The organism is Fredinandcohnia onubensis (genome assembly GCF_002734215.1).
Classification (GTDB): Bacteria; Bacillota; Bacilli; order Bacillales; family Bacillaceae_L; genus Ferdinandcohnia; species Ferdinandcohnia onubensis.
On sequence record NZ_NSEB01000001.1, the window covers coordinates 1 to 105,805 of the forward strand.

A 105,805-nucleotide genomic window follows, 5' to 3' on the forward strand; every position below is an offset into this window, starting at 1 on the left:
ACTGCACCCATGCCGGGCGCACACAAAAAACCGAATGGATCAAACGTCCATTCGGTCTTTCATTTGCTGTAATATTTTTTTCTCTAGCCGCGATACTTGAACTTGGGATATGCCAAGCCTAGTTGCGACTTCGGATTGGGTTTGATCCTTGTAATAGCGAAGGAAAACGATTAGTCTCTCACGCTCGTCTAACTCGCGAATTGCTTCTTTTAAAGCAATCTTATCAAACCATTTTGTTTCATTATTATCCGCTATTTGATCAAGTAATGTAATCGGATCACCATCATTTTCATATACAGTTTCATGAATCGATGAAGGTGCTCGACTTGCCTCTTGTGCTAAAACAACATCCTCCGGAGTAATTTCCAAGTACTCGGCTATCTCTGCAATCGTAGGAACCCTACCAAACTGCTTTGACAATTCATCCTTGGCTTTTCGGATCTTATTTCCGGTCTCCTTTAATGAACGACTCACCTTTACCGTTCCATCATCTCGTATAAAACGTTGGATTTCACCGATAATCATTGGTACAGCGTAGGTTGAAAATTTCACGTCATATGATAAATCAAATTTATCAACTGACTTCAAAAGTCCAATGCAGCCTATTTGAAACAAATCATCTGGTTCATAGCCTCGATTTAAAAACCTTTGTACAACAGACCAAACTAACCTCATATTCTTCTGGACGATTAAATCACGCGCTTCCTGTCGTCCTTCTTGACTGAGTTTGATTAAATTCTTAACTTCATTATCTTTTAAATACGTTTCACTTTTGGTGTTCTTGACCTCCACATCCATTGGCAAGTCTCCTTAATTGCATAACGCTTTACTCTTTGATAAATGCTTTGTTAGCCGTAATGTTGTACCTCTAGCTGAACCTGTTTCCACATCAAACTCATCCATGAAATTTTCCATGATTGTAAAGCCCATACCCGAGCGTTCAAGTTCCGGCTTTGTTGTAAACAATGGCTGCCTTGCTTCCTCAAGATCATTAATTCCAATTCCTTCATCTCTTATGGTGATATACACAGTACTGTCTTCAATTTTGCATGAAATATAAACAATTCCACTTGGGTCACTTTCATATCCATGAATAATTGAGTTTGTTACGGCCTCAGACACAACTGTCTTAATTTCTGTGAGTTCGTCTAAGGTTGGATCGAGTTGTGTAATAAATGCTGCTACTGCAACACGAGCAAATGATTCGTTTTGGCTTAGTGCAGAAAACTGAAGGTGCATTTCGTTTTTCATTACGCCACCCCCAATGACTGAAGCGCAAACGACTCACTACGCTCTAATCGAATGATTTTGAAAAGTCCCGACATTTCAAATAAACGTTCAACCTGCGGAGAAATTGAACAAACAACCATTTCTCCACCTAAATTTTTGATTTGTTTGTATCTTCCTAAAATAACACCTAATCCTGAGCTATCCATAAAAGTAAGCTTTTCAAGATTCAATAAGATGTGATTAATTTGATTACTTTCAATCGTATCTGTTACCTTTAACCTTAATTCTTCAGCTGTATGATGGTCTAGCTCACCTGTAAGCCGAATACATAACACATTGTGTTTTACCTCAAGTTCAATACCAAGACTCACTTTACAATGCCTCCTTAAAATCGTATAGTGAGTCTTTTCGCTATTTACATGGTAGAATCCTTCTTGATGACAAAACTAGTGTTCATTCGGCAAAAAAAGTAGGTATTAATAAAAAAGTATTCCTTATGGAGTTTTATTAAAAGATCCCATCGTACGCTTAAATAATTTCCACCAACTAGCAGCATCAATATCCTTGTCAGCAACTAGCGGGCTTTCACTTAGTACTTTTCCATCTTTTTTAATAACCAGTTTTCCTATTTCGTCACCTTTTTTAATCGGCGCATTCAGCTTGTCAGCTACAACCACTTCTTTTTGTACATCATCAACTTTTTCACCTTTTTTCGTTAAAAGGGAAATTGGTTCTGATGTCACAAGCTTTATCCTCTTTTCACTACCCTTACTTACCTTTGCTTCAGCAACTTCCTGATTGCGTTCATATAAAGGGTGTGTCTTGTACTGACTAAAGCCAAAGTCAAGCATTTTTGTTACTTGAGCATTACGATCCTTTGGTGTTGGAGCTCCAAAGATAACAGAGATAAGACGCATATTTTCCTTTTCAGCAGTAGCTGTTAAGCAATATTTTGCCTCTGTTGTAAAACCCGTTTTCAAGCCATCTACACCTGGATAAAATCGGACAAGGCGATTGGTATTAACAAGCCAAAATTTATTTTCAGTGTTTTGACGTAAATAATCCTCGTATTGACCCGTAAATTTGGTAATATCCTCGTATTTTAATAATTCCTTTGCCATGATTGCCATGTCGTGGGCAGAGCTATAATGATTTTCCGCAGGAAGGCCAGTTGGATTTTGAAATAATGTATTTTTAAGGCCTAATTCCTCCACCTTATGGTTCATCATCTCAACGAAAGCTTCTTCAGAACCTGCTATCTTTTCTGCCATGGCAACTGATGCATCATTTCCCGAACCGATTGCAATCCCTTTTAACATTTCTTCAACCGTCATTTCTTCACCTGGCTCAAGGAAGATTTGTGATCCCCCCATAGATGCGGCGTGTTCACTTGTTCTAACTTTCTCAGAATAGGTGATACTACCTTTATCAAGTGCTTCCATGATTAACAGCATAGTCATGATTTTTGTCATGCTTGCAGGGGAAAGCTTTTCGTCACTATTTTTCTCGTAAAGAATCTTCCCTGTATCACGTTCAATAAGAATTGCAGATTTTGCATTATTCGCTAAATCAACAGATGATTCCTGTGCGGAAGCGAAAGGGCTAAAAGTAAAAATTATCAGTGTTGAAATTAACAGACTAAAAAATACGCGTTTCATCTCCAAACCCTCCATTCTTTATACCTTCCCATTTTTTCCAAGAAATTAAAAAATATACAAAAAATAAAAAAACCGAGGATTTTTATCCTCGGCATGCATGTAAATTCATGAAATTTTATCAATGATTAATGTTGGTGCTGTTACTGGATTTTGTGAGATCAAGATACTTTCCGAGAGTTTCTTTTTAATCTCAGCAATATCTTCAAAATTACTATGAATGGTTACCAAGCTTTCGCCTTTTGAAACTTTGTCGCCAATTTTCTTTCGGAGTACAAGCCCAACAGCCAAATCGATCGATGATTCCTTCGTTGCTCTTCCCGCACCTAAAAGCATCGCCGCTGTCCCGATAGAATCAGCAATAATCTCTGAAACATATCCTTCTGATTCAGCTTCGAATTCAAATTGGTATTTTGCTTTTGGAAGTTTATCCGGTGAATCTACGACAGATGGATCTCCACCTTGTGAAGATAAAAAAGTTTTAAAGGATTCAAGTGCTTTCCCATTTTTAATGGATTCCTCAAGTAAGCCTCTAGCTTCTTCAAGAGAGTTCGCTTTTTTTGCTAGTAACACCATCTGGCTTCCTAAAACGAGGCAAAGCTCTTGTAAATCATCAGGTCCTTCCCCTTTTAGCGTATCAATCGCCTCTTTAACCTCAAGTGCATTACCAATCGCAAACCCAAGCGGTTGACTCATATCTGAAATAATCGCCATCGTATTCCGGCCAACATTATTCCCGATATCAACCATTGTTTTTGCTAATTCCTTTGCATCATCCAAATCCTTCATAAAGGCTCCTGCCCCTGTTTTAACATCTAAAACTATAGCATCTGCTCCCGCTGCAATTTTCTTACTCATGATTGAGCTGGCAATCAATGGAATGCTGTTTACAGTGGCTGTAACATCCCTTAACGCATATAACTTTTTATCTGCAGGTGTTAAATTTCCACTTTGCCCGATAACAGCTACCTTATTTTGATTGACAAGACGAATAAATTCATCATTATTAATTTCTACATGAAAGCCTGAAACTGATTCTAGTTTATCGATCGTTCCACCAGTATGTCCTAGCCCTCTTCCTGACATTTTTGCAACTGGTACCCCCACTGACGCAACGAGTGGAGCAAGCACCAACGTGGTCGTATCACCTACACCACCCGTGCTATGCTTGTCAACTTTGATCCCTTCAATTCCTGAAAGGTCTATCGTATCACCAGACTGAACCATTGCCATGGTAAAATCAGCTTGTTCCTGCTTTGTCATTCCCTTAAAAAATACAGCCATCGTAAAAGCACTCATTTGATAATCAGGAATTTCACCATTTGTATATCCGGCAACCACAAATGAAATTTCTTCTGATGTTAATTCCTTACCATCACGTTTTTTTTCGATTAAATCCACCATTCTCATTGTTTTCACCTTTTTCTATTCTCTTCTTTAGTAACTAACCTAGATTTTTTTAACAATCTGTTTAACAAGTGATAAAAAGTCAGTTTTTACTTTTTCCGTTGTTTCAATTACTTCATCATGGGTTAGGGGCTGATCTAAAATGCCTGCTGCCATATTTGAAATACAGGAAATCCCTAGTACCTTTAAATTTGCGTGGCGTGCAACAATCACCTCAGGAACTGTTGACATCCCAACCGCATCGCCTCCAAGCGTACGCAACATTTTAATCTCTGCAGGCGTTTCATAAGATGGTCCCGTCATCCCAACATAGACGCCTTCCTTGATTGAGATATTCAATTCATTCGCCACTTCTTTGGCAATTGTTCTGAGTTCCTTTGTATATGCTTCTGACATATCCGGAAATCTTGCTCCAAATCTTGAATCGTTTGGTCCAATTAATGGGTTTTGACCGAAATTCAAATGATCTGAGATAATCATTAAATCTCCTGGTTGAAACGATTCATTCACTCCACCCGCAGCATTCGTAACAACTAGAGTTGTGACACCTAGCTCTTTCATAACGCGAACAGGGAATGTGACTTTATCTAGACTATAGCCTTCGTAAAAGTGAAAACGTCCTTGCATGGCAACAACTGATTTTCCTTGTAATGTACCAAATACGAGTTGACCGGCATGACCCTCAACAGTAGACACTGGAAACTCTGGAATTTGGTCATATGGCACTTTTATTGGATTTTCAATTTCTTCCGCCAAAACACCAAGTCCTGAACCTAGTATCAACCCAATTTCAGGTGTAGTAGGGCTTTTCTCTTTTAAAAATTGTACTGATTTATCAATAAAAACATTCTTATCCATTCTTAGTTTCCTCCATTAATTTCTGCTAGAAAGCTTTTTCCGTGTTTAGGTGGTGTTACATTAAAATTATCCGCTACTGTTGCACCAACATCCGCAAACGTTGAACGTAATGGTAATTCCTCTCCGCCATCCATTTTTTTGTTGTACACCAATAAAGGTACATATTCTCGTGTATGATCTGTTCCAGGATGAACCGGGTCGTTTCCATGGTCTGCTGTGATAATCAATAAATCATCATCCGAAAGTTTTTCAAATACTTCAGGTAAACGAGCGTCATACTCCTCCAAGGCTTTTCCATAGCCTATAGGATCCCTGCGATGTCCAAACAATGCATCAAAATCAACCAAATTTAAAAAGCTTAAGCCTGTAAAATCCATATCAAGTGTTTCGACTAATTTATCCATTCCATCCATATTTGACTTTGTTCGCAGTGATTGAGTAACTCCTTCACCATCATAAATATCTGATATTTTTCCGATTGCAATCACATCTAGCCCACTATCACTTAACTCATTCATTACAGTTCGTTCAAATGGCTTTAAGGCATAATCATGACGGTTTGATGTTCTCGTGAAATTACCAGGTTCCCCAACGAATGGACGAGCAATAATACGTCCCACCATATATTTTTCATCTAGGGTTAATTCACGTGCAATTTCACAAATTTTATAAAGCTCATCTATAGGTACAATTTCCTCATGTGCTGCAATTTGTAAAACTGAATCTGCGGAAGTATAGATAATTAATTTTCCTGTCTTCATATGTTCTTCACCAAGCTCATCAAGAATTTCGGTACCTGATGCTGGTTTATTCCCTAAAATTCCTCTTCCAGTACGTTTTTCAATTTCATCTAATAATTCTTTCGGAAACCCATCAGGGAAAACCTTAAATGGTGTTTCGATATGTAGACCCATGATTTCCCAATGTCCAGTCATAGTATCTTTTCCATTTGATGCCTCTTGCATTTTCGTATAGTAAGCAAGTGGCTCGTCTTGTACAGGTATTCCCTTTATTTCTCTGATATTACTTAGGCCAAGCTTCGCCATGTTCGGCATATGTAAACCATCCATTTTTTCCGCAATATGTCCAAATGTATCTGAACCTTCATCACCAAATTTTTTTGCATCCGGCGCTTCTCCAATTCCAACAGAGTCCATGACAATTAGAAAAATTCGCTTATATGTATAACCAGACATGTAAATCCCTCCCAAATATATTCTATACTTATGCTGTATTTTTCCCTTCTAGCTTCAAGTTACTCATTATTTCATACATATACACTCGTCAGAAGTCTGACATCTCAAAGTATACGTGTGAGAGTATGTATTTTCAAGTAGATTATGAGTGTAATAGTCAAATTAATAACATTATTTTAACAAAAAAAGCTAGACGATTTGTCTAGCAATCTACTAAGCACGTGGATGATACGTTTTATACACATCTTTAAGACGCGTTTTTGTAACATGTGTATATATTTGCGTGGTTGAAATATCTGCATGTCCGAGCATTTCTTGCACAGCTCGTAGATCTGCTCCATTTTCCAAAAGATGAGTCGCAAATGAGTGACGAAGGGTATGTGGTGTAAGTTCTTTTTCAATTTGAGCCTCTTTAGTAATTTTCTTTAAATTTTTCCAGAAGCCTTGTCTTGTCAAGCGATTACCATGATGATTTACAAAAAAAGCGTCGGTTTTTTTTCGTTTCACTAGTTGAGCGCGACCATTATCTAAATATGCTTGTAATGCCTTTGTTGCAACACTTCCAAGTGGGACAATTCGCTCCTTATTCCCTTTTCCAAGACATCTAATGAAACCCATTGATAAGTGGATATCGGCTAGATTTAAGTTTATGAGTTCACTAACCCGAAGGCCTGTTGCGTATAAGAGCTCGAGCATCGCCTTATCACGGATACCAAGTGGGTTGTCCAATTTAGGTGCATCCAACAATGCCTCTACTTCAGAAATATTTAATACCTTTGGCAATTTGCGTTCTGCTTGTGGCGTTTCAATCTGTTCAGTCGGATCATGGTCGGTTATTTTATCACGAAACAAAAACTTATGAAATGACCGTATCGACGCAATATGTCTAGCCAATGTTCTTGATGAATTCCCTTGTTCCTTTAAATGCTTCAAAAAATGAATAACGTGTAGACGGTTTACATCATTAAAGGCAGTAATATTTTCAACCTTGGTTACATATTGATAGTACTTTTTTAAATCTCGCTCATAGGATTTTACTGTATTTGTTGCAAGTCTTCTTTCGACAACTAAATAATGCAAATAATCCTTTAGTTGATCTTCCACTGGTCTCTACTCCCCATTTCGGTAAAAAAACACTAATCTGTCTATTAGGCCTTCCTCTTTTTCTTCAATCATTGAGGTTGCCTTCACTGAGGAACCTTCTGGCTCATCATATTTGTGATAATTTTGATATTCCTCATTAATCCATATAATACCATAATAAAAAAGAATTGTGCATCCAGTAAACAATACAAAAACCTTTAACGTATCATATACAACACGAAACCATTGTCTCATCTAGTAATCCTCCAATCAAATACGCCTTGGCGTATTTGCACCCAGATTTTATCGAGCTTGCTCGATAAACTTCCTTTGAAAATCTGAGGCATCCGCCGGAGGCTTTAACTTTGTTCAGGCGAATTTAAATCCCGCCTGAATAAAGTTAATACATTTGTCTATTAGAAGATATGCCAATTTTACCTGGTTTTATACACGCTTATCCCATTTTTTCTAATTTCTTTTACATCCTAGTAAGTTATGAAAATAAAAAAACCCCTCTCCTCTAAAGGAAAAGGGTGCTTTATTCGAGATTATCAGTTTCTTCTTTCGTTTCTTTATCATGACAACGATGACAAATTCCATGGAAAGTTAAACGATGGTCCTTAATGATGAAGTTCCAGTTCTTTTCAACAATTTCTTCAACGTTCTCTAGTAAATCCTCTTGAATTTCGTCAACAGCACCACATTCGATACATACGAGGTGATGATGGAAATGTGCTGCTCCTTCTTGGCGAAGGTCGTATCTAGATACACCATCTCCGAAATTTATTTTATCAACGATTTTTAATTCGGTAAGTAATTCGAGTGTGCGATAAACAGTTGCTAAGCCGATTTCTGGCGACTTTTCTTTTACAAGGAGGTAGACGTCTTCGGCACTTAAATGATCTTCTTCATGTTCAAGCAGTACCCGAACGGTCGCCTCACGCTGTGGTGTAAGCTTATAGCTAGACGAATGCAACTGTTTCTTAATTCGATCAATCCGATTTTCCATGTAAAACTGCCCCTCCCTCGCCGTTACTTCATTATTATACCAGAAGAAGGGTCACTGTCCAAATAAAATAATTACAAATAACAAAGAATAATTATTTTCATTTAATAATTGTTATTATTTATTAATTACATCTATTACCTCTTTCATAAGTACCGGTGAAGCAAATGCCTCAACTGCTGATGCAATTAGAATGACAAAACTGACGGCGACCATCAAGATTGAATATCGTGTAAGTAATTGTAAAATCGGTTCGTTCATTCGTTTCATAAATTGCTGGCGAATCATCTTTAATGAGAATGAGACGGCAATTGTTCCTACTATAATAAATGTTGGGATGATTAATAAGTTTTGTGGTAGTACGGCAACAAATGATAAGAGAAATCCGCTCCAATCCATTTGATTGACGAGAAAGCCTACTGTAAACCCAACGACTACCCCTTTTAAGAATAAAAGAATAAGGATAATTGGTAGCCCGATGATGGAGATTCCCAGTATCCACATAAGTCCCACATATTTCAGATTATGAAGGAAGCTTTGTTTGAACATATCACCTGAATTGGCATAGGTTCCTTCAGATACTTCTCCAAAAAATCGGCTTAAGTAGAAAAAGAGATCTTCTTTTTGACTGAAATTTAGGCTATTTACAACGATTGCTCCAAAGATGACACCCATTAGGAATAGTACAGAAATAAATAAATATATGGATGAATGTTCCCGAAAATGGCTAGCTACAATTTTTTTATAGGGCTGTTGCTTTCTCATCTATCGTTCCTCCTATCAATCTTCTACTAGATTCTATGAGGAAAAATAGACTTCTATGACAACTTGCCAAAAGTATTTCTAGTAAATCGAAAATTTATTATTGAATAATCAGCACGTAAAAAGGAATGTGTATGCTTAGTATAGATTGCTAGAATAAAGTATCTTCAAGTTCAAGAAAGGTAGAATGATTTCAAAAGAGAAAAAATGTAAAAATTATCCACATGCGTATCGTTTTTAAGTTAAAAAGCGATAAATGCATTCGTAAAAAGGGAATGCGTATGCTTTTATATTGATTGGCAGCATGAAGTCATTTACAATATCCATAAAAAGGGAATAGTAATTTCAAAAGAGATTAAATATGTAAAAATTATCCACTTGTGTATTGTTTTTAAGTAAAAACGCGATAAAAGCATTCGTAAAAAGGGAATGCGTATGCTTTTCTATAGATTCGCAGTATGAAGTCATACGTAATATCCAAAAAACGGTAAAAGTGATTTCAAAAGAGACAAAGAATGTAAAAACTATCCATTTGCGTATTGATTTTAATTAGAATGGCGATAAATGCATTCGTAAAAAAGGAATGCGTATGCTTTTCTATAGATTCGCAGTATGAAGTCATTCGTAATATCCATAAAAATGTAAAACAGACGACTATTACGTTCCTTGAGAATACAAAAACCCTTATTCGCACGACGACAACAGCTATCGTCAAGTTGCTAATAAGGGTACTAATTATATAACCATTTTGTGACTGTATTAAATACTATACAGTAAAAACGTTTCTACAAAATAACCGATAGACTCCTTTTTAGGAGTCAACTTTTCCATATTTCCCGCCTCCGCCTGATTTTAGACGAAGTTTTCCTTCTCTAGCTTGAATGATAATATCGACAATCGGACCTTTGACGACACGTCTAAGTTCTTCTTCGGGAACCTCGTGAAGGATCGCCATCTCTGTTTTAAAATAATCTCTAAGTTTTTGTAAGGTTTTCGGTCCTAACCCAGGAATAAATTCGAGCGGAACCTGGTGTACATATGGAGGTCGATTTGGATTTGAATCATCTGTGTTTTTTAACTCCTGAAGCCTGTCAAACACTCCTTTGACAAATCCTTTATGACCACAGTTAGGACAAACCTCGGCTGTTACATCCTCGATTATGGTTAAACATTTATCACATGTTGTTTTATGATATTTCCCTAATAAAGGATCTAACCCATAATTCGCCACAACTTCCCTTCCATCTTGTTGATGGAGTGCAAGCCTTAGTTCTTCAAAAGTAGGCTCCTTCATTTTCATAATCTGATATTCTCTAGCAATCTTCGGTAACGAATGAGCATCTGAATTAGAAACAAAAGTGAATTGATGCAATTCTTGTATTTGGTCAGCCATATCCGTATTCGAGCTCAATCCAAGTTCGATTCCATCAATTAAATTCTCATCAAATACTTCAGTTAACGATTGTTTCACTCCTCGACCATACATACTTTTATAGGGGGTGAATACATGTGCAGGAATAAAAATTCCAGTTAACTCCTTAACCTTACTTTGCAGTTCTCTAGCTCCTACGTATATTCTTTGCGAGCTTAAGGTTATGTTTTTCATTCGTTGGGATAGCCAAATCGAAAATTCTTTCATCTTTTCAATCGTTGGCATAAATGCGAGAACATGGATGGGTCCTTTACAGTTCTCATCATAGATTTCAAGCTCACTTCCCAAAATGAGGGTAACATTCTTAAAGCGCAGTCCGCCTTCCTCATAGGGATAAACTTCTCCACTATCGATTAAAGTTTCAAGCTCCCCAATGACCTCTGGAACATGGCAATCAATTACTCCTATCATGTCCATTCCTTTGATTTCGGTGGATTCATGAAGGATATTTCCAATTGTAAGTGATTTAGCACCCGTGATTTTTACGGGTCTACCCGAATTCGTTCTCCCAATATGGATATGGAGATCTACATAATAATTGTTCATCTTTAGCTTATTCCCCTATTGCTTGCTGCAATTGGAGGTACTGTACTGCATAAGCTGTTTTAGCATCGTAGATTTTCTTCTCTTTTAAAAGCTCAAGTGCTTCATCCAATGATACCTCAAGGAGGTCGACAAATTCATCTTCATCCAAGCTTGCTGGATTTTCAATTTTCTTTAAGTCCTTTGCAATAAAAAGATGAACCAATTCATCTGCAAACCCCGGTGAAGTATAGAAAGAAATCAGAGGTGTCAATGTTTCACAATCATAACCTGTTTCTTCTTCTAATTCTCTTTTTGCAGTAACTTCAGGTGCTTCACCTTTTTCAAGCTTTCCAGCAGGAATTTCTACAATTACCTTATCAAGTGCTTTTCGATACTGCTGTACCATCACAATTTTGTTTTCATCCGTTAATGCAAGAATCGCTACAGCACCTGAATGTTTGATTAGCTCTCTTCTACTTGTATGTCCATTAGGCAACTCTACCTCTTCTATATGTAAATCAATAACCTTCCCTTCAAAAAGCACTTCCCTCTTTATTGTCTTTTCTAGTAAGTGATCCATTTCGCCAGCTCCTTGTTCTACTAAATCATACTACTTCATACATTTTAGCATAGTTCTTTTCTTATTATAAAAGTTCATAGGGGGTTGCTATGAAAATTGTGATTGGTGAAAATCGGGTAGTTCTAGTAGGAAAGGCTTGGGAAATTCGTGCAAAACTTAAGGAATATAGCCGTTCCTACCGAACAGTTCAGGATTGGATTGATCAAAGAAAAGAAAATCAAGAGAAAAAATGATCCCACTATACGTCCCCTTCATATCATTTGTGGTTCTGTAATGAAAAGGATAAGATATGACTAGATGCTAGAAGGAAACTAAATTTTGGAGGGGACAGTATGGAAAAAAGAAGAATTGGCGCTTCCGATTTATATGTGAGTAAAATCGGTCTAGGCTGTATGTCTGTTGGAACAGAAGAAAAAAAGGCATTACATATGATTGATTCCGCCTTAGATATGGGAATCAACTATTTGGATACCGCTGATTTATACGATCAAGGGCTAAATGAGGAATTTGTTGGAAAAGCCATAAAACAGAAAAGACAAGATATCATACTTGCCACTAAAGTAGGAAACCGATTTGAGCAGGGAAAAAACGGATGGTCCTGGGACCCTTCAAAAAAATACATAAAATCGGCTGTAAAGGATAGCTTGCGACGCTTGCAAACAGATTATATCGACCTCTACCAGCTCCATGGGGGAACAATAGAAGATCCTATTGACGAGACCATTGAAGCGTTCGAAGAATTAACACAAGAAGGTGTCATACGTTATTATGGAATCTCTTCAATTCGTCCAAATGTGATACGAGAATTTGTAACGAAATCATCCATCGTAAGTGTAATGATGCAATATAGTATTCTTGACCGTCGGCCAGAAGAGCAAATACTTTCCTATCTAAATGATCATCAAATTAGTGTAGTAGCTCGTGGTCCAGTAGCTAAAGGGTTACTCACTAATCGTCCAATGGAGAATGCGAGTCAAAGTATGAAACAAAATGGATATCTTGATTATGCTTTTGAAGAGCTTGAAACTGTCATTTCAGGATTAAAGTCAGACGTGGCGGGAGATCGTTCTTTAACAGAAGTTGCATTGCAATATTGCTTGTTTAACGATACTGTTGCTTCAGTTGTGACAGGTGCGAGCTCTCTTGAACAAATCAAAAATAATGTCTCAGCAGCAAATTCAACACCTCTTACAGATGAACAGGTTCAGATAATTAGAGACCTTACAAAGGCATCCATTTACGAACAACATAGATAAATGTATACCCCCACAGGACTGTGGGGGTATTATTATTTAAAATCTGACCATTTAAGGCTACTTTCTTCCAATAGTTCCTCAAATGATTTATTCTTTTCTCGCTGTCTGCGCTCTTCTCTTTGTCTTTCAAGCGCCTCTTCTTGTTTCTTTTGCTCTTGTTCCTTTAACTGCTGTTGTGTATTTTTTAACTTAGAAACAATATCTTCATTGAGTAGATCCCCAAGACTTAACTTTTCATCTTTCTGCTTCTTAACAGATGGCTTTTGTTTCTTTTTAGCCATAATAATTCCCTCCATACGTCAACCATTTCTCAATTATTATATCATAAAAAGGCGAATAACCGCTTGATGGTTATTCGCCATATGTCTACACTAGTACGCGTTAAGGATAACATTATCACTAACAAGAAGTTCAGGCTCTGTAGAAGACTTTATATCTTCAACAGAAAATCCTTTAGCTACCTCTACTAATTTTAATCCATTTTCAGTTACATCGAGTACGGCACGATCTGTAATAATCCGATTTACAACTCCTTTACCAGTTAAAGGAAGTGTACATGTTTTGAGGATTTTCGCTTCACCTTTTTTATTCACATGGTCCATGATAACAATGATTTTTTGAGCCCCATGAACGAGATCCATCGCACCGCCCATTCCCTTAATCATTTTTCCCGGGATCATCCAATTTGCGAGGTCCCCTGTCTCTGAAACCTCCATTCCGCCGAGAATGGCAATATTAATATGTCCCCCGCGAATCATCGCAAATGATTCAGCACTGTCAAAGTAAGCTGCACCAGGAATAGCGGTGACGGTTTCTTTTCCGGCATTAATTAAATCAGGGTCTACATTTTCTTCGGTTGGATATGGACCAATTCCGAGTAACCCATTCTCTGACTGGAGAACGACCTGTTTATTTGAAGAAATATAGTTTGCAACAAGAGTTGGCATGCCGATTCCAAGATTTACATAAAAGCCATTTTCAATTTCCTTTTCAGCCCTCTTCGCAATCTTTTCTCGAGTATTTGTCATCGCCTTCTCCCCCCTTATTTAGATAATGTCAATCGTTCAATTCGCTTCTTTTGTTCACCAACAATGAGTCCTTGGACATAGATACTTGGTGTATGAATCCTATTTGGGTTAAGCTCACCAATCTCATAGAGCTCTTCAACCTCAGCGATTGTAACCTTACCTGCAGCGGCCATCATTGGGTTAAAATTTCGAGCTGTCTTGTTATAGATCAAATTCCCCATTTTATCTGCCTTTTCTGCACGGACTAGGCTGAAGTCAGCTATGAACGCCTCTTCTAATACATATTCTTTTCCATTAAATACCCGGGTTTCTTTTCCATCAGCAATAGGTGTTCCTACTCCAGCAGGTGTATAAAATGCAGGAATCCCCGCTCCACCAGCTCGTATTTTTTCAGCCAGTGTTCCCTGTGGGACAAGTTCAACCGCAAGTTCTCCTGATAATGCCTGTCGTTCGAATTCTTTATTTTCACCAACATATGAACCTATCATTTTTGAAATCTGTTTGTTTTGTAAAAGCAATCCAAGACCCCAATCATCAACGCCGCAGTTATTTGAAATTACGGTTAAGTCCTTAACCCCAGACTCGGCCAATGCTAAAATTAAATTTTCTGGGATCCCACATAAGCCAAATCCGCCAACCATAATCGTGGAACCGTCCTTGATTTGCTCTACAGCTTCCTGAAACGAGGAATATATTGGTTTCATTTGTACACCCCACTATTCGATATTTTCAACAATTGTTGCAACACCTTGACCACCGCCAATACATAGGGTTGCTAATCCGTAGCGCTCATTACGACGCTTTAGTTCATGAATAAGGGTGACGAGAATTCTCGCACCACTAGCACCGATTGGATGTCCAAGGGCAATCGCTCCCCCATTTACATTTAAAATATCATGGTTAAAATGAAGTTCGCGGTCAACTGCAATTGACTGAGCAGCAAACGCTTCATTTGCCTCAATTAAATTCATATCACTAACACTTAATCTAGCTTTTTCCATCGCCTTTTTCACCGCAGCAACTGGACCGATCCCCATTATACTTGGGTCAACACCGGCATTTCCGTTTGCTTTAATGGTGACTAATCCTTTAATGCCAAGTTCCATCGCTTTCTTCTTACTCATGATAACGAATGCGGCCGCTCCGTCATTTATCCCTGATGCATTCCCAGCTGTTACAGAACCGTCCTTTTTGAATGCTGGACGTAAGTTCCCTAATTTTTCAACAGTAGTACCTGCTTTAGGGTATTCATCTGTATCAAAGACAATGCTTTCTTTTTTACGTTGTGGAATTTCTACAGGCACAATTTCGTCTTTAAATTTTCCTGCCTCAATTGCCGCAACTGCTCTTTTCTGGCTCCTTGCTGAGAAACGATCCTGTTCTTCTCTTGTAATCTCGTATTTATCGCATAAATTTTCTGCCGTAATTCCCATATGATAATCATTAAACGCGCACCATAACCCATCGGAAATCATGCTATCAATCATTTGTTGGTCGCCCATTTTAAATCCATTTCGTGCTCCCTTTAAAAGATAAGGAGCCTGACTCATATTCTCCATTCCACCAGCCACAATCACATCCGCATCACCCGCTATGATTGCCTGTGTCGCTAAGTGCACAGCTTTTAATCCAGAACCACAAACCTTGTTAATTGTCATGGCCGGTGTTTCCTGTAGTAATCCAGCTTTTATAGCAGCCTGCCTTGCAGGATTTTGTCCTACTCCAGCCTGCAGAACATTCCCCATAATGACTTCATCTACAAGCTTTGAATCCACACCTGCCTTTTCCAATGCTCCTTTAATCACGACAGCACCTAGGTCTGGGGCTGAAACAGATTGTAAACTCCCTCCAAAACTACCAATCGCCGTTCTGACAGCGCTTACAATCACAACTTCATTATTCATTTCAACATCTCCCTTTACTGTTACGTTTTATGTATTCATTACCATATATATTTCTTGATTTTTTTCGAAATACCTCTTATTTTGTCTAATTTCCTATAATTCTTGCTTTTCACGAAGTGCCTCTAATAGAATAAGAGTAAGAATAAGGCATTTTGCTGGAGGGTTGTATATGCAATTACCTGAGCAAGTCACAATTATTGAAGTAGGACCAAGAGATGGGCTGCAAAACGAAAAAAGCTTAATACCCACCGAAGTAAAAATTGATTTTATTCATAAACTAAAACTTGCTGGCCTGCAAGAAATGGAACTTACCTCATTTGTCTCACCAAAATGGGTTCCACAAATGAAGGATGCAAAAGAAATTATTACATCATGCTTAGACAGTACTCGAAATATTGTGCTCGCGCCAAATCGCAAAGGTATTGAAAGACTATACGATACAAAGTGTAAAGCAGTTGCTGTTTTTGTTGGTGTTAGCGAAAGCTTCAATAAGAAAAATATCAATAAAACAACATCTGAGAGTATGGAGGAGCTAAAGCCTCTGATTCGGGAATTAAAATCAAAGGGTTATTTTGTTCGTGCCTGTATATCGACCGCCTTTTATTGTCCGTATGAGGGAAAGGTGGATGAAGAAGCCGTTTTAAAGCTATGCTCTACCTTTGTCCAATATGGGGTTGATGAATTAAGTGTTGCTGACACGATAGGAAAAGCAACTCCAAAAGAAGTTTTTTCTCTTTTTTCAAAGCTAAAAAAAGAGATATCAAATACACTTTTAACTGCTCATTTCCATGATACCCGCGGGATGGCACTTGCAAATGTGTTAGCTGCTCTCCAAGCCGGAGTGAACCGTTTTGACACATCAGCAGGTGGATTAGGTGGATGCCCGTTTGCACCCGGGGCAACTGGTAATGTTGCTACTGAAGATGTTGTGTATATGCTTGAAGAGATGGGGGTACAAACTGGCCTTGAGCTTTCAAAACTTGTGGAGGCTGTTGATGTCATTAAACCCTATCTTACCCGACCTATTGAAAGTAAATATTATAGGTTACAATCTGCTAGCCAGGAATAATTTATTAAAAAACTCCACAACCTATCCATGAATTTTCAGGAATGGAGTGTTTAGGATTGGCAAAACGAGATAAAGGTCGTTCTCAAAAAGGAAAACCGAATGCTGATACGACAAACAATACAATGGCTGCTGAGGAAATGGAAAAAGCCATTCACCCTACAAACCGTCAAAATTCGGAGCAATAGCAAAATCCCCTGGTCTCGTTTACATGCACTGACCAGGGGGTTTTTTTAGATTTTAGGTACTATTTCTGCCTTTACCTTAGATTTCGATCGTACTTCACTTTTTTCTTTACGAGTTTCCGTTGATTTTGAAAATGAAAACAATCGGTAAACAGCAGGAATTAAAAACAATGTAATTAAAGTTGCAAATGAAAGCCCTGAGATTATGACAGTTGCCATTGGAGCCTGATAATTCCCAGAGGCTCCGGATTCAAGGGCAAGTGGCAGCATACCTCCAACTGTTGTCAAGGTCGTCATAAAAATCGGTCGAATCCGATCATTGCCGGCTCCTATTAGTGCTTCTTGAATCGAATTGCCTTCCTTCCGCAGTTGGTTTGTTCTGTCGATGAGCAATATGGCATTATTTAAAACAATACCAATTAGCATAATTATCCCCATTCCCGAGATAAGGTTTAATTCCATTTGTGTTATAAATAATCCTAAAATCACACCAATGATTGTAATCGGAATTACGGACATGACAAGCAACGGATGCCCAAAGTGGTTAAATTGAACGGCCATCACCAAATAAACGAGAAAAATGGAAATCGCAAATACAAAAATCATATCTGTCATTAATTCTTGTTGTTGCTCTAAATCACCACCAGCGGTAAGTGTATACCCAGTAGGCGTTTCGAAACTTTCAATTATTTTTTGAATGTCTCGATTTACAGCACCGAGATCACGGTTCTTAATATCTGCTGATATCGTAACAAGTCTTTCCCCATCTGAATGAATAATCTCATTTGGTGTATGAACACTTCTAAGTTCAATATATGAGGAAAGTGGTTCTTCTCCGCCATTAATAGACATTTTCATATCCAATAAATCCGCTTTTGTAGCAGGTGTTTTTGCCCAACTAAGAGTTAACGGCATTGTTCCATCCTGGTTTTGCAACGTGCCGACCGGCATTTGAATAAAGGATTCTTCAATAAATTGTTTGATTTGTGAAGGAAATAAACCTGCCTTCTCAATTTTTTTTTCTTTTATCACGATAACTTGCTCTTCAGAGGTTCTTTCAATTGAATTTGTAATTGCCGAAACCCCATCTACTTTCTGAAGCTCATCAGTGAAATTGTTTGAAATGGTTTGAAGTTGCTCAAAACTATCACCTTTAATATTTATTTGGACAGGAAACCCTCCACCTCCTGCCATTGCACTTTGAACACCCGAAATCGGATGATCTTCCTGCATATTTCGTAACGCCTCAAGAATATTTTCATTTACTTCCTTTTGCTCAACCGTTATTTGATTGCCCTTTGTCATATTAATAATGGTATATAGCATGGTTCCATTATCCATTACATAATTCGTTTCTACGTCTTCCACTTTCTGTAGTCTCTGATTTATTTCATTAACTACACTTTGTTTTTCCTCCAATGATAAACCTGGTTCTAAGTCTACAGCGAGCTCTGTATAACGATTCAACATATCAGGCATGATTGTCATCGGTATTTTCGTTATAAGAAATAGGGAACCGATTAGCATCAAGAGAAACAGTGTGATTACCGCAAAGCTATTTCTTTTCTTTCTAATCACCCAAGCCACAACGTTACGATAGCCCTTCATCATAATGGAGTCTTTTTTCAGTCTAGAAGGTCTTCTAAGCTTTAAAAATGTTTCTGATAGAGACGGAATCAATGTAAAAGATATCACTACAGAACTAATTAAGGTTATTGCCACTACAACTGACAGCATAATGACAAACTCCCCCATCTCCCCACCGATTAAACCAATTGGCAGGAAAACAACGATAGTTGTCAGCATAGATGCAATAACCGCCGAGGCTACCTCCCTTGTCCCCTCAATAACCGCTTCAAACCTACCAAAGCCAAGTTCCTTTTTCTTATAAATAGCTTCTAGGATTACAATAGAGGAATCCACCATCATCCCTATTCCTAGTCCAAGTCCTAGGAGTGTTAGCATATTAAAGCTATAATCAAACAACCACATCGCTGTAAAGGTTAAAAGAACAGAAGAAGGAATCGATAAACCGATAATAAAGGTTGCCCTAATATTACGTAGGAATAGTAATAAAATGACAATGGCAATGACTCCACCAATCAATATATTATCCTTCACTCCATCTATTGAATCACTGACATAATCCGCTTGGGCCACAACTTCGTTTAATTCAAAATTCTTCACAAGATTTTCGTTTTGAATTTTCTTTACTTCTGCACGTATTGCTTTGGCCATATCGATTTGTGTGACATTGGAAACGCGTCCTATTTGTACAAAAAGGAAATCTTGAGAACCATTTTTCCATACATACGAGTTATTCTCGAGCGACTGAATGGTTATGTTTGCAACATCCTTTAGATGAATAAAACCATTTTGCGTTGGGATTGAAATATTTTCAATATCCCTCACATTTTCCACCTCAGAACTCCATCTTAAGGAAGGTGAGTCCTTGTCATTTTGTAATTCTCCTAAAGTTGCTTCACTGTTGGACTGTTGAACTGCCGCGATTACCTGGTTTACATCAAGATGATGCTCTTGTAATTTTTCACGGTCCATTTTAATTGCGACCTCTTGCTCCTCTATCCCCGTAAGTAAAACGTCTCTCACCTCAGGCAATGCTTCTAATCTTGGTTCTAAAATGTCTTTTGCAAATGCAGACATTTCCTCCATGTTTCCACCCGAAACATCCATAAAAAATTCATAGCTTTGACTTCCGCCATATTGACCCGATGTAACATCGGTAATACCAGGATACTCTGACTTAGTAGATGCAATGGCTGATTCTACCTCTTTATAAATCTCTTCGCCACGCCCTGCTTCAAAGCTTAGATTTAGAGTAGTCCTACCGATATTTGTCGTTGACTGAACACCCTCCACTCCTTCTATTGCTAAGATCCTTTGTTCAATGGGGGTTGTTATGGTTCTTTCCACTTCAATTGCTGCCATTTCACCTGCGTAAATCTCAACAAAGGCTCCATCTAGCTTCACGGGAGGCATTAGCTCTTTGTCTACTTTTAATAGTGAATAGCTGCCCACTACAGTTACTAAAAAAATCATTAGCGTAATCAGAATTTTCCGTTGTACAATAAATTTCAATAGCTTCACAAATCCATCTCCTCTTTCCTTAATAGGTAAAATTTAGTACTTTTGTATAAATTAATCATATCGTCATAAGGAAAATGGCATAACGATCCGGAGATTTATCTTGATGTAAGACTTAAGTCTTAGGAAAAATATGGAGAATCATTAAAAAAAGGATATAATAAAGAGGGCTTACATTTTTAATCGGATTTTTAGAAGGAGCGTTTTTTCATGAAAAGAATGAGGAAGATATTCATTTTACTTGGTATTCTCATCGGCTATATGGCCACAATTGGAATGATTTTTACTAACATCGTAATGTTCATGAAGAAGAAAACCGATGATGAAATTCTTGAACGTGAAACGAGGGAAGGTCGTTTAACCTTGGATGAGGTCCAGTCTCTTCAAAAGGAGGACATCTCTATCCAATCGAAATTCGGATACCCGATTAAAGGCTGGCTTGTTAATGGAACGGATAAAAAAAGATTTATTATTATCTCTCACGGTGTGACTCAAAACAAATTAAATTCAATTAAATACATGAAGCTTTTCTTGGAGCGTGATTGGAATGTCCTTTTATACGATCATCGACGCCATGGAGAAACTGGTGGAAAAACAACGAGCTATGGACACTATGAAAAATACGATCTAGAATCGGTTGTTACATGGGTTAAGGAAAAATACGGGGAAAATAGTACCATTGGTATTCACGGGGAATCCATGGGGGCTGTAACGACTCTACTATACGCTGGGATGATTGAGGATGGAGCTGATTTCTATATTGTGGACTGCCCGTTTTCCGATTTTGAAGCACAATTGAAGTATCTTTTAAAGGTTGATTATAAGATTCCGGCTCCTCTTGTTCTTCCTTTTGCCAATATATTTTTAAAGCTTCGGGACGGATATAGCATCAAGGATGTTTCCCCCGTTTCTGTGATTCAAAATATTAATAATCCGGTATTGTTTATCCACAGTGCTAAAGATGATTATATTTTGCCTGAAATGACAATGGAGCTTTATAAAATGAAAGAAGGACCCAAGCAAATGTTAATTGCCGAAAAAGGAAAGCATGCATACTCCTTCGCTGATAACAAAGAAGCCTATGAAAAAGTAATTGATGATTTTTTTGCCAACTATGTAAGGGACTGATCTTTTTCAGTCCCCTAACCTAATATATCTGTTATTTCTTTTAAGTTCTCATCAATCCAAGTTAATGCGAGTTCAATCGTTTCAAATTCTTGAACCTCAAAGGTTACTTCATCCTGAAGCAGCCAAACATCCTTTTGATCATGATTCACTCCTGCAATTGACCAGTGCAAGAGACTATACGGGTGATTATCATGTAAAAAAGAGACCCATGTTTTATCTTCTGCAATATTTCGTATCGTTTTAAGCTTGGAACTCATGTACACCACTCATTTCTACTAACCGTAAACGCGGATTCAGAATCTCGTTTGGACTTTTTAACATAAAACAATTTGCTGTTTCAATAAAATCAACAGTCATATTCTCATCTAGGAACACCATTTTAGATTTTTCGACTAATAATGGTTGATAATTCGTTTCAAGGATTAGATCGTCTTCATCCCCAGAGTCTACAAGCCATAATGCGGTAACTCCGCTCATCACACAACCACAGCCCTCTGTTTCATATTTTAATTTTAACTTGTTATCTTTATTTTTTATTTGGGAGTTTAGTTTTTCAATCGCACGTTCTGAAAATGTTACATTCATTTCGTTCTCCTCTTTCTTTCATTTTATGACTATTCTAACATATCTTGTTTCCAACTACATATCATTACAATAACTCGACACTTCACCAACTATTTGAGTTTTGGTAAATGTTGAACTACTATCAATAGTAATACAATTAGATTAAGGAGGTATTCAAGAGATGTCAAAGGTTACGATTAAGGTAAATGATAATGGTTCATTAAGGATCACAGGTGACGTTGATCTAGTGGATAAGGAAGGGAATAAGTTCCCAACAAAACAAACCTTCTCATTATGCAGATGCGGTTTGTCTAAAAATAAACCTTTTTGCGACGGTTCGCATAAGGGGAATTTCGAATCAGTCGTACGCGCTCCAAAAGAATAATCCTTATTAGACCGAGTGCACTATGCGTTCGGTTTTTTCGTTTAGATTTCTAATTTATGATACAATACGGGTAAAAGCCTATCATGGAGGACGAAACATGCCTGATTGGTCGTATCATATACTATTTAAACCTATTTTATCTCGTTTTTCTCCCTATCAATCTCGGGAATTTATCCACAGAGGTATGAATCTGGTTGCCTCCATCCCAGGAGGACATCGGTTGATTCATTTTCTTGGTAGAGAGGAATCTTCTGAACTTGTAAAAATAGAAATCCAAGGTGTAAGTTATGCAAATCCAATTGGCCTTTCCGGAAAAATCGATCCGCTGTTAACTGGTTCTAGGGCCTTTTCAAATCTTGGGTTTGGTCTGATTGAAATTGGTCCAGTGACAAAAGAGCCCACAACGGACCCTAATCTACCAATCGTTGATTGGCAAAAGCAGCAAATTGTTTTTCCTGTAAGTTATGAATCTATCGGAATTGAAAAAACAGTTCAAAAGCTTGAAAAGTGGAAACCACCACAACCCGTTTTGGCAAGATTGGATGGAACGGACGAAGAACTACACTATTTAATAACGAGATTAGAACCCTATGTTGCTGCGTTTGTCACTTCTAATACGGAACTTCGTTGTTCAACAGATCGCCCTGTTTATCTATCTATCCCAGCAGATAAGATTAGAAACTTGGATCTTAATCGTGTTCAGACCTGTTTTTCTGGAATAGTAGTAGATGAACCACCAAATCTACCGAATGAAAAATATAGGAGTGAAATACTAGAATCGATCGATTATTTAAGGCAACATGGTTTCTCCCTACCTGTCATTGCAGTTGGTGGCATCCATGAACCTGCAGATGCACTTGCACTTTTCGAAGCTGGGGCTGATCTTGTTTTGCTTTCAGGAGGCTATGTCTTCTCTGGGCCTGGCCTGACAAAGCGAATTAATGAAGCTCTTACACACAAACTCCAGCCTAAGCCTCCGGTTCAACCCAGATGGATTTGGTATTGGCTATTTGGATTGTCCATCCTTATTGGTGGAATAATTGCTGTTCTTTTCAGTCTGACAACCATTATTCTCCCTTATGATGAACTGTTTCTTGGGATGCAAAGAGAAGAAATCCTCTTGTTTAATGATCGGATTCTTTATTTTATGGCACATGACCGGATGACACTCGCTGGGACAATGATTTCCGGTGGTATCGTCTATATGGCATTGGCACGTTTTGGAGTACGTAACCAAATTCTTTGGGCGAAACAGGCCATCGATTTAGCAGCCATTCTTGGGTTTTTAGGTATTTTCCTTTTTATCGGCTACGGCTATTTTGATTGGTTACATTTGATATTTTGGCTTATTTTACTTCCAATTTTTCTAATAGGCTTTATGAAAACAAGATCCCTTAAAGGGACCCCAACATCGCTTAACACCCGTAATCACCGCGTTTGGAAACATAGTATAATCGGGCAATTGGCCTTTGTCATTCTTGGTTTTTCATTCGTGTTAGGCGGTATCGTGATTTCTATTATTGGAATAACGAAGGTGTTTGTAGCAACTGACATTTTATATCTTTGTATGCCACCCGAGGTGCTTGATTTGTTTAATGATAAATTGATATCAGTGATTGCTCATGACCGTGCGGGGTTTGGAAGTGCACTACTCAGCGTTGGATTGTTAGTCCTGACGATTTCCCTTTGGGGATTTCAGCAAGGGAATAAATGGGTTTGGTGGACCTTACTCATTGGCGGACTTCCAGCCTTTTTCGCCGGAATTTGGATTCATTTTGCGATAGGATATACAACCTTTATCCATCTGCTTCCCGCTTATTTTGCTATTTGTTTGTTCTTCATTGGACTTATAATGACGTACCGATTTTTTCATATAGGCAAGGATATGTAAAAGGAGCCTCAGGGGCTCCTTTCCTATTTTTCTGGATTCCAGTCTTTTGCAATCATGCCATATACAACATGGTCTACATAGTGATCATATAGCCACTCACTTTGCCTTATTTTGCCTTCATTCACGAAGCCCAGTCTTTCCGGAATCGACCTACTTTTATGATTTTCGACCGCTGCACGGATTTCAACTCGATTTAGTTTTAAGTGGTCAAGAGCATAATCTGTCAATGCTTTTGCTACCCTTGTCATTATTCCATTTCCTTGGTATTGCTGACCAAGCCAGTAGCCGATAAAGGCTATTTTATTGGTCCAGTCGATTTCGTTGAAACTCGCTACCCCAACGATTTCATTTTTATAGACGATAACGGTATGCAGCCCTTTATTTTCTGCATAGCTTTTCCTGCATGATTCGATATATGCTTTTGTGTCCTCTACCTTCGTTGTCATATCGAGCCATGGTAGCCATTCTCGTAGGTATGCTCTGGACTGATCTGTTAATTCAAAAATTCGCTCGGCATCACTTAACTCTGTTAATTTTAAGGATAGTTCCTCGTCAATTTGGTAAACAAACATAGTTCCGCTTCCCCCCATTCTTGTACCCTATTATTCTTCTACCTCTACTCATTAATTTCCTTCAATTCTCAAGAGACAATCATATGTAAAAAACCCTATTTCAACATCTCACTTATTAATTCCCGATTCTTCTGATTAAACACTTCATTATGGGACGAAACCATAGCTGCTTCATTCGCACTCGGTTCAATAAATTTTTTCGCTTTGTTTACAGCATTTGCTGCATCTTGAAATGCACCCGCAATCAAGTTTACTTTACCTTCAAACTTAATGATATCCCCTGCTGCATATAGTCCCTCTATAGATGTTTCACATTGAGCGTTTCCGGCTATATAAAAATTTTCTAGCATTTTAATTTCAAGTTCACTGTTTTGCAATAATGATGTGTCTTGTTCAAAACCATGGTTTATCACCACATCATCAACTGATAAATAATCGGTTTCACCTGTTTCGTTGTTTGTTAATTCTACTCTCCTAATTTCATCACGGTTATTAGTCGCAATGAGTTTTGTAATAGTGGTATTGAAATAGCATTCGACTGTACTATTGTCTAGATTTGTTATTTGAGCTTCATGGCCAGAAAACTTCGATTTGCGATGAATCACATATACTTTCTTCGCAATTGGCTCCAACATGTTTGCCCAATCAATTGCCGTATTCCCACCACCTGATATAATAACAATCTTATCTTTAAAATGCTGAAGAGATTTGACCGTGTAATGAAGATTTGAGACCTCAAACCGCTCTGCACCTTGAATATCTATCTTTTGATGCTTTAAGATTCCACCCCCTACGGCAACTATCACTGTTTTCGAATAATGTTCCTTACCAGAAGCCGACTTCATTACAAACAACCCAGCTTCATTCTTGGTGATCGAAGTGATTCGTTCATTTAGCACAACGGTCGGATTGAATGTTAGACCTTGCTTAACTAACTGCTCGATTAACTTTGCGCCAGGAAGAGGAGTTAGTCCCCCTATATCCCAAATCATCTTCTCAGGATAAATATGTATTTTCCCGCCTAATAAGGGTTGAAAATCGATTATCTTTGTTTTCATTTGCCGTAATCCACTATAAAAAGCAGAGTAAAGTCCCGCTGGTCCCCCGCCAATAATTGTCACTTCATAACATTCATGTTTCCGCATTCAAAACACTCCTCATATATATTTCTATAAAATTCATAACAAATTATTTATTGTCAAAAACCTAGTTGACAATGATTCTCAATAGAATTATAGTATCATTATAACTGATAATGATAATGATTATCAATATCAGTTTTCAAATCTTACAACTGGAGGAATATCATGGTTCGGCTTTTTACAAAGGATCTACATATTGGCTATGGCGACCGGTTAATCGTTAAGGACTTAAGTATTGAAATTCCTGATCAAAAGATTACAACGATTATTGGTTCAAATGGCTGCGGAAAATCTACTCTGTTAAAAGCGATGTCACGTGTAATCCCACATCAATCTGGTTCGATTATTTTGGATGGAGAAAGTATCTCAAGGGAAAATACGAAAAAACTTGCAAAAAAGCTAGCCATACTCCCTCAAAGTCCTGAAAGCGCTAGTGGCTTGACAGTAGGAGAAATCGTTTCTTACGGACGTTTTCCCTATCAAAAAGGATTTGGCCGTCTAACAAATAAGGACATTGAAGTAATAAACTGGGCGCTCGACGTTACGGGGACATCCTTTTTTAAATATCACCCTGTCGATTCACTTTCTGGCGGACAACGTCAACGTGTATGGATTGCAATGGCATTAGCTCAAGAAACGGAAATGATTTTTCTAGATGAACCTACAACTTACCTTGATATGGCGCATCAACTTGAGATATTAGAGCTCCTACATAAGCTTAACCAAGAACAGAAGCGGACGATCGTAATGGTTCTACATGATTTAAATCATGCAGCACGTTTTGCTGATTACATAATTGCCCTCAAACATGGTCAAATCGTAAAGGCTGGTAGTTCTGAAGATGTGATTACGAACGAAGTCCTAAGAGAAGTGTTTCATATTGATGCTCTCATTGGGAAAGATCCACGAACAAATAAACCTATGTGTCTAACTTATCATTTATTAAAAGGAGAAAAATCAAATGAAGAAACTATTAATCCCCTTTCTACTAATCTTGTTACTATTTAGTCTAGCTGCTTGCGGTGGCAGCACCAGTGAATCAACCGGTACCTCAAAAGAAGAAAGTTCTTCTGATACAATTACATACCAATCTGAGAATGGACCTGTTGAAGTGCCCGCAAATCCAAAACGTGTGGTTGTGCTTTCTACCTTTGCAGGAAATGTTTTGGCATTGGATGTACCAGTCGTAGGTGTCGATTCTTGGTCTAAAGGAAATCCTCGTTATAAATTAGACGGTGTCGAGGAAGTAACTGATGAAAACCTAGAGAAAATCATTGAACTAGAGCCGGACCTAATCATCGGTCTCTCTACAATGAAAAACGTGGATAAATTAAAAGAATTTGCTCCTGTTGTAACGTTTACTTATGGAAAATTGGATTATCTGTCTCAACAGTTAGAAATCGGTAAGTTGGTAAACAAAGAAGCTGAGGCACAAAAATGGATTGATGACTTTAAAAAACGTGCCAAAGAGGCTGGAGAAAAAATAAAGGCTAAAATTGGTAAAGATGCTACAGTTACAGTCATTGAAAATTTCGATAAGGAACTTTATGTCTTCGGTGATAACTGGGCACGCGGTACAGAGATTTTATATCAAGAAATGAAATTGAACATGCCAGAAAAGGTAAAAGAAATGGCACTAGAAGCAGGTTACTATTCATTATCCTTAGAGGTGCTTCCAGAGTTTGTTGGAGATTATCTAATTGTGAGTAAAGCAGAAGATACAGAAACTTCCTTTATGGATTCAGAAACGTATAAAAATATTCCTGCTGTTAAAAACAACCAAGCTTATGTAGCAAATGCAAAGGAATTTTACTTTAATGATCCAATTACACTTGAATATCAACTAGAATTTTTCATTGATTCATTTCTTGGCAACTAAGTATATATGGGGGAGTTCTTCTAACAAGAATTCCTCTTCTTTTATTCTAAAAAGGAAAAGATGAGATACTATGACAAAATACACAAATTCAGTTCCGTTTATTCTGAAACTTACCTTGGGCATTCTGCTCTTCATCATCGTGTTCATTATTTCATTGGTATTTGGTGCTGCTGAGACGACTTTGAAAGAAGTATGGCTAGCTCTTTCAACTAACGTAAAGACCGACACCATCACCATGATTCGCGAAATCCGTGTTCCTAGAGAAATAGCAGCCGTATTTGTTGGAGCCGGTCTTTCGGTAGCAGGCGCTATTATGCAAGGTGTAACGAGGAATCCTCTGGCAGACCCTAGCATACTTGGATTAACGGCTGGTGCTAATGCAGCTCTTGCTTTAACCATTGCTTTGGTTCCTACTGCCAACTATTTTACTATTATGCTCGCCTGTTTTATTGGAGCTGGCATTGGAACCATTTTGGTCATAAGTATTAGCTCAGCCAAAAAAGGAGGATTTTCCCCCCTTCGAATTGTGTTAGCTGGGGCTGCTGTATCTGCTTTTCTTTATGCAGTTGCCGATGGGATTGCACTATATTTTAATATTTCTAAAGACGTTTCAATGTGGAGTGCTGGTGGTATTATTGGAACCACTTGGGCTCAGCTTCAAGTCATCATTCCTTTCATCATAATTGGCATTTTGGTTTCTCTGTTTCTCTCAAGGCAGCTGACGATACTTAGTCTAAATGAGGAAATTGCGATAGGGTTAGGTCAAAAAATTTTACTGATTAAGGTTTTATTATTCGTAATCGTTATCATGCTAGCAGGTGCATCGGTTGCACTCGTTGGAAATCTTACCTTTCTTGGTTTGATGATTCCCCATTTTGTAAGAGCCATTGTTGGAACAGATTATCGCTATATTCTTCCGATGTCAGCTGTTGCTGGTGCTACCTTTATGGTATTTGCAGATACGCTTGGACGAAATTTAAATGCTCCCTTTGAAACACCAGTGCCTGCGATTGTAGCCATATTGGGGCTTCCTTTCTTCCTATTCATTGTCCATAAAGGAGGGAAGACTTTTTCATGATCCATCCAAGTTTACGTAACAAACATCGCTTTTTACTCATTGGAATCTTTATAATGATCATCATAACAACTATCGTTAGTATGGGACTGGGCTACTCCTCCTTGTCTTATAATAGGTTAATTCCTACACTTTTAGGAGAAGGGACTTTTAAAGAAGAATTTGTGTTATTCTCTGTACGTTTACCACGTATTATTATCACACTTCTTGCCGGAATGGCACTCGCTCTATCCGGGGCTATCTTACAAGGAGTTACACGAAATGATCTCGCAGATCCTGGAATCATTGGGATTAATTCTGGGGCAGGTGTAGCCATTTCAGTCTTCTTTTTGTATGTTCCGATTGATGCCGGATCATTTATTTATTTGCTTCCTGTTGTAGCGTTTATCGGTGCCTTCATAACAGCATGCTTAATTTATCTATTTTCATATAGCAAAAGTGAAGGCCTCCAACCAGTAAGACTAATCTTAATAGGTGTTGGGTTTTCAATGGCTTTATCAGGCACAATGGTCCTACTCATTTCCTCCTCTGAGCGTGAAAAAGTAGACTTTATTGCCAGATGGTTAGCGGGGAATATATGGGGGACAGACTGGCCATTTATACTGGCACTCCTACCTTGGTTGCTTGTGCTGATCCCCTTTACTCTTTTTAAAGCGAATCGCTTGAATATCCTTAATTTAAGTGAGGCAACCGCAATTGGGCTAGGTATCTCCATTGAAAAAGAAAGGCTGCTTTTACTAGTAACAGCAGTTGCATTAGCCGCTGCCGCTGTTTCTGTTACTGGTGGCATTGCCTTTATTGGTTTAATGGCTCCACATATCGCAAAAACATTAGTAGGAGCACGTCATCAGCTTTTTATCCCACTTGCTGTGCTCATTGGTGGGTGGCTATTATTATTTGCTGATACAATCGGGCGCAATATTGTGGAACCAGAAGGTATTGCCGCTGGAATTATGACTGCTCTTATAGGAGCACCTTATTTTATTTATCTTTTGCTGAAGAAAGCGTGATTTTTAAATCACGCTTTTTTTAAAAAAGGATTAATCGGAAAAACGCAAATCGACTAACATGTTTGCTGGGATATAATGAACTTCTCCAAATTTATCGATGACATGCAGTTTGTTTTGTAGAGCATCATAATGATGGATAGTGCCGAGAAGGAGTTTGTGGTGTTTCGCTTCATAATGCGTGATCACGAGTTCTCTCCCCTCCTCCATTGCCTCACAAAGAATACCATTCATCTCTTCAACTTGCTGTTCATCGAGTTCTGGTTTTAGCTCATACGTGTCTTCTTCCGTCCAATCTCTTAGTATTTTTACATGCTCTGGCAGCATCATTGCTGTCCATTTTATGGATCCGCGATCCCGTATCATTGCTAATTACCTTCTTTCTTACGTCTAGCTCCAGCACCTAGCCCCTCGAGGTCGCTTCACCCCTCCTGCGGCGGTAACAGCCTCCTCGTCGGGGTTCCAGCGCTTGTCGGACTTGCACAGGATGTGCTGACATCGACGTTTGCCACAGGACGTGGCGGTTTTTAGTCGATGTTCCTCTTTCTGGTGCTTGCGCTTTTGGTTTCTATTCCGCCTTATGTCCACCGACTAGCTTACTACGGTGTCTTGATGTTCCGGCATTTGTGTAGGATACTGCACGCAGGATTGCATCGGAACCGTATTTCCCACGAATACCATCCATCACATAACCAAGCTTATGCTGCTTGACTCGGTTGAGATAAAACAAATCCAATTGCATTTGTGTGTCATCTTCAATATTAGAAAGTGCAATTGAGATTTTACGGACTGTCTTCTGTGCATAAAATTTCTCAAATAACTCAAGACAAACGCGGTACATCTCCATTGTGATATTTGTCGGAGTATCAATGGTTTTCGAACGATAAAATCCTCCGCCAAACTCATCACGGCTATAATGAATACCGAGGCTAATTGTTCTCCCTGCTTTTTTATGTCTTCGTGCACGCCTCGCTACCTCTTCGCACATTTCAAGAATGACATGTTTGACTTCTTCCGGATCTGGATAATCACGCATAAGAATTTGACTTTTCCCAAAACTGATCTGTCCCTGTATAATGGGTGCACCAATTTCTGATAAATCCACACCCCAAGCATGGTAATACAGCTGATTTCCCATGACTCCGAATTTTTTCTCAAGTAGTTCAAGTGGATAATGGGCAAGCTGCCCAACCGTTGTAATCCCCATCCCATTTAAGGTTCGCTCAACTCTACCCCCAATCCCCCACATTTCTCTTAGCGGCGAGACTGTCCATAGTTTTTCTGGGATATCATCATAGGTCCATTCTGCAATTCCCTTTTTCTTGGCCTCTAAATCTAAGCAGAGCTTTGACATCAACATATTAGGACCAATACCAATGGCACAAGCAAGCCCATATTCGGCCTCGATTTCCTGCTTGATTTTACGTGCAATCGTTGTTGCGTCTCCCCATAATTTTTCAGTCCCATCAATCTTTATAAAGCTTTCATCTACGCTATACACATGGATCGCACTTTTAGGTACATACCGGTTAAAAAGTCTCGTAATTTCCGTTGAAATTCGTAAATACATGGCCATTTTTGGATTTACAATTTTAATTCGTGGATCCTTAGGGATTTCAAAAAGTCTTGATCCTGTTTTGATCCCAAATTCCTTCTTTAGCTTTGGTGAAGCAGCAAGCACAATACTTCCCTGGCGCTCCGTATCTCCAACAACGGCTAAATAACACTCGAGGGGATCAAGACCTAATAAAACTGCAGCACAGCTTGCATAGAAGCTTTTTATATCCACGCACAAAATCTTTTGAACGGGCAACTGGCTGTAATCCACCATTTAACATCATCTCCAAAAAGAATATATGTTCGTATTGTATTCTTAATAATAGGAGAATATACGTTCGATTTCAATGGAAATTTTAAGAAGAATTTAAAATGGTGTTTACATCGAATACAGAAGAACATAAAAAAACCAACACGCTTAGAGTAGCGAATTGGTTTTTTTGTCTTATATGGTCAATCGAAACGCTTTGACGATAATCCCATCATTTGCAGGCTCAAAATCATATTGTGGTAATCGCTCGAAGCCGTGCTTTGTATATAGCCGAATCGCCTGTTTCATGAATTCACCGGTATGTAATCCAATATACTGGTGCTTTTTCGCTTTGGAACGATTTATGCATTCATCAATCAAAGCTGAAGCTACACCCTTTCCACGAGCCTCAGGATTTACTGCTAGCATTCGAATTTCAGGATAATCCAACTCCTCTAACTGACCTTCGTATGCGTCTGTTTTAGCAGGAAACAAGACTACACTCCCGACAATTTTTTCATTAAGCTCACATACAATAAGCTCAGAACCGTAAAGGCGGTCAGCCTCAGAAGAAATTGCCTGCTTAAGAGCTCGCCAATGAGCAGCTGGAATTGCCTTGGAATGCTCACGATAAGCGGCAACTCGTTGCTCTCGAATGGAATCCAATTCATCGAGTTTAGCATCACGAATTTTCATGTTCCATTTTCACCTACCCTTTTATCAAAAATTTTTCTTTTTTATTGCTCAATTTTTCACGGTTATGTTCGGAAAGCCATACCGATTCATCTGGTCCTTTAGGAAGGATATTGACTTCTCCTTTTGTAGGGTCAATGGTGATGGATAGGTGGTAATGACGCTTAATGGCATCAAAATCAGTCGTTTCACCGAAACCAGGTGTCTGAAACAAATCGCGGGCATAGCCCCATAGATTAGGAAACTCACGAATTAAATTACGGTTAGTGCGAAAAGCCGAATAATAAGCAGCATCAAAACGAACCAAAGTGGTGTATAATCGGACATCCGAATCCGTGATAAAATCCCCAAATAAGAAACGTTGCTTGGACAAACGCTCCTCTAACTCATCTAATCTAGCAAACAATTGATCATAGGCATGCTCATAAGCCTCCTGAGAATGAGCGAATCCACATTTGTACACGCCATTATTTACATCATGAAAAATGACATCGTTCAATGCATCGATTTCTTGACGTAATCCACTCGGATATAAATCTGGAGCATTTTCCTTGTGGAAAGGAGCCCAAACCGTTTCAAAATAGTTGGTAAGCTTAAAATAATCATTATTCACAGCCTGTTTGGTTTCAAGATCAACCATGACTGGTACAGTCGGTCTACCCGTATAATTAGGGTCCGCATTCTTATAGACCTCGCTCACATACTGAACACTAAGAACAGGGTCAACTCCATTGTCATCTAAGGAAAATTCCCAATCTACACGCTCGATTCTTGGTCTCATTGGACTTACTTTCCCTAAGCTAATCGCGTTTTCTAATCCAAGAATTTTACGCACAATCACAGCGCGATGTGCCCATGGACATGCGGCTGACCAAAGTAAGCGGTAGCGGCCAGACTCAACGGGTAATTCACCAAGCTGATTTCCGAAAGGTGCAGTAAAGCGATTCGTTTGACGATTAAAAGAGCCATCGGCTTTTATTTCTACTGGTTTTTTTGATGTATCATTGTTCGATTCAACAGGAATCGCACAGCTAAATGTCTGGTCATTTTGTGACATGTAATCCTCTCCCTCAAGAATTAAATTAAAACATAGTAACTCAATGTGTTTAATGTAATTTACTCATTATCTAAATTAAACGTCAAGGAATAAACTCCTAAAAATCAAGTGACCTTATGAACTCTTTTTATTTGCGGAATATCATTTATCGTTTTGCGGTGTGGTGATATATCGATTAGCTCCTTTGCGGTATACCATTTATCGTTTTACGAGGTGATGGTATATCGATTAGCCCCTTTGCGGTATATCATTTGTCGTTTTGCGATGCAATGGTATACCGATTAGCTCCTTTGCGGGATACCATTTATCGTTTTGCTGTGTGGTGATATACCGATTAGCTCCTTTGCGGGATACCATTTATCGTTTTGCGATGTGGTGGTATACCGATTAGCCCTGTTGCGGGATACTATTTATTGTTTTGCGGTGTGATGGTATATCGATTAGCCCCTTTGCGGGATACCATTTATCGTTTTGCGATGTGGTGGTATACCGATTAGCTCCTTTGCGGATACCATTTATCGTTTTGCGGTTTGATGGTATACCGATTAGCTCCTTTGCGGTTACCATTTATCGGGTTACAAATAGTACACATGGTCGATTTTAATAAATAGATAAAAAATACCCCTTAAAAAAGGAGTATTGATGGTACTATTATTTTTTAAAAAATGCCTTTCCCCCTACTTTTTCAACGAGTCGAGGAAACAAGGTATAAAATACACTGCCCGCATTCATCCAACCTGGCAGATTAATTTCGCGTTTAGGGGTTAGCATGGCATTTACAATTTTAGAAGCGACGAAATCGGGATCAAGCATAAACCGATTTACATTTTTCGCATATGTACCAGACTCATCAGCAATGTCAAAAAAACGTGTCCGAATCGGTCCTGGATTTACAGCTGTTACATGGATATTTGTGCTTGAAAGCTCCATCCGAAGGCTATTCGTAAACCCAAGTACCGCATGTTTTGAAGCCGAATACACACTTGATTTTGGTGTCGCGATTTTTCCGGCCTGTGATGCGATATTAATAATATGGCCTGAGTTTTGCTGGATCATTGCAGGTAGAACCATCTTTGTACATGAAATGAGTCCAAATACATTAACTTCAAACATTGCCTTCATCTGCTCTATTTGTGCATCCACAACATTTGCAAACACACCAAACCCAGCATTATTAACAAGTACATCAATCGTGTTTACATTGCGTAATATGTCCTCAAATACATCTTTTACGTTTTCTGTATCACGAACATCGAGCTTATAAAATAAGCAGTCGATACTGTATTTTTCTTGAATGTTTTGAGCAATTTTTTCTAACTGATCATAGCTTCTGGCTAAGAGGATTGGATATGCTCCTTGCTCTGCAACAAGGTAGGCAATTTTTTCGCCAATCCCGCTCGAAGCCCCAGTAATAACAATTTTCTTTCCTTTAAGTCTTGAATTCATTCGGCCTTTTTCACCTCAAAATTAATCAAATGCGCCTCGGCGTATTTGCGCCCGATTTTTAGGCCCACAGGAAGTGGGTCATAAAGACGTTGCCACAAGAAGTGGCGTATTTAGTCTTTGATCTTACTGCTCGAAAAATTTCATTTAAAAAATCGTGGCATCCGCCGGAGGCTTAACTTTATTCAGTCAACGTTAAGACTACCTACTCATATAATATACTAATACAAGTATTTAACTAACCACTTGTTGGGGAGTTCTACTGAATAAAGTTAATTGGCGTGATAGATATGTTGTCCGTTCACGACTTCTATCTTAATTTCACCTATTTCTTCAAGGAAGTCAAGCTGTCCAACTGTTTCAGATACCGTAAAGAGAGGTTGCTTTAAGTATACTTTTGGGAATAACTTAGTACATACCTCAAAGGCAGTCATTGGCTTTTTCTTAATCATTTGAAGAACGTGATATGCCCGCTCTTTTTGTGAGACAAATCTCTCTTGAATAAGCTCATGAGGGTTCATAATATCGGCTCCATGACCCGTTACAACCTTTGACATGTCAAGTGTTAGAAGTTTACGTAAAGAATTATTGTACTGGACTAATGGTCTCGGTCTAGCTGTTTCACCAAATTGCGGTGGTTCAAGCAATGGATTTGGTGAGATTTTAGCTAAGAGAGTATCTCCTGCAATAAGCATTCCATCCTCTTCACGGTACAAAACAATATGGCTTTGTGCGTGTCCGGGCGTTTCTAACACCTTAAAACCTGTCATACCATCGATGATATCTCCTTCTCCTATCGATTTTGTAAGTGATCTACGACAAGAATATTCAAGTTCTTCATCCATATCAACTAAGTTGATAAATGCGGGATCAAGACCTAATTGAAGAAATAGTTCATTATAAAACGGCTCATTCTCTACAAAAAATTGCTTATCCTGACTTATCCATGGTTGGTTTTTTTGGTGACCTAAAATTGGGATATCCTTATTAAAATAATCTAGAAGCCCTACATGGTCCGGGTGATGATGAGTGATTACAATTTGGTCAATATCGGATGGTGTATAGCCTAACTGAGCAAGCTGCTCATTAAAGGATTGCCACGCTTCCTCCGTTTTTGCACCAGCATCTATTAATGTTAAAGCTTCTCCCTTCACAACATACACATTTACATCTCCGACAGCAAAAGGTGTTGGCAGGGTTATTTTAAAAACATCCTTGGTCGTGGTAAGTTTATTCATAGATAAGAAATCTCCTTTGTACTATATCAATAAAGTATCGTTACATTTATCCATTTTTAGTTTACCTTTTTCATCTTATTTTGTCATTATATTCGAATAACTTCTCTATTATGTAACTGTAATTGGGCTCGTTTTACAAAAAGAAGGTATTGACATCCAGATAAAATCAGTGCATAATGACCATTAATATAAATTTCGTAGAGCAATGATTAGGACTAGTAAATCATGTAATGGCAATAAGAGAGTGAGATCCATCGGCTGAAAGATCTCGTAGCCCGCTTCTTGATTGAACCTACCTATGAGCTGTTAGGAAAACCTAACCGGCTTCCCACGATACGGGTTCGAGTGGAACATCAAAAAATTAGCTTTTTCAAGATGTTAAGTAAGGTGGTACCGCGGATAGCAGACCTATTCCGTCCTTTAACAAGGATGGAGTAGGTCTTTTTATTTTATTACGGAGGGATAGTTATGGAAATGAGACAAAATATCGTGTTTGTTGGAGCCGGCTCAATGGCTGAGGCAATGATTTCTGGAATGCTACAAAAGGAGCTCTTCTTGCCCAATCAAATTTCTGTAATGAATCGCTCCAATTATGAACGATTAGAAGGTCTAAACAAAGAATATGGTGTAACCATAAGTCAAAACAAACAAGAAACAATTGAAAATGCTGGAGTCATCCTCCTAGCGATAAAGCCTAAGGACGTTGCAGAAGCTGTTTTAGCAATTAAGGATCACGTCAATGAAAACCAACTCATCATCTCTGTGTTAGCAGGAGTATCGACTACAACCATCACCGACTTACTAAACAAAGAAGTTGCTGTAGTCCGTGCTATGCCAAATACATCTGCAACCATTGGAAAATCTGCTACTGCATTATCTGTAGGAATGTACGCAAACGAAGACCATTTACTCATTGCACGTCAATTATTTGAAACAATTGGCATTGTCACAACAGTCGCAGAAAAAGACCTTCATGCGGTCACAGGTCTTTCAGGAAGTGGTCCTGCATATGTATATTATTTAGTCGAAGCAATGGAAAAAGCAGCTGACGATATCGGTCTTGAAAAAGGAATTGCCAAGGAATTAATCCTTCAAACGATTATTGGTGCAGCGGAAATGCTAAAAAGTTCACCAAAGCCACCTGCTACTTTGCGAAAAGAAGTAACAAGTCCAGGCGGTACAACCGAAGCAGGTATAAAGGTATTGGAGCAATTTAACTACCAACAAGCAATGGTGTCTTGCATAAAGCGTGCTACCGCTCGCTCTGCCGAACTTGGAGAAGCGATGCTCCAATCTGTTTCAGAAAAGAATTAGATGTATGATATCGAAGTCAGTAGGATCTTACCAATCCAGAAAAAGTGATTTAACATTGGTAGGATTTTACTGACATTTTTGATATACTATTATTTAGAGTACCGAAATAAATCATGATGGGGAGATTCTATGAGTGCACCGCTTATTAAAGAAACATCACCACAACTAAGTACCACTACAGAAAAAATTTGGACCCGTGATTTTACCCTTATCTGCATATCAAACTTCTTTATATTTCTCGGCTTTCAGATGACTTTGCCGACAATCCCACTATTTGTAGAACATCTTGGAGGTAATGAACAGCTCATTGGATTAGTCGTTGGCATTTTTACCTTTTCCGCACTGTTAATCAGACCCTTCGCTGGCCATCAATTAGAAATAAGAGGACGACGCTTCGTATATTTACTTGGGCTTGCCATTTTCGTCCTATCTGTTGGCACCTACGGAATCATTTCAAGTTTACTCTTTTTATTTTTGTTTCGAATGGTTCAAGGAATTGGCTGGGGCTTTTCAACAACGGCTTCGGGAACCATCGCAACAGACTTAATCCCTGCCAAAAGACGTGGTGAAGGAATGGGCTATTTTGGTCTATTCGGAAATATCGCACTAGCTTTTGGTCCTTCGTTAGGCCTTACACTTGCTGGTACAATATCCTATACAAAACTCTTTTCCATTTGCGCCATTTTAGGTTTAGTCGCACTCATCCTATCATCTAGAATCCACTATAAAAAAATCGAACCAGTAAAAGAAAAACCCAGAAAATGGGATTTTTATGAAGAAACAGCACTCCCTCCTTCGATTCTATTATTCTTTATAACTGTTTCATTTGGAGGAATTGCAGCCTTTTTACCTTTATATACTGTACAAAAGGGAATATCCGGGATTGAATGGTATTTTCTTTTGTTTGCAGTCGCTCTAATGATTTCCCGAACCTTTGCAGGACGCCTTTATGATTTGAAGGGACATCGAGCCGTGTTTGCACCTGGTGCTTTTTCGATTGTATTAGCTATGTTGCTATTAGCCTGGTTACCTAGTAGTCTTGTCCTTTACATAGCAGCTTTTATTTACGGTTTAGGTTTCGGTGCATTGCAGCCTGCCTTACAAGCATGGGCTGTACAAACGGCCCCAGACAATCGAAAAGGGATGGCGAACGCAACCTTTTTTTCTTCTTTTGATTTAGGAGTGGGGATTGGTGCGATTGCCTTTGGTCAAATCGCTTATTTATTAGGATACCAATCAATCTACATCGCCTCTGCAATATCTGTGCTAATATCCATTTTGCTTTATTTTACATGGATTGGAAAAAATAATACTTCAGCTTAAGGGGCAATAGTCCCCTTTTTCCTTTTTCATCTTAAATCCCTTATCGTTTCGAAAAAAATTGGATAGAATGAATCTTAGGGATTGGAGGTTGACTTATGAGGAGAATCCTTCTATTTATATCTTTCTTATTTTTCCTATACGCCGGTTGGACAGTAATAGATAAACTAGCTGCAAAAACTGATAATCAATCAGTTTTAGATACTATTACAACTGAAATTGACAAAGTATCTGAATCTGAAGAACTCGCAAATATAAAAAACAAACTCAACGAAGGTATACAATATATCGAAACATTACTGCAAACCTTTGAAGAAAAAGCACCAGAGAATTCGATTATCGACAAAAATGAAGTGGAGAAACCAGAATTAAACGCACCAAGTGAGCAGGCCTTTTCCATTCATAATATCGAGCTTGGGGAAAGTAAACAGACAGTAGAAGCGAAACTTGGGGATCCAAAACGGGTGTCTTTAAATGAATATGGAACGAACTGGTATACGTATCATGAAGACTATCACAATTTTATGTTGGTGGCTTTTGACTCGGAGAATAAAGTTGTAGGTTTATACACAAATCAGGACCTTATCTCATCAACAAAAGGAATCAAGTATGGAACCCCAAAACAAGAAGCACTTAATCTACTTGGTGAACCAATGACGCGAATTCAAAAAGGATTTGTCTATTATGAATTTCAGCAGGACCGGGACTATGATGTGTTCCATATAGATAACACCTATGTCACCCTTTTTTATGATAAACATCAGAATAACACGGTGACCTCGATTCAAATTGTTTCAGACGCTCTAGAGCAAAAAAGAGCCGATTTTTACACCGATGCAAGTGAGCAGTTGAAAGAAGGGTTTGAATATCAATTATTTGACCTAACAAATGCATCTAGAGTAAATCATGGACTAGGGGTTCTAACTTGGGATGATCATGTGAAGGAAACGGCTCGAAAGCATAGCTTAGATATGGCGCAAAACGATTATTTTAGCCACACTAATTTACAAGGACAGTCTCCGTTTGATCGAATGATTGAGGATGAAATTTTATTTACCATTGCTGGTGAAAATCTCGCTTATGGGCAATTTAGCAGTATTTTTGCCCATGAAGGTTTAATGAACTCAATGGGACATCGAGAAAATATTTTAAAAAAAGAATATAAATATTTAGGTGTGGGAGTCGCCTTTAATACGGAGTCTCACCCCTATTACACAGAAAACTTTTACACAAAATAAGGCATTTCACCTATATCCCTCTCAATTTTTGGTTATCCTACCAAAGAGGTGATTTTGTGAAATTGGTACGTTTTTTATTATTCTTAGGCCTTCTTAGTGGCTTTCACAGTGTAACTCTTGCCGGGCAAAATGATGTTGAATATGGCCCTTTTACAATTGTTCAAAAAGAGTATGTTGATATAGACGGTGATGGTAAAAAGGACATCATTGAGCTTTACGCACGAAAAAATCAATATAACCTTGCGAATGAATGGTCTTTAAAAATCAATGGGGACCAAGTAGGAACCTATCATAATAAACAGGATTTATATCAGCTGGCTGAAATGCAGTTTGCAGATGTCATTCAAAACGGGAAACAGGATATTCTCCTCTATTTTCGTTCTATCGGAAGTGGAGGTATCACTGGTTTAACTGTCCTAAGCTATACAGGTGAAAAAGTGGAGGAAATCTTTACTGACCCCAATACTTCAGGATGGTTTGACGAAGCAAAAAAGCGTTTTTCAATTAAATACAAGGGCGATTATCAAGTCGAATTTATTGATAAGCAAACTAGCTTGGAAGCAGTCATACCATTATCAGAAGAGCGCTACCGGGATTTTCCTGATAAAAAGGAACTACAGAATCGACTACAAGAAATGGAGACATGGGTGGACCCAGCTTCGGGATATCGTTTCGATAAATTAACCAAAATGAAGCCGCAAGAAATTGTCGCAATTCAGGCTGTTTCTGGAATTGCCCACTATGACGTAATTGCTTATTTCGAAACAAGATATAATTTTGATAAGCAAAATCAAAAATACGTGCCAACAAAAGTGGCACTCATAAGTAAAGAAACAGGAAAGAAATTAGCTGAAGCCCCTGTTAAATAAAGAAAGGCATCGACAGATAAAGTCGATGCTTATTTTTTTAATATGTATAACTAAAATGATATAATATTTAGTATTACGAAATACATAGGAGGCTTAAATCACATGGAATCAGCATTATTCTCACCCTATACAATTAAAAATGTTACCTTAAAAAATAGAATTGTTATGTCACCGATGTGTATGTATTCCAGTCACAATGAGGATGGGATGCTACAGGATTGGCATTATACCCATTATGTTAGCCGTGCTGTTGGTCAGGTAGGGCTAATCATGGTAGAGGCAACCGCAGTAACCCCGCAAGGAAGAATCTCGCCACAGGATTTAGGTATTTGGAGCGACGATCATGTGCCAGGATTAAAAAAGCTAGTTGAAATGATTAAAGCATATGGCTCAAAAACATCCATTCAAATTGCCCATGCCGGACGAAAAGCAACAGTTACAGGAGATATCGTTGCTCCTTCTGCCATTGCATTTAATGAAAGCTACAAAACACCAAAGGAATTAACAAGTCATGAAATAAAGGAAACCATTGCTGCATTTAAGGCAGGAGCAAGACGTGCAAAAGAAGTTGGCTTTGATATTATTGAAATCCATGGGGCACACGGCTATTTAATAAACGAGTTTTTGTCTCCACTTTCAAATAAACGTGAAGATGAATATGGCGGGAGTCCCCAAAATCGCTACCGCTTCCTAGAAGAGGTAATCGAAGCTATTAAAGAAGTATGGGATGGTCCACTATTTGTTCGAGTGTCAGCAAATGATTACACGGAAGGTGGTTTGACTCCTGCCGATTATGTGCAATATGCAAAACAGATGAAAGACCAAGGTGTAGATCTAATCGATGTCAGTTCTGGTGCTGTTGTACCCGCAAAAATTGATACATATCCAGGCTATCAGGTTAGTTTTGCAGATAAAATTCGCAATGAAGCCAGTATCCCTACTGGTGCAGTTGGGTTGATTACCAAAGCTGTTCAAGCTGAGGAGATTTTAAAAAACAATCGGGCTGATTTAATATTTATTGCTCGAGAATTACTACGTGACCCTTATTGGCCAAGAACGGCTGCTAAAGAGCTTGGTGTTTCAATTGATAGTCCAAAACAATACGAACGCGGTTGGCTTTAATAACCAGCTAAAAAAATCGACAAGTGCCTTTGCCTTGTCGATTTCTTATATCATGAGAAGTTCCCGGATATCTTCTTCTGTCAATGTCGTTTTTTCCTCAGAATCAATAATATCCGAAATGAGGTCACGCTTTTTCTCCTGCAATTCATTCATCTTTTCCTCGATTGTGCCCCGTGCAAAAAGCTTTATCACCTGGACTACCTTTTTCTGACCGATTCGGTGGGCACGGTCAGCAGCCTGTTCCTCGACAGCTGGATTCCACCAAAGGTCATATAAAATGACAGTATCCGCACCTGTCAGATTTAGACCCGTACCTCCTGCTTTTAAAGAAATTAAAAAGAGTTCTTGTTCTCCAACATTAAATCGTTGGCATAATTCCACTCGTTCGTCTGTAGGTGTTTGTCCATCAAGATAGAAAAAAGTATGCCCCCTACTAGACAATTCCCTTCCAATCAGTCCAAGCATTTTCGTAAATTGTGAGAAAATCAGAACTCTCCTTCCAGAAAGTTTTGATTCCTCAATGATTTGTAAAAGTTGCTCAAATTTCGCCGAACTTCCCTTATAACCATCAACAAATAAAGCAGGATGGCAACAAATTTGTCTAAGTCTTGTGATTCCAGCAAGGATTCGTATCCGGTTCTTTCGTATAGTGTCTTTATCAAGATGCTTTAATGTATCATGACGTAGCTTCGCTAAATAGGCAGCATAAAGTTTCTTTTGTTCTGGTAGAAGCTCTGATGATTCGAGAATTTCAACTTTCTCCGGCAGTTCCGCAAGAACGTCTTCTTTCACACGGCGAAGTAAAAATGGGCGAACCTTTCTTGCGATATCTTTCCTTGAAAGATGACTATATTCCTTTAACCCCTTAAATAGCTGTGGAAAAACAACATAGTAAATGGACCAAAGCTCTTCAATTGAATTTTCAACTGGTGTTCCGGTTAATCCAAAACGATGATCTGCTTTTAATTTTTTTACAGCTCTGGCAGTTTGGGTAACTGGATTTTTAAAGGCTTGAGCCTCATCGAAGAATACGGTATGGAAGTTAATAGACTCATACCATTTACTATCACGTCTCAATAAAGGATAGGATGTGATAAGAACATCCATACCTTCACTTTCTTGTTGCAGTGCTCTTCGCTCAGCTTTATTGCCATCAATTACAATTGCTTGAAGTTCAGGAGCAAATTTCAAGATTTCATGGAGCCAGTTGTATGTTAACGATGATGGGCAAACAATGAGAACTGGGTGCTTATTATCACGAATCATTTGAAGCTCAGAAACAATAAATGCAATACTCTGTACTGTTTTACCAAGCCCCATATCATCAGCAAGTACACCACCGAATCCATAACTTGCGAGAGTCTTCAACCATTTAAAGCCTTGTTTTTGATAATCTCGTAAAATCGTATCTAAATGGTGTGGAACTTCAATCCTCAAGTTACTAGGATTTCGAATTGAATCAAGAAATTGGCGGAATGATTCCTCAGCTGTATAGATTTCATTGTCATCGAACGAATCCAAAATGGGTAGAGCCTCAAGCATTGGCATGTTTAAGGTTGATTCGAAATCATCGTCCTGAATTGGAACAGCCTTTAAAAATCGCTGAATTTCCTCCATCTCCCGCGTTTCAAGTGAGAGCAATGAACCATTTTTCAAGCGGTAATATTTTCGTTTTTCCTCAAGAGCACCTAAAATTTCGCGAATTTCCTGTTCGGCAATGCCCTTCATCTCAAATTTAAACTCAAGCCAATTTGTACGTTCTTTTTTTATTTTTACCCTTATTTTCGGATGTTCACTTTTAGGTAGAATGCGATTTCGAATAGCAGTTGTAGCATAAATCTGACAGTGAGGTTGCAGCTTTGGAACGATATGATACAAAAACTCATACTCAAGTTCCTCATTATGCAAGTAGTACCCACCCTCCGTCTTCGAAAGACCGCTATCATCCATAATCCTTAAAATTTCATCCTCTTTTTCGATATCCCTAATTACCATTGGTCCTGTTGGAATATCCCGGTTCTCAAGTGGTTGGATGATGGTATTTTCATAGTGAAACTCAAGCCCTGCCAGCAGTTTGTTACGAAGGCGATCCAAGTAAAGCTTAGCGACAAGTGGCGTTTTCATAAATTCTTTGGAGATGTCTTGAGACATGTGAACGACACCAATTTTTTTCAAGCTTGGTACGATTTTTTTTAGAAAAAATTGAGTTTGTTCCTTTGGAATTGGAATATGATTAGAACCTGGATTTACAAGCATGTTTTTTAGTTCAAACAAGCGGTCACAATCTTGTTCCGATATTTGATAGAGTCGTCCATCACTTAACACAATAGGATAGGATTTTAAAATAATCATTCTGTTAAACCCTTGAATGGTTAATTGATAGTCACTTTCTTCCCCTTCTTCAAATGAAAAATGCAGTGGTGGTGGCTCCTCTTCGATTTGAAGGCCTTCATACGTATAGCCATTGTTTTCAAGATAAACGGATGGGCATTTCGAGAATAAAGGTACGAGAACTTTCCAAGAAGATGGCGGAATTAACAGTATTTCACGAGTTTCCAGATCGTCTAATGAGTTAACTTCAATATAAATTTTTTCATCCTCAGTAACTTTAATCAATTGGTGTAGTAGGGTATCTACTTCATATAAAAAACAATGGAGATTTGGATCATATAAAAATTGTTCGGATATTGTACTAGGCTTTCCTTGTTTAATATCCTCAAGAAACCTACGAATATCATGTACCCCCATCTGTTCAATTCCAATTTCCAATCCAATTAAGATTTGCTCATTCGAAACCTTAACGGGTTTACATGTGAATCGAACATTGAGTACTTCTCTTTTTTCAAAATGAAGCTGATGGCCACTTGAACGTAACGGCCGATTTGTAAATAATGTTATGAAATCATTCGTTAATTTTTCGTTAGTAGAAGTTTGAATTTCATCAAAAGCTAATGGCTCTTGATTTTGCTGTTCATGAATCGCAATCAAAACGGCAGCTACATGCTGACATTCCTTATCGAAATTGGCAAGGGATGGACAACTGCATGTAGTCTCTAATTTTCCTTGTCTATTTTTTTCAATTGTTACGTGAAAGTCTTCTGCTCCTTTAACAATGGCTTTACATTTATTTGATCTGTATTCAGTTAATAGAACCTTGTTTGTTCGATAAAAAGCGTCCCCTCTTTTAAAGGAGACGGTTCCACACATTTCTTTTATCAATTTATGTTTTATTTTGATATCCATGGATTCCGACTCCTTTCTATCCTAGGTTTACTTTTGATTGAACCCTTGTCCTTTAACAAAATCCTTCATATACATCCGCTTCGGATTTTCAAGCATGTTTGCCATCTGCCCCGTCCATGTATCTGAGCGTTTCCCATTTGTACGGGCTTGATAATAGTCGGAAATAGTTTGATTGTAGGTAACCAACTCTTGTTTGAATAAGTCTTCATCCTGCTTATATTCATCTTCATGATAAATATGCTCGAATGGAAGACGAGGTTTTTTATCAGGCATTTGAGCTGGGTAGCCTACCGCAATTCCGAAAAGAGGAATCACAAATTTAGGGATATGTAGGAGCTTGCAAACCTCATCAAGATTATTACGCAGCCCGCCAATATAGCAAGCACCCAAGCCCATTGATTCTGCTGCGAGTACTGCATTTTGAGCAGCCAAGGTAGCATCTATTGTTGCAACCATAAATTTCTCAGTACTCTCCAATGAAGTCGATAAGTCCTTTTCCTCCATTTGGCTAATAACCTGGTGACGATGAAGATCTCCACAAAACACAAAGAAATGTCCATTTTCGGCAACATAGGCTTGGTTACCGACGATTTCTGCGAGCTTCTTCTTTATATCTGAATCTTTTACACCAATTATGGAATAGGCTTGGATAAAACTAGATGTTGAAGCCGCTTGGGCACTCTCAACAATCGTACGAACTTGTTCATCTGATAATAATTTTTCTTCAAATTTACGAATCGAACGGTGATTCATTATTGTTTCAATAACTGTATTCATTGTTATGTTCCTCCAAACTAGTTGTCTTTATTTTTCGTTTGGTTTGATTTCACATCGTATCTTGAGAAATCCTCTGCCAAATAAGTCGGCTTAAACACTTGCTGTGCTTCCTCAAGTAGCCTCTGACTATCATCGCCTTGATATCTAGAGCTAATATGCGTAAGTATTAATTGTTTGACCCCCGCTTTTTGGGCAACATTGGCCGCTTGAGTTGTGGTAGAGTGAAAATAATCATGAGCTAAATCGGCTTCATTTGAACTAAAAGTTGCTTCATGGATGAGTATATCTGCATCCTTGGCGAGTTCAATACTCTCCTTAATATAACGGGTATCACCTAAAATGGTCACTGTACGTCCCTTTTTAGGTGGACCAATATATTCCTCTCCATTAATCTGACGTCCATCCTCAAGGATCACTGTTTGTCCTTCTTTAATTTTTTGATAAATAGGCCCAGGTTTAATTCCTTCTTTTGATAGCTTATCCACAAGCAATGTTCCTGGGAGGTCTTTTTCTACAATTCGATACCCAAAGGATTGAATCCCATGCTCTAATTCTTTTGCAGTCACACAAAATTGTTCATCCTCAAAGACGACACCTTCTTCAATTTCAACGATTTCAAGCGGATATCGAATATGTGTGGTACTTACCTTTATCGAAGTTTCAATAAAAGCTCTTATTCCCTTAGGACCATAAATGGTTAATAAGGACTCTCCTCCTTGAAAAGAGCGACTTCCTAATAATCCAGGCAAACCAAATATATGGTCACCATGCAAATGAGTGATGAAAATTTTTTCTATTTTCCCTGGCTTTATGGATGTATGTAATATTTGATGTTGTGTTGCCTCTCCACAATCAAACAACCAGGTGGCCCTACGTTCATCAAGCAATTGTAAAGCTATTGAAGTGACATTCCGCTCTTTCGCGGGTACCCCTGCACCTGTTCCTAAAAATACGACTTCCACTCAGAAATCCTCCAAATAATTTTAAAATTTTTATGTTTAGCTTTCGATTATATTCCATTACTTACTATATCATATTCTGCCATTTGTTCTCTAGATAAGCCACTCCAACCATTACTTACAATCGTTTTCGAATATCCATTCCTTGTTAAGGCATACTTTTAAAAGGAGTTTGAAAAATTCATACGAATTAGTTGATTTACTAAACAAAAAAGTATACATTAAATAAATATCACTAAAGCCTTAAGAAGTGGGGGATTAATATGACAAATACAGCACCAAAATCAATCGTGGTTATTTTTGGAGCAACAGGTGATTTGGCAAATCGAAAGCTTTACCCTTCTATATATAACCTTTATACAAAAGGAAAACTCTCTGAAAATTTCGCGGTTATCGGGGTGGCAAGACGCCCTTTAGAGAATGAAGAATTCCAACAAAACGTAAGAAATTCTGTATCGGGAAGATTTGAGGAAGATCGTGAGGATATCGAGAAGTTCTCAAAACACTTTTACTACCTTCCGTTCAATGTAAATGATCGTGCTTCTTATAAAGAATTAAAGGAACTAGCTGAAAAACTAGATTCAACTTACAAAACAGAAGGTAATAGAATCTTTTATTTAGCAATGGCTCCAGAGTTTTTTGGAACAATAGCTGTCAACATTAAAGCTGAAGAATTAACGGAAACAGAAGGTTATACAAGACTTGTAATTGAAAAACCTTTCGGACATAACCTGCCATCTGCAAAGCAATTGAATGAAAAGCTTCGTCATGCATTCTCAGAGGATGAAATTTACCGAATCGACCATTATTTAGGAAAAGAAATGGTCCAAAATATTGAAGTCATCCGCTTTGCTAACGCAATATTCGAACCACTTTGGAATAATCGTTACATATCAAATATCCAAGTCACATCAAGTGAAGTACTTGGAGTAGAAGATCGGGGCGGCTATTATGAAAAATCAGGCGCTCTCCGAGATATGGTACAAAACCATATGCTTCAAATGGTTGCATTATTAGCGATGGAACCGCCAATTAAATTAAATACCGATGAGATCCGTAGTGAAAAAATAAAAGTATTACGTGCCCTTCGCCCATTAGAAGAAGAGGATGTAAAAAAATATTTCGTTAGAGGGCAATATGATGCTGGTACGTTAAATGGCAAACAGGTTCCTGGTTACCGAGAAGAGGAGAAAGTAGACCCAGCATCAAATACTGCTACATTTGTTGCAGGTAAACTTCTTATCGACAATTTTAGATGGGCAGGCGTTCCTTTCTATATCCGAACCGGTAAGAGAATGAAGGAAAAATCAACAAAAATTGTGGTTCAATTCAAAGACATTCCGATGGATTTATATTATAAAGATGATAATGAGCAACAAAATCCTAACCTGCTAGTCATTAATATCCAGCCCGATGAAGGGATTACACTTTATTTAAATGCGAAACGACCGGGCCAAAACACAATGACATTACCTGTTAAACTTGATTATTGTAATAACTGTATTGATGGTATAAACACACCAGAAGCTTATGAAAAGCTTATTTATGACTGTATGATGGGTGATACAACAAACTTTGCACACTGGGATGAAGTGGCCCTTTCATGGCGCTACGTCGACTCGATTTCAAAGGTTTGGGAAAACCAAATTGCAACTGAATTTCCAAATTATCCATCTGGTTCTAATGGACCTAAGGCGTCTGATGAACTATTAGCAGAAGACGGGTTCCACTGGTGGCCAGTTGAAGACTAAGATGAAAAAGAGACCCCGACTCTATATGAGTTGGGGTCTTCTGTATTTAGTCGCTTAAGAAGTCTTTCTCAAAACTTGTTCCATGTTCATTATCTCGGGGTTTTTTATCTTTAGGTATTTTAACCCCTTTTGATACAATCTCATCCCCGTATTTCCCTTTTAATTCATCAATCACTTTAAGTAAGGGTTCTTTTTTCGCCTCCTTTTCATAGGAAAAAAGATCAAGTTGTTTAAATGCCTCTTGTTTCTCCACAAGTTCCTGAGCTGTGACACCTAATAATCGAATTGGTTCCCCGTTCCAATGTTTTGTCCACAAGCGCTTGGCCGCTTTATAAATCTCTTCATCCTGATCAATTGGGTTATCAAGTTTCCGACTTCTTGTTACCGTTTTTCGATCAGCATATCGAATCATCAGTTGGACATTATTGGATAACATATCTTTCCTTCTTATACGTGCACCAACAGAATTTGATAGTCTTTTGATCACACCGAGAAGCTCTTCCTCATCTGTTGAATCATATGGTAATGTTGTCGAATTACCGATGCTTTTGAACTCGGATATAGCATCAGGGTCAACAAGTCGGTTGTCAATTCCATTTGCTCTTTGCTTAATCCGCTCACCATTAATTCCTAATAACTGCTTTAATTGAATATCGTTGCCCTTAGCAAGGTCTCCAATTGTATGAATACTGATTGTAGCTAATTTTTCAGCCGTTTTCGAACCTACTCCATGCATTTCTCCAACTGGCAAGGGCCAGAGAATGATCGGAACATCCCGCTTCCGCAATACAGTGATTCCTAATGGTTTTTTCATATCGGATGCCATTTTTGCCAGAAATTTATTTGGTGCAATTCCAATGCTACAGGGAAGTAGAAGCGTTTTTTGTAAGGTTTCTTGAATGGAAGTCGCAATTTCAATCGGGGACCCCTTTTCATAACATCCCGTAATATCCATATAGCCTTCGTCAATTGAAACTGGTTCAACTAAATCCGTGTATGTGCGAAGGATATCAAACATAGCCAGTGAAGCTCTACGGTAGCGTTCAAAGTTTGGTTTACGAACGATCAGGTTTGGGCATTTTCGTTTTGCCTCCCATAAAGGCATCGTTGTTTTCACTCCAAAGGCACGAGCCTCATAGCTGCAGGTGACAATAATGCCTTTACGCTCTTCGACATTCCCTGCAATCGCTAAAGGTTTACCCTGTAAAGAAGGATCATAGGCAACCTCGACTGATGCGTAGAAGCTATTCATGTCCACATGTAAAATAACCTTCCCATTTTTCGGATACATTTCTTTCATGATTTACACTTCCTACTATTAATCCATAACAATAGTTTAACATAGAAAAAGTCACCTATTCTATTGGTGACTTTGAATGTGATCCTCAATCATATCAAATCCTTCAAGACTATCAAACAGTTTATCAACGTCAAGTAAAGTAATCATCCGATTCTCAAGGGGCGCAACTCCTGTTATGTACGGGGAAAGCTGGTAGGTTAAACTCAATTGTTTCAATTGAGTTTGAGGGATATCCATTATTTCTATCGCATCATCGACAAGTAACCCCACTGACAATGAATCTGTTTGAGTAACGATAATCTTCGTTTTATCTGTATGGGTTGTTGGTTTATTAAATAATATAATTCCTGCATCAACAATCGGAATGAGTTGATCACGAATCGTTAACATACCTAGCAAAAATGTCGGCATTTGCGGAATAGCGTTTAACTTTTGAGCTCTTTCTATAGATATTACTTTTAAAACAGGAATGCCAAATTCCTCATTCCCTGATGAAAATACAACGACTTTTTGGTCTTCCATCTATCATTCACCTCAGGTCTAGTAACAAAAATCTATGTCCCATATCTATCATACTTTACCTATTTACGAAAGGAAATAAAAAAAGTGAAACTCCCTCAATCAAGAGAGAATCCCACTTTTTTAGTACTTTATTTTGCAACTTCTTCAACAATCGCAACAATAAGTTCAGCGGTTTTGACTAGTTCTTCTACTGGCATTTTTTCATTTGTTGTGTGAATTTCTTCATATCCTACAGCAAGATTTACAGTAGGGATGCCATGTCCTGCGATGACGTTGGCATCACTGCCTCCACCGCTTTTTTGGAGGGCGCTTTGACGACCAATTTTCGCTACAGCTCGTTTTGCAACCTCAACGACATGGTCGCCATCAGCAAACTTGAATCCAGGATACATGACCGTAATTTCTACCTCAGCTCTGCCACCCATATCAGCAGCAACAGATTCAAAAGCTGCTTTCATTTTCTGAACTTGAGCTTCCATCTTTTCTGTCACTAAAGAACGTGCTTCAGCTAAAATTTCAACATGGTCACAAACAATATTTGTTTGTGTGCCCCCTTCAAAACGCCCAATATTAGCAGTCGTTTCTTCATCAATACGTCCTAGTGGCATTTTTGCAATGGCTTTTGCTGCCATCGTAATTGCTGAAACACCTTTTTCAGGAGCGACACCTGCATGAGCTGTTTTTCCGATGATTGTTGCTCTTACCTTAGCTTGTGTAGGTGCAGCAACAATAATATCGCCAACTTTTCCGTCACTATCGAGCGCATATCCATATTTGGCTGTAATCATCGAGCGATCTAATGCTTTAGCACCGACAAGACCAGATTCCTCGCCTACAGTAATAATAAATTCAATTGTACCGTGTGGGATTTTATTATCCTTCAGAACACGAATTGCTTCAAACATAGCAGCAAGACCAGCTTTATCATCTGCGCCTAAAATCGTTGTTCCGTCTGAGACAATATAACCATCCTTGATTGAAGGTTTAATGCCTTTACCAGGGACAACTGTATCCATATGAGAAGTAAAATAAATTGGGTCTACATCATTTTTTGTGGCTTCAAGGGTACATATTAAATTCCCTGCCCCATGTCCTGTTTGACTAGTGGTGTCATCCTCTACAACATGTACACCTAATGCAGTGAATTTTTCTTTTAAAACCTTTGCAATTTCTGTTTCAAATTTTGTTTCTGAGTCTACTTGTACAAGCTCTAAAAACTCATTAACAAGTCTGTCCTGATTAATCATACTATGTACCTCCAAGATGAATAAGTTAAAGAATAGCTAATGTTTTTAGCCTATCATATTATCCCCAAAAATCAAATTGTTGAATTATAACGGAATGTTCCCATGCTTCTTATTAGGGCGTGTTTCTTTTTTGTTTCGTAGCATTTCTAAGGCTTGGATGATTTTAATTCTAGTTTCTCGAGGATCGATGACATCGTCAACCATTCCTTGACTTGCTGCTACATATGGATTGGCAAATTTTTCACGATATTCTTCGATCTTTTGCGCACGTGTCTGTTCAGGATTATCACTTTCGTTAATTTCACGTGCAAAAATAATATTAGCTGCCCCCTGTGGACCCATTACTGCAATTTCAGCATTAGGCCATGCAAAAACTAAATCAGCACCAATTGATTTACTGTTTAGTGCGACATAGGCCCCTCCATATGCCTTTCTAAGAATGACAGTTAACTTAGGTACCGTTGCTTCTGAGTACGCATATAGAATCTTTGCTCCGTGGCGGATAATTCCCCCATGTTCTTGTTTTACCCCTGGGAAGAACCCTGTCACATCCTCAAATGTAATAAGTGGGATATTGAAGGAATCACAAAAACGAATGAATCGTGATGCTTTATCAGATGAGTCAATATCAAGTCCACCTGCCATGTATTTTGGTTGGTTACATACTAAACCAACAACCTCCCCTTTTACTCTTGCAAACCCGACAACAATATTCTTCGCAAAATCTTTATGAACCTCCATGAATGTATCAGCATCGACTACTTGATTGATTACTTTTCGAACATCATAGGGTCTGACTGCATCGAATGGAATGATTTCTGTTAAATCAGGTCGGTAATCATCACTTTCCTCAACTGGTAGAATCGGGGCCTTTTCTTCATTATTTTGGGGAAGATAGCTTACTAAAGCTCTTACCTGCTGCAGCACCTCTTCTTCAGTTTCCCCTGAAAAATGTGCGTTCCCACTTATGGAATTATGTACGTTTGCTCCACCTAAATCCTCTGAGCTAATTTTCTCACCCGTTACGGTTTCAATAACTTTCGGCCCTGTAATAAACATTTGAGACGTCTTTTCAACCATGAATACAAAATCAGTAATCGCAGGAGAATACACAGCACCACCGGCACACGGACCCATAATCACCGAAATTTGAGGGATAACTCCAGAGTAGATTGCATTCCTATAAAAAATGTGACCATATCCATCAAGAGAAACGACTCCCTCTTGAATTCTTGCGCCACCCGAATCATTTAGACCAATGAAAGGTGCCCCATTTTTAGCAGCTAGATCCATCACATTCGCAATTTTTTTCGCGTGCATTTCTCCAAGTGCTCCACCAAACACCGTGAAATCCTGTGAAAATAAATAGACCGGTCTGCCATTGATTTTTCCGTAGCCTGTTACAACTCCATCCCCAGGTCCTTTTTTATCTGCTAAGCCAAAGTCTATGCTGCGGTGTTCAATAAAAGGATTTAACTCTACAAAAGTGCCTTTATCAAGTAATAAGTCAATTCGTTCTCGTGCAGTTAATTTTCCTTTTTCATGTTGTTTATCTATTTTTTCATCTCCGCCACCTAATTCAACTTCACGACGGCGATCATAAAGTTCATTAATTTTTTCATAAATATCTGTCATTTGTTCATTTCCCCCTTGCTAGGTTTCTCACAAAGCTCATATAGGACACTCCCTGTTGATTTCGGATGCATAAATGCAATTTTTGCACCGCCTGCACCAAGCTTGGACTCATCTGAAAGCATTCGGATACCATTTTCCTTCATATCTTGTATACGAGCTTCAATCGATGAGACGCCTAAGGCAATGTGATGAATTCCTTCGCCACGTTTTTCTATAAATTTAGCAATTGGACTTTCTGGTGAAAGAGGCTCCAATAGTTCTAGCTTTGATTCCCCTATCTTAATGAAAGCAATTTTTACATTCTCTGATTCTACTTCTTCAATGCCTTCTAATTGGAGATTAAGAATATTTGTGTAAAATGGGAGGGAATTTTCAATCGATGAGACTGCAATTCCAATATGGTCTATTTTTTTTATCATGTTTTCACTCCTCAAGCGAGCGCTCGCTCAATAATTGTAAGCGTTTCATATAATAACTATATTGTAGCATGAACTCATAATAATTTGTGTGTTTTCAGTTATAATGAATAATACATAATGGTTGTCCAAGTTGGTTTTTCAAGGTAAAATAGTAATAAATAAGTATGTAAGCAGAAGGGAGTAAGTGACATGTCCCGTAAAACTCAAAAGATTGTTGTATATTTAATGATTGGAGTAATGCTAATTACTACCCTCTTAGCAGGCGTAGGTATGTGGTTTTAATTCAAACATTTTAAATGTTGCAGGTTTTTTCACAACGTTAGAGGTGACCATTTTGGTCACCTCTAAACATTATACTATTAGGTTGGCAACCCCTTAAATAGTCTTTTTATAATTAAATACTCTTCCATTTCTTTTATAAATTGAAAGAGAGCAGCTCTTGTTTCAAATTCCTCTCGAGTTACTGGCAGTGGCATTTCTCTAAACTCTTTACGCATAGATTCTAGTTTCTTCAAAAATACAATAGCCGTGTTTCCAGGATGAATGGACTGGCTCACCTCCATAATAAAATCGGCAACCATTTTCCCCTGTTCCACTGACTGGGTCATTGAAGTAATAGTAGGTAACATTCTTTGCAGAATCTCGAACTGCCTTTCTCGCATTTCGAAATACGTATAATATAAATTGTCATCCCTCATTAAGTTATTTTCAACATCTCTATAGGCAATGCTTTTCGCTTTTTTTAATAATTCTTCAATAGCTGTTATCTCGCGGCCATCCCAAATACTATCGCCTGTCCGAAGATAATGGACCATTTCGTTTAATATATTTCCAAATAGGGTTTCAATTTCTTGTTGGTATGCCTTAAGTTGCTTGTCAACACTTGGCATATATAGATTTACAAGTAGCGCAACACCAATACCAATGATAATTAACCCTAGTTCATTAATAATTAAATTTAATGTTACATTACCCGCTGAAAATATATGTAAAATAATAACGGTACTTGTTACGATTCCATCTTTAGCTTTTAGAATAACTACTGTAGGTATAAAAAATAGTAGTAATAAGCCAATTGTTAATGGATGATAGCCAATACCCTCGAAGAATATAAACGAAAATATGATCCCAACTACACACGCAACAAATCGCTCCCATGAACTTTCCAGCGATTTTTTTCTTGTTACTTTAATACATAAAATCGTTAGAATTCCAGCAGATGCAAAACTATCTAGTCCTATTAGTTTTGCAATGGATATAGATATCGTTGTACCTATAGCTGTTTTTAACGTTCGATAACCTATTTTAAACATAAATCGGCTCCTAAACATCCATAATAAATTTATTATATTGTTATATATAGGAAAAACAACACATATTTACTAATCTTACTATACTTAATGAACGAAAAAAAGAATGATCACGTTGATCATTCTTTTTATAGAACCTTTTCTAAGAAGTCCTGTGCACGTTTGCTATTTGGATTTGTAAAAAACTCATCTGGAGTTGTTTCTTCAACGATGACTCCATCATCCATAAAGAGTACCTTATCTGCTACTTCGCGAGCAAAGCCCATTTCGTGGGTTACAATTAACATTGTCATCCCTGTGTGAGCCAATCCTTTCATAACATTAAGAACCTCTTTTACCATCTCAGGATCAAGTGCTGAAGTTGGCTCGTCAAATAACATGATTTCAGGCTCCATCGCTAACGCTCTTGCGATTGCTACCCTTTGTTTTTGACCACCAGAAAGGCGATTTGGATATTCATTGGCCTTTTCTGATAAGCCAACCTGGCTTAACAATTCCAAAGCCTTATTTCCCGCATCATTCTTGGAAAGCCCTCTTACCTTCATGGGTGCATAAGTGAGATTTTGAAGGACTGTCTTATGTGGGAACAAGTGGAAGTGCTGGAACACCATCCCGATATGCTCACGAACCTTCGTAATATTCGTCTTTGCATTTGTAATCTCATCTTGACCAACCCAAATCTGTCCCTGTGTCGGTTTTTCAAGTAAATTTAAACATCTAAGAAATGTGGATTTTCCAGACCCAGAAGGACCAATAATCGCTACAACCTCTCCTTGTTTAAAGGCGGTCGTAATCCCTTTTAACACATTTAACTTGCCAAAAGATTTATGAAGACCTTCTACTTTAATATGATCATTACTCACTACGACGCAACCTCCTCTCAAGTCTTCCGCCTAGGAATGTGAGGATTGTAACGATAATCCAATATACTAGACCAGCAATTAATAATGGTTCAAAATAGCGGAATGTGTTTGCTCCGACAACTTGAGCCCGTCTCATAATATCCAATAATCCAATTGTACTTACAATTGCAGATTCCTTCGTTAAGGTAATAAATTCATTTAAGAGTGCTGGTAAAATATTTTTGACTGCTTGTGGTAGGATAATATCTATCATCATTGGTCGGTATGAAATCCCAAGCGCTTCTGCCGCTTCTTGTTGGCCTTTATCAACTGCCTGAATACCTGCTCTAATGATTTCAGAAATATATGCACCTGAATTTAGTCCAAACGCCAAAACTCCTGCTACAAATTTATCGATATCATATTGAAAAAGCTGTGGAACTGCAAAATAGATTAGAACCAATTGAAGGATAAGTGGTGTACCTCTAAAAATAGATGTGTAAATGTCCGCAAACCACTTTAAAAATGAAACTTTGCTTATTTTAAAAACCGCTAAAATTGTCCCGAGAATTAAACCTAAAATTGCCGATACTAGTGCAAAGGAAACCGTAATGCCGATCCCTTCTAGTATAAACGGAATTGAAGGCAGGATTCCGGAGAAGTCAATATCCAAACCCATGCCTTACACCTCATTTCTACCAAAAATTTTGACCTATTCTTCCATCCATTGTTTCTGTAATTTCTCTAATTCGCCGTTCTCTTTCATTTCTTCTAACACTTTATTAAATTCATCTACTAGCACATCACCTTTTGCAAAAGCAATCGCCATACCTGGTGAAGCCTCCGTTGGATCGTCGAATCCAGCTAGGTCTAGTTCTTCAATAAATCCAACTGCAACAGTTTTATCTAAATAAACTGCATCAATTCTTCCTGCTTTTAACTCTTGAATTAGTTCTGGCGCTTTATTTAATGCTGAGATTTCAAGACTTTTCAAAGTTTCTTCTTTGATTTTTTTAGCGCCTTCTTCTTGAATAGAACCTAATTGAACTCCGACTGTTTTACCTTCTAAATCTTCTAATGTTTTGATTTCAGAATCCTTTAATGTTACAAACATTTCACCTGATTTATGGTATTCCATTGAAAAATCAACGCTTTTCTTACGTTCTTCCGTAGCTGACATACCTGAAATGATAAAATCAAGACGTTCTGATTGTAATGCACTTATTAGTCCACCAAAATCCATATTTTCAATTTTAAGCTCATAACCTAGTTTATCCGCAATTGCTTTTGCTAAATCAATATCAAACCCAACATATTCTCCTGTTGCTGCATCAATTGTTTCAAATGGTGGGAAATCTGCTGACGTTCCCATTGTTAAAACCTTTTTTTCTTCCGTTGCTTCTTCAGATCCTGTTGCATTGTCATCGCTTGTCCCACATGCTGCTAAAAATGCAATTGATAAAATAGTAAACAATGTTACTAGTAAAAACTTTTTCATTATGTTTTCCCCCTATGTCATTACTTATAATTATTCGATAGAATGTATTTTAACACATCTGCATAAATATACAATATGTTTTTTAAAAATAATAATTGATTAATAATTCTATTATTTGCTTCGAACGTTTTATTATTCCGTATACAATGGTCTTTAGGGGATAAATTGCACGGCAAAATCGTTCGAATCATTCACACTAATCACTTTACTAATATAAACAATTAAAGTAGAAAAGCGATAAAGAATCAACTATATTATGCATATTTTTATTATTTATCTCAAAAAAAAGAAGCCTCTAAGGCTTCTTATACTTCTTCACAATATTCTTCAAAGGAATCCTGTAATTTATTAATTACATCCATTGGTTCATGTCCTTCAATTTCGTGACGCTCAATCATTCTTACAACCTTACCATCTTTTAATAATGCAAATGATGGTGATGATGGCGGATAACCTTCAAAATAGGATCTCGCTTTTTCAGTTGCAGCTTTATCTTGACCAGCAAACACGGTCACTAATTGATCTGGACGCTTATCGTAATGGATTGAATGGGCTGCCGCTGGTCTTGCAATTCCACCTGCACAACCACAAACTGAGTTAACCATTACTAATGTTGTACCTTTTTTGCCAAGTGCTTCCTCAACCTCTTCAGGTGTTTTTAACTCTTGGTAACCAGCTTCCGCAATTTCTTTACGAGCTGTTGTTACTATATCATTCATAAACAGATTGAAATCTATTTCCATTTATAACACTCCTCCACTTAGATAATTATTTTGCCTTCTTTAATAATATCAATTTACAACATGTTTTTACAAACGATAATGCTTTGATTAAATTACCAATAGAATGTTTAAAATTACATTATTCGGGTATTCTATAAATACATCTAGATCATACCCCTAAACTCCCTAGATGGAAGGAAAGCAATATTTTGCTCTCCTTCTTTTTTTATACTTCATATAGCTGAATTAATTCCTTCACAGCCGAGGTTACATTTAAGTCCCCCTGGACAACCATATTTTCTAAAATGGGTAGTTGTGTTTTGATCGACGGATGATTAAAGAAGCTTGCTTCAAGATAATCTTTTATCATTGCATTTATCCAATGCTTCGTTTGTGAGTTCCTCCGTTCTGTAAAAACACCGGATTCCTTCGTTGTCTCAACAAACCGTTGGATAATTTTCCACATTTCTTCCATACCTTCATGATAAAGTGCTGAAGCTGTATACGCCTTTGATGACCAGCCCTTGGTGCTTGGCTGTAGATAGTGGAGAATCCGATTGTACTCTCCGCGTGCTACCTTTGCCTTCTGTCTATTGTCACCATCGGCTTTATTTATCAATAATGCATCAGCTAGCTCCATAACCCCTTTTTTCATACCTTGCAATTCATCTCCTGCACCTGTCAAAACAAGTAGAAGGAAAAAATCGACCATACTTCTTACTACAACTTCACTTTGACCTACACCAATTGTCTCTACTAAAATCACATCAAAACCCGCTGCTTCGCAAAGTAAAATTGTTTCTCTTGTTTTTCGATTAACCCCACCAAAGGTCCCGCCTGAAGGTGATGGTCGAATAAATGCATTCTTATTTCGGGCAAGTGTCTCCATTCGTGTCTTATCCCCAAGAATACTACCACCTGTAATACTGCTACTTGGATCAACAGCTAAAACAGCTACACGAAGCCCCTGCTCACATAAATACGAACCGAAGCTTTCAATGAATGTACTTTTCCCCGCTCCAGGTACTCCTGTTATACCAATCCTGACGGAGTTACCTGTATGGGGTAGAATTTCATTAATAACATCCTGAGCCTGGTCTTGATGACGTTTTGCATTACTTTCAACAAGTGTAATCGCTTGTGCAAGAATGGCGCGATTACCGTTTCGAATTCCATGCACAATCTCTTCTATTGAACGCTCTTTCTTTTTCACAAATTTACGTCTTTCAGAAGGGCTATTTTGTTCTTTTCCCTTCACGATTTCGGTTGTAAAACTATCAGAGGCGTTTTCTGGCACCCAATCCGGACGATTTTTCTTGTCATTCATTGCTCTCTTCCTCATACCCTAAACGATGATAAATTTCCTCGATGACTGTTTGGGCGGCGACTGGTATAACTGTACCAGGTCCAAAAATGGCAGCTGCCCCTTGTTCTTTCAAGTACTCATAATCCTGTGCAGGGATGACACCGCCAACAATCACAATAATATCCTCTCGTCCTAGTTTTCTAAGCTCTTCTATAAGCTGTGGGAGCAATGTTTTGTGGCCCGCAGCAAGAGAGCTCATTCCAATTACATGTACATCATTCTCCACTGCTTGTAGGGCTGTTTCTGCAGGTGTCTGGAATAAAGGGCCGATATCCACATCAAAACCAAGGTCCGCGAAGGCAGTAGCAATTACCTTTGCTCCCCGGTCATGTCCATCCTGACCCATTTTTGCAATCAGGATTCTCGGACGTCTTCCTTCGTTCTCCAAAAACTCATCCGTCATATTCTTTACGTTCATAATTTCTTCCTCATTTGAATATTCAGAGCTATAGATTCCACTAATTGAACGAATAACGGCTTTATGTCTTTGCGATGCTATTTCAACTGCATTTGAAATTTCTCCTAAAGTCGCACGAACTCTAGCCGCATTCACCGCTAACTCCAACAAATTCCCTTCTCCTGTTGCAACTGCGTTTGTAATAGCAGCTAATGCCTCATCGACTTTTTTGTCATCACGAGAAGCTTTTAAATCATTTAGTCTCTCAATTTGTTTCAAGCGAACTGCCGTATTATCAATATCTAAAATATCAATGGGGTCCTCTTTTTGTAATCGATATTTATTCACACCAATAATGGTCTCTTTGCCAGAATCAATTCTTGCCTGGCGTCTAGCGGAAGCCTCCTCAATTCTCATTTTTGGTAGACCTGTTTCAATCGCTTTGGTCATTCCACCAAGCTCTTCAATCTCCTCAATATGCTTCCACGCTCTGTCCATAAGTTCCTTGGTTAAAGATTCTACATAATAGGAGCCACCCCACGGATCGATTACATTACAAATCCCCGTTTCATCTTGTAAATATAATTGCGTGTTTCGAGCGATACGGGCAGAAAAATCAGTTGGTAGTGCGATCGCCTCATCCAGTGCGTTTGTATGCAGGGATTGGGTATGACCAGAGACGGCAGCCAATGCTTCAATACATGTTCTTGTGACATTATTGTAAGGGTCTTGCTCGGTTAAGCTCCATCCTGAAGTTTGTGAATGTGTTCTTAAAGCAAGGGATTTTGGATTTTTCGGATTGAAGGCCTTCATCATTTGCGCCCAAATGAGTCGAGCTGCTCTCATCTTTGCAACTTCCATAAAATAATTCATGCCGATTGCCCAGAAAAAAGATAAGCGAGGTGCAAAGGAATCAATGTCTATCCCCTTTTTAATTCCTGTTCGTACATATTCCAACCCATCTGCAAGGGTATATGCTAACTCAAGGTCTGCTGGTGCACCTGCTTCTTGCATATGATATCCAGAAATACTAATGCTATTGAACTTCGGCATCTTGTTAGACGTGTACTCAAAAATATCAGATATAATTCTCATCGAAGTTTCTGGTGGGTAAATATACGTGTTTCGAACCATATATTCTTTTAATATATCATTCTGAATCGTTCCCGATAATTTTTCAGGAGGAACCCCCTGCTCTTCTGCAGTAACGATATAGAAAGCCATGATTGGAAGCACCGCACCATTCATCGTCATCGAAACACTCATTTGATCAAGTGGAATTCCATCAAATAATGTTTTCATATCAAGAATCGAGTCAATCGCTACTCCAGCTTTACCAACATCGCCAACAACACGAGGGTGGTCCGAATCATAGCCACGATGGGTAGCTAAGTCAAATGCAACAGAAAGGCCTTTTTGCCCCATTGCAAGATTTCGGCGGTAAAAAGCATTACTTTCCTCTGCAGTGGAAAACCCAGCGTACTGACGAACTGTCCATGGGCGATTGACATACATCGTTGGGTATGGCCCACGTAAGAATGGCGGAATACCAGGCATATAATCAAGATGAGTTAGCCCCTCCAAATCTTTTTCTGTATATAAAGGTTTTACCGCAATTTGTTCGTTTGTCTCAAATAGTAGATCCTCAATAGATTGTTTGATTTCTTTTTCTATTTTTTCAGTCCATTGTTCAGGAGTAGATGGTATATCCGACTTCTTTAACTTTATTTTGGAAAGATCAAGTCTTTTAGCCATGTTGCTTCACCCCCATCTCTTGTTGTAATTGATGTAAAAACGCAAAACAATTTGTGCCAATATGGATAAAATCACTGATTCCCCCATTTAGAAAATGTGCCTCATCATCCGGTTTTCCAGCTAAAAAGAAGCGCAAGTCTTGGTTGAATTCTTTTAGTTCACCACATATTCTTAGAGCCATTTCTTTGTATGATTCGTCCTTCCCACAGAATACAAAAGTTTTAAGATTCATAGCCTTTGCACCTGCAATAGCTTCTTCAACTTTCAGATACCCATCATTTTTCAAAACTTGGAAACCTCCTGCCTCAAAGAACCCAGTAATGAAGTCTGCTCTTGGTTTATGTTCAGGGATTGGACCTAAATTTACTATACCAACTCTAGGACGTTCACCAGTAGCCCGAAGATAATCCTCTGAAGCTTTTCTCAGTAGTTCAAAGCTTTCCGAAATTCTTACTGATGGAATTGGATTGATTAAAAAGGAAGACTCTGAGCTTTGCTTTTTGTCTTTTTGGTCTATTTCACCAATCGATGTTTCTTGAATATTAGCATACATATTCGTGCCGACAATTTTATCTCTTCGGAGGTTTACATTTTTTTGTCTTTCCGATAGAACAGTTGAAATACTTTCTTGAACTCTTCCTGATTTTAAAGCTTCCAGCATTCCACCCTGAGACTCAATTTCATTTAATAGCCCCCATGCGCTCTCTGCCAGTTCGTTTGTCAAGGCTTCGACATACCAAGAGCCGCCTGCAGGGTCAATCACCCTATTTAAAAAGGATTCCTCGTGAAGAATCGCTTGTGTGTTTCTTGCAATTCTTCTCGAAAAAGAGTCCGAACTCTTGATAGGTTCATCAAATGCAGAAACGTGTAGGCTATCGATTCCACCAACAATTGCAGAAAAAGCTTCGGTAGTAGAACGTAGCATATTCACATATGGGTCGTGAATTGTTTTTGTAAATGCTGAGGTTCTTGCATGGATATGCATTTTTGAGGAATCTTCATTTCCTCCGTAAGCTTCAATAACTGTCGACCAAATCATCCTTGCAGCTCTTATTTTCGCAATTTCCATAAATACATTTGAACCAATTGAAAAAGTAAACGTCATACGTTGTGCTATTTCATCAATTGAATGCTTTCTATCGAGTAATTCGCATATATATTCAATCCCAGTACCGATTGTATAAGCAAGTTCTTGTACCGCATTTGCGCCACCGTTATGATAAGGTGACCCTTTGACAAGAATCGTTCTCAAATTGGGTTGTTTCTCTGTTGCCCACTTTATAGACTCTGATAATTGTTCATAGGCAACTTCAAGTTTTGAAGGTAGCTGTCCATTTTCGGCTAGTATCGCGAGTGGGTCCATCCCGATCGTTCCTGTGAGAGAATCTTCTTTTGCATAAGATTCAATCAGTGATAAAAAAGGCAACAATTCCGTTTGTACATCAATTAAGACTGGTGTATTTGACAATGAGATGCCATCAAAGGCTTCATGCATATCGTTTTCGTTATGTAAGGCCAGTCCCTCTCTCGGGTTATTTTCCGTTCGCAATGTAAAATGGATCATCGTTTGCCCATGTAGAAGTGCTTCCTTTAACGCGTTGTTGAATTCTATAGGCGTTTGTATGTCTATTTCCTGACTCACATGCCATGGGTTGTTCACGTATCCAGTAGGTTTTGAACCACGCACTGTTGAGCCTTCTCCAGGCATATCTTTTAGAAACGGTATATGCTGAATGTCTTCCTTTGTATAAATAGGTTTTAGTGTAATTTTTTCATATGTTTTTTTATGTAATTTTTCAAGAGGCTTTCCTTTTAATGATTTTTCTGCTTCCTGTTTCCATGTCTCATAATCTATGGATGGGAAGGTAATATCTTGGTATTTTTTCGATTTATTTGTCACAAGGATTCCCCCTACCTTCGTAATCGTTTTCAACTATAATTTTAGTATATAAAATGGGATGTCGCAATGAATAGATAAAAGTTAAAAGACACTGCCTAGGCAATGTCTTTAGTAAATAGATGTATTTTCTTTTGTGGTAGTTTCAATGATTTCCTTGACTCGTGCTAAGAATCGTCCTGCAATAAGTCCGTCTAACACACGGTGGTCAAGAGACATACAGAGATTCACCATATCACGAACGGCAATCATTCCATTAATGATTACTGGTCGTTGTACGATTGATTCAACCTGCAAAATGGCTGCTTGTGGATAATTGATAATCCCCATTGACTGGATTGAACCAAATGAACCTGTATTATTCACTGTGAAGGTACCGCCCTGCATATCGTCAGCAGAAAGCTTCCCAGCTCGAACCTTTGTTGCAAGTTCAGTAATTTCCCTTGCAATCCCTTTTATTGATTTTTCGTCCGCATTCTTAATAACTGGAACAAATAGAGCATCTTCTGTGGCAACGGCAATTGAAATATTAATATCCTTTTTCTGAATAATTTTATCTCCTGCCCACATTGAATTTATTTGTGGAAATTCCTTGAGCGCTTGAGCTACTGCTTTTACGAAAAACGCAAAGAATGTAAGGTTAAACCCTTCTTTTTGTTTAAAATCATTTTTAATAGAATTTCTGTATGCGACCATATTGGTAGCATCCACTTCAATCATGGTCCATGCATGTGGAGCTTCATGCTTACTACGTAACATATTTGCCGCAATCGCTTTACGCACCCCTGTTACTGGTATTTCAACATCACCAACTGCAACAGGTACATTAGATGGTGAGGCAGGCCTACTAGTTTGTGGACTAGCAACAGGTTGACTAGTAGGTTTAGACTCTACTGTTTCTACTTGCTGACCTGCTGTAGGTATCTGACCAGACTCAATCAACTTTTGGAGATCCTTACGTGTTATTCTACCGCTTGCTCCAGTTCCTTTTACCTGAGTTAGATCGATATTATGTTCCTGTGAAAGCTTTAGAACGGCCGGTGAATAGCGTAATTTTTGAGAAGTATCACTTTGCTCTGCCACTACATTTGTAGCTTTTTCAGAAGTGACCTCCTTATCAGTGCTTGGGGTTGACTTCTGATCAGTTTCACTTCCTGCCGTTTCAATCACACAGATTACTTCACCTACTGCTAGAGTTTCTCCTTCTTCTGCAATAAGCTCTTTTATCGTTCCTGAAAACGAGGAAGGTACCTCTGCATTCACTTTATCTGTCATTACCTCAGCTAATGGATCATATTTGTTTACTGTATCTCCAACTGCGACAAGCCATTTACTAATGGTGCCCTCTGTAACACTCTCACCGAGTTGGGGCATTGTTATTTTTTCAGTCGCCAATCATGAAACCTCCTCATTTAAGCAGAATTACATTCTGCGCAAATAAAATAAATTTAGTATTCAGCAAGCTCTCTCATTGCTTTTTCGACTTTGTCTGGGTTCACCATGAAGTATTTTTCCATTGTTGGTGCGTATGGCATAGCAGGTACTTCTGGACCGGCAAGTCGCTTGATTGGTGCATCTAATTCAAATAAACAATTCTCAGCAATGATTGCAGAAACTTCACTTATAATACTTCCTTCTTTATTGTCTTCTGTTAACAGTAAGACTTTGCCCGTCTTTGAAGCTGCTTCAATAATTGCTTCTTTATCAAGCGGATATACGGTACGCAAATCAAGAATATGCGCTTGAATTCCATCCTTTGCAAGACGCTCAGCAGCCTGCAAAGCAAAATGCACACACAATCCATACGTAATTACCGTAATATCGTCACCCTCACGCTTCACATCTGCCTTACCAATTGGCAATACATAGTCATCATCTGGTACCTCGCCTTTAATTAAGCGATAAGCACGTTTATGTTCGAAGAATAAAACTGGGTCTTCATCACGAATAGCAGCCTTTAACAAGCCTTTTACATCATAAGGAGTAGATGGCATTACAATTTTCAAGCCCGGTTGGTTTGCAAAAACCGCTTCAACTGATTGTGAATGATAAAGTGCACCATGGACTCCCCCACCATATGGAGCACGAATAGTAATTGGACAACTCCAATCATTGTTCGAACGATATCGTATTTTAGCGGCTTCAGAAATAATTTGGTTGACTGCAGGCATTATAAAATCTGCAAATTGCATTTCAGCAATAGGTCTCATTCCATACATTGCTGCACCAATTCCAACTCCTGCAATGGCTGACTCAGCTAGAGGGGTGTCAATTACACGTTGCTCCCCAAATTTTTCATATAGCCCACTTGTCGCCTTAAACACTCCACCTTTTTTTCCAACATCCTCTCCCAATATAAAAACTTTAGGATCACGTTCCATTTCTTCACGAATTGCCATCGTCACGGCATCAATATATGAAATTACAGCCATTCTTTTTCCCCCTTACTGTTCAGCGTAAACATATTTTAGAGCATGCTCTGGCTCCGCGTATGGAGCATTTTCTGCATAGTCTGTTGCTTCGTTAACAAGCTTCGCAATACGGTCTATGATTTCCTGTTCTTTTGCCTTATCTAGTACTCCTACTTCCTTTAAATAAGCTGCAAAAGAGAGGATTGGATCATTTTTCTTTGCTTCTGCCACTTCTTCCTGCTCACGATATGCACGATCATCATCATCAGATGAGTGTGCAGTCAGACGATACGAAATAGTCTCAACTAAGGTTGGTCCTTCCCCCTTACGGCCTCTGTCTGCTGCTTCTTTCACTGCTTTATATACTTCAAGAGGATCATTTCCATCAACAGTTACACCGGGCATACCATATCCAATGGCACGATCGGAAATCTTTTCACAGGCTACCTGTTTTTCATACGGAACAGAAATGGCGTATTTATTATTTTCACACATGAAGATAACGGGTAGTTTGTGGACGGCTGCGAAATTCGCACCTTCATGAAAGTCGCCTTGGTTAGATGAACCTTCACCGAATGTAACAAAAGTAACTAAATCTTTTCCTTCCATCCTTCCCCCTAAGGCTACACCAACTGCGTGAGGAACCTGTGTAGTAACTGGAGACGAACCCGTTACAATACGGTTTTTCTTTTGACCAAAATGACCAGGCATTTGACGTCCACCTGAATTTGGGTCTTCAGCCTTTGCAAATGCAGACAACATCAATTCCTTTGCCGTCATTCCAAATGTAAGTACCACTCCCATATCCCGGTAATATGGCAATACATAATCTTTTTCGCGTTCTAGGGCAAATGCCGCACCTACTTGTGCTGCTTCTTGACCTTGACAGGAAATGACAAATGGAATTTTACCTGCACGGTTTAATAACCACATTCTCTCATCTATTTTTCTTGCTAAAAGCATCGTTTCATACATTTCAAGAACTGCATCATCACTTAACCCCAATGCTTGATGACGATTTTCGGACATGAAAAGACCTCCTTAAAAAATCATAATTTTCGCAGGTTGGACAAGCCCGCTAATTAAAAAATATTAAAATCCGAACCAAATTATGCGTGTATGGCTTTACCATCAACAGCTAAAGCAGCTTCCCCAATCGCTTCAGACAAGGTTGGATGAGGGTGTATGGTGTGTGCAACCTCCCATGGAGTTGCATCTAGGACTCTTGCTAATCCAGCCTCTGAAATCATATCCGTTACATGTGGCCCGATCATATGAACACCTAGTAAATCGTCTGTAGCTTCATCAACAACAAGTTTTACAAATCCATCAGATTCACCAAAAACAAGGGCTTTCCCAATTGCTCTAAATGAAAACTTCCCGACTTTCACTGTGTAGCCTTTATCTTTCGCTTCCTCTTCTGTAAAACCAACACTCGCTACTTCAGGATTACTGTATACACATTTAGATACAAGTGAATAGTCAATCGGCATCGGATTCTCACCAGCAATATGCTCAACCGCTACTATTCCCTCATGGGATGCAACATGTGCAAGTTGAAGGCCTCCAATTACGTCTCCAATTGCGTAAATATGAGACTCTTTCGTTTGGAAAAATTCATTTGTTTTGATATACCCTTTTTCTACAACAATCTCCGTATTTTCAAGGCCAATATTTTCTACATTTGCTTGTCGACCGACAGATACAAGAACCTTTTCTGCTGAAAAAGTTTTTATTTCCCCTTTTTGCTCAGCTTGAATTGTAATTCCTTCTCCTTTTTCAAGGGTCTCTGGCAATACTTTTGCACCTGTAACAATTTTTACGCCTTTTTTCTTAAGCAATCGCTGCATTTCCTTTGAAACTTCATGATCCTCGGTTGGAAGAATTCGATTCGCATACTCAAGGACTGTAACTTCAACACCGAAATCGTGCAGCATTGACGCCCATTCAATTCCTATTACACCTCCGCCAACAATGACTATTGATCTTGGCAGACTCTCCATTTGAAGAGCTTCATCAGAAGTTAAAACGTATTCCCCATCAATTTCAAGTCCAGGTAACGAACGCGGTCTAGACCCTGTTGCAATAATTACATTTTTAGGAATCAACATTTCATTTTCTTCGCCATTATTCATTTCGACTGAAATTGTTCCAGGCATTGGTGAAAATATAGATGGGCCTAAGATGCGTCCAAATCCGTCAACGACATCGATTTTCCCTTGTTTCATTAAATGTTGAACACCTTTATAAAGTTGCTCTGTGATTTTATCTTTTCGTTCCTGTACTTTTGAAAAATCAAGTGAAACATCTTTTGTGATAACCCCAAATTCTTCACTTCTTTTCGTTGTTGCATACACTTCAGCACTTCTAAGTAGAGCTTTACTTGGGATGCATCCTGCATGTAAACAGGTTCCTCCAAGCTTACCTTTTTCTACTACTGCCACTTTCAGTCCCAGTTGTGAGGCACGAATGGCAGCTACATAACCACCGGTCCCGCCTCCTAAAATTACTAAATCATATTCTTTTGACATTATTACTCACCTTCTTAAGCACCTATTTTAATACCGGGGTTTGAAGTGGTTTTCCTGGATAATCTTTTTCCTTCTCTTCCCCTTGCAGTACACGTAATGCTCCCTCCGCCAGTGCCCTTAGTTCATTTTCTCCTGGCTGGACGATGACATCCGCAATCCAATTCACTCGGTTAGAAATTTCAGATATAAACTCATTCCCGTAGGCTAAGCCACCAGTTAGAATAATGGCATCAACACGTCCAGATAAGGCTGCACTAGCTGCTCCTATTTCTTTGGAGATTTGGTAGGCCATTGCCTGGTAGACTAATTTCGCCTTTTCATCTCCTTGTTTAATCATTTTTTCGACTTCGATTGCATTATTTGTACCGAGATATCCTACCAATCCACCATGACCTACAAGCTTTTTCATGATTTCTTCTCGAAAATATTGACCAGAAAAACAGAGGTCGATTAAATCCCCCGCAGGAACTGTCCCAGCACGTTCTGGGCTAAATGGTCCATCACCATGCAACCCATTATTAACGTCCACGACTTTACCTTTTTTATGGACACCGACAGTAATTCCTCCGCCCATATGAGTGACAATTAAATTTAAGTCCTCATATTTTTTTCCGAGATCCTTTGCAATTCTTCGTGCAACTGCCTTTTGATTTAAAGCATGAAAAATGCTTCTTCTCTCAATCAAATCAAAGCCCGATATTCTAGCAATCGGTTCAAGTTCATCAACAACAACTGGATCGACAATATATGGAGGAATGTTTAAGCCAGATGCAATTTCATATGCTAATATACCCCCGAGGTTTGAAGCATGCTGACCCGCATAACCAATACGCAAATCATGTAGCATTTCATCATTGACCTTGTAAGTACCACCTTGAATGGGTTTTAACAACCCACCTCTTCCACAGACGGCATTTAATTTTGAAATATTTATACCCTCATTATCTAACGTTTCGAGAATCGTTGTTTTTCGAAATTCATATTGATCGATGATATTTTCATAAGCGTCTAATTCAGACACATCATGTCTAATCGTTTTCTCAAAAACCGAAAGTTCATTATCATATACGCCAATTTTCGTTGATGTTGACCCAGGATTGATAACGAGAATTCGATATTCTTTGTCCTGCAATATTGAAACCTCCATCTGCTTAAAGCTGTGCTCCGTTTGTTTTGCATTCATGTTTGCAACTTATGAAGGTAAAAAGGAGGAAAAGCTTTGCTTAAGCCTTCCCCCACTACAAGCCTTTACTTTCTGCGACTTAAAATGTGGTGCCCGTTTTGTAAAAACTGGCTTCTAGAGTTTCTCATTCTTTCGATACGTTCCTCTGCCAATCGATCTGCCGCTTGGTAGGTTGGAATACCGTCTCTTTTTGCAATTTCAATTACTTTGGCAATTGTGTCATAAATGGATTCTACCTTTTTAAGAGCACGGTCTTGGTTGTACCCATATAATTCATCTGCAACATTAATAACTCCACCAGCATTAATAACATAATCAGGAGCGTAAACGATTCCTAATTCATGAATCGTGTCACCATGACGAGGTTCTTTTAACTGATTGTTTGCAGACCCAGCAATAACCTTTGCTTTTATTTGTGGAATTGTTTCATCATTTACTGTAGCGCCGAGTGCACAAGGTGCATAAATATCGCAATCCACCCCATAAATTTCGTTAGGGTCCACTGCTTTGGCACCAAAATCTCTTACGGCACGATCTACTGCATCTTTATTTATATCTGTTACGATTAAATTTGCTCCTTCTTCATGAAGGTATTTACAAAGTGTGTACGCCACATTTCCTACACCTTGAACAGCTATTATCTTTCCTTCAAGTGAATCCGAACCAAATGCTTCTTTTGCAGCAGCCTTCATGCCGCGGTATACACCAAATGCGGTTACCGGAGATGGGTTTCCTGATGATCCAAACGCTGGTGAGATACCTGTTACAAAATCGGTTTCTTCGTGGATAATGTCCATATCTGCAACAGTAGTACCAACATCTTCAGCGGTAATATATCGGCCATTTAGCCCTTGTATATAGCGTCCAAATGCACGGAACATTTCTTCATTTTTATCCTTGCGTGGGTCACCAATTATAACTGTTTTACCTCCACCTAAATTTAATCCAGCAGCGGCATTTTTATATGTCATACCCTTCGCTAATCTGAGCGCATCCTCAATTGCATCTTCCTCTGAAGCATATGTCCACATACGAGTACCACCAAGCGCTGGCCCCAACGTTGTATCGTGAATAGCGATAATTGCCTTTAGTCCAGATTGTTTGTCCTGACAAAATACTAATTGCTCATAATCATATTTTTCCATATAAGAAAAGATTTCCATTTGTATGTTCCTCCCAAGATTGACTAAAAGTTGATTACTTGCTGGCAGAGCAAACCGCCAATGCCAATGAATATAATTTACTTTTTGCAGAATCGGCTCTAGAAGTTAAGACAATTGGTGCACGGGCACCCGCAATAACAGCCCCAACTTCTGCTTTCGCAAAATAGACTAATGATTTATATAATGCATTCCCAACTTCTATCGTTGGAACTAGCAAAATATCAGCCTGTCCAGCCACTTCACTCGCGATTCCTTTATGCACTGCTGCTGAAATTGAGATCGCGTTATCGAGCGCTAACGGACCATCGACAATACAATTAGGAATTTGTCCGCGATGATTCATTTGGGTTAAAACGGCTGCATCTAATGTTGACTGCATCGAAGGATTAACCACCTCAACTGCAGCAATAGGTGCAACTTTTGGTACTGAGATACCGATTGAATTTGCCACTTTTACGGCATTAGTTAAAATCTGTATCTTTTCCTGAAGTTCCGGAGATATATTCATCGCCGCATCCGTAACGATGATAAGGCGGTCGTAATCTGGCACTTCAAATACAGCAACGTGTGATAGGATATTTCCTGACCGCAGTCCATATTCTTTATTCAAAACTGCCTTAAGAATAGTCGAGGTTGAAATATTTCCTTTCATTAGCACATCTGCCTCACCTGAATGAACCGCTCTAACCGCAGTCACTGCCGCCTCTTCTTTTGATGAGACATTTACTACAACAAGTGCCTCTGGTCCTGCTTCATATCCCCCTTTTTCAGAAAGGATTTGTTCAATTTTTTCTTGATTACCAAACAACAAAAAACGGGAAAGCTTGTTTTTTACGGCTTCTACTACAGCTTCAAGTACTTCTTCATCCTCGGCAGCTGCAACTGCAACGGTCACTTGTGATTGTTTGGCTGCAATACGAATAAGATCAGTAAGTTTCATTTAGACGTTACCTTCTTTTCAATCAAAATTCCCTTTGTTACACCTTTTTATTATGCAATTATCGTGCCAACATATATTTTTGTAAGCGCTTTATATTGTTAACTTTCTCTGAAATTTTTCGTGCAAATTCCTGCATACTCTGCAAATTATTGCGTGCTTTAATTTGCAAGATTATATTTTTCTAACTTATAATACAGACTTCTTAGGGATATCCCTAATGATTTAGCAGCTGCTGTTTTATTTCCACCATTTAATCTTAATACTTCAGCAATTACTTCTGCTTCGTATTTTTCTACTAATTCCGTTAATGGAACATCCTTAATTTCAGTCTCAGCTAACAATTGTTTAGCAGGGGCTTTCTCACTCAAACTGTGTAATGGTTGTACATGTTTTATATCAATTAGTCTTTCCTGATAGTTCATAAAGATTACGGCTCTGCCTAGGACATTCTCTAGCTCCCTAACATTCCCTGGCCAGTCATATTCATACAAATAATTGATCGCGCCCTCAGTTAGCCCTTCAACTGTCCGACCATAATCCTGATTTATTTTATGCAGCAAATGTTCTGCTAGTGGTTTAATATCTTGTTTTCGCATTCGCAATGAAGGGATATAAATCGGAATTTTATTTAAACGATAGTAGAGATCTTCTCTAAATGTTCCGTTGCCAATTCCTTTTTCCAAATTCACATTCGTAGCTGCAATGATTCTTACGTCAATTGGAATTGGTTTCGTTCCACCAACCCGAACGATTTCTCGTTCCTGCAATACCCGTAGTAATTTAGCCTGGGTATTTAATGACATTTCCCCGATTTCATCTAAGAAAATACTGCCATTATTCGCTTCCTCAAAAATACCTCGTTTGCCACCGCGTTTTGCTCCTGAAAACGCTCCTTCTTCATATCCAAAAAGCTCACTTTCTAACAGCGATTCTGAAATCGCAGCACAATTCACACGGACAAACTTATTAAATTTTCGTTTACTTTCATTATGTATCGCATGTGCAAATAATTCCTTACCTGTTCCAGATTCGCCTCTAAGTAAGACCGTAGCAGGGGTTTTCGCACCTAGTTTTGCTTGTTCTATAGCAAATTCCATTTCTTCTGATGAGCCGATGATATCGTCAAACGTATATTTTGCTTCAAGTGACCGAATGATATGTCTAGCTCGATTTAATTCAGATGTTAATTGACTTATTTCAGATACATCATGAATGACACCAACACTACCCTTAAGCTTTCCATCCACAATGATCGGTGCAACGTTAACAATTACATCTTTTTCGTGAGGTCCTACCTTCATGCGAGCACCTCTTACAGCTCTTCTTGTTTTCAAAACTTGCATGTGCATACTTTCACCTTCAGATATATCTGCATTTGCAGGTTTCCCAATGACTTGTTCTTTTTCAAGTCCGGTGATCCGAGTGTACGCACGATTAATTAATATACCTCGCCCATCCTCATCAACAACCGAAATGGCTTCTTCAGAGGATTGAATAATTGCTTCTAGCAAAGTTTGTATTTCTTTTAAATTTGTAATTTCTTCAGCAAGATTTACAACTTCAGTAATATCTTTAAAAACAGCAAATGCACCTAATAACATCCCCGATTCATTGACCATCGGAATTCGGGTTGTAATGATTTTACGTCCATTTTTCAGGACGAATTCCTGGTTGACCTCAATGGCTCTTGTCGTAAGAATGTCGGGTAATCGGCTATCAGGAATACACTCATATATATGTTTTCCAATTGCTTCTTCCTTCGTGACACCAATCATCCTTGATGCACTGTTGTTTAGTAAAATGACTTGGCTATCAATATTAATGACAATCATTCCATCATGGGTTGAATCTAAGATCAAATCGACCATAACTTTCTGCATAACCACAGCCACCTCCTAAAAAAGATTTAAACCGTGCAATATTTTACACACTTTCATTATTTCTTTTTGCAAGAAAGTGCACACTTATATAATAACCTGAATTCTCCATCTTGACAAATTTTATTAATGACTTACATTTAATATATAGGTCGTTTTTATTGAAAGGATTTTTGATATGCAGCGGATACTGGCTCTAATTGTGCTACTAATACCAGGAATTATTGCAGGGGTTGGAATTAAATTTATGAGGGATATGTTTTTTGGCGTCTTGCACAGCCCTATTCCATCCTTAATGCTACAATTTATTATTGGCCTTATTTTCTTTTTAGCAGGTCTCTCTTTTATTGGCGGATTCATTTTACACCGTGACCGGAAAAGAAATAAAGTTCAGGAAAAATTTCAAAACGAAAGCTCACCTGCTGGCGAGCAAAATAAATAATCCTGCTAATATAAGCAGGATTTTTTTACGTTTATAATGTTAAAGCTAATGCTTTCTTCGGATAATCTGTGATGATTGCAGAGCAACCAAATTCAATAAATTGTTTCATCTTTTTCTCATCATTTATTGTAAAAGGACGTACAGCAATCCCATTCAGCTTTGATTCTTCAACTATTTCCTTACTTATCGTCTGGTGATATGGATGAATTCCGTTCGTCTTAAGACGCTTTGCATAATCCCACGGCTCATAAAGACCTTCCATATACAAAATGGCGAGATCAATGGTACTTGAAATGCGTCTGCACTTAACTAAGCTATAATGATTAAAACTTGATATAACAATCCGATTTTCCAGACCATAGTCACTAATCATCTTCAAGGTCTTCTCTTCTATGTCCTTATACGACACTAACCCTGTCTTAAATTCAACATTTATTAGCAGCTGATTTGATTTTGCCCAATCAAATACCTCTTCTAATGTCGGAATTTCACAAAAACCATACTTATCCTTAAACTTGTAGCTCACATCCATTTTTTTGATTTGTTTTAATGTATAATCTTTAACCCAGCCCTTATTTTTTCCATTCGTAGTACGTTTAACGGTTTCATCATGGATAACCACAATGACTCCATCCTTTGTCATTTGAATATCTAACTCAATTCCATCTGCTCCAACCCTGTCCGCTTCTTTAAACGAAATCATTGTATTTTCCGGGTGTGTTCCGGCAGAACCTCTATGACCAAAAATTTTCGTTTTCATCATTGATATTCTCCTTTTTTTGGTATACTTCCATTATAGAGTAATTTTAGTAAAGGGAGAACCATATATGAGACCATTGCAAATTTCTGCTGAAACAGCAATCCGCCTATCAAAAGCCCTAAATGTCCCGATTGAGCAAATCATGCATATGCCTCAACATATTCTTGTACAAAAGAAGATGGAGCTGGAGAAAGCCGAAAAAGAAGACAAATAAGAAAAACACCGTTCCCACTTGGAAACGGTGTTTTTCTATCATATAACAAATATTAAGTTCAATTGTAGTTACTCCTTACCCTCTCAAGACGCTTTGTGCTCAAGACGGAGCTTATCTGCCACCATTGCGATAAATTCTGAGTTTGTAGGCTTTGCTTTTGACATACTTACTGTATAACCAAAAAGATTAGAGATAGAATCGATATTGCCTCGACTCCATGCAACTTCGATTGCATGACGAATTGCCCGCTCAACACGGCTTGCAGTTGTATTGAATTTCTTTGCAATATCAGGATAAAGTACCTTTGTAATTGATCCTAATAATTCAATATCATTGTATACCATTGAGATTGCTTCTCTTAGGTAAAGATATCCTTTAATATGCGCAGGGACCCCAATTTCGTGAATAATACTTGTAATGCTCGCATCTAAATTTTTCGGACCATTTTCTGTACGAACAACATTATTTCCCGAATTTCGTTTAATAATCGGGGCAGTCTTTCCGCTTACTTGACGAATTCGACTTGCAAGATTTTCCATATCGAATGGCTTGAGAATAAAATACGCAGCACCTAAATCGACAGCTTTTTTCGTCACATCCTCTTGACCAAATGCTGTTAACATGATGACATATGGCTGTTTTTCAAGATTTAATTCACGAAGTCTCTCTAATACTGCTAAGCCATCTAGATGAGGCATAATAATATCTAAAACAAGAACGTCTGGTTGTTTATCTTGAAGCATGTTTAGGCAATCTTGACCGTTATACGCAACACCTAATACTTCGATATCATCTTGGCTCGATAAATATTCATCAAGTAAATTAACCAGTTCTCTATTATCATCAACCACACAAACTTTAATTTTTTTCACTCTATTTCCTCCTCAAGCTTAAATCCAGAAAATTTGTATATATTCTTATTCTAAAGAAAGAATTCGACAATGCAATAAGAATTCCTTTAATTTTTTAAAAAAATAGGAAAATTTTATTGAAAAATAAATTATTCTCCATTATACTGAAGTATTCGACTAAAAACGCCAATATTTATTGATGAAATTTGGGTTTTGTCGAAAAATCTTTAGACCCTTTTATTATATAAGCTCAATCAACATTTGGCGATATCTTTTATAGATTTGAACAAAAAAAAGGCAAGCATTAGCTCGCCTTTTTTTGTTCTTTTTTATAAATATCAATTCCCGCCTCACTTAGCATCCACTCGATATGGACACCATATCCGCTTGTTGGGTCATTTACAAATACGTGAGTAACGGCTCCAATAAGTTTACCATCTTGAATAATTGGACTACCGCTCATACCTTGAACGATACCACCTGTTTTTTCTAAAAGGCGTTTATCCGTTATTTTAACAACCATTCCTTTTGTTGCAGGAATTTTTTGAGGAACTGCACTCACAATTTCAATATCAAATTCCTCAACTTTATCATCTTCAACAACTGTTAAAATTTTCGCAGGTCCTGGTTTTACTTGGTGTGAAAGTGCTATTGGCAACGGCTTATCCATAATGCCGTTATTCACTTGTTTATTTAACTCACCAAAAATGCCAAATGGACTGTTACGTTTAATGTTCCCGATAATTTCTTTATCTGCTGAAAAACGTGCAAGCTTTTCACCTGGATCACCATTACTTCCTTTTTCAATTGAGGTAACAGTAGATCTAACAATTTGGCCATCCGATACGACAATCGGCTCTTTAGTATCCATATCTGAGATAACATGTCCTAATGCCCCGTACTTCTTCGTTTCCGGATGGTAGAAGGTCATAGTCCCTATACCTGCAGCAGAATCCCGTATATAAAGACCGATTCGATAAGCTTGATCGTTCTTATCCTTAAGTGGCATGAGCTTTGCCTTTATATCTTCATTGTCGCGAACAATTACCAGGTTTAACGGTTCTCCTGTCTTACCCGATTCTTGAACAAATGGTCCAACATCACTCATCTTTTCGATTTTCTTACCGTTAATTTCTTTAATAATGTCGCCAACCTCTACTCCAGCGATTTCACCTGGGGACTTTTTCCCATCTTCTGTTTCGATTTGGTGATGTCCCACAACCAAAACACCTAGTGTATTTAGTTTCACACCAATTGACTGTCCTCCAGGAATAACCTTAAAATCAGATAAAACATTTACATTAACCTTTTTTACTGGAATACCAGCTAATTCAACCATCATCTCACCTTCACCGCTTTCATTTGCAGCAACTGAGATTTGTTTGTTCTCCACCGCTGATGAAAAGGCAAAATTGGCATCTTGAGTAGTTGTTGTTACTGGTAGTGACGATTGGACTGTAAAATCTTGGCCTTCAAACAGAGTAAGTTGTAATGGAATTTCTAAATATTCTTTTACCGGCTTATAAAACCCTAAAGCCATTATTGAAACAAGGAGAAATGTACCGATTATATATCTAATTTTATCTATTTTCATTTATTTTTCACTCTCCTCGCTCCTATCCCACGCCATAAATCAAACCACTTCTAGAAGTGGTGACTTACTTACTAAAAAGTTTTTATGGCTACATTCTATAATTTGGCCTTTCAAGGCCACATTTATAACCACTATGAGATTAAAAAAGCTACCCAATTTGGATAGCATTACAAATAAAAATTGCTTCTCATTTTGTATATCACAAAGACATTAATGTTTTACCATCTGTCTTGCATGTTTGCTTTCCTTCGCAAGATTCAATAATTCCTGTGCATGTTCCTTTGTTAAATCCGTTATTTCGACCCCGGAGATCATTCGGCTTATTTCTTTAACTTTAGCATCCTCATCCAATGATGTTACGGATGTGATGGTTCTACCTTGTACGGTCTCCTTGGAAATAAACAAATGAGTATCTGCCATTGCCGCAACCTGAGGGAGATGGGATATACAAAGGACTTGGGAGCCAATTGAGATACCATGGATTTTTTCAGCGATAGCTTGTGCAACACGACCACTAACCCCCGTATCAACCTCATCAAAAATAATGGATGTAACACCTTGATGCTTCGAAAAGATTCCTTTAATGGCAAGCATAATCCTTGATAACTCTCCACCTGAGGCAATCTTCGCTAAAGGTTTAAGTGGTTCACCTGGATTTGTCGAAATATAAAATTCAATATCATCTTTCCCATTTGGAGTGAATTTAATAGTCGAATTCTCAAAAAAGTTGATATCAAATTTTGCTTTTTCCATATATAGCTCTTTTAACTCCTGAGTAATTTTATGAATTAGTTCTTTTGCCAATTTTTTTCGAAGGTTTGAGATATTATCGGCTTCAAGCTTCACATCCTCTAGTACTGACTCGAGCTCTTCCTTAATCTTACCGATATGTTGCTCACGATTTTGAATCGTATCGACTTCATCCTCTATTTTTGCTGCATATTCGAGGATTTCCTCAACAGTTTGTCCATATTTTCGCTTTAATTGAGCAATTTCATTTAAACGACCTTCAATAAAGTCAAGTCTTGCAGGATCATATTCTAATTCGTCTAATTGAGTTCTGATTTTATAGGAGATTTCCTCTAATAAATAGAAGCTATTGGAGATGGTCTCATGGATATTTTTTAATTCTTTATCAATATCCATAATATCTTCTGCATGATTCATGGCTAAGCCCACCCAGTCAAGGCCTTTTTGGTCACCATGTAGAGCATTATAACTATTTTGTAAGGCTTTGAAGATTTTTTCGTAATTTGAAATCTTTCTTCTTTCCTCGGTTAGTTCCACATCTTCATTCGGCTGCAAATTTGCATTGCCGATTTCATTTAATTGAAATTGAATTAAATCAAGTCGATGGGCCATTTCTTGTTCGTTTTCATTAAAACTTTTTAACCGTTGTTTTACCTGTAAATAGCTCTTATACACCTCTTGATAGGCCTTTAATGCTTGTTCAAGCAATTTTCCACCGTATTGATCAAGCATATGAATATGTTGTTCCTGATTCATTAAATCTTGGTGTTCATGTTGACCATGGATGTCAATTAACGTTCTCCCAAACTCACGAAGAATCGAAATGGTGACGAGTTTGCCGTTAATTCTACAGACACTTTTCCCCGATTTAGATATATCTCTTCGTAAAACAATCATTCCCTCGCTTATTTCAATTCCAAACTCTTCAGCTTTCGAATAACAAGGATGATTGTTATTATCGATCAAAAATAAGCCCTCTATTTCTGCTCGGTCTTCGCCATATCGTACAAATTCTACAGAGCCTCTTCCTCCCACCAATAAATGGACAGCATCAATAATGATGGACTTACCCGCTCCTGTTTCACCCGTTAGAACTGTCAATCCTTTTTCTAATGAAACCGAAAGGGACTCGATAATAGCAAAGTTCTTTATTGATAATTCTGCTAACAATTCCTACACCTCCTAATTCCACTCTCTCCCTTAGAGCATGTCTAGGAATCGATTTGAAACTGTTTCTGTTTGTTCTGGAGTTTTACAGATAATTAAGATGGTGTCATCGCCACAAATTGTACCTAAAATTTCTTCCCAATCTAAATGGTCGATTAACGCACCGATCGCATTTGCATTCCCTGGAAGAGTTTTCATCACAAGCATATGCCCCGCTGAATCGATTTTCACAAAAGCATCCATTAACGAACGTTTTAATTTTTGAAGTGGATTAAAACGTTGATCAGCAGGTAGACTATATTTATAACGACCATCAATCATTGGTACCTTTACCAAATGAAGTTCTTTAATATCGCGGGATACAGTCGCTTGTGTGATGTTATATCCCTCACTTTTTAGAATATCGACAATTTCATCTTGTGTTTCTATATCGTTGCTCGTGATGATTTCACGAATTTTTATATGCCTTTGCCCCTTATTCATCGTGACATCCTCTCTCTCAAAACTTTGTTTTATTACCTCCTATGTTAGCCGATTCTGACAGAATTGTACATTTTTTTTAATGATTTATCGGGTTTTCAATATGTCTAGGGTAATATCCATTCTTCACGAAGAAAGAGGACAGCACTACGGCCATCCCCTCTATTATTTATCATTCTTTAAATTTGCATGTGCACTTTGTACGATTTCCTGCTCAGATACAGGTAATTTATTTTCACCTTTTTCGGCAGGACCATTCCAGCGCAAATGGAGTAAAAATTCGATATTTCCTTCTCCACCTGTGATTGGCGAATAGGACAAATTAATGCAGTCATACCCTTCCTTTAAGGAAAACTCAATGATATGCGTAAGGACCGCCTCATGGGTTTTCGGCTCACGTACGATCCCTTTTTTACCAACCTGCTCTTTACCTGCCTCAAATTGCGGTTTTACAAGCGCCACAACGTCACTGTTCGGCACAAGAAGCGTTTTTAAAACAGGCAGAATTAAACGCAAAGAGATAAAAGAAACATCGATTGTCGCGAACTCTGGTAGACCGCTTTGTAGGTCTGCTGGCGTTACATAACGAAAATTAGTTCGTTCCATAACGACAACACGTTCATCCTGTCTGAGTTTCCACGCAAGCTGATTATAGCCAACATCAAGGGCATATGATTTTTTGACTCCATTTTGAAGTGCACAATCCGTAAAACCACCAGTTGAAGAGCCTACATCAATCATAATTTTATCCTTGATGTTTAAATCAAAATCTTTAATGGCTTTTTCAAGCTTTAAACCACCTCTACTGACATAAGGAATGACATTCCCCTTCACAACTAGTGGTATATCAATTTCTACTTTTTCTCCCGGCTTATCAAGTCGTTCTTCATTCGAATAAACAAGACCAGCCATAATTGATCGTTTTGCTTTTTCTCGTGTTTCGATTAGGCCACGTTCAACTAACAAAACATCGAGTCTTTCTTTTTTTGTACCCATGTCTACACTCTTTTCTGTTTCTTAGGTACGAGATTGTGTATGCGCTCAACCACATTCTCAGTTGTCATGCCAATTTCATGTAACAGGTCATTTACATTTCCATGCTCAATAAATTGGTCTGGAATGCCCATTCGGTCGATTGATGCATGTTGATATCCATGTTCTTGTGCAAATTCGAGAACAGCACTTCCAAATCCACCCATTAATACTGACTCCTCAATTGTTAAAACTGGAAGGCTTGACCCTAAGATTTGGTGCATCATATCATTATCGAGTGGTTTGATAAAACGGGCATTGACCACTCTTACAGATATATCTTCTTTTTCAAGTCGCTCTGCTGCTTCTAAGGCCATTGAAATCGTAGTACCAAAGGTTAGAATGACAGCATCTGTACCAGGTTTTATAATTTCCCATGTACCGATTGGAATAACCTTAAGCTCTTCATCCATTTCGACTCCAAGTCCATTTCCTCTTGCATACCTTAATGCGATCGGACCATCATCATATTGAAGCGCAGTATTCACCATGTGCTGACCTTCATTTTCATCCTTCGGCATCATTAGGACCATATTTGGGATATGTCTTAAGAAAGGAATATCAAACACACCTTGATGTGTTTCTCCATCTGCCCCTACTAAACCTGAGCGGTCAATTCCAATGAACACATTTAGATTTTGGCGACATATGTCATGCACAACCTGATCATAAGCTCTTTGCAAGAAAGTCGAATAAATCGCTAAGAAAGGTTTCATATTTTGCGTGGCCAGGCCTGCAGCCATCGTAGTTGCATGCTGTTCTGCAATTCCCACGTCGAACATTCTGTCAGGGAATTCCTTTGCAAACTTTTCAAGTTTTGAACCTACTGGCATTGCAGGTGTTATTGCAACAATTCGGTTATCATTTTTCGCTAGCTTCCGGACCGTTTCACTAATAACAGCACTCCATGCAGGAGGTGGGTTTACAGGCTTAACAAAATCCCCTGTCTCAATTTTATAAGGACCTGTTCCATGCCATGTACCAACCTTATCTGTTTCCGCAGGCGTGTAACCCTTCCCTTTTTTGGTAATCACATGAACCAACACTGGCCCTTTTGTTTTCTTTGCATATTCAAGTGTCTCAAATAAATCCTCAAAATTATGCCCATCAATTGGCCCTAGGTATGTGAATCCTAGTTCCTCAAAGAAAACTCCAGACACAAGCAAATATTTAAGGCTGTCCTTGATACGCTCAGCAGTTGAAGCTAGCTTGCCACCTACAGCTGGAATCTTTTTGAGTAAATACTCAAGCTCATCTTTAACCCAGTTGTATTTACCCGCTGTACGTAGCCTTGCAAGAACATTATGAAGTGCACCAACATTTGGTGCAATCGACATCTCATTATCGTTTAATATGACAATCATATCTTTCTTTTCATGTCCGATATGATTTAATGCTTCTAATGCCATTCCACCTGTTAAAGCACCATCACCAATGATCGGAACGACAAATTCCTTAGTTCCTTTAATATCTCGTGCAGCAGCCATTCCCATAGCAGCAGAAAGACTGGTTGAGCTATGTCCAGTTTCCCAAACGTCATGCTCACTTTCAATCCGTTTCGGAAACCCACATAGCCCTTTATATTGTCGCAATGTATCAAATTCACAAGCCCGACCTGTCAAAATTTTATGTACATAGGACTGATGCCCAACATCCCAAATGAATTTATCCTTTGGGCTATCAAATTCCTTATGTAAAGCGATTGTTAATTCAACAACCCCAAGATTAGGTCCAATATGTCCACCTGTCTTGGAAAGCTTTTCGATTAAAAATTGACGGATATCCTGACTAAGTTTATTTAATTCATCTATAGACATATTTTTTAGGAACTTAGGGTCTTTAATACTTAGAAGATCCAAAGGATTCACTCACTTTCATTTACTATGTAATACATTTTCAAGAATGTATTTTAATGATCTCTGGATGCGATTAGATTACACATATAGTCTAGTATATCATGTTTCATATCAACACTATATAAAAACCGCCTTGCTTCATCTACATGAAAGGTTAGTTTCTCCTTTGCACCCTCAAGAGTTAATAATGCAGGATACGTATTCTTATGATTACCAGTATCACTGCCGACCGGTTTCCCTAGTTTAACTTCTGTACCTTCAATATCTAAAATATCATCTCGAATTTGAAAGGCTAAACCTAAATGATGCGCAAATTGTGTAAGCTTATCAAGCTGTTCACTAGTAGCATCTGCAAGAATCGCTCCTGCAATCACACTATATGCTAATAATTTTCCTGTTTTATGGCGGTGAATGTATTCTAATTCATCCAGGTTCAAGACTTTACCTTCGCCTTCCATATCCGCCACCTGTCCTCCAACCATACCTTCCGGACCAGAGGCCTTTGCTAATTCAGTAACAAGCAACAGCTTTTTTTCAGGGGATAATTCAGGGCTAATGGATTCAGTAATTACCTGAAAGCTATATGTCAATAGTGCATCACCTGCTAAGATTGCTACTGCCTCTCCAAACACCTTATGATTGGTAGGTTTTCCCCTACGAAGATCATCATCATCCATGCTTGGTAAGTCATCATGAATAAGGGAATACGTGTGAATCATTTCAATAGCACACGCAGTCGGTAATCCGATTACTTCATCTTTTCCAAAAGAACGAAGTGTACCAAGGAGTAATAAAGGGCGGATCCGTTTCCCACCCGCTTCAAGAGAGTAGTGCATCGCTTCCTTTATTATTTTTGGGGCGGATAAGCTAGAAATATACTTTGGAAGCTGTTCTTCAATATTATTTTTTTGTATATCTAAAAATTGTGTTATCTCAGTTGGATTCATGTTCATTCTTCCTCCTGAATCGAAAACGGTTCTAGTTCACCGTCTTCACGTAAAATTTGCTCCATTTGCTTCTCAACATGTTGGAGCTTGTCATGACAAAGCTTTGATAGCTTCATGCCTTCTTGGAAATAAGTGATTGCTTTTTCTAAAGGGACATCTCCTTCTTCAAGATGCCCGACAATTTGCTCGAGTTTCTCCATTGCTTCCTCAAAGGATAATACCATTTCTTCACTCATCTATTGTCTCTCCTCTATTTCAATTACTTCACAGTCAAGATGACCATCCGACAGCTTAACCTTGATTTTATTCCCCTGTTCAACTTGCTGTACACTTTTCACTAAATGTTCTTCCTGATCATATACAAGGCTATACCCACGATCCATGATTTTTAACGGACTAAGTGCCTCTAGCTTCGATACTTGGGACGAAAAAGCAAATTGCTTTTGTTTCAAAATTTGTGTAAATTCTCTTAAAAGCATCTTTGTATTAAGATCCTGCTTTTGTTTGGCACGAATTAGCTTTTCACTAGGATGGTTATGCTGCAAACGTAAACTAAGCTTTTGAAATGCTTCTTGCTTACGAGATATTACCATAGCCCCTTCTCTTTCTAAACGGTCTACCACGCGATCCAGCTGTTGTTGCTTCTGATCATAAAGATTCTTCGGAAAACGAAAAGCATAGGATTTTTTCAATGTATCTAAGCGTTTTGAATCACGTACGAGTTTTTCTTTCATAGCACGGAGTAGACGTGTATGTCTAACAAGTAAGCGTTCTGACAGCTCGGCCATATGTGGCACAGCTAATTCAGCTGCTCCTGTTGGTGTAGGTGCACGTAAATCTGCCACAAAATCAGCGATCGTAATATCTGTCTCATGTCCTACTGCAGAAATAATGGGCACCTTCGACTGAAAAATCGCTCTTGCCACGATTTCTTCATTAAATGCCCAAAGTTCCTCAATTGAGCCACCACCACGGCCAACAATTAACACATCAATTTTTCCAAATTCATTCGCTTTTTCGATGGCTTTAACGACTGATGGCCCCGCATTCACCCCTTGGACAAGGGCAGGAAAGACAATAACTTTTGCGATTGGATATCTACGTCTAATTGTTGTAATTATATCGCGAATCGCAGCTCCTGTTGGTGATGTAACAATCCCAATATAATGTGGTATCTTAGGAATTGGCTTTTTAAAGTTTTGCGAGAAAAGTCCTTCTGCTTCAAGACGTTTTTTCATTTCCTCGTAGGCTAAGTATAAATTTCCTATCCCGTCTGGCTGCATTTCTTTTACATAGATCTGATAGTTTCCATTTGATTCAAATACTGTAACCTCGCCGCGAAGCAAAACTTTCATCCCATTTTCAGGAGTGAATTTTAAATCTCGGTTGTAGCCAGCAAACATCACAGCTTGAATTCGTGCTGATTGATCCTTTATTGTAAAATACATATGTCCACGACTATGCGCCTTAAAATTCGAGATTTCTCCCTTCACCCAAATATCCTGAAGATGAGGGTCCGCATCAAATTTACGTTTAATATATTTTGTTAATGCAGTTACGGTTAGATATCGATTTTGTTCCATTCCTACTAATCCCTACTTCCTAGAAAGAAGGGCGAAATTTTTTGCAGACTGAACCGTATTATGAAGAAGCATTGTAATCGTCATAGGACCAACTCCACCTGGTACCGGTGTAAGGTAGCTTGCTTTCTCTTTTGCTTCGTCAAAAACAACGTCACCAACAAGCTTACCAGTTAATTCAAGGCGGTTTACACCAACATCAATCACAACTGCACCTTCTTTAATATAATCTCCAGGAATAAAATTCGCCTTTCCGACAGCAGCGACTAAAATATCTGCCTGAAGGGTCATCTCTTTTAAATTTTTAGTCCTAGAATGACAATACGTTACTGTAGCATTCTCTTTAAGGAAGAGTTGTCCAACTGGTTTTCCGACAATATTACTTCTGCCAACAACCACGACGTGCTTACCTTCGATTGATATTTGTTTAGATTTTACCATTTCAATAATTCCAAAAGGTGTACATGGTAAGAAAGAATCTTGTCCAGTCATCATGCGACCAATGTTAATCGGATGAAAACCGTCCACATCTTTTTCTGGTGAAATTCTTTCGATAACTGCCGTTTCATTAATCGTATTTGGTAATGGTAACTGAACAAGAATACCATGGATAGAAGGATCCTGGTTTAAGCGGTCAATTTCACTAAGTAAAAATTCTTCCGTAATGGTATCTGGATATTCTAGCATCAAGGAGTAAATGCCAGTTTCCTTACATGCTTTATCCTTTCCTTTTACATAGGATCTTGAAGCTGGGTCATTACCAACCAATAATACAGCTAATCCAGGAACAATACCGTCTTGTGATAAATTCTTTACCTCTTCTGTAATTTCATTACGCTTTGTTTGTGCTAATTCTTTCCCACTTATAATCTCTGCCGACATTTTTCCAACTCTCCCTTATGTACATTGAATTCTTTTATGGACTACAGCGATACTCTACTTTACTAATGTATCTTTTATTTTCGATAGAATAGCATTAATAAAACGACTCGAGCTATCATCACCAAATTCTTTAGCAAGTTCAATTGCCTCATCAATACTTACCTTAACAGGAATCTCCTCTATATATTTCATTTCATAGACAGCAATGCGTAAAATCGAACGGTCTACATTTGCAAGTCTTTCAAGATTCCATTTTTCTAGATGCTCTCGCAATAAAGAATCAATTTCTTCTTTATGTTTGATAACTCCATGTACAATCTGTTCTAGGAAAGGATCTGAAGTCTCTTCTTCAAGTACACTCTCAATCGCTTCATTTGGGTCACTCTGGCTTACATCAACTTGGAATAACGATTGCAAAGCCTTTTGTCGTGCTGTACGTCTTTTCATACGATTTATTTCTCCTTTATATATAGTAAAACTTTTGTCCCACTATCAGTTACATACTAATAACATGATAATATCATAAAATAATTTTAAAATAAAAACCAACTCTTTATTGTAAGGTAAAAATAAAAAAGTCTGATAGCGTTTGCCATCAGACTAACTATTGCCTACATCTCTTCTTCTACTTCGACTTCAGGTTTTTGCGTTTCAAATAATACACCAACAACATGGATGTTTACCTCATTCGCATCTAAAGCTGTCATATTCAATAAAGCCTGGCGTACATTGTCTTGAATTTGACGAGCAACATTCGGAATAGAAACGCCAAAGTTCATTACACAGTACACATCCACAATAATTCCGGTTTCTGTTAGCTCAACTTTAACACCTTTTCCATGGTTCTTCTTTCCAAGTTTCTCAACCACTCCAGAAGCAAAGTTCCCTCTCATTTGTGCGACTCCTTCAACTTCTGAAGAAGCAATTCCTGCAATAACTTCAATTACTTCTGGGGCAATTTCAACCTTACCCAGACCGTTACTGCCTTGATCCATTTCTAAAATATTCGTTTCCGCTGCCATCAGCAAGCACCTCCTATATTTAACTTTATTCAGCCCATCACTTCTATATGTGGTGGTTCAATACTGCATTAGTAATCAATTCAGATGGAGGTTCAAATCCCATCTGAATAAAGTTAAGCCTTCGGCGGATGCCACGATTTTTCAAAGGTAATTTTTCGAGCGTAGGATCAAAGACTAGGAACGCCACGTCCTGTGGCAACGTCTTTGTGACCCACCTCGTGTGGGCCTAAAAAAATCGGGCGCAAATACGCCGTCAATGCGTATTTGATCGTACTACTTCATAACCTCATATAATTCAAGAAATTTTGTGTTGAAGTCTCCACCTACAAATTTTTCATGATTCATAAGCTTCAGGTGGAAAGGAATTGTAGTGTGTACACCCTCAATTACAAATTCACTTAGAGCACGCTTCATTCTTGCGACTGCTTCTTCCCGAGTTGCCCCATATGTAATGAGCTTCGCAATCATCGAATCATAATATGGAGGTATTGAATAGCCAGGATATGCAGCAGAATCTACCCTTACACCTAGACCACCAGGTGGCAAATACATTTCAATTTTGCCTGGCGAAGGCATAAAATTCTTCTCTGGGTTCTCTGCATTGATTCGGCATTCAATGGCCCAACCATTAAATGTTACATCACTTTGAGTGAGTGAAAGCTCTTTTCCTGATGCAACACGAATTTGTTCTTTAATTAAGTCTACACCTGTCACCATCTCAGTAACGGGATGCTCGACTTGAATTCTTGTATTCATTTCCATGAAATAGAATTGATCATTGACATGGTCATAAATAAATTCAATTGTACCAGCACCTGAGTAGTCAACAGCTTTTGCTGCTTTAACGGCAGCATCACCCATTTTTTGTCTTGTAGCCTCACTTAGAGCAGGAGATGGAGTTTCCTCAACTAGCTTTTGTAAACGTCGTTGAATGGAGCAATCTCTCTCTCCTAAATGTATCACATTTCCGTGGTTGTCGGCCATTACTTGAATCTCAACGTGGCGGAAATCTTGAATATATTTCTCAATATATACACCAGGATTTCCAAAAGCAGTAGCAGCCTCCTGTTGAGTGATGTTGATTCCTTTAATAAGTTCCTCTTCATCCTTCGCAACACGGATTCCTTTTCCGCCTCCACCAGCAGTCGCTTTAATAATGACTGGGTAACCCATATCATTTGCCAGCGCGATTGCTTCACCTGTATCTTTAATAATTCCTTGTGAACCAGGCACAATCGGTACACCTGCTACTCTCATCGTTTCACGGGCAACATCCTTTGTACCCATTTTATTAATGGCTTCAGGGCTTGGACCAATGAAAGTTAGATTTACTTCACGACAAAGCTCTGCAAAGTCTGCATTCTCGGCTAAGAACCCATAACCTGGGTGAATCCCTTCACTTTCAGTAAGCTTTGCAACGCTAATAATATTTGTAAAATTTAAATAGCTATCCTTTGAAGATTTCGGACCAATACAATAGGCCTCATCTGCCAGTTGAACGTGAAGAGATTCCCGGTCCGCCTCAGAGAAAACAGCTACCGTTTCAATTCCGAGCTCTTTACAGGCACGAATTATACGAACCGCAATTTCACCACGGTTTGCTATTAGTATTTTTTTTAACATGAGGGTCGCTCCTTACTTATTTGAACAATCATACTATGCTTTTACTAGGAATAATGGTTGACCATACTCCACAAGCTGACCATTCTCAACCAATATTTCAACGATTTCTCCATTTACTTCTGCTTCGATTTCGTTAAATAGCTTCATTGCTTCGACGATACAAACGACTGAATCTTCTTTAACTTTATCACCTTTTTGTACATATGCACCTGCATCTGGAGATGGAGATGCATAGAAAGTACCAACCATCGGTGAAACAATTTTATGGAGGTTTTCATCAACTGCAGATGCTGCTGTAACAGGTTCAGCTGGCTGTGCCTGCGGTTGTACAGGTTGTGCTTGTGCGGCAGGCTGAGCTACTTCAGTAACAACCGGAGCAACCGGCTGTGCTTGTACCTTGCTTTCTACAATGGTTTGTACAGTTGTTTCTTTACTTTTCTTCATTTTAATTTTTGAGCCTTCACTCTCAAAAGTAAACTCGTCAATATTTGAATGATCAACTAACTTAATAAGTTCACGTAATTCTTGAATTTTAAACATCCATTACACTCCTTGTGATTAACTCGAATATAAAACTATAAATTGGTGTCAACATTTTATTGCTAGTATTAGTACCACATACTAACATGATACGATACTTAAAACCCTCTTTTCAATATATTACGGAGATTTTTTCACGAAAACGTTATCATTAATTTCCCATCTTCTCATCTATTTTACCAAAAAGAAAAGAAAGTACAGCATTTTAGCCGTACTTTCTTTTACCTTTTATTTTTCTTTTTCACCAGTTAATTCAAACTCTACTGCAACATTTTGCAGTTCGCCTAACTCACTGCGAACAAGTCGTAGAATCTCATTAGCTTGTTGCTTTGAGCTTTCCTTAGATTTAACTGTAATCTTAATCTTGTCACCTTCTACGCGAACTAAAGCATCCTCGTAGTTATTTCCTTTGATAAGCATCTCGATAATCTTTTCTTTTGATTCAATATCTTCTAGTTTCTTTAACTCATCGTATGCTTTAAGCTTTTGATCTGCTGTTAGTTCTGTTGAAGCCGCTTGTGCTTCTAAATTGCTTCTTATTTTACTGCGGTGCTCATCAATTTCTAAGCGTAATGCAGCAAACATGTCATCACTAGAAACAGAAGAAATCACATTACCATCTTCATCTTCCTCAACAGTTACACTTGCACCGTCTTTATTTTCAGTAGATGTTTCGACATTTTCATTTTCTTTTTCATTATCCTTCTGTTCATCCTGCTCCATCGCAACATCGTTAGGATTGTTTTCAGGAGTCGTAATATAATAGACTGATAACACTACTACTAGACTTAACATTGTTAATAACCATACAGTTTGTTTTTTCAATAACATTTTATGAATCCCCCTTCGTTTTCCTTGGTACAACTGCTACCTTGTGATTTGGTACATCAAAACCTTTTGTAACAGCCTCTACTACCATTTGTTTTATTTTTGCATTCTCAACACCTTTAGCAACGATTAAAACACTTCGTATTTCAGGCTTTTCAATCTTCAAGACGATTGGTGTTTCAGAATCCCCGCTGCGGATGATGACAACTTGTTCATCTTTTGTAATATCCTCAACTTGTCTTTTTCCACCGTCCCTGTCTTCCTCATTTGTAATTTGACTTTGGGTTACGGTGTTTTTTTCAAGTATTTTTGATTCAGTAGCATCTACACTTACTGAAACAATGACATCCTCTACCCCAGCAATTGCTTCAAGTGCTTCTTTGAGCTCGTTTTCATATCGATCCTCATATTTTGCAATTGCTGTTGTTAGTTCATCTTTCTGTCCTCCAAAAGTTGGCTCATCCTTTGCACTTACTTCTGAGGAAGTAGTTGGCATAACAGATGATGTTGGTTTGTCATCTGAAAATAGATTACTAATTATCATAAAGGCTATCCCAACTGCTAATAAAAGTAAGAAATATTGGTTTTTCTTATTTCCCTTTTTATCTGGCGGATCATCCTTGGACCCGGAGAACATTCCTTTGATTTTGTTCAAGATTCCTTTGTCCTTATCCATCTACGACTCTTTCCCCCCTTCCACAGTGACTACAATTTTTTCGGAGTCAATTTCCCATCTGGAAGCTAATGTTTTTGTGATTGCATTAACATTGTTTTGATCTACTTTTTTATACACTGGCTCATTCTGTTTGGAGGTATCAATCTCAACTGTTTTTACTACTGCTACATCATCAGGTTCGGCTGTCTCTTTTGATAGCACCACCTCAATTGACTGAATGTCATCCAACATTTCATCCAAAGTAATAATCTCTTTACTGTCTGCTGCACTTGAAAGGGATACATTTACTTTTTGAACAGTTAAATCATATTCGTTTTGCACCAACTCCTCTTCCACTTCAGATTCCAATTGGACAGCCATTGTTTCTAAAATATATGCACGTTGTGAGGCTTGTATTTCTTTTTTCTTCAAATCTATTAAATTTTCTAGATTTTTTTCACTTTGAACTGGTTTTAAATTCATATTTAACAAGGCCTGGTCCAAATCAGATTTAAAAAGTGAGAACAGAGGAGTTAAGATAATTAGGATTAATAAAAGCCCTGTTACCATTTTTACGTATTTTTGCATACTTGAACTCGGCAGAAGCATGTCCACAATTGTCGCGAGTAAAATGAATAAAATAATATTCGTAATCCATTCGGCAATAAAACTCAGTGTCCTCACCTCCTTGGCCTTTTATCTCACCATCAATGTCAGGTTTCCAGCTGCAATAATAACCGTGATACTTAGGAAAAACATAAGTGACACGATCGCTAATGCTGCAAAGATATATACGACACTTTTACTAATGATATCTAAACAAGCAATGACCGGGCCACCGCCAAGTGGTTGCAGAAGTGCAGCTGCAAGTTTATATATAATGGCTAAGGACAGCACCTTAATCGCAGGGAATGCTGCAATTAGCAGGAGAATAACGACCCCGAAGATACCAACTGTATTTTTTAGAATGACCGATGCGCTGATCACAGTATCGGTTGCATCCGTAAACATCCGGCCAATGACCGGAATAAAATTTCCGGTAATAAATTTTGCGGTCCTGATTGTTATTCCATCTGCAACCGCCGTTGTCGTTCCCTGCACTGAGATAACACCTAAGAAAATTGTCAGGAAAACCCCGATGATGCCAATACTCACATTTCGTAGTAACTGGGCAAGCTGCGTTACCTTGTAATGTTCACTTAACGTACTCACAATGCTTAGTAAGGCTGACATAAACAACAAAGGTAAAACGATATATTGAATCAAAAGCCCGCTGGTATTCATTAAAAATAAGATCAGTGGGTGGAAAAATGCTGCTGATGCAATTCCACCTGATGATGCCACTAACGCAAGCAGTAATGGAACAAGTGCAAGTATAAAATTGATCATCGTCTCGATAGCTTCCTCTGTGTACATGATGGCAACCCTGAAGCTATTTAGAGCAATGATGATTAACACCATGTAAACAATTGCATAAGCAACTTTACTAACTGCACTCTTCTCAAATGAATTTTGCAATGTTTGTAAAAACATACTAAAGATCGTAAGCATGATTAGTGTGCTAAGAAGTTTTCCATTTGCAATCAATTCATGGAACACGAACTTGACGAGTCCTAGCATCCATTCCTTCAATGAAAGCTCCTTCTCGCCCTGAATGAATTCTAGTAAACTACCCTTTTGGCTTTCAGGTAAATAACCTCCATAATCCGTAACAATTTCATCCCAAAATTGTTTTATTTCGTCGATGCCAAGGGTTTCTAGTTGTTCCTCAACCTGTTCATGAATTTGGTTTTCGATGATGTCTTGCTGCAAGGGTGAGGCTTGTACAATATGTGGTAAAGAAAAAAAGAAAAGAAATAGAGCTAGAATAGATAAGGTTTTACTACCGGTCAATGCCAACCACCCCCCCTGAAAACCTTGGTTTCAATTTCAATCGATTTAACTAGGAATAAGTCCAATGATTGTTTCTATTAATACTGTTAAAATTGGTATAGCTAGTGCTAAAATTAGAATTTTTCCTCCGAGTTCAATCTTTGAGGCTAGTGACCCTTGGCCTGCATCTTTTGTAATCTGTGCGCCAAATTCAGCGATGTAGGCTATTCCAATGATTTTGAGAATGGTTTCCACATATACGGTGTTCACATTTGCGTTAATCGCAACTTTCTCAAGCATGCGAATGATATCTGCAATTTCCCCTACTAAAAATAGAAAAATCACACAGCCGATAAATACGACAAGTAAAAAGGCAAAGGTAGGTTTTTGTTCTTTTACAATGAGTGCCAGAAAGGTTCCAATTAAACCTAATCCAACGATTTGTATAATCTCAATCGCTCATCCCCTCCTTACCCCTGAAAGAGGAATACGGCTTTTATCTTTTTAAATAGATCCTCAACGATTGTTGCAACCATAAACAGGATATATATGAAGCCCAACAATGTAACCCACTGGGCATATTCCTTTTTACCCATCTGATCTAGGATTGTATGGAGAAAGGCAACCACAATTCCTACACCGGCTATTTGAAATATAATATTTACATCCACTCCCATTCGCTTCTTCTCCCCCTAAATCAATAAAATGACTACTAATAAACCAGACAAAAAGCCCAGGCTTTTCACCATTTTTTCGTAACGCATTTGTCTATCTTTCGCATCACTTTCTTCACGTTCAAGATGGGTTATAGCAAGTTTTATGTGCTTCTGTTGTGAAGTTCGATCATGCTGTCCAAGCGTTTCTCCAAACTGTTGGAGAATCTCAATTTCTCCTCGATGAAAGGCAGTCAATTTGGAAACCTCTTTTAGGCTTTCATCCCAAGCTATCTTGACACTTACCTCTCCTGTTTGAAGTCGTTTGGCAAAGTCTTCAAAAAAGTAAGAAACAGGCTTCGGAATTTGCCGTGAGAGATGGGTTGCAACATCAATTAAGGGTACATGGCCGTACATAATTTCTGCATCCAGTGATTGTAAGGCTGTTTTTAACATCCTTAGCTGACGAGGTCGTTCACTTAAGCGTCGTGCTGCTTCAAACCCTGCCCAAGTGGTTGCAAGAAGAATGAATATGGCTCCTAAAATTTTTATCATCTACGTCACGCTCACTTTTGGTAAAAGATGCTTTCCAGTAGGACCTAAGATGGATTTTACGGTTCCTGGCCCCTTTGTGCGTGATAACTCTACAAATCTCTCTATTACTCCTGCTTCAATAATCTTCTGTAATGATGGTCGTTTCGTGAGGTCGGAAATTTGATGTCCGTGTGCAGTCACAATCAAACTTACCCCAGCATTAACTGCTTCCATAATCGCTTGACTGTCTTCCTCCCTACCAATTTCATCAACAATTAATACGTCAGGACTCATTGACCTGATCATCATCATCATCCCCTCAGCCTTTGGACAAGCATCTAGGACATCGACTCTAGGCCCCAATGAAGCTTGAGGAACTCCTTTAACACAGCCGGCGATCTCAGAACGCTCATCTACGATTCCGACCTTTAGTGCTGGAATGTGTCTGGATTCGATTCCTGTACTAATCATCCTTGCAAGATCCCTCAGTAAAGTGGTTTTACCAGTTTGCGGTGGACCAATGATGATGGTGTTTTTCCAATAGGAATCATAGAGATAAGGTGCAAGTGGAGCTGCAACTCCAATTTTTTGCTTTGCAATCCGAATGTTAAAGGAAGTCACATCTCGAATCGCTTTGACATTTCCATTCTCCGTGATTACTTTTCCAGCTAGTCCCACTCGATGTCCACCTTGGATGGTAACATAGCCCCGCTTCAACTCTTCTTCAAGTGTATAAATCGAATATTGACCAAGTTTGTTCAGGAGCTGAACGGCATCTTCACCTGTAACGGAATAATTATGAAAAATAGGGATCCCATTCTCAATGATTTCAAGAGGTCGAGCCACTCTTATTCGGATTTCTTCCATTTTTTCTATGCGTTCTGGAGGATACTTGTTTATTAGGCTTGCGATTGGTTTTGGTAGCACATCAATTATTTCTTTCATCTAGTAAACTCCTCACATAATCTCTCATAATTCAATGTATGCAGGCTTGGACACAATATGCCTACTACTCAATCGATTTCTATTTGAAGATCCCATACAAAATAAAGGCAACGCCAAGTCCTATAAAGAGCAGCTTCGAATACGATAGCTGATCAGCCAAACCAATCAGCCCAATTGACATAGTCGCGATAAGAATAAGCGGCCCCACAATGGCTAGCGTTGCATTAACCGCTAACGCTTTTTTCACATCATTAAAAACCAGCATTAAAATGGCCGCCGTTATTTCTAAGCATCCAGATAAAATTCGCAGACCCGCCATCGTCAAAACACTTGAATCAAACATCGAAAATATTCGTTTCATTGTTGTCCCCACCCAATTAAATTTCTTTTGTACAACCTATGCTTGTTCAATCATTTTCAGAAGAGGAATTTTTATGGGTAGGTTTGGTGGTGGTGTTATTGTGGTCTATCTACTGCAGCCCCCCGAACATAAAAAAAGAACCCATCTAAAAAGATGGGTCCCCAATCAATCTCAATATTAATTATGCACGTGATACGTATGAACCTTCAGTTGTGTTAATGATTAACACATCGCCTTCATTAATGAAGAAAGGAACTTGAACGATTAAACCTGTTTCAAGAGTTGCTGGCTTTGTACCACCAGAGGCTGTATCCCCTTTGATGCCAGGTTCTGTTTCAGTAACCTTAAGCTCAACTGTGTTTGGCAGCTCAACACCTAATGTTTCGCTTTGGAACATCATGATGTGTACTTCCATGTTTTCTTTTAAATATTTTAATTCATACTCGATAGCAGATGCTGGTAGCTCAATTTGCTCGTAAGACTCATTGTCCATGAATACATGTGAATCACCGTTAGCATACAGATATTGCATTCTGCGGTTTTCGATTTGTGCTTTTGCTACTTTTTCGCCGGCACGGAATGTTTTCTCTTGAACGGCACCTGTACGAAGGTTACGTAACTTAGAGCGTACAAATGCTGCTCCTTTTCCTGGTTTAACGTGTTGGAAATCCATTACTCTCCAGATTCCACCGTCCACTTCAATTGTCAAACCTGTACGAAAATCGTTAACTGAAATCATATACTATTTCCTCCTAATTCAATTGCGACAAACCTTTTTTGTCTATAAAATAATTAACTCTTTCTTAGAGAATGTTAGTGATTCATTGCCGTCTTTTTTGACAACTACATCGTCCTCAATTCTCACACCACCTAGACCTGCTATGTAAATACCTGGTTCACAGGTTACAATCATTCCTGGTTCTAATACATTGTCAGATCGGAATGATAATGATGGCTGTTCATGAACCTCCATACCAAGACCATGTCCAGTTGAATGACCAAAATATTCACCATAGCCCTTTTCCGTAATATAATCACGAGTTAAGGCATCGGCTTCTATTCCTGTGATGCCGGCCTTAATACCGGCCATACCACGAAGCTGAGCTTCTAAAACAACATCATAAATGTCTTTCAGTTCATCGCTAGGATTCCCTACAGCGACGGTACGTGTGATATCTGAGCAATATCCTTTATAATATGCACCAAAATCAAGGGTTACAAAATCACCTTTTTCAATCACTTTATCACTGGCTACCCCATGTGGTAATGCTGAGCGGTAACCTGATGCAACGATTGTGTCAAATGAAGATGAAGTCGCTCCTTGTTTTCTCATAAAAAATTCTAACTCAGTAGAAACCTCAATTTCAGTAATACCAGGGCGAATCACATCTAAAATATGAGTAAAGGCGGCGTCAGCTATCTCCGCTGCTTCCTTTAATATCTTAATCTCTGAATCCGTCTTAATCAAGCGTAACTTTTCAATCACTCCTGAAACAGGAACAAGTTCTGCTTGAACCTCTTTATCATATGCAGTAAAAGTTGCATAAGAAAGATCATCTTGTTCAAACCCAAGCTTTTTAATTCCCATTTTTTCAGCCTGTTTAGCAACCTCTTCGATGATAGGTCCTGAATGTTGAACAATTTCAAATTCCTTCACCTGTTCACTGGCCTGCTCGACATAACGAAAGTCTGTAATAAAAACTGCCTTCTGTTCTGAAATAAGGGCAACTCCTGCGGTACCTGTAAAATTAGTTATGTAACGTCTGTTATAACTATTCGTAACTAATAAGCCATCAATTCCAAAACCTGAAAAACTTTCACGTAGCTTTTCTAATTTACTCATCTAGCTTTCCCCCTAAATGGTCTATCATTGCTAATAACGCAAGTTTGTAGCCGTATACACCTACTCCGACAATTTGCCCAATTGTAACAGGAGCGATGACTGATGTGTGTCGAAATTCCTCACGAGTATGAATATTCGATATATGTATCTCCACCACAGGTACAGTAACGCCAGCAATTGCATCGCGAATCGCATAGCTATAATGCGTAAAAGCCGCTGGATTCATTACGATTCCATCGTATTCTCCTTCGGCATTATGGATAGCATCAATAATCGCACCCTCGTAATTCGATTGGAAGCAATCCAGCTCCACATTCTTGTTTTGTGCAAACTCAGTTAGGTCTTTCTCTACATCGGCTAGCGTGAGACTCCCATAAATATGCGGCTCCCTTTTGCCAAGTCGATTTAAATTAGGTCCATTAATAAGGAGTATTTTCTTCATATATAAATCTCCCTTTAAAAAATAGAATGTTCGAACAAGAACATTCTACCATATCTTACCCTAATTTACCTACTCATTTGTAGCGACGACACGCCTTTCAGCCCTCATTTCATTTTCTTCAAATGAAATCGAGTAACCAATAAAGACACCATATAGGATATAAAAGCATATTGTAGTAATAACTGTATTACGTTCTAATTCCCCAACAGTTTTAATATCAGGAAAGATCGGATTAAACACATAAAACACAATAAGCCATAAGGCAATGCCAAATGCAGCACCAACCCAAATGGACTGAAACTTTTTTAATAAAGCATAATATAAAAGTGCTACACCGATTGATATAATACCAATCATAAAAATCCCAATAAACTGACCTAACACACGGTTTTTCCAATCTCCAAGAATCCATGGTTTGAGGATAAGATTTGGGCTAAGTTCCGTAAAATTAAAAATATACGTTAAGTACGACAATAGACTCCAAAATATCCCCCCAAACAAACCAATTACTACAACTTTAGCCATTAAAGACATGTCTCCGTTTTTTTTGTTTTGTTCAAGTTCTGGATTCTTTTTTTCAGCATCTACCATAGGTCAACACCTCCATTCGGTAGTATGTCCAGAACTTTTTTAATCTATTTTAAAAGATTCGCGGAAAAATGTGTATCCGTGGTAATTACTGGGTAGAATAGTAAATGTTAGTTTGAATAAAAAATAAAATTCAAATAATTGATGCTTTTAACATAGAGGTTTATTAGCTTATCTTGTAGAATATATATAAGAATAAGTACTTACTATTTTTTCATGTATCGATCAATTTACTGAAATATACGGGCAACAATGACATGGTTTCATAATACAATATAAGTATAGCTTTCAGGAGGTGTATCTCATGAATCGTCGTAAATCAAATATAGTCGTCATTATTTTACTAGGATTAGGAGCACTTGGATTTGTCTACACCCTTTTCACTCGTCCAGGTTCATTACTCGTGCAAGCAGGCATGATTTTCCTTTTCGTAGGTATAATCTATCTACTATATAAATTTGTGATTAGTCGACGAATGGGAGGAAAAGAAAATTCCGCTTATTTACGCGCAGCAAAGCAATCTAGGAAACGTTTCAAAACAGGAAGTCAGAGGAAGTCACGGACTATGGGAATGGGGAATAAAAAACCTACGACCAGCGCGGCAAAACGATCGAATGTAGCGTCTATTCATAAAAAGCGAAAAACGAATACGACACACCTAACTGTTATTGAAGGTAAAAAGGGCAAAAAGAAGAATCGAGCATTATTTTAAACTTTATTCAGCACATAAGCTGGATAAAGTTTTTTTATACGCTGGATTCTTCTCTTGTTTTATTTAATAACCCCAAGTTCGTAAAAAGGCTTCTGTACGTTGTTTCCCAAGTTGAATAAGCTCTTGCTTTTTTTCACCTGTTACTCCAAATTCAGTTGTTAATCCACTTTCAACTGGGATAAAAATAATATTTTTTTCGTGTCTACGCGAGATATAACGTGCATCGTGTGCATTCTTCATTGTTTCAAAAAGAGCTCCAAACATATCAATCGCATTATGAATTTTATTTTGCTTTTGCTGCTGATTATTCCCACTAAGCCTAATTCCAATGACTGGGCGTTTTTTCAGCTTCATTTCCTCATCAAAAAGCCATATGGGAAAATTAGAGAGTACTCCTCCATCGACAACGATAGTGTTTCCTTTATAATCTTTTAATCGCACGGGCTCAAAGAAGTATGGAAGACTACAACTCATCCGAACTGCTTTTGCCACCGGAAAAGTTTGAGGGTGAATGCCATAGCGCTCTAAATCGTCGGGTAATACCATGATTCTTCCATTTGTTAAGTCTGACGCAATAATTCTTAATGATCCGGGAGGGAGGTTTTGAAAGGTAACTACACCCTTTGCAAGAAGCTTTTGATATATCCATTTTTCCAACATATCGCCTTTGTATAAACCGAGGCGCCAATATAGGAGTAGCCACTTTGTTAAAGCTGTGTTCAACGGGGTCTTGCGTTCATCTAAAAAATCGCTGAGGTCTAACTCTTCCATGAGATTGATAATTTCATCGCTTGTGTAACCAGCAGCTATTAGAGCAGCAATTAAGGACCCTGCGCTGGTACCTGCCAATCTTTTAAATCTAAACCCTTTTGCTTCGATTGCTTGATAAGCCCCTATTAGCGCAAAGCCTTTAATGCCCCCACCTGAAAAAACGCCATCAATAAACATCGTACCCCTCCCAATCAATCCCTTTATACATTTTTAATCGGATAGCTTGGGATTTAGTACGCGTGTTTTTTTGAATATAAAAAAAGAGGGAATCCGTACAGGATTCTCTCTTTAGCGTTTGATTACAATCCGCATTTAAGTTGTGCATTACAGTTTGTACATGTGTTACATCCACCGAGGTCTTCTACCGTACCTTGACGGCAAACCGGACAAGTGTCGCCTACTTCAGAACCGATTGTAACGTCCGTTTGACGTAAATCAATGACAGTGTCCATTAGGACCACACGATTTTTTGGCTTTTCTTCTTCAGTTGTAACTTCAGCTTCTTCAAATGTGTTTTCTTCCGCCTTAAGCGTAAGAACTTGAGCATCACGGCTTCCATCTACGTATACTGTACCACCTTTTGCTCCACCTTTGTAGAGGCGCTCATATACACCTTCTACTTGAGATACAGTGTAGCCTTTTGGTGCGTTAACAGTTTTACTGATTGAGCTGTCAATCCAACGTTGGATGACACATTGTACATCTGCATGTGCTTCTGGTGAAAGTTCCATTGCAGAAACAAACCAGTTAGGTAGGTTGTTAGGATCTGCTTCTGGGTGTTTATCTAAATATTCTTGAACGATATCCGCTTTAACTTCTATAAACTTACCTAAACGTCCACTTCTAAAATAAGAGAATGAGAAGTAAGGTTCTAAACCTGTTGAAACGCCAACCATTGTCCCTGTGCTGCCCGTAGGAGCAACGGTTAGTAAGTGTGAGTTACGAATTCCGTATTGTTTAATTCCTTCTTTAATATCTTCAGGCATCTTTTGCATGTATCCAGTATTAATTAAAGCTTCTCTGATACGATTGCCATCTTCCGGTGAATTACCTTCTAAGAATGGGAAGCTGCCTTTTTCTTTTGCAAGTTCAATTGATGCGCGATAAGCAGTTGTTGCAATTGTTTCGAACACTTCGTCAACTAACTTATTTCCTTCTTCTGAACCATATTCAGTTTCACAATAGATCAGTAAATCGTGTAATCCCATAACCCCAAGACCAACACGGCGCTCACCTAGTGCTTGCTTTTTATTCGCTTCTAAGAAGTATGGAGTCGCATCGATTACGTTATCCTGCATTCTTACTCCAACTTCAACAGTTTGCTTTAGTTTTTCAAAGTTAACAGTCTTTGTTTCTTTATCAACCATTTCAGCTAAGTTAACCGCTGCAAGGTTACATACTGAATATGGTGCGAGGGGTTGCTCGCCACACGGATTTGTTGCAACAACTTTTTGACCATAGCTTTGTGCATTTGTCATGTCGTTTGCATTATCGATGAAGAAAATTCCTGGTTCTGCAGCATAGGTTGCGCAGATATTGATTAGGTTCCAAAGATCTCTTGCTTTGATCTTACGGTATACACGTACTTTGTGGCCAAGTTTCTCCCACTCACGTACGTCCCCAACCTTGTGCCATTCTTCATTGTAGATTTTCATTTCTTCTTCATTGTAGCTTTCAACATCCGGGAATTTAAGTTCATATAACCCATCTTCTTCAACAGCTTGCATAAAGTCTTTAGTAATACAAACTGAGATGTTTGCACCAGTTAAGAACTCTGGATTATGAACACTGTAAGTTCCACCAGTAACTATTTTTTGTTCCGCATCTTTAATGATTTTTTCACTAAAACCACCGTAACCAGGAATTTGCTTGTAATTTACGATTCCTTGGTACATTTGAATTTCCTGTTCCGTAAATGGAGTGAATTTTAACTTTTCTTGAGCATATTTTTTAATTGTTTCATCTTGTGTATTTTCCATTAGATAACGAAGAATTCTTGGATTTTGCATCTTCGAAATGATGAATTCAATAATATCAGGGTGATCAGATTGAAGCATGATCATTTGAGCGCCCCTGCGCGAACCCCCTTGCTCAACTAGATGTGTAAGTTTCGCAATGTCATCAAGCCATGAAACGGAACCAGACGACTTACCGTTTACACCGCGTGCTAGTGCGTTACGTGGACGTAGTGTAGAACCGTTTGTTCCAACTCCACCACCTCGGCTCATTATTTCCATAACCTGTTTACGGTGCTCAGAGATACCTTCACGAGAATCCTGTACATAAGGCATTACGTAACAGTTAAAGTACGTAACATCAGTATCCGCACCTGCTCCGTAAAGAACACGTCCAGCTGGAATGAAGTTTAGATTTACAAGCTCTTGATAGAACTTTTCAAACCATTGCTTGCGCTTCTCCTCCGTTTTCTCTACTGCAGCCAAACCAGTGGCATTTCTTTTTGCAATTTGCTCATAGAAGATTTCGAGCGGTTTCTCAATAACATCAAGTGAACGATTAACAATACCTGTTTCGATTTCTTCAGGCTTGTCCAACACACCACGATACTCTCCGTCTACAAGCACCTGCGCTGTCTTCTGTTCCCAATCAATGTTAATGATGAAACCTAGACCACGAGCTGGAAACTTTGGATCCTCCTTGATCGTTAGAACAACAAAGTCACCTTCTGCAAGAGTAATCTTCTCAGTATCCTTAAACGTATACCGGTCAAGCATTACGAGCCTTGATACGCCCTTGTGGGTAATCTTCATATCCTCCGTAATTGGATGGACTTGAGGAAAAAGGCGTATATCCTGGTTCAGCCTTTCAACATTCATATTCATTTTTTCTAGCACAACAGTCATTCCCACATCTCCCTTTTAAATCTATTAATCTACATAATGTTTATTTTTTATATGATAAAATTAAAGTATCATATATCGATTTGAAAGACAATACAAAAATCAATATATAGTGTTAAAATAATTTTCGACACCACTACATATTGATTTTTTAGATAAATAAAATCTTTTTTGTCAAACTGAAAATAGTATAAGATATACAGTAAAACAGAGGAAAAACTAGGTAAACTAAATTATTTCATCTTTTTTGAAGAATTTTGTCGGTTGATTTTTCCCTTAAAAGAACAAACCTAATAATACCAAGGATAGGTCTTTTAGCCAAGTAAAAAACGACTAAAAAAAGTCGTTATCGTTTATAATTCCATTCATCTGATTTATAGCGTTTTTTTGCAATTTCATGAACATAATCCAATTCTTCATCCGTCAATTGATAAGGTTCAAGTACTATATTTAGTCCATCCTCAAATCCTTCTTTAAATGCCTGTTTGGCTTCATCAATCGTAACTGGGTTCTCCCTTAATGAATTGATAGCCACTGCTTTATTTTTAAAATTCCGCTGCATTCTTTCCTTTATACGCTCACTCGGATATTTAAATAGGTCAAATAATTTATCCTCATCTATATCTAGTAGGATTGATCCGTGCTGAAGAATTACACCCTTCTGTCGCGTTTGAGCACTCCCAGCTACCTTTCTTCCTTCAACAACAAGCTCGTACCAAGAAGGTGCATCGAAACAAACTGCAGAACGTGGATTTTTTAAGCCTTCTCGTTCTTCGGCCGTTTTTGGAACTGCAAAATATGCATCAAGACCCAACTTTAGAAACCCCTGTAAAATTCCTTCTGAAATGACACGATAAGCTTCCGTTACCGTGTGAGGCATTTCAGGATGCTCCTCCGATACAATTACACTATAAGTTAACTCTTGATCATGTAGTACCCCTCTACCACCAGTCGGTCGACGAACAAATCCTAGGCCATATTTTTTAACGGCTTCTAAATCGATTTCTCTTTCTACTTTTTGAAAGTAACCAATTGAAAGAGTCGGTGGATTCCAGCCATAAAAACGAATGGTTGGAGGAATTTTACCCTCACTGTTCCAATCAAGCAATGCTTCATCTAAAGCCATATTAAACTCAGGCGAACAATTGCCTGAATCAATAAATCTCCATACCTCTTTTCCCATAATAAACCCTCTTTAATCAAAAATTATGAACCTCCCTTAGTCTATCAGAACAAAATTGAAATTCAAAATCAAATACTCCAGAGAATTCCTTTGATTCTTTTAAGTCACACGAATATAATAGAAAATGAGAGATAGAAAAAGGAGTAGATTGATTTTGGAAATACTTTTAATTGTTTTAGGTGCAATAATCGCATACGGTATTTTTACATTCTTCTATCAGCGTAAAATAGTAACTGTTTTAACTGAAGAACAGTTCCGTGAAGGATATCGTAAAGCACAACTAATCGATGTACGTGAACCAAACGAATTTGACGGAGGTCATATTCTAGGCGCACGTAATATACCATTATCCCAAATGAAACAACGTTTAACAGAAATCAGACCTGATAAGCCAGTCTACTTGTACTGCCAAAACACGGTTCGTAGTGGTCGTGCAGCCCAATTGCTTCGTAGAAAAGGGTACAAAGAGCTTTACCAACTACAAGGTGGCTTTAAAAAGTGGTCAGGTAAAATAAAGAAAAAATAACCTATTCCATTTTGGAGTAGGTTTTTTCATGTCTTGTGTATAATAAACTATGGAAAGATATAACTCGAGGTGATACTTTGAACATTTCGAAAGGGCTTTACCATACCATCTACCACCCAAGATTAGTCATCATCCCACTTATCGTTAACGTGATTCAAACATTCATTGGAGCCTTAGGCATCTACTTTGGTTTTACTGCCTTTTCTTTTTATCATTTTGATTCCCAATTCCCCTACGGGATTCCACTAGTAAATAATGAAATTCTTTCTATATATGGACCATATACAAACAACTGGCTATTAACTAGTATAGCCACAATAGTAATACTATTTATAAAAAGCTACGCACTCAGCATGTATCTTGGATCCATGAAATGCTTTTTAGAGGGACCTGATAATACATATTCAATATTAAAAATTGCACCCTACTATTTTAAAAGAATGATACTATTTTCGATAATTGAGCTCCTAGTTAGTAGCATAATTTTTCTACTAACTCATACTTTTTGGCCATTAGCAATAATAGGTATTTTAGTCTTACTTTTATTCTCTTTAACTCCATACATAGTTGTATTAGAAGATACAACTATTAGGGATGCAATTGTAAAATCACCTAAGTTATTGCTAAAAAATTTTGGCGCCTTGTTATGGATTGGAGTAGTGTCACTGTTCTTGACAACTTTACTAACAAGACTTCCTTTTGCAAATACAAAAGTCGAATATTACATGGTTTCACTTTTATACAGTATTATTGGCACCACTATGATATTTGCAGTAATGAATTGTTTATATAAAAGCATATACAAATTCAGTCTGCCGTCAAAGAAAGTTAAAAAATCGAGAAAGTACTTCCCGCCACTCTGGACTGCGGCACTACTTTTACCCTTTTTAGGGGCTTTGCTGGTCTCTAATTAAGACAAAGAAGCGTTAAATGAGTAATTGGGAAGAAATATTAATGAGGTAATCTATCGAAAGAGTGTTTGTTACATATTGATCATGTTTCAAGGTGAAATGTTTATACGATTAGAGACTTTCGGAATACCATTTATCGTTTTTCGATCTGACGATATACCGTTTAAGCTGTTTGCGGTATAGCATTTATCGTTTCTCGTTATGATGCTATACCGTTTAGGCTCTTTGCGGTATAGCACTTATCGTTTCTCGTTATGACAATATACCGTTTAGGCTCTTTGCGGTATAGCATTTATCGTTTCTCATTATAACGATATACCGTTTAAGCTGTTTGCGGTATAGCATTTATCGTTTCTCGTTATGACAATATACCGTTTAGGCTCTTTGCGGTATAGCATTTATCGTTTCTCGATATGATGATATACCGTTTAGGCCATTTGCGGTATAGCACTTATCGTTTCTCGATATAATGCTATACCATTTAGGCTCTTTGCGGTATAGCACTTATCGTTTCTCGTTATGATGATATACCGTTTAGGCACTTATTATTTTTTCAAATGCAACAAAAAAGACCAACCATAACGGTTGATCTCTTAGTTGCCTAGCGACGTCCTAC

At 38.3% G+C, this 105,805-nt stretch carries 106 protein-coding genes; 23 read left to right on the forward strand and 83 right to left on the reverse strand.

From position 1 onward, the window contains the following. Positions 1 to 39: 39 nt before the first annotated feature. The 13 genes from sigF to CKK03_RS00065 form a co-directional block, all read right to left on the reverse strand. The gene (sigF, locus tag CKK03_RS00005; protein ID WP_099351763.1) at positions 40 to 798 is read right to left on the reverse strand and encodes an RNA polymerase sporulation sigma factor SigF; all 759 of its coding nucleotides are present in this window, start codon (positions 796 to 798) and stop codon (positions 40 to 42) included. A 12-nt stretch (positions 799 to 810) separates the two neighbouring features. Next, positions 811 to 1,251 (reverse strand): anti-sigma F factor, encoded by a 441-nt coding sequence (gene spoIIAB / locus CKK03_RS00010; RefSeq protein WP_099360594.1) that lies wholly within the window; start codon positions 1,249 to 1,251, stop codon positions 811 to 813. Then, entirely contained in the window at positions 1,251 to 1,601 is a 351-nt protein-coding gene (spoIIAA, locus tag CKK03_RS00015) for an anti-sigma F factor antagonist (RefSeq protein WP_099360595.1), read from the reverse strand. Before spoIIAA ends, spoIIAB begins: the two co-directional genes overlap by 1 nt. A 123-nt stretch (positions 1,602 to 1,724) precedes the next feature. Beyond that, positions 1,725 to 2,888 (reverse strand): D-alanyl-D-alanine carboxypeptidase family protein, encoded by a 1,164-nt coding sequence (locus tag CKK03_RS00020; RefSeq protein WP_099360596.1) that lies wholly within the window; start codon positions 2,886 to 2,888, stop codon positions 1,725 to 1,727. Positions 2,889 to 2,993: 105 nt separating this feature from the next. Then, complete coding sequence (locus CKK03_RS00025; protein ID WP_099360597.1) at positions 2,994 to 4,295, reverse strand: pyrimidine-nucleoside phosphorylase; 1,302 nt, start codon at positions 4,293 to 4,295, stop codon at positions 2,994 to 2,996. Positions 4,296 to 4,334: 39 nt separating this feature from the next. Beyond that, complete coding sequence (locus CKK03_RS00030; RefSeq protein ID WP_099360598.1) at positions 4,335 to 5,150, reverse strand: purine-nucleoside phosphorylase; 816 nt, start codon at positions 5,148 to 5,150, stop codon at positions 4,335 to 4,337. A gap of 2 nt (positions 5,151 to 5,152) precedes the next feature. Further along, positions 5,153 to 6,346: a phosphopentomutase gene (deoB, locus tag CKK03_RS00035; protein WP_099360599.1), complete on the reverse strand. Its 1,194-nt coding sequence runs from the start codon at positions 6,344 to 6,346 to the stop codon at positions 5,153 to 5,155. A 213-nt stretch (positions 6,347 to 6,559) separates the two neighbouring features. After that, on the reverse strand, positions 6,560 to 7,450 hold the full coding sequence (gene xerD / locus CKK03_RS00040; protein ID WP_099360600.1) for a site-specific tyrosine recombinase XerD: 891 nt from the start codon (positions 7,448 to 7,450) through the stop codon (positions 6,560 to 6,562). Between the two features lie 6 nt (positions 7,451 to 7,456). Beyond that, the gene (locus tag CKK03_RS00045) at positions 7,457 to 7,684 is read right to left on the reverse strand and encodes a YqzK family protein (RefSeq protein ID WP_099360601.1); all 228 of its coding nucleotides are present in this window, start codon (positions 7,682 to 7,684) and stop codon (positions 7,457 to 7,459) included. 283 nt (positions 7,685 to 7,967) lie between these two features. Continuing rightward, on the reverse strand, positions 7,968 to 8,438 hold the full coding sequence (gene fur / locus CKK03_RS00050) for a ferric iron uptake transcriptional regulator (RefSeq protein ID WP_099360602.1): 471 nt from the start codon (positions 8,436 to 8,438) through the stop codon (positions 7,968 to 7,970). 114 nt (positions 8,439 to 8,552) lie between these two features. Next, positions 8,553 to 9,200, reverse strand: coding sequence for a stage II sporulation protein M (gene spoIIM / locus CKK03_RS00055; RefSeq protein WP_099360603.1), 648 nt, complete (start codon positions 9,198 to 9,200; stop codon positions 8,553 to 8,555). Between the two features lie 808 nt (positions 9,201 to 10,008). Next, positions 10,009 to 11,175: an endonuclease Q family protein gene (locus CKK03_RS00060; RefSeq protein WP_099360604.1), complete on the reverse strand. Its 1,167-nt coding sequence runs from the start codon at positions 11,173 to 11,175 to the stop codon at positions 10,009 to 10,011. 7 nt (positions 11,176 to 11,182) lie between these two features. Beyond that, positions 11,183 to 11,734, reverse strand: a complete 552-nt coding sequence (locus tag CKK03_RS00065; protein WP_099360605.1) for an NUDIX hydrolase — start codon at positions 11,732 to 11,734, stop codon at positions 11,183 to 11,185. 89 nt (positions 11,735 to 11,823) lie between these two features. Here CKK03_RS00065 and mciZ point away from each other — a divergent pair, with 89 nt between their 5' ends. Together mciZ and CKK03_RS00075 are read left to right on the forward strand one after the other, a co-directional pair. Then, positions 11,824 to 11,967: a Z-ring formation inhibitor MciZ gene (gene mciZ, locus CKK03_RS00070; protein ID WP_099360606.1), complete on the forward strand. Its 144-nt coding sequence runs from the start codon at positions 11,824 to 11,826 to the stop codon at positions 11,965 to 11,967. A gap of 99 nt (positions 11,968 to 12,066) precedes the next feature. Next, entirely contained in the window at positions 12,067 to 12,990 is a 924-nt protein-coding gene (locus CKK03_RS00075; protein WP_099360607.1) for an aldo/keto reductase, read from the forward strand. Between the two features lie 32 nt (positions 12,991 to 13,022). On the opposite strand, the gene CKK03_RS00080 is transcribed toward CKK03_RS00075, so the two are convergent. From CKK03_RS00080 to CKK03_RS00095, 4 genes are all read right to left on the reverse strand, one after another. Further along, positions 13,023 to 13,271, reverse strand: coding sequence for a YqkE family protein (locus tag CKK03_RS00080; RefSeq protein WP_099360608.1), 249 nt, complete (start codon positions 13,269 to 13,271; stop codon positions 13,023 to 13,025). A 90-nt stretch (positions 13,272 to 13,361) separates the two neighbouring features. Continuing rightward, positions 13,362 to 14,018, reverse strand: coding sequence for a CoA transferase subunit B (locus tag CKK03_RS00085; protein ID WP_099360609.1), 657 nt, complete (start codon positions 14,016 to 14,018; stop codon positions 13,362 to 13,364). Positions 14,019 to 14,032: 14 nt separating this feature from the next. After that, positions 14,033 to 14,722 (reverse strand): CoA transferase subunit A, encoded by a 690-nt coding sequence (locus CKK03_RS00090; protein WP_099360610.1) that lies wholly within the window; start codon positions 14,720 to 14,722, stop codon positions 14,033 to 14,035. A 12-nt stretch (positions 14,723 to 14,734) separates the two neighbouring features. Then, positions 14,735 to 15,922, reverse strand: coding sequence for an acetyl-CoA C-acetyltransferase (locus CKK03_RS00095; RefSeq protein WP_099360611.1), 1,188 nt, complete (start codon positions 15,920 to 15,922; stop codon positions 14,735 to 14,737). A 169-nt stretch (positions 15,923 to 16,091) separates the two neighbouring features. Here CKK03_RS00095 and CKK03_RS00100 point away from each other — a divergent pair, with 169 nt between their 5' ends. Both CKK03_RS00100 and CKK03_RS24095 read left to right on the forward strand, forming a co-directional pair. Next, positions 16,092 to 16,991, forward strand: coding sequence for a hydroxymethylglutaryl-CoA lyase (locus CKK03_RS00100; protein ID WP_180271101.1), 900 nt, complete (start codon positions 16,092 to 16,094; stop codon positions 16,989 to 16,991). A gap of 56 nt (positions 16,992 to 17,047) precedes the next feature. Next, the gene (locus CKK03_RS24095; RefSeq protein WP_257215705.1) at positions 17,048 to 17,176 is read left to right on the forward strand and encodes a hypothetical protein; all 129 of its coding nucleotides are present in this window, start codon (positions 17,048 to 17,050) and stop codon (positions 17,174 to 17,176) included. Positions 17,177 to 17,221: 45 nt separating this feature from the next. On the opposite strand, the gene CKK03_RS00105 is transcribed toward CKK03_RS24095, so the two are convergent. Then, entirely contained in the window at positions 17,222 to 20,281 is a 3,060-nt protein-coding gene (locus CKK03_RS00105; protein WP_099360613.1) for an efflux RND transporter permease subunit, read from the reverse strand. A 216-nt stretch (positions 20,282 to 20,497) separates the two neighbouring features. Between CKK03_RS00105 and CKK03_RS00110 the strand changes: the two genes are divergently transcribed. Next, positions 20,498 to 21,406, forward strand: a complete 909-nt coding sequence (locus tag CKK03_RS00110) for an alpha/beta hydrolase (protein ID WP_142353989.1) — start codon at positions 20,498 to 20,500, stop codon at positions 21,404 to 21,406. Between the two features lie 14 nt (positions 21,407 to 21,420). Here CKK03_RS00110 and CKK03_RS00115 read toward each other — a convergent pair whose 3' ends face one another. Beyond that, positions 21,421 to 21,663, reverse strand: a complete 243-nt coding sequence (locus CKK03_RS00115; protein ID WP_099360615.1) for a DUF2552 family protein — start codon at positions 21,661 to 21,663, stop codon at positions 21,421 to 21,423. Then, positions 21,647 to 21,991 carry an iron-sulfur cluster biosynthesis family protein gene (locus CKK03_RS00120; RefSeq protein WP_099351786.1) on the reverse strand — a complete coding sequence of 115 codons (345 nt, stop codon included), beginning with the start codon at positions 21,989 to 21,991 and terminating at the stop codon, positions 21,647 to 21,649. Before CKK03_RS00120 ends, CKK03_RS00115 begins: the two co-directional genes overlap by 17 nt. 160 nt (positions 21,992 to 22,151) lie before the next feature. Here CKK03_RS00120 and CKK03_RS00125 point away from each other — a divergent pair, with 160 nt between their 5' ends. Next, positions 22,152 to 22,355, forward strand: a complete 204-nt coding sequence (locus CKK03_RS00125) for a CDGSH iron-sulfur domain-containing protein (RefSeq protein WP_099360616.1) — start codon at positions 22,152 to 22,154, stop codon at positions 22,353 to 22,355. Between the two features lie 97 nt (positions 22,356 to 22,452). Next, a complete protein-coding gene (locus tag CKK03_RS00130) occupies positions 22,453 to 24,246 on the forward strand; it encodes a dihydroorotate dehydrogenase (RefSeq protein WP_099360617.1) in 1,794 nt (597 codons plus the stop codon). 23 nt (positions 24,247 to 24,269) lie between these two features. Here CKK03_RS00130 and CKK03_RS00135 read toward each other — a convergent pair whose 3' ends face one another. Together CKK03_RS00135 and CKK03_RS00140 are read right to left on the reverse strand one after the other, a co-directional pair. Next, complete coding sequence (locus CKK03_RS00135; RefSeq protein ID WP_099360618.1) at positions 24,270 to 24,818, reverse strand: GNAT family N-acetyltransferase; 549 nt, start codon at positions 24,816 to 24,818, stop codon at positions 24,270 to 24,272. 95 nt (positions 24,819 to 24,913) lie between these two features. Beyond that, on the reverse strand, positions 24,914 to 25,963 hold the full coding sequence (locus tag CKK03_RS00140; RefSeq protein ID WP_099360619.1) for an NAD(P)/FAD-dependent oxidoreductase: 1,050 nt from the start codon (positions 25,961 to 25,963) through the stop codon (positions 24,914 to 24,916). Positions 25,964 to 26,125: 162 nt separating this feature from the next. Between CKK03_RS00140 and CKK03_RS00145 the strand changes: the two genes are divergently transcribed. The 4 genes from CKK03_RS00145 (at position 26,126) to CKK03_RS00160 (ending at position 29,924) form a co-directional block, all read left to right on the forward strand. Further along, the gene (locus CKK03_RS00145; protein WP_099360620.1) at positions 26,126 to 26,968 is read left to right on the forward strand and encodes an ABC transporter ATP-binding protein; all 843 of its coding nucleotides are present in this window, start codon (positions 26,126 to 26,128) and stop codon (positions 26,966 to 26,968) included. Beyond that, positions 26,922 to 27,839 (forward strand): iron-hydroxamate ABC transporter substrate-binding protein, encoded by a 918-nt coding sequence (locus tag CKK03_RS00150; RefSeq protein ID WP_099360621.1) that lies wholly within the window; start codon positions 26,922 to 26,924, stop codon positions 27,837 to 27,839. The genes CKK03_RS00145 and CKK03_RS00150 overlap by 47 nt, the downstream gene beginning before the upstream one ends. 70 nt (positions 27,840 to 27,909) lie before the next feature. Beyond that, entirely contained in the window at positions 27,910 to 28,917 is a 1,008-nt protein-coding gene (locus tag CKK03_RS00155) for a FecCD family ABC transporter permease (protein ID WP_099360622.1), read from the forward strand. Then, complete coding sequence (locus CKK03_RS00160; protein WP_099360623.1) at positions 28,914 to 29,924, forward strand: FecCD family ABC transporter permease; 1,011 nt, start codon at positions 28,914 to 28,916, stop codon at positions 29,922 to 29,924. The genes CKK03_RS00155 and CKK03_RS00160 overlap by 4 nt, the downstream gene beginning before the upstream one ends. 30 nt (positions 29,925 to 29,954) lie before the next feature. On the opposite strand, the gene CKK03_RS00165 is transcribed toward CKK03_RS00160, so the two are convergent. The 6 genes from CKK03_RS00165 to CKK03_RS00190 form a co-directional block, all read right to left on the reverse strand. Beyond that, on the reverse strand, positions 29,955 to 30,287 hold the full coding sequence (locus CKK03_RS00165) for a YolD-like family protein (protein WP_099360624.1): 333 nt from the start codon (positions 30,285 to 30,287) through the stop codon (positions 29,955 to 29,957). A 202-nt stretch (positions 30,288 to 30,489) separates the two neighbouring features. Beyond that, positions 30,490 to 31,752, reverse strand: coding sequence for a Y-family DNA polymerase (locus CKK03_RS00170; protein ID WP_099360625.1), 1,263 nt, complete (start codon positions 31,750 to 31,752; stop codon positions 30,490 to 30,492). A 171-nt stretch (positions 31,753 to 31,923) separates the two neighbouring features. Beyond that, entirely contained in the window at positions 31,924 to 32,424 is a 501-nt protein-coding gene (locus tag CKK03_RS00175) for a GNAT family N-acetyltransferase (RefSeq protein ID WP_099360626.1), read from the reverse strand. Between the two features lie 13 nt (positions 32,425 to 32,437). Next, complete coding sequence (locus tag CKK03_RS00180; RefSeq protein WP_099360627.1) at positions 32,438 to 33,478, reverse strand: glutathione S-transferase family protein; 1,041 nt, start codon at positions 33,476 to 33,478, stop codon at positions 32,438 to 32,440. 651 nt (positions 33,479 to 34,129) lie between these two features. Further along, positions 34,130 to 34,924, reverse strand: coding sequence for an SDR family NAD(P)-dependent oxidoreductase (locus CKK03_RS00185; protein WP_099360628.1), 795 nt, complete (start codon positions 34,922 to 34,924; stop codon positions 34,130 to 34,132). A 269-nt stretch (positions 34,925 to 35,193) separates the two neighbouring features. Next, positions 35,194 to 36,159: an MBL fold metallo-hydrolase gene (locus CKK03_RS00190; protein WP_099360629.1), complete on the reverse strand. Its 966-nt coding sequence runs from the start codon at positions 36,157 to 36,159 to the stop codon at positions 35,194 to 35,196. 468 nt (positions 36,160 to 36,627) lie between these two features. Between CKK03_RS00190 and proI the strand changes: the two genes are divergently transcribed. The 5 genes from proI (at position 36,628) to namA (ending at position 42,022) form a co-directional block, all read left to right on the forward strand. Next, positions 36,628 to 37,473 (forward strand): pyrroline-5-carboxylate reductase ProI, encoded by an 846-nt coding sequence (proI, locus tag CKK03_RS00195; RefSeq protein WP_099360630.1) that lies wholly within the window; start codon positions 36,628 to 36,630, stop codon positions 37,471 to 37,473. A gap of 129 nt (positions 37,474 to 37,602) precedes the next feature. Beyond that, positions 37,603 to 38,796 (forward strand): MFS transporter, encoded by a 1,194-nt coding sequence (locus CKK03_RS00200; protein WP_099360631.1) that lies wholly within the window; start codon positions 37,603 to 37,605, stop codon positions 38,794 to 38,796. A gap of 95 nt (positions 38,797 to 38,891) precedes the next feature. Further along, positions 38,892 to 40,031, forward strand: coding sequence for a CAP domain-containing protein (locus CKK03_RS00205; RefSeq protein WP_099360632.1), 1,140 nt, complete (start codon positions 38,892 to 38,894; stop codon positions 40,029 to 40,031). Positions 40,032 to 40,087: 56 nt separating this feature from the next. After that, positions 40,088 to 40,900: a YybI family spore inner coat protein gene (locus CKK03_RS00210; protein WP_099360633.1), complete on the forward strand. Its 813-nt coding sequence runs from the start codon at positions 40,088 to 40,090 to the stop codon at positions 40,898 to 40,900. Between the two features lie 102 nt (positions 40,901 to 41,002). After that, entirely contained in the window at positions 41,003 to 42,022 is a 1,020-nt protein-coding gene (gene namA, locus CKK03_RS00215; protein WP_099360634.1) for an NADPH dehydrogenase NamA, read from the forward strand. A gap of 45 nt (positions 42,023 to 42,067) precedes the next feature. Here namA and CKK03_RS00220 read toward each other — a convergent pair whose 3' ends face one another. The 3 genes from CKK03_RS00220 to rnz are packed head-to-tail and all read right to left on the reverse strand — an operon-like array spanning position 42,068 to position 47,004. Continuing rightward, positions 42,068 to 45,265: a DEAD/DEAH box helicase gene (locus CKK03_RS00220; RefSeq protein WP_099360635.1), complete on the reverse strand. Its 3,198-nt coding sequence runs from the start codon at positions 45,263 to 45,265 to the stop codon at positions 42,068 to 42,070. Positions 45,266 to 45,292: 27 nt separating this feature from the next. Next, on the reverse strand, positions 45,293 to 46,042 hold the full coding sequence (nfsA, locus tag CKK03_RS00225) for an oxygen-insensitive NADPH nitroreductase (RefSeq protein WP_099360636.1): 750 nt from the start codon (positions 46,040 to 46,042) through the stop codon (positions 45,293 to 45,295). A 17-nt stretch (positions 46,043 to 46,059) separates the two neighbouring features. Next, a complete protein-coding gene (gene rnz, locus CKK03_RS00230) occupies positions 46,060 to 47,004 on the reverse strand; it encodes a ribonuclease Z (RefSeq protein ID WP_099360637.1) in 945 nt (314 codons plus the stop codon). Between the two features lie 260 nt (positions 47,005 to 47,264). Between rnz and zwf the strand changes: the two genes are divergently transcribed. Further along, positions 47,265 to 48,752: a glucose-6-phosphate dehydrogenase gene (zwf, locus tag CKK03_RS00235; protein ID WP_099360638.1), complete on the forward strand. Its 1,488-nt coding sequence runs from the start codon at positions 47,265 to 47,267 to the stop codon at positions 48,750 to 48,752. Between the two features lie 46 nt (positions 48,753 to 48,798). Here the strand turns inward: zwf and CKK03_RS00240 are convergent, their stop codons facing one another. The 5 genes from CKK03_RS00240 to mce all read right to left on the reverse strand — a co-directional run bounded on the left by CKK03_RS00240 (position 48,799) and on the right by mce (position 53,875). After that, on the reverse strand, positions 48,799 to 50,052 hold the full coding sequence (locus CKK03_RS00240) for a DNA polymerase IV (protein WP_099360639.1): 1,254 nt from the start codon (positions 50,050 to 50,052) through the stop codon (positions 48,799 to 48,801). Between the two features lie 60 nt (positions 50,053 to 50,112). Continuing rightward, positions 50,113 to 50,574, reverse strand: coding sequence for a chemotaxis protein CheW (locus CKK03_RS00245; RefSeq protein WP_099360640.1), 462 nt, complete (start codon positions 50,572 to 50,574; stop codon positions 50,113 to 50,115). A gap of 128 nt (positions 50,575 to 50,702) precedes the next feature. Further along, entirely contained in the window at positions 50,703 to 51,821 is a 1,119-nt protein-coding gene (locus tag CKK03_RS00250) for a tripeptidase T (protein WP_099360641.1), read from the reverse strand. An 84-nt stretch (positions 51,822 to 51,905) separates the two neighbouring features. Next, complete coding sequence (locus tag CKK03_RS00255; protein WP_099360642.1) at positions 51,906 to 53,456, reverse strand: acyl-CoA carboxylase subunit beta; 1,551 nt, start codon at positions 53,454 to 53,456, stop codon at positions 51,906 to 51,908. Beyond that, positions 53,453 to 53,875: a methylmalonyl-CoA epimerase gene (gene mce, locus CKK03_RS00260; protein ID WP_099360643.1), complete on the reverse strand. Its 423-nt coding sequence runs from the start codon at positions 53,873 to 53,875 to the stop codon at positions 53,453 to 53,455. The genes CKK03_RS00255 and mce overlap by 4 nt, the downstream gene beginning before the upstream one ends. Before the next feature lie 189 nt (positions 53,876 to 54,064). On the opposite strand from mce, the gene prli42 reads away from it, so the two are divergent. After that, positions 54,065 to 54,157, forward strand: coding sequence for a stressosome-associated protein Prli42 (prli42, locus tag CKK03_RS23525; protein WP_165918224.1), 93 nt, complete (start codon positions 54,065 to 54,067; stop codon positions 54,155 to 54,157). Between the two features lie 77 nt (positions 54,158 to 54,234). Here prli42 and CKK03_RS00265 read toward each other — a convergent pair whose 3' ends face one another. The 16 genes from CKK03_RS00265 to CKK03_RS00340 all read right to left on the reverse strand — a co-directional run bounded on the left by CKK03_RS00265 (position 54,235) and on the right by CKK03_RS00340 (position 73,770). After that, the gene (locus CKK03_RS00265) at positions 54,235 to 55,188 is read right to left on the reverse strand and encodes an aromatic acid exporter family protein (protein WP_099360644.1); all 954 of its coding nucleotides are present in this window, start codon (positions 55,186 to 55,188) and stop codon (positions 54,235 to 54,237) included. A gap of 125 nt (positions 55,189 to 55,313) precedes the next feature. Further along, positions 55,314 to 56,048, reverse strand: a complete 735-nt coding sequence (locus CKK03_RS00270; RefSeq protein WP_281254454.1) for an amino acid ABC transporter ATP-binding protein — start codon at positions 56,046 to 56,048, stop codon at positions 55,314 to 55,316. Continuing rightward, entirely contained in the window at positions 56,041 to 56,700 is a 660-nt protein-coding gene (locus tag CKK03_RS00275; protein ID WP_099360687.1) for an amino acid ABC transporter permease, read from the reverse strand. Before CKK03_RS00275 ends, CKK03_RS00270 begins: the two co-directional genes overlap by 8 nt. 39 nt (positions 56,701 to 56,739) lie before the next feature. Further along, the gene (locus CKK03_RS00280) at positions 56,740 to 57,525 is read right to left on the reverse strand and encodes a basic amino acid ABC transporter substrate-binding protein (RefSeq protein WP_142353987.1); all 786 of its coding nucleotides are present in this window, start codon (positions 57,523 to 57,525) and stop codon (positions 56,740 to 56,742) included. 305 nt (positions 57,526 to 57,830) lie between these two features. Continuing rightward, the gene (locus CKK03_RS00285) at positions 57,831 to 58,268 is read right to left on the reverse strand and encodes a BrxA/BrxB family bacilliredoxin (RefSeq protein ID WP_099360646.1); all 438 of its coding nucleotides are present in this window, start codon (positions 58,266 to 58,268) and stop codon (positions 57,831 to 57,833) included. Positions 58,269 to 58,473: 205 nt separating this feature from the next. Further along, positions 58,474 to 59,574 carry a methylmalonyl Co-A mutase-associated GTPase MeaB gene (gene meaB / locus CKK03_RS00290; RefSeq protein ID WP_099360647.1) on the reverse strand — a complete coding sequence of 367 codons (1,101 nt, stop codon included), beginning with the start codon at positions 59,572 to 59,574 and terminating at the stop codon, positions 58,474 to 58,476. Then, positions 59,567 to 61,765, reverse strand: a complete 2,199-nt coding sequence (gene scpA, locus CKK03_RS00295) for a methylmalonyl-CoA mutase (RefSeq protein ID WP_099360648.1) — start codon at positions 61,763 to 61,765, stop codon at positions 59,567 to 59,569. The genes meaB and scpA overlap by 8 nt, the downstream gene beginning before the upstream one ends. After that, positions 61,758 to 63,665: a methylmalonyl-CoA mutase family protein gene (locus CKK03_RS00300; RefSeq protein ID WP_099360649.1), complete on the reverse strand. Its 1,908-nt coding sequence runs from the start codon at positions 63,663 to 63,665 to the stop codon at positions 61,758 to 61,760. Before CKK03_RS00300 ends, scpA begins: the two co-directional genes overlap by 8 nt. 108 nt (positions 63,666 to 63,773) lie before the next feature. Beyond that, entirely contained in the window at positions 63,774 to 65,057 is a 1,284-nt protein-coding gene (locus CKK03_RS00305; protein ID WP_099360650.1) for a dihydrolipoamide acetyltransferase family protein, read from the reverse strand. Positions 65,058 to 65,110: 53 nt separating this feature from the next. Further along, the gene (locus CKK03_RS00310) at positions 65,111 to 66,094 is read right to left on the reverse strand and encodes an alpha-ketoacid dehydrogenase subunit beta (protein ID WP_099360651.1); all 984 of its coding nucleotides are present in this window, start codon (positions 66,092 to 66,094) and stop codon (positions 65,111 to 65,113) included. A gap of 12 nt (positions 66,095 to 66,106) precedes the next feature. After that, the gene (locus CKK03_RS00315) at positions 66,107 to 67,102 is read right to left on the reverse strand and encodes a thiamine pyrophosphate-dependent dehydrogenase E1 component subunit alpha (protein WP_099360652.1); all 996 of its coding nucleotides are present in this window, start codon (positions 67,100 to 67,102) and stop codon (positions 66,107 to 66,109) included. 80 nt (positions 67,103 to 67,182) lie between these two features. After that, positions 67,183 to 68,604: a dihydrolipoyl dehydrogenase gene (gene lpdA / locus CKK03_RS00320; protein ID WP_099360653.1), complete on the reverse strand. Its 1,422-nt coding sequence runs from the start codon at positions 68,602 to 68,604 to the stop codon at positions 67,183 to 67,185. A 22-nt stretch (positions 68,605 to 68,626) separates the two neighbouring features. Continuing rightward, positions 68,627 to 69,751 carry a butyrate kinase gene (gene buk, locus CKK03_RS00325; RefSeq protein WP_425432831.1) on the reverse strand — a complete coding sequence of 375 codons (1,125 nt, stop codon included), beginning with the start codon at positions 69,749 to 69,751 and terminating at the stop codon, positions 68,627 to 68,629. A gap of 101 nt (positions 69,752 to 69,852) precedes the next feature. Continuing rightward, entirely contained in the window at positions 69,853 to 70,956 is a 1,104-nt protein-coding gene (gene bcd, locus CKK03_RS00330) for a branched-chain amino acid dehydrogenase (protein WP_281254455.1), read from the reverse strand. A 28-nt stretch (positions 70,957 to 70,984) separates the two neighbouring features. After that, positions 70,985 to 71,890, reverse strand: a complete 906-nt coding sequence (gene yqiS / locus CKK03_RS00335; RefSeq protein ID WP_099360656.1) for a phosphate butyryltransferase — start codon at positions 71,888 to 71,890, stop codon at positions 70,985 to 70,987. Positions 71,891 to 72,048: 158 nt separating this feature from the next. Next, positions 72,049 to 73,770 (reverse strand): sigma-54 interaction domain-containing protein, encoded by a 1,722-nt coding sequence (locus CKK03_RS00340; protein ID WP_099360657.1) that lies wholly within the window; start codon positions 73,768 to 73,770, stop codon positions 72,049 to 72,051. 175 nt (positions 73,771 to 73,945) lie between these two features. Between CKK03_RS00340 and CKK03_RS00345 the strand changes: the two genes are divergently transcribed. Further along, positions 73,946 to 74,209, forward strand: a complete 264-nt coding sequence (locus CKK03_RS00345; protein WP_099360658.1) for a DUF2627 domain-containing protein — start codon at positions 73,946 to 73,948, stop codon at positions 74,207 to 74,209. 31 nt (positions 74,210 to 74,240) lie between these two features. Here the strand turns inward: CKK03_RS00345 and CKK03_RS00350 are convergent, their stop codons facing one another. Continuing rightward, positions 74,241 to 74,969, reverse strand: coding sequence for a glycerophosphodiester phosphodiesterase (locus CKK03_RS00350; protein WP_099360689.1), 729 nt, complete (start codon positions 74,967 to 74,969; stop codon positions 74,241 to 74,243). Positions 74,970 to 75,036: 67 nt separating this feature from the next. Here CKK03_RS00350 and CKK03_RS00355 point away from each other — a divergent pair, with 67 nt between their 5' ends. Then, complete coding sequence (locus CKK03_RS00355) at positions 75,037 to 75,183, forward strand: YycC family protein (protein ID WP_099360659.1); 147 nt, start codon at positions 75,037 to 75,039, stop codon at positions 75,181 to 75,183. Between the two features lie 83 nt (positions 75,184 to 75,266). On the opposite strand, the gene spo0A is transcribed toward CKK03_RS00355, so the two are convergent. The 27 genes from spo0A to CKK03_RS00490 all read right to left on the reverse strand — a co-directional run bounded on the left by spo0A (position 75,267) and on the right by CKK03_RS00490 (position 98,231). Next, the gene (spo0A, locus tag CKK03_RS00360) at positions 75,267 to 76,055 is read right to left on the reverse strand and encodes a sporulation transcription factor Spo0A (protein ID WP_099360660.1); all 789 of its coding nucleotides are present in this window, start codon (positions 76,053 to 76,055) and stop codon (positions 75,267 to 75,269) included. Positions 76,056 to 76,338: 283 nt separating this feature from the next. Beyond that, entirely contained in the window at positions 76,339 to 77,628 is a 1,290-nt protein-coding gene (spoIVB, locus tag CKK03_RS00365; RefSeq protein ID WP_099360661.1) for a SpoIVB peptidase, read from the reverse strand. Positions 77,629 to 77,838: 210 nt separating this feature from the next. Beyond that, entirely contained in the window at positions 77,839 to 79,548 is a 1,710-nt protein-coding gene (recN, locus tag CKK03_RS00370) for a DNA repair protein RecN (RefSeq protein ID WP_099360662.1), read from the reverse strand. Positions 79,549 to 79,578: 30 nt separating this feature from the next. After that, entirely contained in the window at positions 79,579 to 80,028 is a 450-nt protein-coding gene (gene ahrC, locus CKK03_RS00375; protein WP_099351844.1) for a transcriptional regulator AhrC/ArgR, read from the reverse strand. Positions 80,029 to 80,190: 162 nt separating this feature from the next. Next, a complete protein-coding gene (locus tag CKK03_RS00380; RefSeq protein ID WP_099360663.1) occupies positions 80,191 to 81,021 on the reverse strand; it encodes a TlyA family RNA methyltransferase in 831 nt (276 codons plus the stop codon). Positions 81,022 to 81,023: 2 nt separating this feature from the next. After that, positions 81,024 to 82,916 carry a 1-deoxy-D-xylulose-5-phosphate synthase gene (dxs, locus tag CKK03_RS00385; protein WP_099360664.1) on the reverse strand — a complete coding sequence of 631 codons (1,893 nt, stop codon included), beginning with the start codon at positions 82,914 to 82,916 and terminating at the stop codon, positions 81,024 to 81,026. A gap of 50 nt (positions 82,917 to 82,966) precedes the next feature. Next, positions 82,967 to 83,860: a polyprenyl synthetase family protein gene (locus CKK03_RS00390; protein ID WP_099360665.1), complete on the reverse strand. Its 894-nt coding sequence runs from the start codon at positions 83,858 to 83,860 to the stop codon at positions 82,967 to 82,969. 2 nt (positions 83,861 to 83,862) lie between these two features. After that, positions 83,863 to 84,096, reverse strand: a complete 234-nt coding sequence (locus CKK03_RS00395) for an exodeoxyribonuclease VII small subunit (protein WP_099360666.1) — start codon at positions 84,094 to 84,096, stop codon at positions 83,863 to 83,865. Then, positions 84,097 to 85,443, reverse strand: coding sequence for an exodeoxyribonuclease VII large subunit (gene xseA / locus CKK03_RS00400; protein WP_099360667.1), 1,347 nt, complete (start codon positions 85,441 to 85,443; stop codon positions 84,097 to 84,099). A gap of 12 nt (positions 85,444 to 85,455) precedes the next feature. Further along, a complete protein-coding gene (gene folD / locus CKK03_RS00405) occupies positions 85,456 to 86,322 on the reverse strand; it encodes a bifunctional methylenetetrahydrofolate dehydrogenase/methenyltetrahydrofolate cyclohydrolase FolD (protein WP_099360668.1) in 867 nt (288 codons plus the stop codon). Between the two features lie 54 nt (positions 86,323 to 86,376). Beyond that, on the reverse strand, positions 86,377 to 86,769 hold the full coding sequence (nusB, locus tag CKK03_RS00410) for a transcription antitermination factor NusB (RefSeq protein ID WP_099360669.1): 393 nt from the start codon (positions 86,767 to 86,769) through the stop codon (positions 86,377 to 86,379). 164 nt (positions 86,770 to 86,933) lie between these two features. After that, the gene (locus CKK03_RS00415; protein ID WP_099360670.1) at positions 86,934 to 87,344 is read right to left on the reverse strand and encodes an Asp23/Gls24 family envelope stress response protein; all 411 of its coding nucleotides are present in this window, start codon (positions 87,342 to 87,344) and stop codon (positions 86,934 to 86,936) included. A 273-nt stretch (positions 87,345 to 87,617) separates the two neighbouring features. After that, positions 87,618 to 88,967, reverse strand: coding sequence for an acetyl-CoA carboxylase biotin carboxylase subunit (gene accC / locus CKK03_RS00420; protein ID WP_099360671.1), 1,350 nt, complete (start codon positions 88,965 to 88,967; stop codon positions 87,618 to 87,620). Positions 88,968 to 89,000: 33 nt separating this feature from the next. After that, positions 89,001 to 89,507, reverse strand: a complete 507-nt coding sequence (gene accB / locus CKK03_RS00425) for an acetyl-CoA carboxylase biotin carboxyl carrier protein (protein WP_099360672.1) — start codon at positions 89,505 to 89,507, stop codon at positions 89,001 to 89,003. A 228-nt stretch (positions 89,508 to 89,735) separates the two neighbouring features. Continuing rightward, positions 89,736 to 90,338 carry a SpoIIIAH-like family protein gene (locus CKK03_RS00430; protein WP_099360673.1) on the reverse strand — a complete coding sequence of 201 codons (603 nt, stop codon included), beginning with the start codon at positions 90,336 to 90,338 and terminating at the stop codon, positions 89,736 to 89,738. Between the two features lies 1 nt (position 90,339). Further along, positions 90,340 to 91,011: a stage III sporulation protein AG gene (gene spoIIIAG, locus CKK03_RS00435; RefSeq protein WP_099360674.1), complete on the reverse strand. Its 672-nt coding sequence runs from the start codon at positions 91,009 to 91,011 to the stop codon at positions 90,340 to 90,342. Then, positions 91,012 to 91,674: a stage III sporulation protein AF gene (spoIIIAF, locus tag CKK03_RS00440; RefSeq protein ID WP_245863936.1), complete on the reverse strand. Its 663-nt coding sequence runs from the start codon at positions 91,672 to 91,674 to the stop codon at positions 91,012 to 91,014. It lies immediately after the preceding gene. A 12-nt stretch (positions 91,675 to 91,686) separates the two neighbouring features. Then, a complete protein-coding gene (spoIIIAE, locus tag CKK03_RS00445) occupies positions 91,687 to 92,883 on the reverse strand; it encodes a stage III sporulation protein AE (protein ID WP_099360691.1) in 1,197 nt (398 codons plus the stop codon). Between the two features lie 45 nt (positions 92,884 to 92,928). After that, positions 92,929 to 93,318, reverse strand: coding sequence for a stage III sporulation protein AD (spoIIIAD, locus tag CKK03_RS00450; protein ID WP_099351856.1), 390 nt, complete (start codon positions 93,316 to 93,318; stop codon positions 92,929 to 92,931). Positions 93,319 to 93,332: 14 nt separating this feature from the next. Next, positions 93,333 to 93,539 (reverse strand): stage III sporulation protein AC, encoded by a 207-nt coding sequence (gene spoIIIAC / locus CKK03_RS00455; protein WP_010284588.1) that lies wholly within the window; start codon positions 93,537 to 93,539, stop codon positions 93,333 to 93,335. A 15-nt stretch (positions 93,540 to 93,554) separates the two neighbouring features. Then, complete coding sequence (gene spoIIIAB, locus CKK03_RS00460; RefSeq protein WP_099360675.1) at positions 93,555 to 94,070, reverse strand: stage III sporulation protein SpoIIIAB; 516 nt, start codon at positions 94,068 to 94,070, stop codon at positions 93,555 to 93,557. After that, positions 94,071 to 94,994: a stage III sporulation protein AA gene (spoIIIAA, locus tag CKK03_RS00465; RefSeq protein WP_099360676.1), complete on the reverse strand. Its 924-nt coding sequence runs from the start codon at positions 94,992 to 94,994 to the stop codon at positions 94,071 to 94,073. 79 nt (positions 94,995 to 95,073) lie between these two features. Next, on the reverse strand, positions 95,074 to 95,355 hold the full coding sequence (locus CKK03_RS00470) for a YqhV family protein (RefSeq protein WP_099360677.1): 282 nt from the start codon (positions 95,353 to 95,355) through the stop codon (positions 95,074 to 95,076). Between the two features lie 181 nt (positions 95,356 to 95,536). Continuing rightward, positions 95,537 to 96,094 (reverse strand): elongation factor P, encoded by a 558-nt coding sequence (gene efp, locus CKK03_RS00475; protein WP_099351860.1) that lies wholly within the window; start codon positions 96,092 to 96,094, stop codon positions 95,537 to 95,539. Positions 96,095 to 96,136: 42 nt separating this feature from the next. Beyond that, positions 96,137 to 97,198, reverse strand: a complete 1,062-nt coding sequence (locus tag CKK03_RS00480) for a M24 family metallopeptidase (protein WP_099360678.1) — start codon at positions 97,196 to 97,198, stop codon at positions 96,137 to 96,139. Then, the gene (gene aroQ, locus CKK03_RS00485) at positions 97,191 to 97,640 is read right to left on the reverse strand and encodes a type II 3-dehydroquinate dehydratase (RefSeq protein ID WP_099360679.1); all 450 of its coding nucleotides are present in this window, start codon (positions 97,638 to 97,640) and stop codon (positions 97,191 to 97,193) included. The genes CKK03_RS00480 and aroQ overlap by 8 nt, the downstream gene beginning before the upstream one ends. Positions 97,641 to 97,709: 69 nt before the next feature. Next, the gene (locus CKK03_RS00490) at positions 97,710 to 98,231 is read right to left on the reverse strand and encodes a YqhR family membrane protein (RefSeq protein ID WP_099360680.1); all 522 of its coding nucleotides are present in this window, start codon (positions 98,229 to 98,231) and stop codon (positions 97,710 to 97,712) included. Between the two features lie 301 nt (positions 98,232 to 98,532). Between CKK03_RS00490 and CKK03_RS00495 the strand changes: the two genes are divergently transcribed. Next, a complete protein-coding gene (locus tag CKK03_RS00495; protein WP_099360681.1) occupies positions 98,533 to 98,940 on the forward strand; it encodes an SA1362 family protein in 408 nt (135 codons plus the stop codon). Positions 98,941 to 99,003: 63 nt separating this feature from the next. Here the strand turns inward: CKK03_RS00495 and CKK03_RS00500 are convergent, their stop codons facing one another. The 3 genes from CKK03_RS00500 to lipM form a co-directional block, all read right to left on the reverse strand. After that, a complete protein-coding gene (locus tag CKK03_RS00500) occupies positions 99,004 to 99,888 on the reverse strand; it encodes a patatin-like phospholipase family protein (protein WP_099360682.1) in 885 nt (294 codons plus the stop codon). Positions 99,889 to 100,010: 122 nt separating this feature from the next. Further along, a complete protein-coding gene (locus CKK03_RS00505) occupies positions 100,011 to 102,572 on the reverse strand; it encodes a vitamin B12-dependent ribonucleotide reductase (RefSeq protein WP_099360683.1) in 2,562 nt (853 codons plus the stop codon). A gap of 343 nt (positions 102,573 to 102,915) precedes the next feature. After that, positions 102,916 to 103,752, reverse strand: coding sequence for an octanoyltransferase LipM (lipM, locus tag CKK03_RS00510; protein WP_099360684.1), 837 nt, complete (start codon positions 103,750 to 103,752; stop codon positions 102,916 to 102,918). A 124-nt stretch (positions 103,753 to 103,876) separates the two neighbouring features. Here lipM and CKK03_RS00515 point away from each other — a divergent pair, with 124 nt between their 5' ends. Next, positions 103,877 to 104,278 (forward strand): rhodanese-like domain-containing protein, encoded by a 402-nt coding sequence (locus CKK03_RS00515; RefSeq protein WP_099360685.1) that lies wholly within the window; start codon positions 103,877 to 103,879, stop codon positions 104,276 to 104,278. 77 nt (positions 104,279 to 104,355) lie between these two features. Beyond that, positions 104,356 to 105,192 (forward strand): hypothetical protein, encoded by an 837-nt coding sequence (locus CKK03_RS00520; protein WP_142353988.1) that lies wholly within the window; start codon positions 104,356 to 104,358, stop codon positions 105,190 to 105,192. Positions 105,193 to 105,805: the final 613 nt, after the last annotated feature.

Bases quoted from the DNA above. Each gene is read 5' to 3' on its own strand.
- sigF (WP_099351763.1), bottom strand. From the start codon at position 798: ATGGATGTGGAGGTCAAGAACACCAAAAGTGAAACGTATTTAAAAGAT.
- spoIIAB (WP_099360594.1), bottom strand. From the start codon at position 1,251: ATGAAAAACGAAATGCACCTTCAGTTTTCTGCACTAAGCCAAAACGAA.
- CKK03_RS00020 (WP_099360596.1), bottom strand. From the start codon at position 2,888: ATGAAACGCGTATTTTTTAGTCTGTTAATTTCAACACTGATAATTTTT.
- CKK03_RS00025 (WP_099360597.1), bottom strand. From the start codon at position 4,295: ATGAGAATGGTGGATTTAATCGAAAAAAAACGTGATGGTAAGGAATTA.
- CKK03_RS00030 (WP_099360598.1), bottom strand. From the start codon at position 5,150: ATGGATAAGAATGTTTTTATTGATAAATCAGTACAATTTTTAAAAGAG.
- deoB (WP_099360599.1), bottom strand. From the start codon at position 6,346: ATGTCTGGTTATACATATAAGCGAATTTTTCTAATTGTCATGGACTCT.
- CKK03_RS00045 (WP_099360601.1), bottom strand. From the start codon at position 7,684: ATGAGACAATGGTTTCGTGTTGTATATGATACGTTAAAGGTTTTTGTA.
- fur (WP_099360602.1), bottom strand. From the start codon at position 8,438: ATGGAAAATCGGATTGATCGAATTAAGAAACAGTTGCATTCGTCTAGC.
- spoIIM (WP_099360603.1), bottom strand. From the start codon at position 9,200: ATGAGAAAGCAACAGCCCTATAAAAAAATTGTAGCTAGCCATTTTCGG.
- CKK03_RS00060 (WP_099360604.1), bottom strand. From the start codon at position 11,175: ATGAACAATTATTATGTAGATCTCCATATCCATATTGGGAGAACGAAT.
- CKK03_RS00065 (WP_099360605.1), bottom strand. From the start codon at position 11,734: ATGGATCACTTACTAGAAAAGACAATAAAGAGGGAAGTGCTTTTTGAA.
- mciZ (WP_099360606.1), top strand. From the start codon at position 11,824: ATGAAAATTGTGATTGGTGAAAATCGGGTAGTTCTAGTAGGAAAGGCT.
- CKK03_RS00075 (WP_099360607.1), top strand. From the start codon at position 12,067: ATGGAAAAAAGAAGAATTGGCGCTTCCGATTTATATGTGAGTAAAATC.
- CKK03_RS00080 (WP_099360608.1), bottom strand. From the start codon at position 13,271: ATGGCTAAAAAGAAACAAAAGCCATCTGTTAAGAAGCAGAAAGATGAA.
- CKK03_RS00085 (WP_099360609.1), bottom strand. From the start codon at position 14,018: ATGACAAATACTCGAGAAAAGATTGCGAAGAGGGCTGAAAAGGAAATT.
- CKK03_RS00090 (WP_099360610.1), bottom strand. From the start codon at position 14,722: ATGAAACCAATATATTCCTCGTTTCAGGAAGCTGTAGAGCAAATCAAG.
- CKK03_RS00095 (WP_099360611.1), bottom strand. From the start codon at position 15,922: ATGAATAATGAAGTTGTGATTGTAAGCGCTGTCAGAACGGCGATTGGT.
- CKK03_RS00100 (WP_180271101.1), top strand. From the start codon at position 16,092: ATGCAATTACCTGAGCAAGTCACAATTATTGAAGTAGGACCAAGAGAT.
- CKK03_RS00110 (WP_142353989.1), top strand. From the start codon at position 20,498: ATGAGGAAGATATTCATTTTACTTGGTATTCTCATCGGCTATATGGCC.
- CKK03_RS00115 (WP_099360615.1), bottom strand. From the start codon at position 21,663: ATGAGTTCCAAGCTTAAAACGATACGAAATATTGCAGAAGATAAAACA.
- CKK03_RS00120 (WP_099351786.1), bottom strand. From the start codon at position 21,991: ATGAATGTAACATTTTCAGAACGTGCGATTGAAAAACTAAACTCCCAA.
- CKK03_RS00125 (WP_099360616.1), top strand. From the start codon at position 22,152: ATGTCAAAGGTTACGATTAAGGTAAATGATAATGGTTCATTAAGGATC.
- CKK03_RS00130 (WP_099360617.1), top strand. From the start codon at position 22,453: ATGCCTGATTGGTCGTATCATATACTATTTAAACCTATTTTATCTCGT.
- CKK03_RS00135 (WP_099360618.1), bottom strand. From the start codon at position 24,818: ATGTTTGTTTACCAAATTGACGAGGAACTATCCTTAAAATTAACAGAG.
- CKK03_RS00140 (WP_099360619.1), bottom strand. From the start codon at position 25,963: ATGCGGAAACATGAATGTTATGAAGTGACAATTATTGGCGGGGGACCA.
- CKK03_RS00145 (WP_099360620.1), top strand. From the start codon at position 26,126: ATGGTTCGGCTTTTTACAAAGGATCTACATATTGGCTATGGCGACCGG.
- CKK03_RS00150 (WP_099360621.1), top strand. From the start codon at position 26,922: ATGAAGAAACTATTAATCCCCTTTCTACTAATCTTGTTACTATTTAGT.
- CKK03_RS00155 (WP_099360622.1), top strand. From the start codon at position 27,910: ATGACAAAATACACAAATTCAGTTCCGTTTATTCTGAAACTTACCTTG.
- CKK03_RS00160 (WP_099360623.1), top strand. From the start codon at position 28,914: ATGATCCATCCAAGTTTACGTAACAAACATCGCTTTTTACTCATTGGA.
- CKK03_RS00165 (WP_099360624.1), bottom strand. From the start codon at position 30,287: ATGATACGGGATCGCGGATCCATAAAATGGACAGCAATGATGCTGCCA.
- CKK03_RS00170 (WP_099360625.1), bottom strand. From the start codon at position 31,752: ATGGTGGATTACAGCCAGTTGCCCGTTCAAAAGATTTTGTGCGTGGAT.
- CKK03_RS00175 (WP_099360626.1), bottom strand. From the start codon at position 32,424: ATGAAAATTCGTGATGCTAAACTCGATGAATTGGATTCCATTCGAGAG.
- CKK03_RS00180 (WP_099360627.1), bottom strand. From the start codon at position 33,478: ATGTCACAAAATGACCAGACATTTAGCTGTGCGATTCCTGTTGAATCG.
- CKK03_RS00185 (WP_099360628.1), bottom strand. From the start codon at position 34,924: ATGAATTCAAGACTTAAAGGAAAGAAAATTGTTATTACTGGGGCTTCG.
- CKK03_RS00190 (WP_099360629.1), bottom strand. From the start codon at position 36,159: ATGAATAAACTTACCACGACCAAGGATGTTTTTAAAATAACCCTGCCA.
- proI (WP_099360630.1), top strand. From the start codon at position 36,628: ATGGAAATGAGACAAAATATCGTGTTTGTTGGAGCCGGCTCAATGGCT.
- CKK03_RS00200 (WP_099360631.1), top strand. From the start codon at position 37,603: ATGAGTGCACCGCTTATTAAAGAAACATCACCACAACTAAGTACCACT.
- CKK03_RS00205 (WP_099360632.1), top strand. From the start codon at position 38,892: ATGAGGAGAATCCTTCTATTTATATCTTTCTTATTTTTCCTATACGCC.
- namA (WP_099360634.1), top strand. From the start codon at position 41,003: ATGGAATCAGCATTATTCTCACCCTATACAATTAAAAATGTTACCTTA.
- CKK03_RS00220 (WP_099360635.1), bottom strand. From the start codon at position 45,265: ATGGATATCAAAATAAAACATAAATTGATAAAAGAAATGTGTGGAACC.
- nfsA (WP_099360636.1), bottom strand. From the start codon at position 46,042: ATGAATACAGTTATTGAAACAATAATGAATCACCGTTCGATTCGTAAA.
- zwf (WP_099360638.1), top strand. From the start codon at position 47,265: ATGACAAATACAGCACCAAAATCAATCGTGGTTATTTTTGGAGCAACA.
- CKK03_RS00240 (WP_099360639.1), bottom strand. From the start codon at position 50,052: ATGAAAGAAATGTATCCGAAAAATGGGAAGGTTATTTTACATGTGGAC.
- CKK03_RS00245 (WP_099360640.1), bottom strand. From the start codon at position 50,574: ATGGAAGACCAAAAAGTCGTTGTATTTTCATCAGGGAATGAGGAATTT.
- CKK03_RS00250 (WP_099360641.1), bottom strand. From the start codon at position 51,821: ATGATTAATCAGGACAGACTTGTTAATGAGTTTTTAGAGCTTGTACAA.
- CKK03_RS00255 (WP_099360642.1), bottom strand. From the start codon at position 53,456: ATGACAGATATTTATGAAAAAATTAATGAACTTTATGATCGCCGTCGT.
- mce (WP_099360643.1), bottom strand. From the start codon at position 53,875: ATGATAAAAAAAATAGACCATATTGGAATTGCAGTCTCATCGATTGAA.
- prli42 (WP_165918224.1), top strand. From the start codon at position 54,065: ATGTCCCGTAAAACTCAAAAGATTGTTGTATATTTAATGATTGGAGTA.
- CKK03_RS00265 (WP_099360644.1), bottom strand. From the start codon at position 55,188: ATGTTTAAAATAGGTTATCGAACGTTAAAAACAGCTATAGGTACAACG.
- CKK03_RS00280 (WP_142353987.1), bottom strand. From the start codon at position 57,525: ATGAAAAAGTTTTTACTAGTAACATTGTTTACTATTTTATCAATTGCA.
- CKK03_RS00285 (WP_099360646.1), bottom strand. From the start codon at position 58,268: ATGGAAATAGATTTCAATCTGTTTATGAATGATATAGTAACAACAGCT.
- meaB (WP_099360647.1), bottom strand. From the start codon at position 59,574: ATGAATGACAAGAAAAATCGTCCGGATTGGGTGCCAGAAAACGCCTCT.
- scpA (WP_099360648.1), bottom strand. From the start codon at position 61,765: ATGGCTAAAAGACTTGATCTTTCCAAAATAAAGTTAAAGAAGTCGGAT.
- CKK03_RS00310 (WP_099360651.1), bottom strand. From the start codon at position 66,094: ATGGCTGTAATTTCATATATTGATGCCGTGACGATGGCAATTCGTGAA.
- CKK03_RS00315 (WP_099360652.1), bottom strand. From the start codon at position 67,102: ATGTCCGAAAATCGTCATCAAGCATTGGGGTTAAGTGATGATGCAGTT.
- lpdA (WP_099360653.1), bottom strand. From the start codon at position 68,604: ATGTCAAAAGAATATGATTTAGTAATTTTAGGAGGCGGGACCGGTGGT.
- buk (WP_425432831.1), bottom strand. From the start codon at position 69,751: ATGGAGGTTTCAATATTGCAGGACAAAGAATATCGAATTCTCGTTATC.
- yqiS (WP_099360656.1), bottom strand. From the start codon at position 71,890: ATGAAACTTACTGATCTTATTCGTATTGCAGCCAAACAATCACAAGTG.
- CKK03_RS00340 (WP_099360657.1), bottom strand. From the start codon at position 73,770: ATGCAGAAAGTTATGGTCGATTTGATCTTAGATTCAACCCATGATGGA.
- CKK03_RS00345 (WP_099360658.1), top strand. From the start codon at position 73,946: ATGCAGCGGATACTGGCTCTAATTGTGCTACTAATACCAGGAATTATT.
- CKK03_RS00350 (WP_099360689.1), bottom strand. From the start codon at position 74,969: ATGAAAACGAAAATTTTTGGTCATAGAGGTTCTGCCGGAACACACCCG.
- CKK03_RS00355 (WP_099360659.1), top strand. From the start codon at position 75,037: ATGAGACCATTGCAAATTTCTGCTGAAACAGCAATCCGCCTATCAAAA.
- spoIVB (WP_099360661.1), bottom strand. From the start codon at position 77,628: ATGAAAATAGATAAAATTAGATATATAATCGGTACATTTCTCCTTGTT.
- ahrC (WP_099351844.1), bottom strand. From the start codon at position 80,028: ATGAATAAGGGGCAAAGGCATATAAAAATTCGTGAAATCATCACGAGC.
- CKK03_RS00380 (WP_099360663.1), bottom strand. From the start codon at position 81,021: ATGGGTACAAAAAAAGAAAGACTCGATGTTTTGTTAGTTGAACGTGGC.
- CKK03_RS00390 (WP_099360665.1), bottom strand. From the start codon at position 83,860: ATGAATCCAACTGAGATAACACAATTTTTAGATATACAAAAAAATAAT.
- CKK03_RS00395 (WP_099360666.1), bottom strand. From the start codon at position 84,096: ATGAGTGAAGAAATGGTATTATCCTTTGAGGAAGCAATGGAGAAACTC.
- xseA (WP_099360667.1), bottom strand. From the start codon at position 85,443: ATGGAACAAAATCGATATCTAACCGTAACTGCATTAACAAAATATATT.
- folD (WP_099360668.1), bottom strand. From the start codon at position 86,322: ATGTCGGCAGAGATTATAAGTGGGAAAGAATTAGCACAAACAAAGCGT.
- nusB (WP_099360669.1), bottom strand. From the start codon at position 86,769: ATGAAAAGACGTACAGCACGACAAAAGGCTTTGCAATCGTTATTCCAA.
- CKK03_RS00415 (WP_099360670.1), bottom strand. From the start codon at position 87,344: ATGGCAGCGGAAACGAATATTTTAGAAATGGATCAAGGCAGTAACGGT.
- accC (WP_099360671.1), bottom strand. From the start codon at position 88,967: ATGTTAAAAAAAATACTAATAGCAAACCGTGGTGAAATTGCGGTTCGT.
- accB (WP_099360672.1), bottom strand. From the start codon at position 89,507: ATGTTTAAAATTCAAGAATTACGTGAACTTATTAAGTTAGTTGATCAT.
- CKK03_RS00430 (WP_099360673.1), bottom strand. From the start codon at position 90,338: ATGTTATTGAAAAAACAAACTGTATGGTTATTAACAATGTTAAGTCTA.
- spoIIIAG (WP_099360674.1), bottom strand. From the start codon at position 91,011: ATGGATAAGGACAAAGGAATCTTGAACAAAATCAAAGGAATGTTCTCC.
- spoIIIAC (WP_010284588.1), bottom strand. From the start codon at position 93,539: ATGGGAGTGGATGTAAATATTATATTTCAAATAGCCGGTGTAGGAATT.
- spoIIIAB (WP_099360675.1), bottom strand. From the start codon at position 94,070: ATGATAAAAATTTTAGGAGCCATATTCATTCTTCTTGCAACCACTTGG.
- spoIIIAA (WP_099360676.1), bottom strand. From the start codon at position 94,994: ATGAAAGAAATAATTGATGTGCTACCAAAACCAATCGCAAGCCTAATA.
- CKK03_RS00470 (WP_099360677.1), bottom strand. From the start codon at position 95,355: ATGAAACGAATATTTTCGATGTTTGATTCAAGTGTTTTGACGATGGCG.
- efp (WP_099351860.1), bottom strand. From the start codon at position 96,094: ATGATTTCAGTTAACGATTTTCGTACAGGTTTGACAATTGAAGTGGAC.
- CKK03_RS00480 (WP_099360678.1), bottom strand. From the start codon at position 97,198: ATGAGTAAATTAGAAAAGCTACGTGAAAGTTTTTCAGGTTTTGGAATT.
- aroQ (WP_099360679.1), bottom strand. From the start codon at position 97,640: ATGAAGAAAATACTCCTTATTAATGGACCTAATTTAAATCGACTTGGC.
- CKK03_RS00490 (WP_099360680.1), bottom strand. From the start codon at position 98,231: ATGGTAGATGCTGAAAAAAAGAATCCAGAACTTGAACAAAACAAAAAA.
- CKK03_RS00495 (WP_099360681.1), top strand. From the start codon at position 98,533: ATGAATCGTCGTAAATCAAATATAGTCGTCATTATTTTACTAGGATTA.
- CKK03_RS00500 (WP_099360682.1), bottom strand. From the start codon at position 99,888: ATGTTTATTGATGGCGTTTTTTCAGGTGGGGGCATTAAAGGCTTTGCG.
- CKK03_RS00505 (WP_099360683.1), bottom strand. From the start codon at position 102,572: ATGACTGTTGTGCTAGAAAAAATGAATATGAATGTTGAAAGGCTGAAC.
- lipM (WP_099360684.1), bottom strand. From the start codon at position 103,752: ATGGGAAAAGAGGTATGGAGATTTATTGATTCAGGCAATTGTTCGCCT.
- CKK03_RS00515 (WP_099360685.1), top strand. From the start codon at position 103,877: ATGAGAGATAGAAAAAGGAGTAGATTGATTTTGGAAATACTTTTAATT.